Genomic DNA, 115343 nt, shown 5'->3' with positions numbered 1-115343 from the left:
ATCGGTATCCCGAACATACTATAGAATACTATCGAGCACAGGCAGAGATTTTTCTGACCTCTTTGGAGCAAAAATTGACGGCAACACAATATTTGTTGGGGCCCAGAATTAGCCTAGCTGATGTAGCAATCTTTCCTTTTGTCAGGCAGTTTTCTCTTGTAGATAAAGTATGGTTTGATGCCAGTCCATACCCGAAATTACGTCGCTGGCTAGCCTATTTTTTAAGTGTAGAATTTTTTCTTGCAGTGATGCAAAAACACCCGGTTTGGCCTCATAAAAAGTGATTATATTCAATATTTTTAATTCAGGATAATAGTAAATTTATGGAACTTTTAATGGAAAATAAATCTGCTCAAAAAAACCATAACACAGAAAGAGTAGTTATGAGAAAGTATGTTCTGGGCCAGGAAATCTACCTGATCTAACATCTTCCGCGTATGATTTTAGAGCAGCCTCTATGTTATCAGTATCTTCTAAGAAATTTTTACAAAATGTGGGTATGCTTGGAGACAGCCCAAGCATATCATAGACAACTAGAACCTGTGCATCAGTGTCAGCTCCCGCACCTATTCCAATAATCGGTATATTCAGTGCCGCGGTTAGCTTACTGCCTAGCGTAGAAGGCACACACTCAAGAACCAATAAGTCTACCCCTGCTTCTTCTAGGCGCAAGGCATCCTGTATAATTTTTTCTGTAGCCTCTTCCCCTCGTCCCTGCACTTTGTTGCCGCTGAGCTTGTGTACTGATTGTGGTGTCAGCCCCAAGTGTCCACAAATAGGTATTCCTCGTTCACTAAGCATCTGTACTGTGTTGCAAAGCCAGGCCCCACCTTCTAGTTTTACCATATTGGCGCCAGCCTGTATGAGTAATGCTGAATGATCTAGTGTTTGCGCTTCGCTAGAAAAGGCCATAAACGGGAGGTCAGCAATAACAAACGATTTTGCACTTCCACGACGTACAGCTTCAGTGTGATAAATCATATTACCCATAGTTACAGGAATAGTACTATCGTGACCTTGCACTACATTTCCTAGTGAATCCCCCACCAAAATAACATCAATGCCTGCATTATGAGCTAGCCTAGAAAACGATGCATCGTAAGCCGTAATAACAGGAAATTTTTTATCATGCTTTTTTAGCTCATGTAGAGCATTTATGGTAACTGCAACCATGGTTTTATCCTATTTTTGGCTTAATAGTAGCCGTTATAAAAAGGGTCGAGAATTATAATAATGACGTCCAGATCGAATATTGAGCATATAATCAAGCAAGCCTTGATAGTCTTGCTTGCTATTAGCGAGATCTATTTCGGCAGCGTTTACAATTAATAAGGGCGCATTATCGTAGTAATAGAAAAAGTGTGTGTAAGCCTCGTTCAATCGATGCAAATAATCCCTATTAATAGGCTTTTCATACTGAATGCCACGATGCTGGATGCGACTTAGTAGTGTATCTGTTGGGGCTTGCAGGTAGATAACCAAATCAGGTGTAGGTGCGTCAATAGTTAGTTGCTTGTAAACGGTCTGGTAAAGTTTTAGCTCTTCGCTGTCGAGGGTTATCTGGGCAAATAGTTGATCTTTTTCCATTAGGAAGTCTGCCACTTGGACCTGCTGAAACATATCGCTTTGACGTATTTCTTGAATTTTTCGTACACGCTGAAATAGAAAGTATAACTGAGCAGGCAAAGCCCCTGTCTTTTGGTCCTGATAAAAGCGTTCCAAAAAAGGATTTTCTTCAGGCTGCTCTAAAAGAGTTTTGCAGTTAAAACTATTAGCTAATCTTCTAGCTAGAGTTGTTTTCCCTACCCCAATGGCCCCCTCTACAGCTATAAAGCGAGGTGATTGATCTTTTTCAGTAACTGATGAAGCTGGATTATTGTCCAATTGTGTCACTAATATCTCCTGATGCAAGAGGAACGATACCTTCTGGCGAGCAAACTTCCAATAGTGAATCTAAACTGATTCCATCTGGTAGAACTAACTTCGGTGCAATATCTGCTAGTGGTATTAATACAAAATTTCTTGTTTTCAGGCCATGGTGAGGTATCTTTAGGTGTTCTTTGTCGATGACTTGACATCCATAGAGCAAGATGTCCAAATCGAGTGTGCGCGGCCCCCAGCGCTGACTTCTAACTCTTCCATGCGTATCTTCAATTTTCTGTAGTGCGGTTAAAAGTTGTCCTGGATTTAACTGAGTGAAAATTTTCGCAACGCCATTGATATAGTTTGGTTGATCTTTTGGCCCCATAGGTAGACTAAGATACCAGGGGGATGAGACAACTACTCGAGTGGCCTCAATTAATCCCAGCTTAGCCAGCCCCGCTAAAACTTGTTGATGCGGGTTGCCCAGATTACTGCCAATAGAAATATATGCAGTTTGACTCATAGCTTAGGTTTTCTGATGGGAGGAAGGCTTTTTGTGGATTGATTTTTTGGAAGACTTATTTTTCAGTGATTGGACTGCACCAACCATTTCTTTCTGATCGGCTTCCTCTGCATCTTGAAAAACTGTCCACCAGTGGCCTAACTCAGGTTGAATTTCCCCGGCGTCTTCTCGTAGCAACAGGAAGTCGTAGCCTGCGCGAAAACGCTTATTGGTCAATAACTTGAAAGCCTGGTTACCTGCACGACGTGGCAGTCGAAGCTGGAGCTCCCAAATTTCCTTCATGGGTAGAGTAAATCGACGAGGTATTGCTAATCGCTGGCATTGTTCAGTGATGATATTCCCTGCAGCTGAATGCAAAGAGAAAATATTAACTTTTTCTGTTTGATGATCTTTCCCCTCTCGCTCTTTTAGTGCAGGCCAGAGTAATGCTGCAAATAAAAATGCAGGAGTAACCCGTTGGTTTGTTCGAATGCGTTTATCGGTATTGATTAAAGCTTGCTCAATAAATTTCAAGTAATAGTTTGATTCACCCTCCAAGGCAGCTTCTGTCGCAGGAAATAAAATACCAAATATTTTATATTCTCGCAATAAATGAAAGCCTGCTAAGGCATACCCATGCATAAACAGCTTAAGAACTTCATCAAACTGCCTTGCAGGAGGTATGTCGGCCAACAATAGGCGTAACTTGTGTATGGCTGCAGAAGAGCCTTCCTCAATTGAAAAGCCAAGTTTGGCCGAAAAACGGAGCGCTCTAAGCATTCTGACTGGATCCTCTCTATATCGTTCAGAGGCATTTCCAATGATGCGTATAAGTCGATTATTGATATCTGACAGCCCGTCAGTGTAGTCAAATATGTTATTATTTTGAGGGCAATAGTAGAGAGCGTTCATTGTAAAGTCTCGCCGAATAGCATCTTCTCCAACAGAGCCGAAGATATTGTCTCGAAGCAGCATTCCTTTGGAGGAGTGTTGGGATTTTCCTGGCTGATTTTTTGTGCCTGTATGCTGAGCACGAAATGTCGTCACCTCTATGATTTCAGAGCCTGCTCGTACATGCACAATTTGAAATCGACGGCCTATGATACGGGAGCGATGAAATAACTGCTTGGCTTGCTCTGGTGTTGCATTAGTCGCTACATCAAAATCTTTCGGCTTGATGTCCATCATTAGGTCGCGAATGCAACCGCCAACTAGATAGGCCTCATAGCCACTTAATTGGAGTTGCTCCACAACTTTTACAGCACCAGAGTTTATTTTTTTAGAAGAAAGGTTATGCTGCCCTGATTTCAACATATGAGGCTTAGTCTTGACTCGTGAAGGGTTGGATCTGAAAATATTTGAAAGTTTTTTTAGCATTTCATATGAGTCATGTTTGAAGTTTTTTGTGTTCTGGTATTTCAGGTCTCAGCAACCTTAAATTGACTAGAAAATCACACTATATCAAGGCGCCACAATAGAATATCGCCTAATACAATCTAATACAATCTGGACTGTAGGTTTATGTTGGTATATATGATTTTGAATCTGATTGTTACTTCAGGTTATCAGGATTTTGGCTCTGTTGCATCCGAGGAACTTTGTCGTGATTCCAGTGGGCTGTTGCCCACGCTAATAATTCATCACAATGGTTAGTTTTAGACAATTTATCAGGTAAAGATAAACCAAGCCAGCTAATAGCGTTGGTTAGATTTTTTGTGGCTGCCTGACAGCCTAAAGAAGGCGCTAAATTTTGTTTGCTGAGCTTCCTGCCTTCTTTATCGACAGCTATCGGAACATGACCATAGGTCGGTGTTGGGAATTTTAGTAGATTTTGTAGATAAATTTGCCTTGGTGTTGACTCCAGCAGGTCACTGCCACGAATAACATGAGTTATCTTCTGGAAGCAATCATCAATCACTACAGCAAGCTGGTACGCATATAATCCATCTTTGCGACAAAGCACCATGTCGCCGACCTCTTCTTTTATGGATTGTCTTTGTTGGCCTTGAAATATGTCATCAAATATAATTATTTTATTATCTTCTGCAAGCAGCCGCAGAGAAGACAGCGTAGAAGAACTAGTAGGGGGGCAAGGGTAGCTGTGAGTAGCAGCGTACTCTTTTAGTTGTTGCCTGCTGCAATGACAAGAAAATATTAAACCAGACCGCTTCAGTGTCTTGAGTGCGGATAGATATGCTTCTGTGCGATGACTTTGATACAAAACTTCTCTGTCCCATTGCAGTCCATGTTCTTGAAGTTGTCGTAAAATTTTGTCAGATGATCCACTGGATTCTCTTGGGGGATCTATATCTTCGATTCTGACAAGCCACTCACCTTTATTTGCTTTTGCATCCAAGTAGCTGGCCACTGCGCTCACTAGTGATCCAAAATGAAGCGGGCCAGTGGGGGAGGGAGCAAACCTTCCTACGTAATGACAAGCGGAACTACCTGGTTTTATAGCCACAGGCATAAAATTAAATTGAGTGCTAGCCAATAGTTAGCCACCAGTAAGCTGCCTTTCCTTGATCTCATCTAGTGTTTTGCAGTCGACGCATAGGTCTGCAGTGGGTCTCGCCTCTAGCCTGCGAACACCAATCTCTACTCCGCATTGGCCGCAGAATCCATAATCTCGACACTTGATACGCTCAATTGTTGTATCAATCTTTCTGATGAGCTTTCTTTCGCGATCTCGCGTTCTTAGCTCTAAACTAAATTCCTCTTCTTGGGTGGCTCTATCAGCAGGGTCTGGAAAATTAGCAGCCTCGTCTTTCATATGGCTGACGGTGCGATCAACTTCTTCCATTAACTCCTGCTTCCAGGCGCGCAGAATATTTTTAAAATGTAGCTCTTGTTTTTCATTCATATATTCCTCAACTTCGGCTTCAGCATAAGGCATAAAACCATGAAGTGAGCTAGCTGGGGTTATTTCTGCTTTCTTTGGCATGAGTTCAAGCGCTCGTTAAATTTTAAGACCGTGGTTTATAGTGCTAGATGGTATTTTTTTCAAGTAAAAAAAGAAATTTTTTTACTTGAAATCAAAAAAAATCTTATCGTCAAAGCAATAAAATATCAGAAAAGTGTTTAAAATCATAAATATAAGGTAATAATCTGATGAATGGGAGTTCTGGTAAGTATTATAAAAATATAAAATTTTTGACAGGTCAGTTATCTTTTTAAATACGTCATCGTAATTTTCGCACCAAGCTGCGGTCTTCCGAAAAAAAACTTCTCTGTGATCTCGGCCATTTTTTGAGCTGGCTTGGTCAGCTTTTTCATTGAAATAATCAAATATTTCAAATTCACCATTACTGGGTATCAGACTAATAAGTCCTGTTTGCTATCTGTCGTCCATCAATAATATCGCTAGCCAAATATAGGTGATCACGTGTGCTCTCTATGAGAAACTCTAGGAGAGGGGAGGATGCTTTGCATCTACGTATGCCTAGTTGAGTATTAGAAATTAAAATGGAGCGGTATTTATTTCGAGAAATAGAGCTGCTAGTTGCATTGAGCATCCCTTTCCCCCACTTTATATTTTCATTACGATGAAGGAGTATTTGGAATTTAGTTAAAAGATATTTGGCGCATAAAAATGCTAACTTTTATTAAAAAAAAGATGCTTATGAAACATTTAATAGAAAAAAGGCTCTGTAGGTGAAAATTTATCCTTATTTCGAGCAGGCTTTTATATTAAAGCGCTATAAGAGATTTATGGTTGATATAAGGCTGGCTAATGGAGAAGAGATGACAGTTCATTGCCCTAATACTGGATCCATGAGGAATTGCTGGGCTGAGGGTGGGCTATGTTGGTTTTCTCGAACCGATAAACCGCATCGAAAGCTGCTCGGTACTTTGGAGCTAACAGTTACTCCAGAGGGGTTTTTGTGCGGAGTTAACACGCAGCGCTCTAATTATTTAGTAAGAGAAGGCATCGAATGCGGAATAATTAAGGAACTGCAGGGCTATAAAGACATTTGTGCGGAAGTAAAGTACGGAAGTGAAAAAAGTCGTATTGATTTTCTTCTCAGTAAAGCGGGCCAAGATTGCTATGTGGAGGTCAAAAATGTGACGTTTGGTATTGGGGGCGGACGCATCCTATTTCCTGATGCTGTCACTGAAAGAGGCGTCAAGCATCTGCGAGAGTTAATCAAGATGGTAGATCAAGGTCATCGCTCGATACTGGTGTTTTGTGTTCAGCATACTGGCGCCAAAACCGTAGGGTTAGCTGATGAGATAGATCCTTATTACGCTCAGGTAATGCAACAGGCTCTTTCTGCAGGTGTCGAGGTGATTGCTTATAGTTGCAGGCTGTCGCCAGAGGAAATTGCAGTAGAAAAACGCTTACCTTTTATACTGTAGCTCAGTCTTAATAAATTCTATTTATACTTGATGTCTAGGCGTGATTCTATTTCTGCGAGCTGCACTTCTATGTTTTCGAGCTGCTCCCGAGTGCGATGCAGTACCGCTCTTTGCGCATCAAATTCATCTCGCGTCACTAGATCCAGTTTATCAAAAGTGGCTTGCGCAGCTGCGCGCATTTTTTGTTGGACTTCTTTGCTTAATGTTTCAGCACCTGGCGCTAAAACATTATTAAATTGATGTAAAAACTGATCGAGCAATTCATTTGGCTTCATATCTATTCCCCTAGATGGTAATGCGTTGCACTAGTTTAATCTTAAATTTACTTTATGTGCAAAAACTATGCTGATGAGGTGCCGTATAGGAAAATCTGTGTTTCGGTGCAATTTTCTTATTAGGCTACCTAATAGCGCCCTAATTTAGTGCAATTGACTGGCGAGCTCCTTGATTTTTACTTATTTTTCCTATGTTTTAAAAAGTTGGCACGTTATATGCATTATTCATTATGTACCATTCAGTAAATTACTAACAAAAACTTTAATTGGGGAAATAAAGCATGAAACTATTCAAAAAAACACTTACTTTAACCGCGTTAGCGTTAGCTGTGCCAATGGCAGCACAAGCTTATGAGACATCGGCAAATGTCACACTAGCTACTGACTATAAATTTCGCGGCATTTCGCAAAATGATACAGGACCAGCATTACAGGGCGGATTTGACCTTGCTTTTGATAATGGCCTTTATTTAGGTACCTGGGCTTCAACAGTTAATTTTGAGCTAGCTGGAAATGCAGATCCTGAGATGGAACTAGACTACTACGGTGGTTATGGCGGCAATCTCACAGAAGAAATTTCTTATGACGTGGGTGTCATCTACTATGATTATCCAGGCTCTAGTCCTACAAATTTTTCTTCTGGCACCTATAACAAAGATCGTGACCTTGATTATGTAGAAATATACGGAAGTCTTGGATATAAAGATTTTACCTTAGGCTACGCTTACTCTGACGACTACTGGCAAGAAACAGGTGAGTTTAATTATGTCTATGTTGATTATAGCTATAGCCTTCCGTCAGATTTCAGCTTAGATCTTCACGTGGGATTCAATGACTTCGAAACTGCTAGTGATGACTCTGACCTTTCTGATTCAATGGAAGCATTTTTGGGTGACGGGGAAGATAGCTATACAGACTTTTCTGTCACAATCGGTAAATCTATGTTTGGTCTAGACTTCGCGCTTAGCTTCGTTGATACAGATATTGGCTCCAAGGAATGTTGGGGTAGTGATTGGTGTGATAGCTCAGCAATCTTTTCAGTGAGCAAAAGCATGTAATTAAACGAATGGCGTTTTCTGTGGTTACAGAAAACGCCATCTTTCTTAATGAAGGAGAAATATGATGAAGATGATTACAGCAATTGTTAAACCCTTCAAGCTAGACGATGTGCGAGAGGCGCTGTCTGCCCTAGGCGCACAAGGGGTTACAGTATCTGAAGTGAAGGGCTTTGGTCGTCAAAAAGGCCATACAGAGCTTTATCGCGGTGCTGAATATGTTGTTGATTTTTTGCCGAAGGTGAAAATCGAAGTGGCTGTTTCTGATGAGATGGTGGATGGGGCAGTGGAAGCTATTACTACTGCATCTCATACCGGAAAAATTGGCGATGGAAAAATATTTATTACCAGTATAGAACAGGCAATACGTATCCGTACTGGTGAAACTGGTGCGGAAGCACTTTAACTAACAGGAGAGATAAAATGAGTCCTGAATTAATTGAAGTAAAATATGCGCTGGATACATTCTACTTCCTAATATGCGGTGCGTTAGTTATGTGGATGGCTGCGGGCTTTACTATGCTAGAAGCTGGTTTGGTTCGTGCTAAAAGCACTACTGAAATCTTAACCAAAAACATAGCGCTGTATTCTATTTCATGTGTTATGTATTTAGTGATGGGCTATGCAATCATGTATGGCGGAAGTGCAGGCGGATATCTTCCGGATGTCTGGTTTGGAAATATCATTTCAAACTCTACAGCTGAAGAAGTATTAGCTAGCAATGGTGACATTTACTATTCTGGTGCGTCAGACTTCTTCTTCCAGGTGGTTTTTGTTGCAACTGCAATGTCGATCGTCTCGGGTGCTGTTGCTGAGCGCATGAAGCTTTGGTCATTTTTGTTGTTCGCTGTAGTGTTGACTGGGTTTATTTATCCAATGCAAGGTATGTGGAAATGGGGTGGCGGATTTCTTGATGCAGCCGGTTTTCAAGATTTTGCAGGTTCCGGAGTAGTGCATCTTTGTGGCGCAACAGCTGCTATTGCTGGCGTCATGCTGCTTGGGGCACGTAAAGGAAAATACACGTCAGATGGTAAAGTAAACGCTATCCCCGGATCTAATTTACCCTTAGCTGCTATTGGTATGTTTATCTTATGGATGGGCTGGTTTGGTTTCAACGGTGGATCGGAGCTAAAAGTTTCTGATATCGGTGAAGCTAATGCTGTAGCTGATATCTTTGTAAACACTAATGCTGCTGCTGCTGGTGGATTAATAGCTGCTCTGATTGCCTCCCAATTATTGTTTGGTAAGGCAGATCTAACGATGGCTATTAACGGTGCTTTAGCTGGTCTGGTTTCGATCACAGCAGAACCACTCGCTTGGACTGCTGGTTATGCAACACTTATTGGTGCTATCGGTGGAATCATCGTTGTGTTCTCAGTGCTATTCATGGATAAAATCAAAATTGACGATCCTGTCGGAGCCATCTCTGTCCATGGTGTGGTGGGTATCTGGGGTCTTTTAGCAGTCTGTTTGTCCGCCAATGATAGCGCTACGCTAATGGGTCAGTTGACCGGCATAGTTGTCATTTTTGCTTGGACTTTTGTTACAAGCCTTATCGTTTGGGTCATTATCAAGGCAGTAATCGGTATACGTGTAACTGAACAGGAAGAAGTTGATGGTATAGATGCAAGTGAGTGTGGCTTAGCAGCTTATCCAGAATTTGTGAAGTAAATTTTTAGCTACGCACTTTAAGTAGTTAAAAACAGAAAGGGGGAGATGTTATGCATCTTCTCTTTTTTTATTTGCAATAAACTAGGGTTATATGACAGTATTTAGTTAGTTTAGATCGTTTAAAAAATTACGTGAATCGAGAGTGCAACGTTTTAATGAAAAAAGTATCTTTTTATTATGTACGTAAAAACCACACCAAGATTACTAGGATGGCCATATGAAGCTTATTACCGCAGTTGTTAAACCTTTTAAATTAGATGATGTGCGTCAAGCGCTTGCTGATCTTGGGGTACAGGGTATAACGGTCTCTGAAGTTAAGGGATTCGGTCGCCAGAAGGGCCATACAGAACTTTATCGAGGCGCAGAGTATATAGTTGATTTCTTGCCCAAGATGAAACTAGAAATTGCCGTAGATGATGATCAAGTAGACTCTGTCATCGAATCTATTTCTAAGTCAGCTCATACAGGAAAAATAGGTGATGGGAAAATATTTGTTACTTCGCTTGAGCAGGTGATCCGTATTCGGACAGGTGAAACTGGTAGCGAGGCGATATAAAAGAAGAGTTTTATTTTTAAAGATTTAGCTACTCTTCTTTCTTCCAGCCCTCGGATGGGCTTTATCATAGACCTTTGCAAGATGCTGGAAGTCTAGATGAGTATAGACCTGAGTTGTCGATATATTTTGGTGGCCCAATAGTTCTTGCACTGCGCGCAAGTCACCACTTGACTCAAGCAAGTGACTGGCAAACGAGTGACGCAGCATATGCGGATGAACTTTTCCTTGCATTCCTTGCCGCACACTAATTTTTTTCAGCCTATCTTGAATGCTTCTTGGGGAAAGACGTCTCCCCTGTAAGCTGAGAAACATCGCCTGCAGGCCGGTTGATTTTAACTCTTGACGGTGTTTTAGCCAGTATTTTACTGCTTTCAAGGCTTGACTGCCAACAGGTAGTTGCCGAGTTTTTCTTCCTTTGCCGGTTACGGTAATAGTTGCTTCCTTTAAGTCGATATCTGTGAGGTTCAGGTCCGCCAGCTCGGCGAGCCTTAATCCTGAAGAGTATAGCAATTCAATTATGGCGTGATCTCTATAGTCGATCCAGCTGGTCGCACTAAGCGATAAAAATTGATTTACCTGGTCTACATCTAAAGTTTTTGGTAATTTTTTTGGCGACTTCGGCGCAACAATCCCATCTGCAGGATTAAATGAAATCCATTGATTTTTTAGCCCATAGTTAAAAAACGTACGAAGTGAGGATAACCATCTTTGAATGCTTCGACCACCCAGACCCTCTCTGTGTAAAGTCATTAGGCATTCTCTTATATTTTGGCTATCTAGCTGTTCGGGCTCTATCAGAGATTTCTTGGAGCACCAAAAGGTAAGTTTTTTGAGGTCGCGTGAGTAATTACTGGTAGTATGAGGCGATAAGCGGCGCTCTGTTCGGAGATGTTGTTCGAATTCTTTGATCCGCTGGTTCAGAGAGAGATTCATTGTTTAGGATGACTAAGGTTTGTTTAACATAACAGGAATGAGCTGACTCAGAACTTCAGCTATTTGGCTAAAAAATAAGGTATCTATAGCGTTATTGTAATAGTTTGGGTCAGAATTCCCGATCGCAAGGATTCCAAACACTGGTCCATTGGAGAGGATTACTGTGGCTGTAGATTGTATTTCTTTGCTTCTGCCCTCAAAAATAAAATGAAGCTCCTTATTGGTTAATATCCCAGAAAGAGGCGCTTTTCTCTCTATCAAAGAGCCTATCTGAAGTTTTGCCGCTTTCATGGCAATAATTCTTGCATGAGGGGTTGGCGTTAAGCTGTACTCGCCAAATAAGACAAGTTGATGAAATTCAACTTGAAAATCAGTGCTAAGACTTTTAGATAGAGCATCAATAACCGCAGTTAAGTTAGTAGCAACAATAAGTGAGACTATTAATCGCGAGGTTTTTTTAAATAACTGTTCATTATCTTGAGCTCTGCCCAACAAACCAGAAATATGGTTTGATAGCTCAAGGTCGCGCTTTCTTAATAGAGAAATCTGGCGTTCAATGAGTGAAATTGCTCCTCCATTTTTGTGTGGGAGAGAGATAAGCTCTAATATATCTGGGTTATCATCAAAGAAAGTTGGATTAGCTTGGAGATAATCTTTGATTATCGCAGGACTTGGAATTCTATTATTTTTCGGTTTATCGGAAGATTTGGTCATACGTTTATCTGCCCTTGGTACACCGAGCTTGCTGGACCAGTCATAATGACTGGATGGCCATCACCCAGCCATTCAATAGTCAGGCTGCCACCGGTTAGGTTTACTGTGACAGGAGATTCCAACAGGCCTTGTAGCTGACCTGCTACAACTGCTGCACATGCTCCAGACCCGCAAGCCAAAGTTTCTCCCACTCCTCGCTCATAAACTCTCAAGTTAATTTCATGAGAATTGACTACCTGCATGAATCCTACATTCGCTTGCTTTGGGAATAGACTATGGTTGCCAATAGTATGACCCAAGGATTGCACTGAGGCCGAGCAGACATCATCGACCCTTAACACAGCATGGGGGTTGCCTATGGAGACAGCACTGATTAATAACTTTAAGTTTTCAGTAGAAATCTCATAAAGGATTTTGTGCTGCTCAGCTATGAAAGGGATATCCTTGGGGTCAAGTAAAGGTAAGCCCATGTTCACCTCTACCGTCTGGTCGCTTTGTAGTTTTAGCTCGATGACACCACTTGCGGTTTCAACCAGAATGTTATTTTTCCCTGTGAGTTTTCGCCCGTGAACAAATTTGGCAAAGCAGCGTGCGCCATTACCACACTGCCCTACTTCTGTGCCATCATTATTGAAGATGCGATAACGAAAATCTATATTTGGTTGGCTTGGAGGCTCTACCACCAGAATTTGGTCACAACCTACACCAAAATGCCTGTCACCTAATTTTTTAGCTATTTCTGGTGTGATGGTTATGTGTTGAGATATAGCATCAATTACCACAAAATCATTACCAAGGCCGTGCATTTTTGTAAATTTAAGCAACATATTTAGTCCGGCATTATGTTTGTTCCACTTCACATCTTTTCATTTTTATCGGTTTGCATCAGGCTTATTCTTTATGATCGGATATTAATGATTCCCCACGCATTAGGTCCTTAAAATTCTCTCTCTGTCTAATTTCATGGATGTTGTCACCATCGACCATTATTTCTGCTGCCTTGCCTCTACTATTGTAATTTGAGCTCATAGAAAAGCCATAGGCTCCTGCAGATTTAATGCAGAGTAAATCTCCTTGCGCTATTGTCAGTGTTCTATCCTTGCCTATAAAATCACCAGTCTCGCAGATGGGACCTACGACGTCCCATTTTCTTGCAATCCCCACTCTAGGGGTTACAGGATCAATGGCTAGCCAGGCTTGGTAAAGGGCTGGTCGAATCATATCGTTCATTGCTGCATCAACAATGGCGAAATTCTTTTCTTGCCCTGGCTTTAGGTATTCAACAGTAGTTAGTAGTATGCCTGCATTTGCAGTAATAGATCTACCTGGTTCTAATATTAGGGTTAGGTCTCTTTTATCCAAATGGAGGAGTATTTCTTTGATATAATCATCAGTGCGAGGGGGAATTTCATCTTTATAGCAAACGCCAAGTCCGCCTCCTAGGTCTAAATGCTTTAGATTGACCCCATGATCTTGCAGCCTGTCTACTAGTGTTAGTACTCGACTTAGAGCATCTATGAAAGGTTCTGTTTCTGTCAATTGTGAGCCTATATGGCAGTCCACACCAATAATGTTCAGAGATTCCATTTGTGCTGCTTTTAAATAGACCTCTAATGCTTCATGTATATCTATACCAAATTTATTTTCACGCAGCCCGGTCGAAATATATGGATGAGTGTTAGCATCCACATCTGGATTTACTCGCAAAGAAATCGGAGCTATTTTTCCGCATGCTCTTGCAACAGCATTAAGTACATCGAGCTCAGCTTCAGATTCGACATTAAAACAATGTATATCTATGGCTAGCGCCTTTTCCATTTCACTAGGCTTCTTGCCAACCCCAGAAAAAATTATTTTTTTGGGGTCACCGCCTGCAGCTATAACACGTTCCAGCTCACCCCCTGAGACAATATCGAAGCCTGCTCCGAGTTGTGCCAGGACGTTAAGAACTGCGATATTGGAGTTGGCTTTTACAGCATAGCAAATTAGATGGGACCGGTTAGCCAGAGCTACTTGATAAGCTAAAAAATGTTCTGTTAAAGCCGAACGACTGTAAACGTAGGTTGGAGTACCGTAGTTCTCAGCAATTGTTTCCAAGGCTACATTTTCAGCAAACATTTCGCCATGATTGTAATAGAAATGTGCCATAGATTAGTTGCCGTTTTTTTCAGTGTCTTCCAACCCTTTGGTCCTTGCCTTTTCTGCAGGGTCCTCTGAATTAGATATGATTACTTGGATGGGTTCCGAGGGAAGGTATAATGGACCTTTAATGCCACAACCAGTCAGACACATAGTGGCCACTAATGTTAATAATATCGATACAAAATAGCGCTGCATATAGAGAAACCTGTATTTTTTTTATTAAGTTATTCTTGAGTATACCGGCTGATGCCTACTACACTCAATCGGATATACCGCTGACAATTGATAAATATATTAAAAATGGCCTATAAACATGAATGAAATGGAATTTAACAATCATTGCGACGAGATAATGCTAGCCATTGAGGAGGCTGTTGACAGCAGTCCTGAGGATATAGATTACGAAACTTCAGCTGGAGTTTTAACTCTTACTATTGAAATCAATGGGTCTAAAGTGATTGTTTCTAGACAGCCTACTCAAGCTCAAATTTGGATAGCTGCAAAGTCGGGTGGTTATTACTGCAACCATGTTAGTGGCTCTTGGATTTGCACGACAACTAGCGAAACTTTGGGTCTATTGCTGCATCGTGTTTGTTTTGAACAGCATGGTGGAGAAATAGTGTTTGATATTTAGTGATGTCCAGTATTTATTTTAATCAGAGGTATTTTAGATTGCACCCATTTTCTTTCTTGCTGCTTTTGTTGCCAGTCTCACTTGTTTTGGCGCTGTGCCACCAATATGATTTCTGGCAGCAACAGAGCCTTCGAGTGTAAGCACGTTAAACACATCGGCTTCAATTACAGTAGAGAACTGTTGAAGCTCACTTAGGGACATTTCTGATAGATCCTTGTTTATTGAAAGCCCATATGCAACAGCTTTTCCAACTATTTCATGAGAATCTCGAAAAGCTATATTTTTTCTTACTAAGTAGTCGGCCAGATCTGTGGCTGTGGCAAATCCGCGTCGAGCAGACTCAGTCATAGATTTTTGGTTGGACTTAATGGCAGGCACCATGTTAGCAAGTGCTCGCAAACAATCTTTGACCGTCGCGACGGTATCAAACAATGGCTCTTTATCTTCTTGATTATCTTTATTGTAAGCCAATGGTTGTGATTTCATGAGAGTCAACAAAGCTATCAGGTTGCCATTCACTCTCCCAGTTTTTCCTCTCACTAGTTCCGGAACATCAGGGTTTTTTTTCTGCGGCATAATAGATGAGCCAGTGCAAAAGCGGTCCGGAAGATCTATGAAGTTAAATTGTGCAGAATTCCACAGTATCAATTCTTCTGACACGCGAGAAAGGTGAGTCATTAATATGCTAGCAAATGAGCAGAATTCAATAGCAAAATCACGATCACTTACAGCATCTAGTGAGTTATTCATTGGTTCATCAAAGCCTAACAATGTAGCCGTCATTTTACGATTTATAGGATATGTTGTTCCTGCTAAAGCTGCCGCCCCTAATGGAGAATGATTGGTTCGTCTTCGGCAATCTATGAGGCGACCATGGTCTCTGTCAAGCATTTCAAACCATGCCATGAGGTGATGCCCAAAAGTAATAGGTTGTGCGGTTTGAAGATGTGTAAATCCAGGCATAATAGTTGCCGATTCTTTTTCAGCTAGATCTACTAGGGCGCGCTGGAGGCGACTTAGTTCTTTGCTGATAAGGTCTATTTCATCACGCAGCCAAAGCCGAAGATCAGTGGCAACCTGATCATTTCTTGACCTGCCAGTATGTAATTTTTTCCCAATACCACCAATTTTTTCTGTAAGAGCAGCCTCTAGATTCATATGGACATCTTCTAAGGCCAGATGCCATTCGAATGTTCCTGCTTCGATTTCCATTCGTATGTCACTGAAACCTTTCTTGATGGCTGCTAACTCCTCTGGCGACAAGAGATCTATACTGGTTAGCATTTCCGCATGAGCGAGGGACCCTTGTATATCATGAAGGGCAAGTTTTTGGTCAAATTCAACGGACGCAGTAAATTTGGCTACAAAGTCGTCCGTTGCTTCGTTGAAACGACCACCCCAGGCCTGATTTGTATCTTTTTTATTGCTCATGGATAAACGGGCTCTTCTGTGATTGCTGACGGTTATTTTTATATACTCTTTTTTTGATTATAGCAAAGCAAGAGTTTCTGTGTGCAAACAAAGCTATTATATTTAGCTTTATGGACCCAAATTGATTGGCCGTTATAAGAAAATCTTATGGCCGAGATGCTTTTTTTGGCTAAGTTTTGGATAGACATGTCTGCTATTAGGTCAATCTGATATAATTTTCTATTTATAGTTTTGGTTGCCATATCTCATGATTTCATCACTACCTGATACTGCCATGGTTCGTATTGCAACTCGACAAAGCCCCTTGGCGCTTTGGCAGTCCAATCACATCAAATCTCAACTACAGTGCATTCATCCTAATCTTTCGGTTGAGTTGGTTGGCATTACCACTCGTGGCGACAAAATTCTTGACACAACCCTATCAAAAATTGGAGGGAAAGGTTTATTTGTGAAGGAGCTTGAGGTTGCGCTTCTTGAGGGGCTTGCTGATATTGCAGTGCATTCTATGAAGGATGTTCCAATGGAGTTTCCTTTAGGCCTTGGACTGCAAACTATCTGTGAGCGCGAAGACCCAACAGATGCTTTTGTGTCCAATCATTATGTGTCTTTAGAAGATTTGCCAAAAGGAAGCCGCGTTGGAACATCCAGCTTGCGCAGAAAGACTCAGCTCTTGGAGCGCCTCCCAGGGCTTAATATTCAAGAACTGAGAGGAAATGTTAATACCCGCCTGAGCAAGCTTGATAACGGAGAGTACGACGCGATTATTCTCGCTACAGCAGGATTGGTGAGATTAGGTTTATCAGAACGCATCAGTCAGCGTATAGCGCCAGAAAAATCTTTACCAGCAGGAGGGCAAGGCACCATTGCTATTGAGTCTAGGCTCGATGATGAGAGGATAGGGGCGCTACTGTGCCAATTGCACCATTTACCTTCAGCCCAATGCATCATGGCTGAAAGGGCAATGAATCGCCATCTTCGTGGCGGATGCCAAACCCCTATTGCTGCATATGCAGTCCTGACAGGCTTGGATTCTGACCAGATTTGGCTGCGAGGATTAGTGGGGTCCCCCGATGGAAGCCAGGTTGTTCGCAATGATGTTAGAGGTGTAGCTAAAGACGCAGAGGCACTAGGTTTAGATTTAGCCAAAAAATTGCTGGCCCAAGGGGCTGAAGATATTTTGAAAAAAGTTTATGGAGATAACTGGTAGGTGGAACATTTAAAGGGATTGCAGGCATTGCTTGTAAGGCCTATTCAGCCTGATGGGCATGGCGACGAGATACTTTCAGCCAAGTTAATCGCAGAGGGTGCCTTGCTCCATCATTTTCCTGTTATGAAGATAACCCCCCTAGAAAGCTCTTTGAATCAAGACCTCATCAGTCATTACATACTTAATCTTTTTTTGTATGATCGAGCAATTTTTGTGAGTCGCGCCGCTACATTTTTCGTTGTTGATTGGTTGAAACGTAATAGCGATTTGATGCCTCAGGTTTTACCTGTTGGCCCCCGATACTATGCCGTTGGCAAAACTACTGCAACTGAACTGAAAAAGTATAATGTTGATGCAGAGCTTCCAGAGTGCGAATTTAGCAGCGAGGGGTTGCTAGGACTGACTTCACTGCAAAGACTGGCTGGTGAAAAAATATTAATTTTTTCTGGTGTTGGCGGACGCCAATTGTTGCCTGATCAGCTGCGTTCTCGTGGTGCTGTTGTTAGCCAATGTGAGCTATATCATCGAAAGATATCAACAGACTATACTCGAAATATCAATGATCTGCTCTACTCTAATAAATTGGGTGTCGTCATTATTCATAGCGGTGAATTATTAGCTCATCTTGTATCTCAAATTCCAGGAGAAGGGCTGAATAAGCTAAAAAAGCTGCCTTTATTGGTCCCAAGTGAAAGAGTTTCTTTGCTAGCAAAAAATATGGGGTTCCAGTATATAATTTGCGCTCCTTCCGCCCTTGCTGAAGACATAATTTCGGTTTTAAGTGGATGGTGCAGCAATCAGCGTTAAGGATTAAGATGGTGCATGTAGTTGTTATTTTACTGTCACGCCTAACTTCTGGCGCAAGTGAATCGAGCAGCCATATCAAATATGTGGGGACTAGTTAATTGGATAATAAAGATAATACACCAAGTAATACACAGACCTCTTCTGGTCAATCTGAAGTGGCTGATAAGTCGACTATTAAACCTCAGCCGAAAAATTTCCCTTCAGGTAAAAGAGTTTCGATCCGAAAGTGGCGCCTGTGGATATTTTTTATAGCGTGTCTCCTTTTATTTCTTTCAGTTCTTAGTGTAGGAGGGTGGTTCATCTATCAGCTCCAACAGCAGCAGGCAGAAATTCAGACCACCTTAAAAAATAATCAAATCTATATTAAAGGTCTGAGAGGCGAAATTAAAGATGAGCAGCGCAAGTATCAAGAAAAAAGTATCAGGTTTACCAGTGCTCTTGAAGATATAGAGTCACAGGTCGCTGCCTACGCTCGCCGCTTGAATGAGACGTCTTTCGCGCCAAGATACATGGGATTATTAACAGAAGCTGAGTATTTAACCCGACTTGCCAGACATCGCTTGGACACTGAAAAAAATTCGAAAAATGCAGTTGAATTGCTAGTTTCAGCAGATCTTGTCTTAAGGGATTTGGAAAGCTTGGGTCTGACAGAAGTTCGAGAAGCTATCGCTAAAAGCATTGCCAAACTACGTTCATTTCCGACAATAGATAGAGAGGGCTTATATACCCAGTTAGGTGCGCTATCAGACCAACTGGTTGAGTTACCTATGATTAATTACCCTATAGAAGTAACGCAAGCCAGTACCATAAATATTAGTACTACATCAGCACCTGAAGGATGGCAAGAGATGCTTATTTATAGCTTTGATTCAGCACTTGCTAGCCTGGCAGGCTTAGTGCGTATTCAAGAATTGGATGTTCCTCTCTCTCCAATGCCGTCGGCAGACGAAAGTCGTTACCTCAGGTACAGTTTGGCTATTTTGTTGGAGCACGCCCAGGTAGCCTTATTGCGTGAGGAGGAAACGATTTATAGGGAAAGTTTGCAAAAAGCGAGCAAGCAGCTCAGCCAGTACGCTAAGTTGAATCAATTGGCTTTGCCATATCTAGAACAACTGTCTCGACTTGAGGGGGAAAATATAATCCAAAAATTTCCTGACATCTCCCCAGAATTAAAAATATTAAAGGATTATATAGATGGCCAGTTATTTTCTGGGCAACCAAAATCAGCCGCTGTGGAGTCTCAATAGTGAGAAAGGCGCTCTTGATAGTTATTATTGTTACTCTACTTGGCGGTATGCTCGCATGGCAAATGACGCAGAATAGAGGCTATATTTTGATTGCCTATGGAAATTACTCCATTGATATGACGCTTTGGGCTTTTTTTCTAATCATAGGCATATTGTCGGTATTTTTTGTGGTGTTAAAAAATTTGATTAGATTAATTATGGAGCCTGGCCAGAAATATTTTAAAGAGCGCGCTGCTTTAAAGATAAGAAGCAACCAGCTATTAGTTAATCAGGGCCTGCTTCAGTATTTCGAAGGTCGCTGGGGTAGTGCTAGAAAAATTCTAGAGAAATCTGCGAAAAACTCTACCTTGCCTTTATTGAGTTACTTGGTTGCAGCAATTGCAGCGTATGAGGATGGAGATCAGAAGGGGGCTAATAAATTACTGAGTTATGTCGAAAAGTCAATCCCTGGCAATAACTTAATTACTGGCTTAGCTAGAGCAAAAATGTGTGTGCGGGAGCAACTTTACGCAGAAGCATTAGCTATTCTTCAGCCCTTCTATGTTAAATTTCCATCTCATCCCATTGTCCTGCGTTTGCTTTATTTGGCCTATAGAGGCTTGAAAGATTGGGAGAGTTTAAGAAGATTATTAGCAGAACTTAGCCGCTATAAAGTATTTAGTAAAATTGAGCTTCAGGAGATCGAAGGAGATGTGTATGCCTATTCGCTAACTGCTATTTCTACACAGAAAGCTAGTATGAGCGAAGATCTGATTAATTTTTGGCATAAAATTCCCAAAAATTTAAGAAAAGAAAAAAGAGTCTTGCTAGAATATGCTGCTGGCTTGCATGAGCTCGACGAGAGCTCTCATGCTGAAGTATTGCTTCGTGCTTTTTTGAAGACGTGCTGGGATGATCGTTTGGTTAAACTCTATGGGGTTGTTGAGGGGGAGGATGCTCGGAAGCAATTGATCTTTGCTGAGTCTTGGCTTTTCAGTAACCCAGATAGCGCTGAACTAATGCTCACTCTCGGCCGTCTTAGCTGGAGATGTCAGTTATGGGGAAAGGCTCGGGATTATCTGGAGAGCTCAATAGCCATTAAGCCGCAATCTCAAGCTTATGTAGATCTGGCAAGAATTATGGAGCATTTTTGCAAGCATGAAGAAAGTTTAAAGTGCTACCAAAAAGGGTTATCCCTAGGTGCTCGAAACGAATAAAAGAGCGACCTGCATGGACACTCTTTTATATCACCAAGAACACTCTAAAAATTTAATAATTTATATCTGCGGACCCGCTTTAATAATTTTTCGAGATACGTTGTATTTTTGAATATTGTCAATAAATAGCTTGGCTAATTTAAGTGCCTGCGCATCGTAGGCCTCTTTGTTGACCCAGGTGTCTCGAGGATTAAGAAGATTACTGCTAACCCCCGGAACACTCGTTGGTATTTCTAAATTTAGTACTGGTAATTTGACGGTATCAGAACTTTCTAAAGCACCACTTTGTATTGCGGCGACAATGCTTCGGGTCACTGGAATCGGAAAGCGCGATCCAGCACCATCAGATGCTCCAGAGCCCCCAGTCCAGCCAGTGTTCACTAGGTATACCTTGCTCCCAAAGTTCTCTATCTGCTTCATTAGCAATTCTGCATAAACCTTAGCAGGCCTAGGCATAAATGGTGCACCAAAGCAGGTCGAGAAAGTAAGCTGAATCCCTTTTTCTCCACCCATTTCAGTCGAACCTACACGTGCAGTATATCCGCTAAGAAAGTGATAAGCAGCAGCTTCTTTTGATAGTATTGATACCGGAGGTAATACACCTGAGACATCACACGTTAAAAAGATAACATTCTTGGGTTCGCCGGCTCTGTTGTCCTTGCTGCGTAAATCTACGTGCTCTAGCGGGTAGCTGCAGCGACCATTTTCAGAGATTGACGTGTCATCATAGTCGGCAGTCCGATGCTTGGTTACTGCAATATTTTCTACTATGGCGCCAAAGCGAATAGCATCCCAAATGACAGGCTCATTTTTTTTGCTAAGATTAATTGTTTTGGCGTAACAGCCACCTTCCATATTGAATACAGCACCCTTGCTCCAACCATGCTCATCATCGCCAATTAGGTATCGCTCAGGATCTGCAGAAAGAGTTGTTTTCCCTGTACCAGAGAGGCCAAAAAATAGACATACGTCATCAGCTTGTCCGACATTTGCAGCGCAATGCATTGGCATAACATCTTTTTCAGGTAGTAAGAAATTTTGCACTGAAAACATAGCTTTTTTCATTTCACCTGCATACCTAAGCCCAGCAATTAAAACTTTTCGTTGGCCGAAGTTGATAATCCCCACTGCTTCACTATTAGTCCCGTCGCGAACTGGATCACACGTGAAGTTAGCAGAATGTAAGATTTTCCAAGGCTCTTTATTTGAAGGGTTGTATTTTTCTGGACGAATAAACATGTTACGAGCAAATAAATTATGCCAAGCGGTCTCAGTAGTCACCTCAACAGGCAGGTAGTGGCTAACATCTTGCCCTACATGCAGACGAGAAATATAGCGGTTTTTTTGAGCTATATAATCCTCTACACGGCTCCATAATTCATTGAATTTTTCTTGGCTAAAGGGACGATTGACCGGCCCCCATCCAATGGCATTTTTGCTGGAAGGTTCTTCTACGATAAAGCGGTCGGCTGGCGATCGCCCAGTTCTATTGCCAGTGATCGATAGAAATGCTCCAGTATCTGTAAGGTGCCCCTCTCCATTTTTAAGAGCTAACTCTATTAGCTCAGCAGAGCACAAATCTTTAAATATGGTAACAGAAGAATTTTCTATTGATGTCATTAGTGTTGGTCCTGTTGAGGAATTCTAGTCGCACGCTTTGACTGTATTTAACACCATGCATCTTTTCAACCGATCGCAAAGTGAAGCAAAGCAAAAAAAAGTATGGGAATTATGCCAGAAAAATACTCACTAGTGGAGCATTGGTGGTGAATTTGAAAAAAAAATGGTTTTATGCATTAAAGCCACTCATATTAAGCTCATAAAGCTTACTTCTTTTGCTTAATTTCCTACATCATGCTGATTATTTGCATTAAACCTATGTATCTGCCGACGTTGTTTTTTGTTTGGTCGCTTAGCATCAAACAAAATGCCGTTATTAGACGCTTTTCTTTCAGCGCTATTTTTGATCCTCAATAAGATGCTTTCTTGTGTTTCACAATACATTGCTAGCGTTTTAGTTGCACTACTTCTCTGTGCAGAAAGACTTTTCACTACCACTATTTTTTCATCAACCCCTTGTTTGATACTAAGAGTTATTCCCAGCGTCAGATCTTTGCTAGCTTTTGCACGCTTCCCATCAATATGGATCTTTCCCCCTAGAATAGCTGCTTTTGCAAAACCTCGCGTCTTAAAAAAACGTGCAGCCCATAGCCATTTATCCAGGCGAACTTTTTTTCCTACTTTATTTTCTTTAAGCAAGTGGAAGGATCTCATTAAAGCTGGCGATAGATGCAAAACCCTCTATCTCGACAGAATTTTGGCTGCTGTCAGGTTTTTTTATTCCCAATAGTTCCTTGATCCCATAATGGCTTGCTGCCTGTAAAATATTTACAGAGTCATCAATGAATAATGTTTTTTCAGGGTCAAATTTTTCCTGACAGGCAAGCGCATACCAGAATTTTTGACTTTCTTTCGGATGGTGAAATTGATGAGACGTATAGATGTTATCTAGGAGACTATTGATTTGGGTAACAGAAATTTTCAACTCCAGGCTTTGAGGATGGGCATTCGTAACAAGCACACGTTTTTTCTTGTGCAGGCCTAGTTGCTCAAGAAATTCTTGCGCAAAAGGCCGCATTTTTATTAGGCCGCTTATTTCTTTTTTTAACCGATAGATGTCCACAGAAAGCTCTTTCGACCAGTATGTTGTAGAGTACCAATTCAGTGTACCCGTAGTCTTGATAGATAGGTTATGTATTTGATCGTTAGCTGTCTTAAAAGGAATATTATGGATCTCTGCATAACGTTTAGGTAGATAGTTAAGCCAAAAAAAATTATCAAAATGCAGGTCTAGCAGGGTTCCATCCATATCAAGCAAGACTGTATCAATATTATTCCAGTTAATTCGCATATTCTTTAGCTAACATTATATTGTGAGTGAACAATAGTCTATTTTTCTGGAGAACAGAAAACTCAACGGAGTTGCTAAAATAGATCTTCTGGATTCATGGAGCTTTTATACTTTATTACAGTATTGGTCTCTGTGCTTTTCTCAGCCAGTGACGGAATATTTTTCTTTTTAAAAACTTCAAATAGCGCATTTTTTTGTTCTGGCCCAACCCTAAGTCCTGTGTATGGGTCAATTCTGACAGTGATTAACCCTTTTGGTTGCCGCCTTCTATTGTCAACCTTCTCGGCTAATGCATCCCGCATAAAATCTATCCAAATAGGCAAAGCGGCTGACCCGCCATATTCATTCCTTCCAAGCAATAAGTTATCATCAAATCCCAGCCATGCGGTAGCAACAATATCTGGATTGTAGCCAGAAAACCACGCATCTTTTGGGCCATTGGTTGTACCAGTTTTTCCTGCAATATCAGAACGATTAAGCACTTTTGCGCGCCGTCCTGTGCCTATTTTAATAACATCTCTGAGTATAGAGTCAATAATATATACTGTCTGAGGGTCAATCACTCTTGGTGCTGAAGTTAATTTAGGCTCTAGGGTTAAATCTAGCAAAGCGTAAGGACTGATTTTTTCATGAACATATGCTTGCTTTTGCGATGACCCCTGAGAAATTTCATTACAGTCATTACATGCAGTCAAAGGGTTTGCTTGATAAAGTAAATTGCCACTAGCATCCTCAATGCGATTTATTAGATGGGGCTCAACCTGATATCCTTCGTTGGCTAACATGGCATAACCTGTTGCAATTTTTAGTGGCGTTGTAGCGTGACTACCAAGAGCCAGCGAGAGATTTCTGGGCAATTTGGAGCTATCAAAACCAAATCGGCCTAAACCTGAGATCGCAGTTTTTATGCCAATACTTTGCAGGATCCGAATGGATACTAAATTTCTTGAAAGATACAAAGCCTTCCGTAAACGAGTTGGCCCATAAAATGTTCCGCCGTCATTTTCTGGCCGCCAGGAGTTTTTAAGGCGCTTGTCTTCAAAAACTAATGGCGCGTCATTTACAATGCTGGCAGCAGTGAAACCATTCTCTAAGGCAATCGCATAGATAAAAGGTTTAAAGCTTGAACCCGATTGCCGCGTTGCTTGGGTGGCTCTATTGAAGTTATTTTGTCGAAAATCAAATCCACCGACCAGTGCCTTGATTCCTCCATTTTTAGGATTTAGAGCTACTATTGCTGCCTGAACTTTTGGCAGCTGAGCAAGCTCCCAGCGACCATTATGTTGGCTAACCCTTACTAAATCGCCAGTTGAAAATAGTTCGCTTGCTGTCTTAATTGAACGTGACCGGCTGTCAGGGGTATTGTATTTACGCAGGTTTTTTAGCCCACGCTCCCAGGAAATGAAGATTTCATGCTTGTCTGCAAGCAACACACTGAGATGCTGGTCATGAACTTCTTTTACTATAGCTGGGACTAAACCGCCGTAAGTGAGCGTTGACTGCAGGATGTTATTCCATAGCTCTGGATTAGGAGTGTTGAATTCAGGGCCTCTATACCCATGCCTCTTGTCATAGGCAATCAGCCCTTTCCGAATAGATTTTTGTGCACTTTGCTGCAAATGACTATTAATGGTTGTGTAAACACGCAACCCGTCTGTGTAGGCAGATTTTCCGACCATAGCAAACACTTTTTTTCGCACCATTTCAGATACATAAGGAGAATCTATCGAGACTTTGTACCCATGATAGATTGCGTTAGTAGGCTCCCTTTTTGCCAAGATGAGGGTTTTTAAATCAATATAACCCAAGTCATGCATACGATGTAGAATCCAGTTGCGCCTTATTAGGGCTCGCTTAGGGTTAACTATAGGATTATAGGCCGAAGGAGCTTTTGGGAGCCCGGCAAGCATAGCTAGCTGAGAGAGAGTCAGCTTCTGAATAGGCTGCCCATAGTAAACATGGGATGCCGCACTTACACCATAAGCCCTGTTTCCTTGGTAAATTTTATTAGCATAAAGAGTTAATATCTCATCCTTAGATAACTCCCCTTCAATCCTGAACGCCAGCAAGATTTCATTAAACTTTCGGGTAAATGTTCGCTCTCTGGTTAGAAGGTAATTTCGGGCAACTTGCATAGTGATGGTGCTGCCACCAGTCCTGATGCCGCCAGAAGAGACGAGCTCTACTGCTGCGCGCAATAAAGCTCCAATATCGACTCCAGAATGACTATAAAACTGGTCATCTTCTGCAGATATTAATGCCTGTATGTAAAAAAGTGGTATATCTTGAAAGTCTATTGGATTACGGTGTTTTTCGCCGAATTCACCGATTAACTGCAAATCCTCTGAGTAAATCCTTAAGGGCGTCTGGAGATTTATTTGACGAAGGTTTTCAACGGAAGGCAATTTTGGACTTAGATACAGGTATAAACTACTAACTATGATAAGCATGCAACCAAACATTGCAAACAAACACCAACATCCCTTGCTAATAATTTTGTAATGGGTTTTATTCATCATAAGACCAGCTTTATAATACAAGGGTAGTATAAAGCCAAAAAATTACGACATAGCCATTTTGCTGTATTATTTAATAAAAATAGCTCATTGATCCTTCAATTTAAAATTATTTGAGAAGCGCCATTAAGTTGATAAATACACATAGCAATATTTTTCTTGTCGGCCCCATGGGTTCTGGGAAGAGCACCATTGGCCGTATTTTGGCAGAAATTTTGGATCTTAAATTTATCGATCTTGACTGTGAAATTGAAGAGAGATGTGGTGCGAACATATCATGGATTTTCGACATGGAAGGCGAAGATGGGTTTCGAAAGCGTGAATCTCGTATGCTTGCTGAGCTGGCCTCCGGGACTGGTATGGTTCTTGCTACAGGAGGCGGAGCTGTTATCTTTGAGAAGAATCGTAATGTCTTAAAAAATAGTGGCTATGTTGTGTATCTTAGCGCCCCTGTTGGGCAATTATTAGAGAGAACTTCGCATGATCGCAGCAGGCCTTTATTAAATGTTAGTAATCCGCGCGAAGTATTAAAGCAGTTAGTATTGGATCGAGAGCTACTATACCAAGAAATAGCCGACCTAGTTTTTGTTACCAGCAAGCGCAAACCTTGGTTAGTTGCGAATGAAATTGCCAATGAAGTTCGTCAATTTTTAGGCTGATGTGGTACATTTCCAACTCAACATAATTATATAAAGAATGATTTATTGTGGAAAAATTTAGCAAGCTTTGTGTGGAACTTGGCGATAGGAGTTACCCTATTTTTATTGGTGACGGATTACTGCAGTCGTCGGAGTTGCTCGCATCACATATTCATGGAAAGCAAGTGTTGGTGGTCACTAACGAGACTATTGCTCCACTCTATTTGAGCTCCCTTGTGGATGGATTGTCCGCATATAGCATAGAAACATTGATCTTGCCGGATGGAGAAATACACAAAAATATAGAAGTGCTTAATACAATTTTTGATACATTGCTCGCTAAAAAATATAACCGAGCAGCCACTCTAATCGCTCTTGGCGGCGGTGTTATTGGCGATATGACAGGATTTGCTGCCGCTTGTTATCAGAGAGGTATAAATTTTTGCCAAATTCCAACAACATTGCTTGCCCAAGTAGACTCATCTGTAGGCGGAAAAACTGCAGTTAATCACAGGCTAGGCAAAAACATGATAGGAGCGTTCTATCAGCCTCAGTGCGTCATAATTGATACCTCCTTATTAGGTACTTTACCAGATAGGGAATTTCGAGCGGGCTTGGCGGAGGTAATTAAATATGGGCTGATTGCAGATGTAGAATTTTTTCACTGGATAGAAAAAAATATATCTAAGCTTTTAGCGCGCGATCCCGATGCCCTATGTTTTGCAATAGAGAAATCATGCGCCAATAAAGCCAAGATTGTTGAAAAAGACGAGCACGAAAATGGTGTTCGTGCGATTTTAAATTTAGGACATACATTTGGCCATGCTATTGAGACCTTTCAGTCCTATAAGGGCTGGTTGCATGGCGAGGCAGTAGCGATTGGAATAATTATGGCCGCAGAGCTGTCGAGTTTACTGGGCTGGATAAATCAAGCTGATGTTTGCCGGATAAGAAAAATTCTGGCTTTCTGTGATTTGCCTGCAGTAGCACCAAAAGACATGAGCTCCAAAATTTTTTTGGAGCTCATGTCAGTCGATAAAAAAGCTCTAGATGGCAGTCTTCGTTTTGTACTTCTTCGATCTATTGGAGTTGCAACAGTAACTTCTGAAATTAAACCAGATCTTCTAATGAAGGTTATTTAGAAGACAAGACAACCTATAAATTATATCACCTAAAGTTATAGGCCTTATTCACATCGCGGTAATTGTTACATAGGTCGCGGACGTGTAAAATAGTTATTTTCTTGTTCCAGCAGTATTAGTTTTTTTCTATGAGTCGGCTGGTCTTTCAACATATTTTACCTAGAGCACCGTTTATTATGCCGACAGGCCTCTATAGCTTAGATGAATTCAAAGATAATTGTGGATTTGGACTGATTGCCCACACGAAAGGTAAGGTGAGCCACCGTGTCCTAGAAACCGCTATTGAAGCGTTAGCTTGCATGACCCATCGTGGCGGTATTGCTTCTGATGGCAAAACTGGTGATGGCTGCGGGTTATTGCTTCAAAAGCCGGATGCTTTTATGCGAGATGCGGCTAAAAAGCTGTTTGACGTCGAATTACCTGAATTGTATGCGGTTGGTTCAGTAATGCTCAGCCAAGACAGCGATCAGCGCAACCATGCTAAAAATGCTATGTCGGAGGCCTTGTTGGATCAGGGGTTAGAAGTGATCGGCTGGCGCAAAGTTCCTACAAGTAAAGATTGTTTGGGCCGCATCGCATTAGAAACCCTGCCAGAAATTGAGCAAATATTTATTGCTGCAGGCGGTCTAGACAAACAAAAATTCAATGCTCGATTGTTTATTTCTAAGCGAAAAATTGAGATTGCTCTAGCATCAGACAACTCTTTTTATATTGCCAGCCTTGCAGAAAATGTTATTAGCTACAAAGGGCTAATGATGCCAGTTGATTTGCCGATATTTTACCCAGATTTGGCAAATCCGCTCCTAAAAACTGCCATCTGTATTTTTCACCAACGTTTTTCTACCAATACTAGCCCTCAGTGGCCACTGGCTCAACCATTTAGAATGCTGGCTCATAATGGAGAAATCAACACGCTCCATGGGAATAGAAACTGGTCTGTAGCCAGAACTCCTAAGCTTGTTACCCCCCTCTTGCCCGATTTGCAGGATGTAAAGCCTCTTGTCAACCGAACAGGATCAGATTCTTCTAGTCTGGACAATATGCTTGAAGTAATGGTTGCAGGGGGCATAGATCTCCATAAAGCCGTGCGAATGTTGGTACCACCAGCCTGGGATAACAACCAAGACTATGGGTTGAACGAAAGAGCTTACTTTGAATATATAGCTATGCATATGGAGCCATGGGATGGCCCTGCTGGGCTAGTTATTACTGATGGGCGTTATGCCGTTTGTACGCTGGATAGAAATGGTTTAAGGCCATCTCGTTGGGTGTTAACGGATGACGATATTATTGCTGTTGCATCAGAAGTTGGTGTTTATAAATATAGCTCTAGTAGCGTTGTTGCTAAAGGACGCTTAGGCCCAGGAGATATACTTTCGATTGATACGCATACAGGCTCTATCATGAACGCTGGTCAGATTGACAAAGAAATGGCCTCCGCCAATCCGTATCAGACGTGGTTAAATAGCAGCACTATCAAAATTATGTCTTCTATGGATGATGAAAGCATAGAAGTTGAGGGCGCCTTAAGCAGGGAAAAAATTCGTAGTTTTATGAAGATGTTCTTAGTTTCCATGGAAGAACGAGAGCAAATTTTGCGACCACTAGCAGAAGGAGGCCAAGAAGCAGTCGGTTCCATGGGGGATGATACGCCAATGGCTGTACTTTCAGTTAAAGATCGCAGCTTCTATGATTATTTTAGGCAACAATTTGCGCAGGTGACCAACCCTCCCATTGATCCGTTACGTGAAACACTTGTTATGTCCCTAAAGACACAACTCGGTCGCGAAGGTAACATTTTCCTTGAGTCCCCCGAACATGCAAAGCGCATTAATTTGTCGAGCCCAGTTTTATCGCCACGCAAATATTACGCGTTAAAAAATAACACACAGGACGACTACCGGGTTAAAAAATTTAGTGTTAATTATGACCCAAAGACATCCAATTTAGAGCAGGCCGTCCAAAGTCTATGTGAGAAAGTTTCTGATGCCGTCAGAGATGGCATTAGGTGCTGCATTCTGTCTGATTCTGACATTCTTCCAAATAATTTGCCTATTCAGATGTTGATGGCCGTAGGTGCAGTTCATCATCATTTAATTAAATTAGGTCTTCGTTGTGATGCTAATATTATTGCATCCACCGCGTCTGCTCGTGATTCTCATCAAATTGCAACATTAATAGGTTGTGGTGCTTCTGCGGTTTACCCTTTTTTAAGCTACCACATCCTTTCTGATATGGTGACAGCAGGAGAAATACTGTGTGATATAGATGCAGCATTTAAAAACTACCGCCAAGGCATGAATAAAGGGTTGTTAAAAATCCTATCTAAAATGGGTATTTCTACGGTTGCTTCGTATCGAGGTGCTCAGTTGTACGAGATTATTGGACTCTCTCCTGAGATAGTTAACATGTGCTTTTTAGGAACACCGAGTCGTATTAAGGGTGCAGATTTTAACGATCTGCAGCAGGACCAACAAAGACTCGCCGATCAGGCCTGGAGTGAACGAAAATCGATCAATCCAGGTGGGCTACTAAAGTATGTCCACGGCCAAGAGTACCATGCATTTAATCCAGACGTCGTAACAACTCTTCATCGTGCAGTACAAGAGGGTGACTATACCGCATGGCATGATTATGCTGACTTAGTGAATAAACGCTCTGCATCAACCCTCAGAGATCTCCTGAAGATTAAAGCTGACATTAAGCCGATCCTTTTGTCTGACGTGGAGCCGATTGAAAAAATATTGAAACGATTTGATTCGGCAGGTATGTCCTTAGGAGCGCTATCGCCAGAGGCTCATGAAGGTTTGGCTCAGGCTATGAACATCCTAGGGGGTCGATCTAACTCAGGAGAAGGGGGTGAAGATCCTGCTCGTTATGGCACAATTAAGGCATCGAAAATTAAGCAAGTGGCTTCTGGTCGTTTTGGGGTAACGCCACACTATCTGTCAAGTGCTGAGGTGATTCAGATTAAAGTAGCTCAGGGTGCAAAGCCTGGTGAAGGCGGACAGTTACCAGGAGGCAAGGTGAATGAGTTAATTGCCAGACTCCGATATTCAGTTCCCGGCGTAACTTTGATTTCTCCTCCTCCTCATCACGATATTTATTCAATTGAAGATTTAGCTCAACTTATTTTTGACCTGAAGCAGGTCAATCCAGAAGCGTTAGTTTCAGTGAAGTTGGTTTCCCGCCCAGGTGTTGGAACTATTGCTGCGGGAGTAGCAAAAGCCTACGCAGATTTGATTACAATATCTGGCTATGATGGCGGCACAGCAGCAAGTCCACTAACATCGATTCGTTACGCGGGCTCTCCTTGGGAGCTGGGTTTAGCTGAAACTCATCAAATGCTTAAAGCGAACGATTTGCGCCATAAGGTCCGTGTTCAAACAGATGGGGGGCTAAAAACTGGCCTTGATGTTGTAAAAGCGGCTATTTTAGGCGCAGAAAGCTTTGGTTTTGGTACCGGCCCAATGGTTGCTCTTGGATGTAAGTATCTGAGAATTTGTCATTTGAATAACTGTGCGACTGGGGTTGCCACACAGGATAAAGAACTCAGGGAGAACTACTATAAAGGTACTGTGGAAACAGCAAAGAACTTCTTTCTCTTTATGGCGGAAGAAACTCGAGAGTGGATGGCCCGTCTCGGGGTAAGAACCATGGAAGAGCTGGTTGGCAGGGTTGACTTGCTGGAAATTTTTGAGGGTAACACAGAAAAACAAAAGAAATTAGATTTGTCCCCAATACTTTATACTGATGCATTGCTGGATAGCAAACCACAAACATGCCAGGTGATTAAAAATGCACCCTTTGACAAAGGGCGCTTAGCTGAAGAAATGGTGGCTGATATATTGCCTGCTGTTGAGTCAAAAAAAGGTGGTGAGTTTAGCTATAACATAAGCAATTGTGACCGCTCTATTGGTGCCCGTCTTTCTGGCGAAATAGCTAAACGTTACGGTAATCAAGGTATGGCTGATGTTCCGATAAAATTAATGCTACATGGTGTGGCTGGGCAGTCGCTTGGTGTTTGGAATGCGGGCGGTTTAAATATACATCTTTGTGGTGATGCTAATGACTATGTTGGCAAAGGAATGGCTGGCGGTAAAATTGTCATAGCGCCGCCAAAAGATAGCAATTTTTCTTCTAATGTCACTCCTGTTATGGGTAACACCTGTCTATATGGCGCAACATCAGGCAAGTTGTTTGCCGCTGGTCTTGCAGGAGAGCGCTTTGCGGTCCGCAATTCAGGTGCTCAGGCTGTAATTGAGGGTGCTGGACATCATTGCTGTGAATACATGACAGGGGGGGTAATTGTTGTGCTAGGCTCCGTAGGTTCTAATTTTGGGGCTGGCATGACGGGCGGTTTCGCCTATGTTCTGGATGAAAATAAAAGTTTTGTAGACAGCTATAATATGGAGTTAGTTGAAATTCAACGCATTACAACTGAATCAACAGAAGGGTATCGCGTTCATTTGGAAGCCATGATTGCTGAATTTGTTGCAGAGACAGCTAGCGCTTGGGGTCAGGAGATTCTGGATAATTTTGAGGGATTTATTAGAAAATTTTGGCTAGTGAAGCCAAAGGCGGCTAGCCTAGAAAAGCTGTTGGCGCATACACGTGCTGAATCCCAATAATGTGAAACAATACAGAAGCCCAAAACTGCTGTTGATATTAAAGAGTTTATAATTATGAGCGATAGATTAAACAATGATTTCCAGTTTATTCGGGTAGGAAGACATGATCCTGAAACCAAGGATATGCATAGCCGCACCAAAGAATTTGTTGAAATATATCAACCTACTGAAACAAAGGATGCATGCAATCAAGCGCATCGCTGCTTAGATTGCGGTAACCCTTACTGCGAATGGAAGTGCCCTGTACATAACTACATACCAAATTGGCTAAAACTCCTATCTGATGGAAATATCGTTGAGGCTGTAGAGTTGTGCCATGCTACCAATACACTACCGGAAGTATGCGGGCGTGTTTGCCCACAAGATCGCTTATGCGAGGGGGCTTGCACGCTTAATGATGAGTTTGGTGCAGTAACAATCGGTAATGCTGAAAAATATATTACTGATACTGCGTTTGCTATGGGCTGGCGTCCAGATATGTCAAAAGTTTCCTGGACTGACAAAAGGGTTGCCATTATTGGTGCCGGACCAGCAGGACTCGGATGTGCTGATATTCTGGTGCGTAGTGGAGTTAAACCAGTGGTTTTTGATCGTTATCCTGAAATTGGTGGCCTACTGACTTTCGGTATTCCAGAATTTAAATTGGAAAAATCTATCATGCAGCAGCGCCGGGAAATTTTTGAGGATATGGGAATAGAGTTCAAGCTAAACACACAGATTGGTGTGGATGTTGAAATTGATGACTTGGTAAGTGAGTTTGATGCTATTTTTCTAGGTATGGGCACCTATAAATACATGAAAGGTGATTTTCCTGGTGAAGATTTACCGGGTGTTTATGATGCATTGCCATTTCTTGTGTCTAGCGTAAATAGAAATATGGGCTGGGAAAAAGATCCCAGTGATTTTATCACTGTCAAGGATCAACGAGTGGTAGTTCTCGGGGGCGGAGATACCGCTATGGACTGCAATCGCACATCTATCAGACAGGGTGCGACTAATGTTTCTTGTGCATATCGTCGTGATCAAGAAAACATGCCTGGTTCACGAAGAGAGGTCAAAAATGCCAAAGAAGAAGGGGTTAAGTTTTTATTTAACAGGCAACCTGTGGAGATTATTGGCAGCAGCAAAGTTGAGGGAGTTAAGGTTATAACTACTGAACTGGGCGACCCTGACGAAAATGGCCGTCGCCGCCCCATTCCAGTGCCTGGTAGTGAAGAGATATTGCCGGCAGATGTGGTATTAATTGCATTTGGTTTTAAGCCTGACCCAGCCCCATGGATGGGGAATCTCGGCGTAGAACTAAATGACTGGGAAGGTGTTATTGCAGCAGAAGAGCAACAATTTAAATTTCAAACTAGTAACCCCAAAGTATTTGCTGGTGGCGATATGGTGCGTGGCTCTGATTTGGTTGTGACCGCTATCTGGGAGGGTCGTCAAGCCGGCGAAGGCATTCTTGATTACCTGAAAATCTAAGGACCTTTTCTTATGATAGAGCTTAAAAACGATCGTTTTCTGCGAGCATTGATGCGAGAAAAGGTAGACGTAACTCCCGTTTGGATGATGCGGCAAGCTGGCCGCTATCTTCCAGAATACAGGGAAGTGAGAGCTCAAGCGGGTGATTTTATGTCGCTTTGCACAAATCCTGATAGAGCTTGCGAAGTAACCTTGCAGCCTTTGGATCGCTATAATCTAGATGCCGCCATATTATTCTCTGATATTTTAACGATACCCGATGCTATGGGTTTAGGGGTATTTTTTGAGTCTGGCGAAGGCCCTCGTTTTCATAAGCCAGTTCGAACCGAAAGTGATATCAATAAATTATCCGTTATCGATCCTTATAAGGATCTACCTTATGTTGTTGAAGCGGTCGCTACCATACGACGAGAACTTAATGGCCGCGTGCCGTTAATAGGATTTTCTGGCAGTCCATGGACATTGGCTACATATATGATAGAGGGCCGAGCCAGCCGTGATTTTCCGCTATCTAAGACCATGGTTTACAATCAGCCAGAGCTGATGCATCAATTGCTTGATGTCCTTGCTGCATCAGTAATCGCTTATCTGAACGCTCAAATTAAGGCTGGCGCTCAAGCAGTGCAAATTTTTGACACTTGGGGTGGAGCCCTCTCTTATGACGCCTATCGAGAATTTTCTTTACAGTACATGAAGAAAATTATTCGTGGTTTAATTCAAGAGAATGAAGGTAGAAAGGTGCCCGTAATTTTATTTACTAAGGGGGGAGGTCAGTGGTTAGAGGATATCGCTGATACTGGATGCCATGCTGTGGGCCTTGATTGGACTACTCATATTGGGATTGCGCGGAAAAAAGTGGGTGATCGTGTTGCTTTGCAAGGCAACATGGATCCCGCAATTCTTCGTGCAACTCCACAGCGCATTAGAGAAGAGGTCCAGTCTATTTTACTGCAATTTGGTAGTGGTAATGGGCATGTGTTCAATCTTGGTCATGGAATAACCCCTGACATCAAGCCTGAAAATGTAAAAATATTTATTGATGCTGTACATGAGTTGTCATTATCTCGCCAAAATGGGTAGTTGATCCAGGCATGTATTTTTCTGACCATGCTGTTTTGTTGGGCTCAAACATTACGATTACTGTAGAGCCAAATTTAAAGCGCCCCATTTCTTCACCTTTCTTTAGCCTAACATTCTGTGAGTCGAATTGATTAATAACTAAAGTGTTAGGATGATAGTGCCCATGCCACACTGATTCTATTCCGGCTACCATCATTGCTCCAACCAAGACCACAGCACAAAGTCCAGCTGGAGTTTTAAATATACAGACTAACCGCTCATTTTTTGCAAACAAACCATCTATATGTTTAGTGGTTGTGAGATTAACAGAGAAAAGTTTGCCAGGAATATAGCGCGTGTAGAGCAGCTCTCCATCGATTGGCATATGAACCCGATGGTAGTCTTTTGGTGATAGGTAGATTGTAATAAAATCGCCGTTAAGGAAGCGCCTACTGTCCTCATCATCAGCGCCAAGCAATGAGGAGGAAGAGAAGTATTTTCCTTTGGCTTGGAAAATATTCCCTTCTCGAATAGCCCCCATTTGGCTAACCATCCCATCAACTGGACAGACGATAACAGCATCATTACTGTTAACTGGTCTAGCATCTTCCTTTAGAGCTCGAGTAAAAAAATCATTAAAATTTTGATACTCATTCGGTGAGGCTGACTTTGCTTCATCTAGGTTGATATCATAGACTCTGATGAATAGATTAATTAATAAATTTTTCAGCCAAGGGTTTTTGGCTTCAGCCAAAAATGAACCAATCCGAGATAATGTATGCTGTGGAAGTATCCGCTGAAGTGCAGCAAACCATTCTGAACGTAAATTATTCATATGTTTATATTTCTACAGGAGTGTGTGGGTGGTTTCCCCATTCAGCCCAAGATCCGTCGTAAGCACGGATACTCTCAAACCCTAAGATTCTTCCAAGCATATATGTGAATCCAGAGCGATGATGCGATTGACAATGAGTAATTGTTGGCTTCTTTTGAGAAATACCTAAATCTTCAAGCCTTGTTAGCGCATCATTACGAATACGTTGATTCCGTTGAAAATCCATCATGTTGGTCCACTCACAATGGATTGCACCTGGGATATGACCACCTTTTTCGGCGTATAGAGTGATTCCAGTATACTCCCCTTCACTTCTAGCATCCCAAATCTGTAGTTGAGCGCCCTCTAGAGACCGCATAATTTCTTCAGCATCTACAATAGGTGAGCGATCAATCACAAGATCGCGATGAGTTGTTTTGATGACAGGAACGTCAGCTGTCGTTGGGTGGCCTTCGTTATGCCATGCAATAAGGCCGCCATTTAGATATGACCAATTTTTGTGTCCTATTACATCAAGAGTCCACAGAAATCTCCCAGCCCAGCCTCCACCTTCATCATCATAGGCGATTACATGCTTTTCTTCAGTGAGACCAATGCTGTTAATTATAGCTGAAATTTGCTCTATTGATGGGAGCATGTTGGGTGTAGGAAAAGATCCAGCCATAAGTGTTTTTGGTGAAACATGGACGGCCCCAGGTATATGCTTTCGACTATAAAGAGCATCATTGCATAAATCTACAATTAAGAGATTGGGCTCATTGAGCCGCTCACTTAAAGATTCTGACTCTATTAAGTTATATGTCTTTGGCATACTAGCCCTCTGCTATGTCGCGTGAATCTTGTAAAGCATAATTATATCACCCTACAAGATCTATTCCATCTCAGGAATTCTTATAATTGAAAATTTTTTTAGGACCCAGCTACCCATCTTTAAGGCTGCTAACCATATGCAAATAGCTCTCAAATCTTGCTCGCTGTATTTTTCCAGCACTAATTGCTTCAATTAGCGCACAATCTGGCTCATGTTGGTGACGGCAGTTACGAAATCTGCATTTTCCAAGATAGGCTAAAAATTCTATAAATCCTTCTGCAATTGCATCGGGCTTTAGGTGCCACAATCCAAATTCACGTATTCCTGGAGAGTCAATAACATCACCTCCGCTAGGGAGATGAAAAAGCCTGGAAGTGGTTGTTGTATGTGTGCCCTTTTCTTTTGATTTGGATAAGCCGCCTACAGCGACATTGATTTCAGGAGACAGTCTATTAAGCAAAGAAGATTTTCCTACTCCAGATTGACCTACAAACACACTGGTGAGCCCCCTCAGGTAGGCTTCAAATTCCTTCATGCCAACCCCATCTTTAGCAGAAACTAAGAAATAGTCATACCCTATTTTTTCATAATTTTTAGCCAGAGAAATCAGTGATTCTAAATTTTCTTGCTCTATTTGATCAGCTTTATTTAGGATGATTAGGGGCTGTATGGCTTGATGTTCAGCTGCGACTAGGTATCTATCAATAAGATTTGTATGTGGTTCCGGATAAGGAGCTATAACAATAGCTATCCTATCAATATTGGCCGCTACAGGGCGAAGATTTCCTCGATTATCAGGCCGGCAAAGTTCAGATTTTCTAGGGTACTGAGCAATAACAACGCCATGGGTACCACTATCTTTCCAGGTGACTTTGTCGCCAGAAACAATTGTGGGTAGATTGGCCCTTAGGTGGCATCGTCGAACGATTTTTTTTGAAATATCTATAGCTTCAACATCAACCTGAGCTCCGTAGCTGGCAATGACGACACCATATCGTTCTAGATCAGCATCATCAGCCTTCCCTCCGGTAGCCTCCTGCTGGGTATTGATTTCAGTGCCTGCATTCGCTTGATTCTGTTCAATTCGCCGGCGTTGCTGCTTGGTTAGTTGGCGTTTTGTCAATATTCTTCCTTCCGACCCATGACTTATTAATAGCCAACAATAATATGATCATTGCTGGCTTGCTAGGCGCTAAGGATATAGCATATAGGCGTAGAGTGACAGAAACGGAATATTGCAGATCAGGATTCTTGAAGGATGAATTATTTTAAAAATGTGGCAAAAATCTAACGAATGGCGTAGATAATAATGAATAGTATCAATAAAACAAAAAAAGATTCAATGAACCTCATATGGATAGACCTTGAAATGACAGGGCTGGATACCATCAATGATGTCATTATTGAAATTGCCACCATTGTTACCGATAAAGATCTTAATATTCTCGGCGAAGGCCCCATTTTTGCCATAAATCAGACAAATGAAGCACTTGAAGGTATGGATGAATGGAACACTCGGCAGCATCATCGGTCGGGATTAACGGAACGAGTGCGTAGCAGCAAGGTATCTCTTGAAGAGGCGGAGCGTGATACGATTATATTTTTAGAGCAATTCGTAAATTCTGGGGTTTCCCCGATGTGTGGTAATTCAATTTGTCAGGACCGTCGTTTTTTGTCACGACAAATGCCGACGCTAGAAGCTTTTTTTCATTATCGTAATCTGGACGTAAGTAGTATTAACGAGATTGCTAAGCGTTGGCGACCAGAGATACTGGAGGGGTTCAAAAAGCAAAGCTCTCATTTAGCTATGGACGACATAAAAGATTCTATTGCGGAGTTAAGGCACTATCGGCACCTATTTTTTAATGTGCCAGAAAAAGCTTAAGGTTAAAAAACACGAGAGATTATTGAATCTAAGCGTCCAAAGTATCAAAATATGCCTAAGGTTTAATAGGCGAGCTAGATATTTTTCGCTGACGTCTTTTCCTTTTTCCTCCCCTCTCTTTGTGTTGATCTAAGGCCCATAAAACATGCTCTTGAACCAAGCTTGAAGGAAAATCCTGTCTTGCCTCCAAGGAGTTAATAGTTTTTTCTGAGGTTGGCGCATTGCCCAACCCAATTGCTAAATTTCTCAGCCATCGCTCGTAACCAATGCGCCTGATTGGAGAACCTTCGGTATACTGCAAAAATTCCTTTTCTGTCCAAAGAAACAATTCGGCAAGTTCGCGATTATCTAGATTGTGACGTGGTGAGAAATCTCTTTCATTTGTAGGCTTGGCTTCTTTATTCCAAGGGCAAACTGCTTGGCAATCATCACACCCGAACACCCGATTGCCCATAGGCTGACGGAATTCTTCGGGGATACTGCCCTTGTGTTCAATAGTTAAATAAGAGATACATCGTTTTGCATTAAGTACATACGGTTCGGGAAACGCGTCTGTAGGGCACACTTTGATGCATGCCTTGCACTCACCACATTGATCTACCTCTGTTGATTGATCTGACGGTAAGGGTAGGCTTGTATATATCTCACCAAGAAAAAACCAAGATCCTCCCTCGCTGTTAATTATTAATGTATTTTTTCCCATCCATCCAAGACCAGCTTTTTCCGCCAAAGGTTTTTCCATCACAGGAGCACTGTCTACATAAGGTCTTTGGATGATGCTTTCTGGAGCCACCTCTTGAATTTTTTTACTTAGCATCTTTAGTCGCTGGCGAACCACTTTATGATAATCTCGGCCCAAAGCATAACGAGAAATGTAAGCTTTATCAGCATCTTTGAGTATTGCAATCATATTGCTATCAGCAGGCAGGTAATTCATTCTTACAGTTATCACAGAACATGTGCCGGGCAGCAGCTGCTCTGGGTGGTAGCGCTTCTCTCCATGAGCTGCCATCCAGTCCATATTCCCCTGATAGCCACTTTCAAGCCATTTATTGAGTTTTTCCCCTGTCTTCTTTAGATCAATATCTGTGATAGCTACTTGTTGAAATCCTAATTCCTCCCCCCATAGCTTAATTTGCCTTGCAAGGTGTATATAATCTAATTGTGGTATTTTAAGCTGCATGATCGATTAGCTATTTGAAGTTAGCGTATAATTTTGCCAGATATTTGCCTAACAAGTGGAATTTTATGTATAAATTTTTATCTAGTATTACATTCAAGCAGTCTCTTCAGCCACCAACTGAGTTAACTGGTGAATAAACAATGAGACATTTTTTTGTAGGAGTATTGCCTCGTGAGGTGGATATGATCGAATTCGGCAAATGGCTTGGCCATAGCTTGCTCTCCTATATATTTGTTGGTCCGGAACCAAAAACTGCATTAATTTTTCTTGGTGGTGATCTTGGGGCAGGAAAAACCACAATTTGTCGAGGCATTCTTCAGGCTTTTGGTTATGATGGTGTTGTTAAAAGTCCCACTTACACATTGGTAGAATCATATGACCAGGGACTTTTGAAGGTGCACCATTTTGACTTATATCGATTGGGCTCTGCTGAGGAATTAGAATTTTTTGGTATCAGGGACTATTTTCATCAAAGTGGTTGTTGTTTGGTCGAATGGCCAGAGCGAGGCCATGGATTCCTGCCCATGGCTGATTTGCAAATAAGTATAATTGCGACACATGAAGGCCGAGAAATAAAAATATGCTCTGAGACTGACATGGGCGATTTACTACTGGCTCACTTGGCATCAGATAGAGAAAATCAGCTTGATTTCTAAATTTTATAACATATTTTATGGTGGTCTGGCCTTAATATTTTTGGCCACACCTTTAATTCTTTCTGCTGCAACAGTTGATGATGTAAGGGTATGGAGAGCGCCAGATCATACTCGATTGGTGTTTGATCTGAGCGAATCGGTTAAATATAAAATAGTGCCACTAACGAGCCCCGATCGTCTGATAATAGACATCCAAGATACCACCTTGGGCGTGCAAACAACAAAACTTGATTTCTCTTTAATGCCCATAAGTTCGCTTCGAAGCAGCACAATGGGAAAGAATAACCTTAGAATTGTTCTTGATTTAAAAAAACCGCTCTATCCTAAAGCTTTTATTCTTGGCCCCAATGAACAATATAGCGATAGATTGGTGGTGGATCTTTATGATCAGAATAAAAAATCGACCAAGCCAGCCTCTATTGCCCTCCTTAAAAATAATCATAGGGATGTTGTGGTTGCTATTGATGCCGGGCATGGAGGTGAAGACCCTGGAGCTATTGGGCCAAAGCGTCTTCTGGAAAAGCATGTAGTTTTGGCTATTGGGCGTGAATTAAAAAAATTACTTGATAAAAAACGTGGCTATAAGGGTGTTTTGATTCGAGGCGGCGATTATTATATTCCCTTACGTAAGCGTACTAGTATTGCTCACAAAAAGCGTGCAGATATATTCATCTCTATCCATGCTGATGCATTCAATAAACCAAATGCAAGCGGGGCTTCAGTGTTTATACTATCTCGCAGTGGTGCCAGCAGTGAAACTGCTCGCTACCTAGCGAGCCGAGAAAATCGTACTGATCTGATTGGAGGTTCTGGCAGTGTTAGCCTTGATGACAAAGATCATATGCTAGCCAGCGTTCTATTGGATTTATCTATGACGGCTACATTAAGCAACAGCTTGGTCCTTGGAACTTCAGTACTTAAATCTATAGGCAGTATAGCAAAATTGCACAAAAAAAAGGTGGAGGAAGCAGGTTTTGTGGTTCTGAAATCTGCGGATATCCCATCCATTCTTGTAGAGACAGGATTTATTTCGAATCCTTCAGAGGCAAAGAAATTGGCCACCAAAAACTACCAGAAAAAAATGGCCCATGCGATATTTAAGGGGGTGACTCGATATTTTTCTACTAACCCCCCTGTTGATACCTTGTTGGCATCAGAGAAATCTAGGGTTCATGGGCCAAAAATTTATATTGTTGCTTCTGGCGATACAGTCTATCGGATTGCTAAGCGCTATAAGATTTCAATAAAAAAGTTACTAAAACATAATGGATTGAATAACAGTCAGATCAATATTGGACAGCGCCTAAAAATTCCTGACGTATAGAACATGCAGTAGAGGCATGAAGTTTCCGTGCTTGGGGCTGTGGTAGTAGAAGCATTAAAAACGAATACCAGCGCTTTTTTTACCATACTTAGCTTTCGTTACCTGCCAATAAGAATCATTCCAATACGCGTGAGCTTTTGTTGTTCTGATGCTATACGCATGATAGCCAACAAATAAAACACCATCTTCTTCTATTTTGAAAATATGGGCTTCCATGCCGGGGTCCTCTTCGTATCCTTTGAGGATGATATAGTCACCTACTGTTACTTCTGGGCGTTCCATGATTTTTCCTATTGATTGGGTGGGCTGCATTTTATCGTTGTCTTTTGTTTATGTGAATAAAAAAATATTATTTTTACCTGTAAAGAATAGGCCGGATGGTCATCCGGAGAGGCTTTGATCCATTTTTTCTGCAGGAGAGTCTGTTTTCATCACATCAATAACTTCGGCAGGCACTCCTGAAGCTATAGAGTGAGGAGGTATGTCTTTTAAGACTACGCTGGCCGCAATAATCTTTGATCCTTCTCCAATTTCAATATTACCAAGGATCGTAGCTCCCGGGCCAATTAAAACACCGGAGCGAACTTTTGGGTGACGATCCCCTCCTTCTTTTCCCGTACCTCCCAGGGTGACACCCTGTAAAATAGAAACACAATCTTCAATAACAGCTGTCTCGCCTACTACAATTCCTGTTGCATGATCAAACATGACTCCTTTGCCAATTTTTGCAGCTGGATGAATGTCTACACCGAATACTACTGATATTCGGTTTTGAAGCATAAATGCTAGAGATTTTCTATTTTGATGCCACAGCCAGTGAGCTGCTCTCCATGCTTGCAGCGCGTGAAATCCCTTGTAATGTGTAAAAGCAGATAAAAAACTATGGCATGCAGAATCACGCTCAATGAGCGCTTGGATATCGTCACTGATCGTTTTTTCAATTTCAATATTAGAACTGAAGGCAAGACCAAATATATCTCGCAGGACTGACTCTGTGACCGATTTACATTGAAGTTTGTTTGCTAGGAGAAAACTTAAAGCAGAAAGCAACGAGCGATGATTCAGGATAGCGTTCTGCATATAAGCCTGTAGAGACGGCTCAGAGCGAGAAATACCTCTCGCTCCTGTTTGTATTTTCTCCCATAGGAGCTCTGTAGGCTGATTTTGAGTCATAGTTAAAGTCTTGATCAATAAAGTATTAGAGCATTATCACGGCTACACCGTTATTTTTCCAGTCACGATAGCATGACATGATTGGGTAGCTTTATTTTTAGTATAGTTAACTTAAATTATATTTTTGGTTGACAGTCATCTAACCTTGCCTATGATGGAGCCTTAAATGAACATTTTGAGGGGATTGTATGTCAGTGAGTCATTTAAACCCTGCGCGTCATAACTGGACTAGACAGGAAACTTTAGATTTGCTTGAGCAACCATTTAACGATTTATTGTTTCAGGCTCAAATGGTTCATCGCGAGCACTTTAATCCTAACGAGGTTCAGCTAAGCACTTTGCTGTCTATTAAGACAGGTGCTTGCCCTGAGGATTGCAAATATTGTCCTCAGAGCGCGCGCTATGACACGGGGCTGGAGACTGAGAAGTTGTTAGCAGTTGAGAAAGTAATAGGGGAGGCAAAAGCAGCCAAGGCTGCCGGAGCCACTCGCTTCTGTATGGGCGCTGCTTGGCGCTCTCCAAAAGATAAAGATTTACCATACGTTACAAAAATGGTGCAGGAAGTAAAAAATTTAGGACTGGAAACTTGCATGACCCTCGGCATGTTAAAGGAAACTCAGGCACAAATATTGGCAGATGCCGGATTGGATTACTACAACCATAATCTGGATACTTCCCCAGAATATTATGGGGAAGTAATCACTACTCGTACTTATGCAGATCGCATCAACACATTGAGTAATGTAAGAAAGGCTGGAATGAAAGTTTGCGCTGGAGGAATTGTGGGTATGGGGGAGGGTAAGAGTGACCGTGCTGGATTATTGGTGCAGCTAGCAAATCTCCCTCAACAACCCGAATCAGTCCCCATTAACATGTTGGTCAAAGTTGAAGGAACTCCGCTGGATCAAGAGGAGGACCTGGATCCTTTCGAATTTATCCGGACTATTGCTGCCGCTCGCATCATGATGCCAAAGTCTCATGTGAGATTGTCTGCTGGAAGAGAGGAAATGAATGATCAGCTACAGGCATTAGCATTTATGGCGGGAGCTAATTCTATATTTTACTGTGAAACTTTGCTTACCACCCCTAACCCTAAGGCTAATCAGGATATGGCTCTGCTTAACAGACTGGGTATTGTTCCCGAAAAAAATCAAATCCACGAAGAGCCCCATGGCCAAGAAGAGACACTGCATAGAAAACTTTCTACAGCAAAAACAGAACACTTATTTTACGACGCTGCTAATTAAGAAGATTGACTGATTATGTTTTCAATGGATCAGCAGCTTTTAATTAAACTAGCTCAGCGTAATGAGGATAACCTTTATCGTCAACGGCACTTATTACAATCTCCGCAGTCTACCCATGTACAGGTGAACGGTAAAGATTGTATCGCTTTTTGCAGTAATGATTACTTGGGCTTGGCGAGCCACCCATCTGTTGTTGCGAGTTTCAGGAAAGGTGCAGAAACTTTTGGTGTTGGCAGTGGCGCATCACACTTAGTCTACGGCCATTCTTATGAGCACCAGGCTTTAGAAGAAGAGCTGGCTGTCTTCACTCAGCGCCCCCGAGCGCTGCTTTTTTCTACAGGGTATATGGCTAATTTGGGGACTATTCTGGCCCTTACTGGTAATAAAAATGATCATATCTTTGAGGATCGGTTAAATCATGCTTCGTTAATTGATGGGGGTGTAGCTAGCAAAGCTAAATGCTCTCGTTATCGTCATTCTGACACTGCAGATTTGCTAAATAGAATGAAAGGTGTCAACGGCAGAAAGCTGATTGTGACAGATGGCGTATTTAGCATGGATGGTGATCTGGCTGTGTTGCCTGATCTTGTTAATGCCTGTCAAAAAGAACAAGGTTGGCTAATGGTTGATGATGCCCATGGATTTGGGGTTATGGGGAATAACGGGGGTGGTCTTGCTGAGCACTTTGGCTTAAGTATTGAGGAGCTTCCTATTTTGGTTGGGACTCTTGGTAAGGCATTTGGAACTTTTGGCGCTTTTGTTGCAGGCTCTGAGGCATTAATCGAAACTTTAATCCAATATGCACGAACCTATGTTTACACTACTGCACTTCCGCCTGCCGTCGCTTCAGCTACACGTGCTAGTCTTAAAATTTTACAGCAAGAAACTTGGCGACGTGAAAAACTAGCCAGCCTTATAGTTCGCTTTCGCTCCGGAGCAGAAACGCTCGGATTGGAATTAATGAAATCTACAACCCCTATCCAGCCCATCTTGCTTTATGATGATGAGCTTGCAATTAAGGTAGGCGACCGATTGAGGGAAAATGGCTTCCTTGTAGGGGCAATTCGCCGGCCTACAGTCCCTATAAACTCCGCAAGGCTTCGTATTACTCTTTCTGTAAAACACACAGAAGAAGAAATTGATGCCCTTCTTGATACCCTTAGTGGCATCTTGACGGATCTTCGGGGTTTAGTTAAATGAGCACTGATAATTTTTCTGGCTTATTGGGGCAAAAAGCTAAACCTTTGATCAGTAAGCTAGCTGTACACACCTATCCTTGTACAGGCCAACTTCTTCAATCAGAACCGTTAGTGCTCATCCATGGCTGGGGGGCTGATAGTGGTATCTGGGAGCTCATTCTACCGGAACTAACAAGAACTCTAAATATTTTAGCTATTGATCTACCTGGGTTTGGCCAAAATGATGTTTTTAAACTAGAGACTGATGCTTGCTCGGAGACCAACACAGAATTTAGCTGGCCAATAGAGTATTATCTCGATGCTATTTTGGCCATGATGCCAAACAAATGTAGCATCATGGGGTGGTCTCTAGGGGGGGCGATCGCCACAGCTCTAGCGGGTCGTCATCCCTCACGGTTCTCTAATTTAATTACTGTCGCCACTAATCCTTGTTTTACTCAGCAACCTGGCTGGAGTTTCGGTATGCCAGATAAAATATTTAAAGATTTTGTGACACTGTTTAATGAGCAGCCAGCTGTTTGTTTGAGGCGCTTTCATGCATTGCAGTGTCGCGGTGATACAGAAGAACGAAAGTTGTTTCGATTATTACAAAAGGGCGTGATAGAAAGATTAAAGCAATTTACTGATAGGAAAAAGAACAGCTATTGTCACAATGCTTGGCTTCGGGGCCTAGAACTACTTGCTGAAATTGACAATAGAGACACCTTGAGGAAGCTGAAAATTCCCGGACTGCATATTTTTGGTGAAGTCGACCAGTTAGTGAATTTAGATATAACCAGTGAATTTGAAATATTGAATCCATTGCAACAAATAAAAATTATACCGAAAGCAGGGCATTTGCTACATATAAGTAATACAAAAAAAGTAGCATCAAGCGTGCTATCTTTTTTAAAAGAAAAACGCTATTTTTTAGATAAAAAAAGAGTAGCTGATTCTTTTAGTCGCGCAGCAAATAGCTACGATTCAGTTTCTCGTCTGCAGCGCCAGGTTGGAGAAAAACTACTAAATTTTTTACCTGATAGGGTGTCACAAAACACAGTAATTGATCTGGGTTGCGGTACAGGATTTTTTGTCAAACCTCTCGCCAATAAATATAATTCTGCGACGATTGTAGGTATAGATCTTGCTGAGGGGATGCTTGAGGTTGCTCGATCACGGCATGATTCAATTGATCTCTGGTTATGTGGAGATGCAGAAAATATCCCATTGGCTGATAACTCTGTAGATGTTATTTTTTCTAATTTGACCTTCCAGTGGTGCGATCAGTTGCCGCTGCTAGCTCATGAGATTTCTCGTGTAGTTAAACCTGGTGGACGAGTAGCATTCACTTCTCTTGGTAGTAAAACACTATCTGAATTAAGAAAATCTTGGATAGAAGTTGACAGCTACGTGCATGTGAATCAATTCCTGGATCCTTATAGCTGGAAAACAGCTTTTTCTCAAGCAGGTTTTGATATCGAAGATTATGAAATTGAGGATCACAAGCTAACTTATCGCGATATCAGTCATTTAATGAAAGAGCTGAAGGATCTCGGTGCACATAACTTGAATGCTGGGCAGAATAAAGGAATGACTGGCTCTAAAAACATTCGTAACTTAGTGAGCGCTTACGATAAGTTCCGAGATTCTCGAGGACAGCTGCCTGCTACATGGCAAGTAATCTATGGAGTATGCACCCTGAATGTCTAAATCTTATTTCATTACAGGTACCAGTACGGATGTTGGAAAGACCTATGTTGCTACAGGCATGTTGGCCGCGGCTTCTAGACTAGGGCTAAGTACGTCAGGGTTTAAGCCAGTTGCTGCAGGATGCGAAATGACAGTGGACGGCTTACGGAATAGTGATGCTATCAAGCTGTTGGCTCAAACCTCCTTGCCAGTAAACTATGAGCAACTGAACCCTGTAGCGCTGAAACCAGAAATTGCGCCACATATAGCTGCCGCAGAAATAGGGCGTCGTTTAAGTGTTGATCGTTTAGCTGGTTTTTATCGCGGGCTAATGATGCAGAGGCCTGATTTTTGTGTTGTTGAGGGTGCAGGAGGGTGGAGGGTACCGTTGAATGAGCGGGAAACTTTTGCTGATCTAGCTAGAGTGCTTAAACTACCTGTGGTGCTTGTTGTTGGTATGAATCTTGGTTGCATCAATCATGCATTATTGACCTCCGAAGCTATCCAAAAAGATGGCTTGATGCTAACAGGCTGGATAGCTAACCAGATAGTGCCAGAAATGGATCGCTATAAAGAAAATATTTCGACTTTACAACGTTGGATTCCCTCCCCAATGATTGGAGAGCTCGCTTACCAACCTGGAGCTTCAGTCGATGAAGTGGCTGATCGCCTCGACATAACAACCTTGTTATAATAAACGACGGGCTAATAAGAGCAAGATGAGGTAAAATTTACTATGGGCATGAGAAGCAAAGAAGATTACAACGAAGAAGACTTAGCCAGGATTAACGAGACAATCAACTCTGGAATTCATTCCATTGAACGAAAGCCTTTTCGATTTAGGTTGCTATTTTTATGGTGGATCGTTGTGGCCGTTATGGGTGGTGTGAGTTGGTTTTTGGCCAGATTAGTTGGCGCGGTATAACTGCAATTGTCACTTCATGTATTTTCAATATACCATGCAGGCCTTCATGAGAAAACCTGAGTGGTATGTTGAAGTTGCATGAAAATTACGAAAATTTACACAATGTCAGTTTAGGTTGGCCTAAACATCCTTAACGCGGACCATGAGTTTTCCTGTATTTTCCCCAGTGTATAGCTTTTTGACGCTATGTAGGGCGGAATTTAGGCCATCTGAAACATCAAGTCTCACTTTTATTTTTCCTTCTGACATCCAATTTACAATGGCTTCATTTGCTTCAGGAAAGCGATCTAGATAGTCCAGGATAATGAATCCCTGAATCTTCAACCTATGCATCAATATTAAGCCATAATTGTAAGGTCCCGGTACTGGATCCGGTGAATTATATTGTGAGATAAGACCGCATGTAGGGATTCTTCCATGAAGATTCATTAGCTTTAAGCATTCGTCGAGAATGCTACCGCCAACGCTATCAAAATATATGTCAATACCATTCGGGCAGCTACGAGCAAGAGCATCCGGTATATTTTCGGTTTTATAATTAATGGCTTCATCAAAGCCTAGGTCTTCTTTGATCCATCGACATTTTTCATCAGAGCCGGTTAACCCAACCACATGACAACCTTTGATCTTCGCTATTTGACCAACAATTGAGCCAACAGCGCCAGCCGCAGTAGAGACAACTACAGTTTCCCCAGCCTTTGGTGCACCGATGTCAAGTAAACAAAAGTATGCCGAGGGGCCGACAAGCGCAAGAGTGGCAAAAGCATTCATGACCGATATACCACCTATAGCCCCTAATAGGCCGACCGATCCTGGCGTACCTATTTGGTAGTCAGCCCAAGTCCCAATACCGCTAACAATATCGCCCTCTTTAAATTCAGGCGTATTACTTTTGAGTACTGTGCCGCAAACAACCCCTCTCATGGGATCATTAAGAGCGACAGGCGGCATATACTGCTCTTCATCACTCATCCAAATGCGATTAGTTGGGTCAAGAGATAAATAGTTGAGCCTAAAAAGGCATTCCCCGTCTTTCGGTTCAGGGATGCTTTCACTTTCAAAGCTTAATGTGTCATCTGTAATGTTACCAACAGGACGCTCTCTTAGTCGCCAAACATGGTTTTTTCCCGACATCAGTGTTGTCTCCTGAAAAAATGATGGTTAATATTTTTTAGTAGCAAAAATAAGTAATTTTTTGATTATAGTCATATTACAGCTTGATTAGGTTAAACTCGTCCATATTTTTGATAAAAATGAGCTTAAAAATATAATTAAGGCGTAATGGTGAAAATTTTTATCAATAGCTTCTTTGTTATTTATCTTATAATTAGAGTGCCTTGTACGCTGATCATCGAATAGCAAACACGTCATATTTCACGTAACCTTCTTTACCAAACTGTATTTCAGTCATTTTATTAATAGTCTGTATCTCATTAAGCCAGCTATACTTTTCTGAGGAAGTCTGAAAAGTCGGCGCTGCTACAAAATAAGGAATGTCCTTATCTGTTAGTAGCTCCCCGCCAATTAAGCGCTCAGCGCTTTCTACTGAATTTTTCATGATTCCGTTATAAGTTAAGTAAATATATGCATTGTCATTAGTTTGTATTAGGCCTCTTACGTCTAGACGAAAAACACCTGAAGGCATAATACGTAGCCAGTCAGCACCAGGAGCAATGAACTGACCGCAAATCTTTGGACCTTTAACCCAGCCGCCCGGACGCACATTGGCTATAATCATTCCGCCATCAACAGTTATCGGCGGATCTAGAGGCGCGAGATAGCTCATTATGTATTCAGTGATTATTTCAGTACTGGGACTAGATGAGTGTTTATTTTTCATAAAAGTTTTCTCGGATGGTTTTGCGTTGCTTTTTTATTTTAACTGAAAGATTTTTTTGTTGTAGCTGTCTGGACAATAAACTATAAAATTTATTGACTAAAGAAGCCTTTCAGTTGACTGCTAATATCTTCGCAGGCAACTCCTTTTACTTGAGCAATGAGAGGTATGGGTGCAATTATTCCTAGCATGTATGAAGCCCCTTTACTATCGACCTTAACTTTGCCTTTTTCGGTTAAGTGCTTCAAATCCCAAATAGTCGCTTCGTAAGAAGAAGTTTTATCCCAGCTTTTAAAGCCAAAACAGCCTCCGCTAGGCGCCATTCCACAATGCATAGAGCCTTTTTCTTCTGTAGTTTCTGTACTTCCATCTACCCAAATTACATATCTGATGCCGATGGCCTTAATTCGATCAGCAACCACAGTAATAGCAAGAGTTTTACTCATGCCTTGTAATTTTAATGGCGCTACTCTGGGTTCAAACCAAGGATACAATGTATCTAAAAATTCTTGTTCTGGCATAACCGAAAACTTCCCTGTATTGGCAACATTATTGCTAATACAATTGATAAAATCAGGTTCAGTTTCATAGGAATTTCCATGTCTTCTTCCCATAATAACCAGCCTTTCTCCAGAGGACAGCTCCAGGCTGGCAGTGTCTGATCTTTGCTCGTCAACAATAGAAGATGTCGAGCAACCAGCAAGAATTGCAATAAGCAATAGAGACCATGCAGCAGTACTCAATAAAGTGTTATCTGGCATTATTTGAGCCCGTTTTTCGCTTAACCCAGTCGCGGATTTTTGGAATTCTATTAAAGCCAATTACTATTTGTGCCCCTGCATCTCTTAAGGCTGAATTAGTGGCTTGATGTAGGGCACTTTCTGTAGATTTAAGAAAACGAGTTTGCGTCCTACCATATGAACTAACTGACCATTCGGTGATGAGTGCACTATTTGTGTCAAATATTTCTAGCTTATATTGTATCCATACTTCAAACACGTTAAGGCTGGTTTCATCGGGCATAGATACCTGTAATTTTTCCACACGAGGTATGACTACAAGATCCATAAGATTGGTTGTTATTTGGGGCTTCACTTGAAGCCTTTGCGTGCTGGTAAATATACCCTCAAAAATCTGAGAAAATAGTTGAGTTTGCGAGTCTCCCAGAGTGATGATAATTTTTTGGTCGTCTTTTTCTCTTGTGAATGAGTAATCAGTAAATGAGCTGTTTAGCACTAAACCGACATTATAGTCGAGAGGTTGAACTAAAACGGGAGGGTGCTCTCCTGTTACCACTACGTGAGTTGAGCATCCTGTTAATAGCAAATAAACAATAATAGTTAAACCTAACGAGAATTTTGTGTTCAATACGATAGCCATTTATTTGAGCCCAGTAAGACCAATAAAGGTGCCATTATTACGGTAACTTAATGCACGCATTAGGGCGGAAAAACGTGTAGCTGTTGCGAGATTTCCTCCTTCTACCTGGAAGTGAACTGGGAAACCAATGGTATGTATTCGCACTAATGGATTGGCTCCATTATCTCGATTGGCTCTATCCGTAGCATCCAAGACTTGGCCAATAGAATTTCCCGTAAAGTCATCTCCAAAAACATAAAGACTAATTTTTTTATTTGAGGAATAAAATTGTTGAATTGCTTTTTGGATCCCCTCAACAGGGCTGGAGTTACTGAAAGGCGTCCAGGTGGCCAGTCGATTTAAGATAGCTTTTCTGCGCGCAGGTGTGTCGGGTATCCATTTTCGACTGAAGCTAGAAAACATGTAATCCCCCATATCGTTCATAACCTGAATCCCCTTTACTTGGGGATAGATATTAAGAATATTGATCATTTCTTTACGCACTCGAGGCCATGCGAAATTAAACATACTGCCTGATGTGTCTACGATAAAAATAATGTACTCGCTATCAACAGGAATCCCCCCAATCATGTCATTTTTAGATTGTTCGACGCCCATTAAAAGGCGCTTCATTTCTTCGGTAAGATTTTGTTGGGCAAGCAATAATTTGCTTCGCTCTGCTTTTTCTAGTCTAGCTGCTGCTTTTTTTTTCTGTTGTATTTCGGCTAGCTCTTTTTTTAGATTTTCGATACGAGTGCGAATATCAGAGAGCTGTTCTTCTTTAGATTGAAAGGAAAGATTGAGTGCGGTTGTTTCGCCGCGTATCTTAAATAGTTGCTGCTGCATTGCAGCCATACTACCCTCTATAGGATTTTTTACGGTTTGAAATGCTGATGGATCAACAGTCTTGGCAATTAACAGCAAAAGAACTATGGCCCCAAAACCACAACTAATAACATCGAGAAAAGAGACACTAATCTCAGTGACGTTGCGTTTCTTTTGCCGTTTATTACGACTCATGGCCAATCTCGCGAAGGACTTATGAATGACCCGTTAGTTGATATTGCTAACCTCCAATAACTGGCGGCTGCAGCAGGATCTCCTTCCATTGGAAATAATAGTATATTGACAGGGACTCTTGATGGTAGTTCCTTTAAAGATTCCTGAAATAACTGTATGCGATCTATGCCGGATATGGTCATATTCTTTTGCTTCTTGTTTCCCTGGGTGGGCAGACCATCTGTGATTAAAAATATGTTATCCGGAGGAGCGTTGAAACTTTTTAACGCCTTAAATGCCTTGGATAAATTAGTGCCTCCAGCAGGAACAATCTTTTTTAGCTGGCTAATTGAATTGTCTAGGCCCGCTTTATCTCGAGTATTGCGCCAAACACCATCGTCATGATTAATTGAGCCTGATGAGTTATTAAAGGTATAAATTTGATATTGGCTTGCTTCAGGCATCTGAGCTATTAGCCATTCTGTTGTTTTGACGGCTCGCTGCCATTTAGGGGAGATTTTCTTTGACTCATCACTCATATTACGACGACGTATTACATTAACAATAGAGTCTGAAAGCATGCTGGCTGAAGTGTCAACTAGAATTACGATGCGCTTGCCGCCTAATTTTAGACCGGTAAGATATTGCCGTTTCCCGTCCCCTGAAAAATGTCGTGTATTTTCCCCTACAGCTTTCTCTTTAAAGTGCTTTGTTTTTTCCTGCAGTTCAATGAGTTGTTTTTTTAATATAGCAATCTCTTGTTTTGGGTCAGATTGCACGCTTAACTCTAAGTCAGCTTCTTGAATTTTAGTTATGGTCTCGTTAGATAAACCTAGAGCTTCAGTGTAGGATTTTTCTATATCCTTTAAACTATTTTTTAATGCTATCAAGTCAGCTGTCCCTACTTGAATTTCTTCTTGAAGAAGATTTTTTTCAGTAACAAGTAAAGGGTCAGTTGATTCGTTAGCAATAGGGTTATGTTTAAGTATCAGAAATAAAAGGGTAACAGCCCCAAATCCACAGGCCATAATATCCAAAAAAGATAAACTAAAAGTAGTTATCTTGCGTTTCGGGCGAACCACCTTAAATTACCTCGATCAGCTGAAAAGACTGGGACCTAATTGCAATACTCTCGCCTATCCTGAGTGGGTTATTTTGATGTTTTTTTGCTAGGTCTATTTCTTTAGTTGTTAGGTATACGTTACCATTTTTATAGGAAAGAAACGTTTTGGTTGCGCGCCCTTGCGAGAATGCGAGAAGTGTCCCATGAGTACTAATGTATAATATTTTTCCTATTGCTAGAGCTGTATTTTGATAGAGGACATGGGTTGGGGTGTTTTCGGGTGACTGAGAAAATTCTTCGACTGCGGACAGATCTTGATTGGCTATTTTGGTGACAAGAAAGATATCTTCATGATCCTGCTTGATATCGTTAAGGTGCTGAAGGCACCCTAAAACAGCAGAATTTTCTGGCAATATATGAAATTTTCCTAGTTGCTCAGTGAGACCGGGTAGCAATCTTGTCCTATGACTAGCAAATAACAAATCACCTTCGAGCACGATAGCACTGAATTTTTGTTTTAGTTGGGCTATTTTCTCGTTATTTCTCGTTAAAAGATCATCCAGATTCAGTATTAATTGGTAGTTTCCCTGTGGACTGTCAAGAACAATCGTTACCTCTTTTTTTGCGCATAGCTCCTTTATCCAACCTGGTAAGAGGTTGTAGAGCTGCTGCTCTCCTTTTGCTGTATGAAGAGGATCGTATCGATACTCTTGAATAAATTTGTTAGCAATATATTTTGCCCAGTCATCATAGAAATTTTTTAGCCCTACATCGGGAACAACCTCAACATGCACTCTTTCTTTGTAGTGTTCGCTAACAAGTAGACGAGTAAAAACGATTTGATGTAACTGAATATCTAGATGTACCAGATATTTTTTGCTATTAGATTTTTCCGTGAATTTCAGTTGAGACACAGCTGCGACAGCTGAGTCCACAAAACCGATCGATTTGAAGGGGGTCGCCTGAATTAAACCTAAGATTATAGATAGCTGTTCACGATCAAAGCTTCCCGGAATAGCGAATATAACTTCATTTGGGTGGCCGAGCTCTTTATGTAAGTCGAGCAATTGTTGGAATGCTAGATCTCCATTATGCCTAACCTTGTTTGTAGAGTGAGCAAGTGGAGATAGACTTAGCTGGCGCCAAAATTGATTGAAACTTTGCTGTGGCGACAAATAGCTTTTTAGTCGAGCGATATCTCCAGTATCAATACCTTTATTAGTTAAAAAAGCGTAACCGGGGCTGACAAATACCTCACCCTTGCTATTTCTGCAGCAGTGCCCAGAGTCGTTAAGTTCTATGATTGCTGTGCCCATGTTGTCGCTCATACCAGAATTTTCAACCTAATCAATTTTTTTATTAGTTTTTTGTCATACTGGATCTGTTTTAAGGTGGCGGACTAGATTACTATCACAGTAATTGTGTGTATCTAGAACCAGTCTTTCTTGTGCTAGTTGCAGCTGGTGTACGATAAACATCAGAAAAATACTTATTACCAATGCGATAAAAGTAGAGTTAAATGCTACTCCCAGGCTTGCTGTAACTCCTGCGATATCGCCCTCAATCGCTTTATGCGCTTGACTTAATGCCTCTCCAATACCTCTAACAGTGCCTATGAATCCAATTGAAGGGATTGCCCATGCAATATATCGCACCATAGATAATTCTGAGTCTAGTCGATCAGATTCTTTGTCTAGGACTTCACTGACAGCGCTGGAGACATCCTGGATATTCCTTGTAGATTCAAATCGATGCAGCGCAGTCAGAAGTACTCTTGGAATAAGGCATGCCTTCTGAGTGGGGGCTAATGCTTGAATAGGACGAGATATTTGGCGTGCGTCTTCGGGCAATATTCGTGTTCCTTCAGTGGCTATTAATAATTTTTGGTTGAGTAACTTACGCTCATCCATGGTACTTCTTGCCTTGAAGCCCATGATGGCGCAGGCCCAAATCATCAATATAAAACAGGCTTCCTGTTCATAGTCTTTTACTACAATATAAAATGACCTTACAGCCACATAAGGTTCCCCGGCCTCTTCTTTGGCTAACTGTTGCTCTAGTAGAATATTTGCATTAGGACGAATGAGTGCCAAGTATATTGTATGCACTACAATTAGCGCCAGAATCAGTGAAAAAACCTGATACATGAATTCTGATGAGACTTTTGTTTCCATATGATTAGAACTCCTTAAATGTCCACGGGAAATGGAATTGGTAGATCTTCAGAAATTTCTTCGCTAGGGCTGAATTCTCGCTCTAATATTCTATTGTTGGCAGCGTTTGGCGGCGTTACTTTTTGTCTTGATTTCAGATTAGATTCTCTCGAAATGGCTATTTCGGAGTTTTTTGGTTTTACTGCTTGAGGGTTAGACATCTGTGCTGATTGCTCATCTTTCGCAAAAACGAGAGGACTGAGTCCTGATAATAGTAATAAAATGAAATAGGATTTCATCCTGCTGCCCCAGTTATTATTAGTTATTCTATCTTTATTTTTTATCTTTTGATTTAATGTAGCGAGCAACCCTAAAGCCTACATCATCTCGGGCACTATTACCTGTATCTCGAAATGATAGTCGCAGCTGAGCTATATCGCTATGGCGCCAGCTACCCCCACGTATGACTCTCAGTTCTCCCTCATTTGGTCCCATAGGATCTATTTCTACTGCATTGCCAAGATTAAACCTAATACCATAGTAATCGTTTACCCATTCAGCTACATTTCCATCTAGATCGTACAGACCTTTTTTGTTGGGGTTAAAGCTCCCTACTGTCGCTGTAGTAGAATGTCCGTCATTATAAACAGGGATGACTGATTCTAAAATGTTAGCTGCGCTGATGTCAGCAAAATTGCCACTTTTGTCCTTAGGTGGAAAGTTATTATGTAAATTTTCTGACTGATTGTCTGGTCCTGAAGACCTGGCAGCCCATGCCCATTCGGCTTCTGTAGGCAAACGATAACCAGTAGCACTAATGTTTGAACCGGTAATTTTATTAGCACTCTCTATGTAGAACGGAAGTAGTTTTTCTTTCCGGCTGAGCCAATTACAGTATAAGGCCGCTTGTTCCCAGCTAATGCTCACCACAGGTTGCTTTGGTCGATCTAAAGTTTTGCCGCCGGCATGACGAGAGCTATGCTGCTTATACTGCCAGTATTGATCGTTAGTCACTTCTTTGGCGGCCAAGTAAAAAGGGCGTGTAATTTTTACTTTTCTTAATACCTCATTTGCTCTTCGGCCGACTTCTTGCCTAGGGGCTCCCATTGTAAAAGTACCCTTTGGCTTGAATAGTTTCAAGATCTGCCCCCCTGGACTTGTAATCTCTACTGGAATGCTTGCCCAATAATGCTCTTCTTTTGTAAGCAGTTGAACTTGGATGACTTGTTCTAACTGAGGCTGTGGTGTGATAACTTTTTTGTAGCTGACATAGCCAGAATTTTTGATTTCCATGAGATGCGGACGAGACGGCAGCCGTAGGGTTTCGCCTGTAATACCTAGTAATTTTCCGTCAATCCATATTGTGGAATCTTTTGGAGACACAAGTACTTTGACAGCACCTATGCTAGGAATTAATTCTAAAGACAGATTCTTTCTTTTTCCTGACGCCAGTGATACGGAGTGTTTTTGGGTCAAGTAACCATTAAGAAAAACGGAAATATTATGCTTCCTATCAGCATCGAGATAAACAGTGTTGGGGGTATTGCCTCTGTATTCGCCATTTATTGTAATTGTCGCTCCAGATGGCATAGTGCTTAGATCTACAATGCTGTCAGCAGGTACTAGTTCTATTTCTGGTATCTTCAGGATATCGCCTGCATTTATAGATAATTTTTTACTCCATGGTTTATAGCCAGGGTATGTAATGGTAACGACCTCTCCGCTTGATAGAACTGGTACTGAGAATGGAGTTTTTCCGATAATTTGCCCACTGACCCGTATCGTTCCACCTTGTGGCGAAGAGCTAAATTCTATATGCCCCCAGTCAGGCTTAAGGCTAACATGTAGATCCTGCTGGCGATCCAGCCCTTCTATTTCTACAGTTACAGTTTTAGGGATATAGCGAGGCGCTCTGATGTCTAACAAGTGCGGCCCTGAAGATAGCGGGGTTATTGTAAAAGGGCCAACTCCAATAAATTCTCCATCCACAAGAATCTCACTTCCCTCAGGATGAGTGGTTAAATGCAGGTGGCCTGGCTTCTTTTCCATGCTTAGGTTTATTACTGTATGGTCATCTTCGCCAATAGTAAAAGGGTGTTTTAGATCAATATAGCCATCAGTTGATGCTTCAATTGTGTAGCTCCCCGGCCGTACTAGATAATGATCAGCTAAAGGGAAACTGAAACCCCCTTTTATATTGAGCTGGGCTGCAGGAGGGGCAACTGAGATAACTACTGATTTTGCTGTGAGAAGAAACCATATTGCTAGAGTGCTTATTAAGAGCCCGAGCGTAACACTTGACCTTAATGGTTTGAATGAGACATTGGAGCCTTTGACCGCATCTTGTATCGGTTGAAAATCTACAGGAATAAGCTTTTCATCGCTTGATGCAGACTGCTTGCGGGATGTTGACTCAGTATCTTTTCTTTTTGTCATTAAATTTTCTCTTCACATGCAATCTCTACGCTGAGTGGCATTTTTTCTGGCGTCACTCTGAATTCAAGACGCACATCACGATAGCCTTTTCGGCTGCCTAGCGCGATATAATCCCCTGGCTGAAGTGATAATTGTTTCTCCTTAAATAATCCAAGCATACCATGCCTCAAAAGTACTATTGTAGTGGAGTCGTTTGAGCGGAACTGCACCGATAGAACCACTTGTGATTCTTCAAGAGCCTGACTGAGCTGATTAGTTTGTTGCGTGTGCTTGGGCCCTGAAAGTTTGATTTTCTGTGCAGTGTCCAGTAATTTTTTAGCGTGTTCATACACTTTTGGTGATGCAAGCCTAAGAGGGGATGCTAGAATAATGTCTATAGCGTCGCTTAGATTGGCTCTAGATTTACTGCGGCTTTCGCCTAGCTGTGCTTCTATCAATGAGTTATTTTTCGCCAAGATGGCTCCATAGCTCCCTATGGCTTGATGCCATTTTTCCTGTGCTTCTTGCGATGAAGCAGTACTTAGTTGAGTCTTAATAGTTTTCTGGATCGATAATGATTGTGCCTGAGTTAAGCCTAAAAAGGCCCCTGAATTTTTAGGCTTTAGTTCTAGCGCTTTCTGGAATGACCGTATGGCTCCGTTGAGTTGGTTATTTTCTAGCGCTTGATAGCCGGCACTCATGGTATCGATAAATTGGTTTTCTGTAATAAGATGTAAAACCTTGCTAGCTCCACTTATAGCCTCTTCGCTCAAAGGGTCAAGATTGACGGCTTTCAGAAAAATTTCTTGTGCTTGCTTAAGATCTCCTTCCTCAAGGACATTGTTGGCTTGCTTGAGCAGCGCCAAAACTTCATTTAAAAAATAAGCTCTCTCTAAGCCTTTTTGGGCGATAGTGTTAGAGGGGTCAATAGAGAGCGCCAGCTGATAATATTCCTTCGCTTCTGTTGCATTTCCAAGAGAAAAGGCCTGTTCGGCTATTTTGAGATTAATAAATAATTCTTCAGGCACTCGGCTTTCCAGCTCTACAAGATTAGTTCGTGCTTGTTCGTATAAAATTAAAGCCTGTTTGAAGTCTCTTTGGCGATACAAGAGGTCTCCTTTGGCTCCTATTTCTAGGGCATTCTCAAATACCTTTTTACCCCATAGCTGAACATTTTTACTTTCAAGAAAATCCTGGCTAGCAAGAAATTTACTGAGACTGTCTTGCGATTTTCGTCGAGCCTTCAATAGCTGCGCATCTACAAAGGGGGATTCTTTTAAAGACGGGGTCTGTCTGTGCTGACTTTCTATTTGCAGCTCAGACTCTGTGGGCTTCTGAATCAAAAAGGGGAGCGCAAATATGACTACTAGTGCCAGAAAAAAACTGACACCTAGAGCAATAATAGTGCTGCGTCTTTGCTGCCAAGGAATAGACTCAGCTACACTGATGGTATTTCTAGTTAAAGGAACATTAGTGGCGTTTATGGATTCAGAGTGTGGCTTGGTGCCATCAGTATCGTTCATTTAGATTAGATCTCGCCGCGCTCAGTTTTATATATTTCTCGCAAAAGAGATCTCCATTGATTGTAGTGTTCCTCTACATTTCCTGTAAGGGTTACTGTGCGATTCTCTAGTTCAATTACACGAGGTTCAATTTCTGCCTCTAAGGATTGCTCCAGTTCAGCCAGTACATCTTCATGAATCTTTAATTCAGCTCTTTTCTCGAAACCACTTTTAACCAAAAGAGCCCCGGCTCCAATTGCCACCGCACCGGCAGATTGCGCAGAACCATTTCCGCTTCCAGAGGCCATAATTCCACCAATAACAGCAGCAATTCCCCCAATAGTTCGAGTTACAGATTGACGCTTAAGCTCTCGTGCAGAGCTTATTTCTTCATGAGTGGCTTGGCGCCATGATTGGTAAGGTTTTTTCATACGCCCTGAGAAGGCGTCATAATGTCCTTGCATAGTATCTACGAATAAATAATCTCTTTCTCGAATTTCTGATATTTTAGTCAGAACAGGATCATTTTCTGCAGGAAGCCGGATGATTTGAAATTCACCAGATGAAGATTCTTTTATATGTGAGCCAAATGCTTCTGGAGAAAAATCACGGGCAAATCTTAAGCTGGAAATTGTGGATAATCTTCTTGCATCAACAGAAGATAATTCGTGGCGATATTGTACCAAATCGTTTGTTATGCTGTTAAATAGATTCTGAAAAGGGTCACGGTAAAGTTCCATAGTATTCTTGTAAGCATAGTAGCCTACGCTCTGCGTATAGGTTTTGGTGTACCAGAGTCGGTTGCTAGTGTCTGATACGCTGACTTCTAAGGTTAATTTTTCACCATCAGAGTTAATGATTTTGCCTTCCACATATACATCTACAGTTGTTTCACGACTAGGAATCGATCGTACTGCGCCCCATGCTGATGTTTTTTGAATGGTTGATGTTAACTGATTAGCCAAGAAAAGCCCTTCAGCATTACGCGCAGAAGAAGAGGTCGCTGGGCTGATATTTTCTTGTGAGCCCTTAAGGGGAGTTTTAAAAGGCAATACGGCAATATCAAGCGGATGCAGTCTTTGTGCTGAAACAGGCTGCTGGTTAAGCGGCATAACGACAGTGCTTGTGACTTTTTGAACACTACAGGCAGCAAACGCCAACATAGTCAAAGCAAGAAGAAAAGAGACTATTGGTGATCTTTTATGAGCAAACTGTGACTTCATAGGCATTTTTTTAGTTACCCTGTTTATATTTTCGGTATTCGGCCCAAAGCTTTTCTTGTAGTTTGGGGTCTTTTTCTTTTGTTGCAGCCTCTCGTATTTGTCTTGCAATGATGTCATCACTAGCACTATCTATAACATCTACCGGGGTACTAGTATCAGGCCGACCGCTAGGCAGGCTGCCCTGGTCTGGAATAGAAGATTGATAGCGAGCATTGTTATTATTATTGACACTGCTGCTTCCATTGCCATTTTCTCCTTCATTGCTAGCCTCGGCTCCCGAGGGTCTCTCTGAAGCGCTGCTTGAGCTAGAGTTTGTAGCTTCTTCCATCGATTCAGAATTATTATCACTTAAAGTGTCACTTAAAGCATCGCTTGACATCGTGTCTTCTTCAATTTCGATAGTGGTGTTTTCGGAGGCAAGCATATTATCGAATGCGGTCATTGATTTTTCTAGCTCTGCATTTAAAATTGATATATTTTCTTTTTCAGTAGTTATGCTAGAGGGGATATTTTCCCTGTTTGGTGTGTTCTGATAGCCTTGAGAAGGAATGATTCCTGGCGTGCCAGGCAAGACGATTTTTTCTGGCTGAGTAGCGGCAGATGAAGTCGATTTTGAGCTGGGGTTGTTGCTAGCTGCCATACTTTCACACCCCCCTAACAATAAGATTATGACGCCACTCAGAATTGCATGCAGGGTAAAGAATACTCTTTGGCTATCTGGCTGTATCTGTTTAATTTTATTCATTTGGAAGTATCACTCGTATCGGAAAATCAGTTGCTAATTTCGGCACTCCATTTTTGAGGTGAGGCCTAAATTTTTTTGAGCGAATAGTTTCTATAGCTCGCTCGCCATATTCATGTGTTTCTGTAGGATATATTTTTTGAATGTTAAAATTAGTTGCGCTTCCCGCCGCAGTTACATCTACTAAAAGATTAACATAGTTGCCTGTTGATGGCGGAGTCGATTCTTGTCTTGGCTCGATAATTCTAGATCCCTGAGAGCCAAAGAAACTGTCGCGTCTTGGCAACATAGCGGGCCTAGAATATAGTCTGTCTAAGGCTTCTTTGGCTTCTTTGTTCCCAGTTACTATATTATAGGATTCTTTGTAAGCATCTATTGCTAGCTGGTACTTTCCGAATAAGAGATACCAGTCACCCAAATTAGTTTGCCCTAAAGCCTTTTCTTTTTTTGTGGAGTTGTAATTTTCATTGAGTATTTTAAGTATCTGGTCCTGTGCCAATAGGCCATGATTAAAGTAAGCACCCCGGCCTAGGACTGTGTTTTTTGGAGCCATTGACCGGTAACCAAAGGGAACAGATGCTCCAAGTTCTCCAAAGTCAGGATATAACTGCTGATGCGCAGACAGGTGGTAGCATGTTGTGGCTAAGCTAGTTAATAACGATAATAGCTTAGTGTTAGATTCATCTTGATGCTCGATTAAGATCCTAATGGCATCTGAATATAACTGGAAGGCTATTTCAAGGTGAGAGCCGTCATTACGGCTTCCAGTCTGGGAGTATGCATCAAGATTCCATTGACCTACCTCACTCATGAGGGGTATGAGATTTGTGCTGCTTTGGCCATAAGTTTCCAAATAAACTTGGAGTAATTGACCGTAAGTAATAGTTGTTTCGGTAATGTTGCCTTGACTGGCCTGACTGTTAATAATACCGCGCAGTATCGCTTCTTGAGATAAGCCATACAGGCCATCATTAATACGCTTAATGTAAAGTGCTTTTCTGTAGACGGCAATTGCCTCATTTGGGCGGCGATTACTTTGAAGTATCTTTCCTAGGTTATAAAGCATTTCTGATAACTCTAGACTGTAAGGGCCTTCCTCGCCTTCTTTTTGTTCGATAGCGAGAAGATGGCTATCAACAATTAGTTTAAACTCAGAGGGATCCTTGGAATCAGTTTTTGCAGATTTTTTTGGGAAGTTATTTTGTCCTGGATCATTCGTCACTAGATCTTTTTTTTCTTCAAAGGTATCTAGCATAGTGCTAGAGGACACGGCTGCACTTGCAGCAAAAATCGTTACAGAATGGTATGAGAATACACAAATACATAAAATCAAGATACGTGTTAGATTCCCTGTAAAATTCATGTATTTTGGCTCGCTTTTAATTCTTGCCTCCATGGGTGGATAGCGACAGATTATTCATTGCGGTATGTTTTTATTGGCATTATACAAAGCTTAATATACTTCACCTGTTAATCTGTAAGGCTTAAGTGTAGCGTATTATTTTTAAGAAATGAGGTAAAAGATAAATGTTTTTTGAGTTATGGAGCGTGATGGCCCCGGTTTTTATTTGTACCGCCATAGGGTATTGCTGGGCGCGGTCTTCTATACCTTATTCAGCTGAATTTGTTAGTCGTATAGTTATGAATATTGGTGCACCATGCTTGGTTATTTCGACTATCAGTAAAGTTGAAGTTTCTGGACAAGAATTTTATGCAGTTGCTTTCGCAGCACTGCTAATATTTCTAGGCACTGCAATGCTTGGTATGTTGGCATTGCGTATCTCTGGCGGGAGTATTCGCGCATTGTTGCCAACAGTGGTTTTTCCAAACAATGGCAATATGGGTTTGCCGTTGTGTTTGTTTGCATTTGGGGAGCAGGGCTTGGCTCTTGCCTTGGCTTTTTTTCTTGTGCAAATGGCAGCATTGATGTCTGGTGGGGTAGCTCTGATGTCTCGCTCTAATAAAGGATTTAGGGTAGCACTTAAAGATTTGGCCTTCTTGCCACTAGTCCATTCTATTATTATAGCAATTTTTCTGCTGGGAACAGGAGTAACTCTGCCTGGTTGGATTGACTCTACTCTGGGATTACTGGGTGGGCTGACTATCCCGCTGATGCTGATTACCTTGGGTGTCTCGCTTGCAAACCTGACCACTGCAGGCTGGGGTCGTAGCATAATATTTTCATTATTACGTATAGGTGGCGGATTCGCATTTGCTTGTATGGTTGTTCAAATACTAGGGCTTTCGGGAACAGCAAAACATGTTGTTTTATTACAATCTGTTATGCCAGCCGCAGTGTTTAATTATTTATTGGCACTGAAGTTTGATAGAGACCCAAATGAGGTAGCAGGGGTAGTTGTGACCTCTACTTTATTGTCTCTTCTGGTGATTCCTGTATTGTTGTATTTTTTGCTATAAGGTTTCTTTGAATGCAAAGGTATAATGTCATGATAAATTCTATTTTTATTTAGGTGGCGGAACGAACTGAGGGTGTTGTTTTGGTAAATACAAAACCTTTATCAGGATATCGAGTAATAGAGTTAGGACAATTGCTTGCTGGCCCTTTTACTGGGGCACTGCTAGCCTATTTTGGTGCCGAAGTGATAAAAGTTGAGCCTCCGGGCAAAGGGGATCCATTGCGTAACTGGAGAGTGTTAAAGGATGGAACTTCACTATGGTGGCGAAGTCTAGGCCGCAACAAAAAATGTATCACAATCAATTTAAAATCAGAGAGAGGCAGAGACCTAGTTGGGCAGCTTATTGATGGTGCCGATGTATTAATAGAAAATTTTCGACCTGGAGTAATGGAGGGCTGGAATCTGGGTCCAGAGCGCTTCAGGGAATCTAACCCTGGTTTGATCTACACCCGTATATCTGGCTATGGGCAGACTGGACCTTATGCCCACAAGCCTGGATTTGCTTCGGTATGTGAAGGAATTAGCGGCTTTCGTTATGTCAATGGTGTTCCGGGAGAAGCCCCCGTTCGGCCCAACCTCAGTATTGGAGATAGTATCGCTGGCCTTCATGCTGCCTTTGGCGTTCTACTGTCGCTTCTTTCACGTCACAGTAGCGGCAAAGGGCAAATTGTCGATATCGCTTTATATGAAGCAATGTTTAATATGCTAGAAGGCGTTATTCCTGAATTTGATGGCGCCGGAATAGTTCGTGAGCCTTCAGGAACCACGGTAACTGGTATTGTTCCCACAAATATTTATCGGTGTGCTGATAAAAAATACGTTGTAATTGGAGGTAATGGAGATTCAATTTTTAGCCGTCTAATGATAGCTATTGGTCGACCAGACATGGCCCAGGATCCACATTTTTCTGATAATGCAGGTCGTGTGCAGTTTGAGGATGAGATAGATCTAGCTCTCTCTACATGGTGTAGGGGGCTAGAAAGCAAGGAAGTTTTGGAAATTTTAGATGCTAGTGATGTACCCTCAGGCCCGATTTACAATGCAGCAGATATGCTGGGAGATCCACATTTTAATGCACGCGGATTGTTTGAAGATGTGCAGGTGAACGGTGAGCCACTGAAGATTCCTGCAATGATACCAAAGCTTAGTGAAACCCCAGGAGAGACAGCCTGGGCAGGACCTGATATCGGTAGCCACAATGCAGAAATATTTGGCAAACTGTTTGGATTGGATGAGATATCTCAAGAAGCGCTGAAAAATGACGGAGTCATTTGAGACCCACAATGACCAACCTGAAAAAATACTAGCATGATAAAAAAAACCCCATATATGATCTCGGCCGTTAAAGAAAATCTTTATCAGCTTAGTGTTATTAGGGCTATTATCCTTGGGTGTGAGATTTTAGCTTTAGTATTCTTTGGTAAATTTCGTGATATAGGACTACCTGTTTCAACTCTTGGCATTATTCTTCTTTTGCATGGTGTGGTGATTGCCGCCACTTGGCATCGATCATTAAAGACTATGGAAATAACAGAGCTAGAGTTTTTTTGCCAAGTACTCATCGACGTATTTTTTTTTACTATCCTGTTGTATTTTAGTGGCGGAGCGTCAAACCCCTTTGTTTCTTATTACTTGGTTCCTGTCAGCATTGTTGCTGGGACATTATCGCTTCGCTACACGTGCATCACCACACTGTTATGTTTGGGGGCGTACAGCGCCCTCTTGATAGGCAGCTTCCCTATTTCAGCTTTTTCCCCAGACCTGCACCATGGGCATCATCAAGAAAATAATAGTTTGCATATCATAGGTATGTGGGGAAATTTTGTGATGAGTGCACTTTTTATTACTTTTTTCGTTACTCGAATGGCTGGCGCACTGAAACAACAAAGCTCTCAAATAGCTACACACAGAGAAAATCAGTTACGAGATGAGCAGGTAATTGGTATTGGTGCATTGGCAGCAGGAACAGCGCATGAGCTTGGAACCCCGCTGAACACTATGAAAATTCTTGTGGATGAAATGAGACAAGATAAATCTAACTTTAATCAGGATATAGATATCCTTCGAGGCCAGATAGAACAATGCAGGATTACACTCAGGCAGCTTGTCGCGACCGCTGACATTACAGCCAACAACAAAGAGGCTAGGCCTATTCGGCAATACGTTAATCAGTTATTGGAGCGATGGCAGGTGCTTCATCCAGAACTGAATGTATCAGTGCGTTTTATCGATAATCCAAGAGCGCGTGAGGCGTTTTTTTATCCCACTATTGCACAGTCGTTATTGAACTTGCTAAATAATGCAGCTGATGCTAGCCCAGAAAAAGTTGACGTATCTGTATTTTGGGATGAAGAAAAATTAGAATTTTCTATTCGAGATTACGGTAAAGGGCTATCTTCATATCAGAAAGACATATTGAATAAGCCATTTTCATCCGAAAAAAAAGATGGTTTGGGGATAGGGCTTTTTTTAACGCATGCCTCTATAAATCGCTACGGGGGCAGTGTCACCATAATGCCTGCAGACAATAGGGGTGTACTTACCAAGGTTTCATTGCCGCTCATATTTGAACCAATAAGCGCAGATTAACAAAAAATTTGAAAGTGCCAGTATAAAAATGATAAACAAAAAAACCATATTGATTATTGATGATGATGAGATATTTTTAGATGTCTTGGGAAGGGCGCTGACTCGAAGAGGGTACTTTGTTGTCGCTGCCTCGACAGCTAAAGAGGCAGTTGCTTCTTGTGAGAGGCATCAGCCAAGCAAAGCTATTTTAGATTTAAAGCTTGAGAGAGGATCAGGATTGACGGTTCTGCCCCAGCTTAAAATCATTAAACCAGATATCGATGTTTTGATTTTAACCGGCTATTCAAGTGTGTCTACAGCAGTCGAAGCAATAAAGATGGGAGCCAAGGATTATTTATGCAAACCTGCAGATATAGAAGAAATTCTTTCAGTATTCAGCGGTAAGAGAATTAACATAGTTACTACAGGATCGCATCAGACGCCTCCAAGTGTCGACCGCTTGGCCTGGGAACATATTCAAAAAGTTCTTTTAGAAAACAAGGGAAATGTTTCTGCGACAGCACGTATTCTGGGTATGCATCGACGCACTCTCCAGAGAAAACTGCTCAAGAGACCAGTCAAGCAGTAAGTGCGACAATATGCCACATTCCTTTTCCTGCAAAAAAATGTAGTTTGTCGACCTTAATTTTTGAGAGGCGAGCTACGTGAAAATTGTAAGTATTGTATTTATGATAGCACCTTTATTGCTTGTTAATTCATTATGCATTGCCGAGCAAACCAGCCATGAGACACAAGGCTCTCATGGCGGCCATAAATCGACAGGACATGCGCATCAAAAAGGAGGATGGATGCTTTCTTTCCGCACAATGGATATGCGCATGAAAGACAGCCTCGATGGAGATAAGCGGATTTCTTCAGATGAAATTGTCACCGCTGCCCCCAATCGTTTCTATGGAGATGTAGGGCAACCGGCTACATTGAGAGTTGTTCCCATTAAGATGGACTCTAAAATGGATATGTTTGGCGTAATGTATGCCCAGACTGACACAGTGTTTTGGATGCTCATGCTACATCATTTTGAAAAAGAAATGGAACTTCTTACTTACATGGGCGCATCTGGCATCACCAAGCGAGGTGTTTTTAAAACCAAATCTAGCGGAATGGGTGACACCTCTTTGAGCGCTCTATGGAAAGTGTCAGACCGCAATGATCACCAATTACATCTGGATTTGGGCGTTAGTCTTCCAACGGGAAATATTGACCAAAAGGGCACTGTTTTGACCCCCATGGGCATGAGGAATAAAACAATATTGCCTTATGGAATGCAGCTGGGGTCTGGAACTTATGACGTGCTTTCTGGTGTATCTTATACCGGGAAAAGCGGCCATTCGTTGGACTGGGGGGCTAAATATCAAGCAGTCATGCGTATTGGTGAAAATGATGAGAACTACACACTCGGAGACAAGCACGATGTTTCAGCTTGGGGCGGGGTTTCTTTTGTTCCATGGATAAGAATGTCTCTATCGTTATCTTATCAATATCAGGGCGATGTAGACGGAATAGATTCCAGAATAATGCTTCCAGTACAAACAGCAGATCCTGATAATTATGGTGGAAATACATTGATAGCTCACTGGAGTGTTGCCTTGTTAGGCCAAAAAGGGATTCTTGGGGGCCATGGAATAGAGTTTGGATATTCCAAGCAGCTGGATCAAAATGTAAATGGCATACAAATGGAAATGGATGACATGATTTCTGTTGGCTATCGATACGGATTCTGAGCATCCTATCTCTGACGCTATGAGTCTTTCTTAATGTTATAGTACTTCAGAATTTTCAATTACTGGTGATCCATTTGGACTTAATTCCTGCGGCAAAAAAAATTGCAATTTTTGTTGATGTCCAGAATATCTATTATACGACGCGTGAAGCCTACGGACGCCAGTTCAATTATAGAAAGTTGTGGCAGTATGTGTCCCCACAAGGCGATATTGTGAGTGCAAATGCTTACGCTATTCATCGCGATGACGAAGGTCAATTAAAATTTCAAGATGCATTGAGAAATATAGGATTTAATATAAAGCTTAAACCTTATATTCAGAGAAGAGATGGCTCAGCAAAAGGTGATTGGGATGTCGGTATTGCAATTGACGTGCTGGATACCGCGAAAGAAGTTGATAGAATCATATTGCTTTCTGGAGATGGAGATTTTGACTTATTGTTATCTAAAATAAGAAACGATCTTGCGGTTGAAGCCTTTGTATACGGCGTCCCTTCCTTGACTGCTGGATCTTTAATTAGTGCGGCTACTAAGTTTATTCCAATTGACCAAGATTTGTTATTGTAGTTAATCCTCACCAAAATACAGGAACTAATCGGTGTTAGTCATTGTTCCAAATATCTCTATTCCTGATCATGAAATAAAAATTACAGCTGTTCGCTCTCAGGGGGCAGGAGGGCAAAATGTAAATAAAGTTTCTTCTGCTGTGCACCTTCGTTTTGATATCAAAGAGTCTTCTTTGTCAGACACTGAAAAGGACAGATTGCTGGATTTAAATGATAACCGTATCAATAAAGAGGGGGTGCTGGTAATAAAAGGCCAAAAATTTCGCACTCAAGAGAAAAATAGAAACGATGTGCTTGAGCGGCTCCAGGAAATTATTCGAATGGCTTTAGTGGTTAAAAAATCAAGAAGACCCACCAGGCCAACTAGGAGTTCTCAGAAAAAACGGCTTGATAACAAAACATTGCGCAGTAAGATTAAGTCTTTGCGCAGAGATTTTCCTGAATAGCCATGTAACATTGAATGGTGGGCCCACCAGGACTTGAACCTGGGACCAATCGATTATGAGTCGACTGCTCTAACCAGCTGAGCTATGGGCCCTTTAAGCGTTGCTCGCGTTACTCATCAAGAAAACTACGCAAATGATCAGAGCGGCTGGGATGGCGAAGTTTACGTAGTGCTTTAGCTTCAATTTGGCGAATTCGTTCTCGCGTTACATCGAATTGTTTGCCTACCTCTTCCAGCGTGTGATCTGTATTCATATCAATACCAAATCTCATGCGAAGCACTTTAGCTTCTCTCATGGTAAGGCCATTTAAAACTTCTTTGGTCGCATCCGTTAAGCTGTCATTGGTGGCAAAATCAACTGGTGACAGAATGTTCACATCTTCAATAAAGTCACCTAAGTGAGAATCATCATCGTCCCCAATCGGGGTTTCCATTGAGATAGGCTCTTTGGCAATTTTCAGCACCTTGCGAATTTTATCTTCAGACATTTCCATTCGCTCACCCAATTCTTCGGGCGTTGGCTCCCTACCAATTTCTTGAAGCATTTGCCTTGAAATACGATTAAGTTTATTGATAGTTTCAATCATATGAACAGGAATACGAATAGTTCGTGCTTGGTCAGCAATAGATCGAGTAATTGCTTGGCGTATCCACCAAGTGGCGTAGGTGGAAAATTTATAGCCGCGGCGATACTCGAACTTATCAACTGCTTTCATTAGCCCAATGTTCCCCTCTTGTATGAGATCAAGGAATTGGAGGCCTCTATTGGTATATTTTTTTGCAATAGAGATAACCAAACGTAAGTTAGCCTCAACCATCTCTTTTTTAGCTCGCCTCGCTTTAGCTTCACCTATAGACATACGACGATTGATATCTTTGACCTGGGTTATAGTTAAGCCATTCTTTGCAGAAATCCGACCTAAGCGACGCTGAGCCCTTTGTATTTCGACTTCCTGTAGCTTTAAAGCTTCCGAGTATGAATGATTACCACTACATACTTCCGTTACCCAGTTTTCATTAGTTTCATTTCCAGGGAAACTTTGAATAAACTCACCTCTTGGCATCCTGGATTGACGAACAGCTAGCGCTGTAATTTGTCGTTCTGCGGCCCTGACCAGACCAAGAGCTTCGCGCACCAAGACAATTAGAGGATCAAATTTTCGTGGAGCTAGCTTCAGATATTTAAAGTGTTCGCTAAGCTCACTCATGGCTTTTATGGTGATCTTATGATCACGACCATGCTTCTTTAATGCTTTTTTAGCACTGTTGTTTAATTTTTTTAGGAGATCAAAACGCTCTTTTGCTTCTATCGGGTCTAAACCAGTATCAGGCTCATCTTCATCTTCATCTTCAGTCACCTCGGTCTCGCCGTTTTCTTCTTCCTCCTTCTTGGCTGCTTCTGCTTGGGCGAGAGCAGAAGGCACATGCTCCATGGGATTCAAATAACCAATCAGAATATCCGCGAGTTTTCGTTCATCTTTTTCTATGAGATCATATTCTTCAATGATGTAATCGACGATATCTGGCCATTCCGCTATAGAGCACATTAGTTCGCGAATACCTTCCTCGATACGTTTGGCAATTGCTATCTCACCTTCGCGGGTAAGCAGTTCAACTGTACCCATTTCACGCATGTACATACGAACAGGATCTGTAGTTCGATGCTGTTCTGTTTCTACAGCAGCAAGTGCAGCAGCAGCCTCGGCAACAGCAACATCATCGGTAGTTATGTCTGCAGTGTTGAGGAGATCTTCGGCATCTGGTGCGCTTTCGAAGACACTGATCCCCATGTCATTAATCATTTGAATGATATCTTCTACCTGATCGGGGTCAGAAATATCTTGAGGTAGATGATCATTTACATCAGCATAAGTCAGGTACCCCTGCTCTCTACCTCTGATAATTAAATCTTTGATCCGTGATTGTTGTTGTGCGATACCGCTCATATACGATCTGCTATGACTAAAGTTGGATGGGAAAAAGACAGTGTGTAATTATACTAAAACAAACTCAATTTGTCCTATCTGTCTAAGAAAATTAGGTAATTTTTTTTACTATCAAAGAATCCTTGGCTTTCCTGTTATTTGATTAAAAAGTGATTTTATTTCATCATTTTGTTGTTCTTTGGGAAGATTTAGCCATGCACGATTAAGGTTTTTTAGATCATGATCGTCGATAGACTCTTTTTTGGCCAAATAAAGAAACAAATCCATTGGCTTCATATTGACCATTGAGTCTCTTGTTAATCGAGCTAATATCTCTTTAAATTCTTTGACGTTGTCTCTATGGCTGTTAGCTAAAGGACGAAATAAATCTATTGCAGCGATGTTAGCTAGCTGCTCTGCTTGAGCTTGATCATGGGTACTTCGCCAGTAACCGATAATATGGTTTAGCGTATAATCAGGATTCTCATGAATTATTCTTGCCAAAGAAATGAGAATATCTGTTCCTTCAGTTTTTAAGTCTGCCAACACTTCCACGTTGGGCAAATATTTTACAAGCTCTGGGTGATTGGCCAAAAGAGCAATCAATGTTTGCATAGCCGGAATTTTTATACGCTTATTTTTTCTAGAAGATTTTTCGATATTGGAATTTTTTGGATGATTTGACTTGCTGTGATCTAAGTGATGCCTTGTATTTAGGTCGCTATAATATTCCAAGTAATCATCTGATTTTACTTTCTCTTTTTCCTTCTCTTGATGTGTTTGCATCGGATCATGCGCTGGTTCTATTAACTTAGAGAGTGTACTTGCATCCAGTCCTGTGCGCTGGGATAAAGTTTGAATCATTAAAGTTTTAAATACCCCCAAAGGCATTTTATTGATTAGTGGTGCTGCGAGTTTACTTAGCCGCGCTCGACCATCTAGTGAATCATGATCATGATTCTCAGAAATTGACTCAAAAAGAAAGTCAGAAAGCGGCATTGCATTTTCTACTAGCTCAAGAAATTGTGCGGAGCCAACCTTTAGAACTAATGAGTCAGGGTCTTCTCCTTCAGGCAAGAACATGAACTTTGCTGAACGCCCATCCAACATTATGGGGAGACTTGCCTCAAGGGCTCGAGATGCAGCCTTCCGACCAGCCTCATCACCATCGAAGCAGAAAATAACTTCAGAGGTATACCGAAATAGTTTATTAAGATGTTCTATTGTGACAGCCGTACCTAGTGTAGCTGCAGTATTATGGACACCATTTTGAGATAAGACTGCAACATCCATATATCCTTCTACTACGATCAGATTTTTAATCTCACGAAGATGATGATTCGCTTCATAAAGCCCATACAGCTCTCGACTTTTATGGAATAGCGGTGTCTCAGGTGAATTCAGATATTTTGGTTTGTCGTCACCAAGCACGCGACCACCAAAGCCGATTGTTCGACCCCGAACATCTCTAATTGGAAACATGATTCGATCGCGAAAACGATCATAAAGTTTATTTTCATCATGACGGTCAACCAGAAGCCCAACATCTTTAAATTGTTGAATCCTCTCGTCGTTGCTGCCCAGACCTTGGAGTAAGTTGTCCCATCCAGGTAACGCAAAGCCAATGCCAAAGTTACGAGCAGTTTCACCGCTCAGCTTCCTAGATTTTAAATAATTGACAGCTCTTTTGGCATTAATCGGTTCACGCAGATTGCTACGGTAAAAATTATCAGCCTCTTTCATTATAGCGTAAAGAGATTTCTTGTAGCTGATGTTAGCGTCCGTATCATGCGCTTTATGAGGTACCTCTAGGCCAACTTGCTTTGCCAGCATTTCCATAGTTTCAGGAAAAGAGGTCCTATCAAAATCAAGAACAAAGCCGATTGCATTTCCCCCGACACCGCAACCAAAACAATAGTAAAACTGCTTGTCTGGGCTCACACTAAAGGAAGGAGTCTTTTCGTCATGAAATGGACAGCAGGCAGAATAATTCTTGCCAGATTTTCGAAGGTCTAAGCGACTTCCTACCACATCAACAATATCTAATCGGTCAAGCACGTCATCGATGAAGCTTTGCGGAATTTTACTTGGCATGTATTTGCTGCCTTTGCTTTAACTTAGCGACTTATAACTAAACAAAGTATTACATGTTGGGCTAGGATAACCATAAGCCTTTTTATGCCAGCTTACAATTTAACAGAGTTATCCTGCCAGGAGAATTAAACTGCACAGCCTGACTAGCTTAGCTTAGCTTTAATTATTGTGCTTACTGCGCCAACATCGGCACGGCCTTGAATTTTAGGTTTGATGATTGCCATGATTGCACCCATATCTTTCATAGACTGAGCGCCTGATTCAGCAATAGCATCAGATACCATAGTCGCAACCTCAGAATCACTAAGAGCTTCAGGTAAGAACTCTTGTATAATTACTATCTCAGCCAGTTCTATATCTGCCAATTCCTGTCGATTTGCGTCTACATACTGTGTAACAGAGTCACGACGTTGCTTTACCATTTTATCGAGTACAGCCAAAATTCGAACATCATCTAGCTCAATCCGTTCATCTACTTCAATCTGCTTTATACCAGATAAAATGAGCCTAATTGCGCCCAATTTTAGTTTATTTTTAGCACGCATAGCATTTTTCATTTCTTGTGTGATCTGTGCTTTTAGCATTTAGCTCATCCTTGGCTCTATAAACAAAAAAAGCGCCGACATTGCGGCGCTTAAACGATAAATTTTTAACTTAGCCCTATAATTGAACTTAGTACATGCGTACAAATTTCTTGTTATCCCTAGAATTCTTTTTAGCATGACGCTTAACCGCTGCTGCAGCTTTTCTTTTGCGCTCCCATGTTGGTTTTTCATAGAACTCCTTACTGCGAACATCTGCTAGAATTCCAGCTTTTTCACATGAACGCTTGAAGCGACGTAAAGCGACATCGAAGGGCTCATTTTCTTTAATGCGAACGAAAGGCATGTATTCACTATCCTATTGTATACTGCTAGTTATTTAAGAATTAAAAGAGTCTTTTTTAAAAATATTAAGAAAAGATACTCCTTTACTCGCAAGGGCCAGTATTCTAAACATATACTGTCTGAGTTGCAAAACTTTTATGAGTTGCGTTGAGTGCGACATAAGATGCATATATTTCTTTTTGCTTAAGCATGTGATTTTTTATTTTTTTTAAAAAAATAAAAAATTAGTAATGATAGCAGTCAATATAGTGTCAAATTAAGTAAGTGTTTCTGCAGATCCAGTATTAATAGAGTTGAGTTAAAACAATGCGAGTACTAGGTATTGAGACTTCCTGCGATGAAACCGGCATTGCTGTATATGATAGTAATGGTGGGCTTTTAGCGCATGATCTGTATAGCCAAATAGGAGTTCACGCTGAATATGGTGGGGTGGTTCCAGAGCTAGCCTCTCGAGATCATGTGAGAAAAATTTTACCCTTAATTAAGCAAGTTTTATCGGATGCCAACACCACAGCGAAAGAAATTGATGGCTTAGCTTACACTTCAGGTCCGGGACTAATTGGTGCCTTGATGGTGGGGGTGTGCGTCGGACGCGCCTTGGCATATGCTTGGCAGGTTCCTGCAATAGGAATTCATCATATGGAGGGGCACTTGTTGGCTCCAATGCTGGAAGAGAGTCCGCCAGCATTTCCTTTTATTGCACTGCTAGTGTCAGGCGGACATACCCAGTTGGTAGAAGTTAAGGGCGTCGGTATTTATCATATCTTAGGTCAATCACTTGATGATGCAGCAGGTGAAGCATTTGACAAAGCAGCGAAGATGCTTGATCTGGATTATCCTGGAGGCCCAGCAATTGCTGAGCTTGCAAAGAAAGGTGTGGCTGAAAAATTCAAGTTTCCTCGGCCTATGACAGATCGACCTGGCCTTGATTTTAGTTTTTCTGGACTAAAGACATTCACCTTGAATACTATCGTAAAATATCGTGGCGATGACGTTTTGCCAGACGATCAGACCTCTGCAGATATAGCTTGTGCCTTTGAGGAGGCTGTTATAGACACACTAACAATTAAATGTCTTCGAGCACTTAAGCAAACTGGCTTAAAGAGGTTGGTTGTTGCTGGTGGAGTTTCTGCTAATGAGCGACTAAGAGAAAAACTGACTGAGAGAATACATAAGATTAATGGTGAGGTCTTCTATGCGAGACATGAGTTTTGTACTGACAATGGCGCTATGATTGCTTATGCTGGATGCCAGCGTCTTTTGGCGGGATATCATGAAGATCTAGCCGTTACCGCTAAACCGCGATGGCCAATGGATAACCTTATGCCTTTAACCGAGGAATAAAGCGTGTCAGATATTGTTTATATTAAGAATCTTGAGATAAATACTATTATTGGCATACATGACTGGGAGCGCCAGTCTCGCCAAATAGTTAGCATAGATCTCGAAATGGCTACCGATATTCATAAAGCAGCCGAATCAGAAGATATTCTACTTACCATCGATTACAGTGCTGTTTCAGTCCGATTGGTGGACTTTGTTCAGAGTAGTGAATTTTTATTGATAGAAACGATGGCTGAGAAAGTGGCAGAAATTATTCTCCATGAGTTTGGTATCTCGTGGTTGCGACTTCGTATTGGGAAGCCTGGGGCAATTGCTAATGCAGCTGATGTTGGAGTCATCATAGAGCGTGGAGGCACACCGTAAAGCTGCAAGTGGTAGTTATATCGAGCTACCACCGTCAACAACGATAGTTTGTCCTGTAATATAGCTTGCAGAAGTTGCTAGAAAGAGGGCTGTTTGAGCAATATCTTTCGGATCTCCTTTACGCCTAAGAGGGATTGCACCCATAATTTTTTCTTTTATTTCCTCATTCATTTGTGTGTCTAAGGCAGGCCATAAAATTACACCTGGTGCTATCCCATTTACGCGTATTTTGGGAGCCAGTTCTTTCGCTAAAGACTTGGTGAGCATGGCATTTCCGGCTTTAGCTATACAGTATATGCTGTAACCTTGAAGAGGGCTGAAAGCGTAGATATCGTTAATGGATATGATGCTCGCATTTTTTCTCAGTTGCGGGGCGATTGCCTGACAGAGGAAATATGGGCCCTTGAGATTGCTATTTATAAGCTCGTCCCACTGATCTTCGTTAGATTTTTCTAGGGTATTAGGATGAAAACTCGAAGCATTATTTATCAATACGTCTAATTTTTTTCGCCATAAAAGTAATTTTTTGACCATAGCCTTAATGTCAGAACTATTGGCTAGCTGTGCTTTAAAAGTTGCAGCCGAATCTTTGCGTACCGAATTTAGTTCTTGAGCGAGGGCTTCGGCATCGTGCTCAGAATTATTGTAATGAATTGCTATATCATAGCCATGGTTATGAAAAATGCGTGAAATTTCTGCACCAATACGACGAGCTGCTCCTGTAATAAGCGCTACCGGATTTTTGTTTTCGCTCATGCTGGTCAAAACTTTTTCTCTATTAATTTAGCAATAATTTGTTCTCGGCATCTATCAATTTCTTGCCCCAGTTGTTCGCCACTAAAGCCTTTCTTCATCAATGCTTTGTTATCTACTAATTGAATTTCGTTAAAAACTTTGATGAGCCATATGCCTGCATCATAAGAGGCAGCTCTAGATTCCTTAGAGGCGTTAGCATCTGCTTCACAGCAGCTAACAAATTGTATGAGATTACTAGATGCCTTGAATGCACCCACACCCTTGAACATTTCAACGATAGTTGAGGGATCTAAGCTTCTTGAATTATGACAAAAAGACCTATATTTAGTTACAGCTGTTGCGATTTCTCGATAACGATTTGGCGTTTTTAGTCGATTGCAAAGATCATGAACTATTTTAATGTTCACATCTTCATTGTGCTGCTCTATGCATGCAGCATCGATACCTTTTCCTACGTTGCCAATAAGCACAGCAAACCGAGTGGATGGATCATTATCTAGCGCAGCTGAATAATCTAAGGATAATAAAGTATGCATTCCAGTATTGGCTTTAGACATGCTCTGAGGGACGTTGAAGAGTCGATCAATTTCTGGAAATAGCTTCGATAGGGCGTTACATTGACGTAAAACTTCAATATAAATACTAGGTGTTTTCTCTTGCAGTGCTTTGTTTGTCTCTACCCATACTCTTTCGGCGGCAAGATGGACTAATTCTCCACTGTCTGATATATGGGCCATCAATGATAATGTCTCGTCTGCGACTTTAAATCCCAGATGATGGTAGCGAGCTGCGAAGCGTGCCACACGTAATATGCGCAAAGGGTCTTCTAAAAAGGCATCTGAGACATGACGAAGTATTTTTTGAGAGAGATCTTTTTGACCGCCATAAGGATCTATTATATTGCCATCGGAGTCTTCTGCCATGGCGTTAATAGTCAGATCTCTTCTTGAAAGATCTTCTTCTAGGGTGACATTCACATCTGTGAAAAACTCAAATCCCTTGTAGCCAACACCTGATTTTCGTTCGGTGCGCGCTAGAGCATATTCTTCTTTAGTTTGAGGATGGAGAAAGACAGGAAAACCTGAACCGACCTGAAGAAACCCTTTATCCAGGAGATCTTGTGGCGTCGAACCAACAACTACCCAGTCTATTTCTGTGTAATCATAATCAAGCAATTTGTCGCGAACGCAGCCGCCAACTTTATATTTGTTCATGCCTAATACTCGTTAGACCTCGTGTGTTAACCGCTACACTAGATGATATGTTAACAGAGAGAGAGGCGTTATGAGTATAAATAGCAACGATACTATTTCCTTATAAGCTAAGAGAAGGTAAAAGGTCTTAAATTTTGGAGTGTTCGGTATTAGCGATATAGGTGAAGAACCTGCTAAGCTGCTCCGGCCCTAAAGTTACAGGGTGAAGCTTATCATTAGGCGAGAAATACCTATTATCTTTTAGATTATTGTAGGGCGCTTGGTGAAATGCCTTGTAGCGTGCAAAGCGAATTTTGGAGCGAAGCAAGTAAATTAATTTTGCTAAATTAGCATGTATCATAAATAACACCCTTATACTGTAATTTTATACAGTAGTCTAGCATGCTTTGCTAGAATAGCAACTGTTAGCCCAGTAATTTTTTCAAAAAGTGTCCAGTTGGCGAGTCGTTTGACTGTGCAATGTCTTCTGGGGTACCAGTGGCAATAATTTTTCCTCCTCCCGCACCACCTTCTGGACCAAGGTCTACAACCCAATCGGCTGTTTTAATGACATCCAAGTTGTGTTCTATGACTACAACTGTATTTCCATGGTCACGCAGGCGATGTAAAACGATTAACAGTTGCTGGATGTCATGAAAATGCAGTCCTGTGGTGGGCTCATCCAGTATATATAGTGTATTGCCAGTATCTCGCTTGGAGAGCTCTTTTGAGAGCTTCACCCTTTGGGCCTCGCCACCCGAAAGTGTTGTTGCAGCTTGACCTAATTTTATATACGAAAGCCCCACATCGATCAGTGTTTGTAGTTTTCTTGCGATAGAGGGAACTGGTTCAAAAAATATTAGAGCATCTTCCACAGTTAAATCAAGTACTTGGGATATATTTTTTCTTTTATAGGTAACCTCTAAAGTCTCCCTATTGTAACGCTTACTTTTGCATATATCGCAAGGGACATAGACGTCTGGCAGGAAATGCATTTCCACTTTAATGAGACCATCCCCCTGACATGCTTCACAACGGCCACCTTTAACATTAAAACTAAATCTTCCGGGCTTGTAGCCTCGCGATCGAGCTTCTTGGGTGCCTGCAAATAATTCTCTGATTGGTGTAAATATACCTGTATAGGTAGCAGGATTTGAGCGAGGGGTTCTGCCAATAGGGCTTTGGTCTATGTCTACACACTTATCAAAATTATCCATTCCTGTAATTGATTCATAAGCTTCAGATTTTTTGGTCGTAGCTTTATTTAGCTCAGTTGCAGCAATAGGATAAAGTGTTTCATTGATTAGCGTAGATTTCCCTGACCCTGAAACACCAGTTATACATGTAAGTAGCCCCACGGGAAGTTCGAGATTTACATCTTGTAGATTATTCCCGCTAGCGCCGTTTAGCATAATTTTTTTATTTGTTGGAACGGTGCGTTTCTCAGGAATAATTATTTTTCGTCGACCGGATAGATAGTCCCCTGTTAGAGATCGAGGTTCATTTATGATGTCATCATAGCTGCCTTTTGCTACGATTTCTCCACCGTGTATTCCTGCCCCAGGCCCAATATCTACGATATAGTCCGCTTCCCTGATAGCCTCTTCATCGTGCTCCACCACAATCACTGTGTTTCCAATATCCCGCAACCGAGTAAGAGTAGCAAGTAGTCGCTCATTGTCCCGTTGGTGTAATCCAATCGAAGGTTCATCAAGAATATACATAACCCCCACAAGGCCAGCCCCGATCTGACTAGCCAGTCTTATACGTTGGGCCTCTCCACCAGAAAGACTTTCTGCACTTCGATTGAGGTTGAGATAGTTTAAGCCTACATCTACTAAGAAATTTAGTCGATTTCTTATTTCCTTTAGGATTTTCTCTGCAATTTTTCCTCTGCTACCCTCTAAGTGCAAATTTTCATAGTAATTGGCAAGATCTCCAACAGGCAAATTACCTACTTCAGGAAGGGATTTTTTATCAATAAAAACATGCCTTGCTGATTTTTTTAGTCGAGCGCCGTCACATTCTCGACAACGTTGAACATTAAGGTATTTTGCAAGCTCTTCTCTTGCATGATGCGATTCTGTTTCTTTGTGGCGCCTTTCCATGTTTGGAACAATGCCTTCAAACGTATGTGATCGCTTAAAAATAGCGCCTTTATCATTTGAATAGTTAAACTCTATGATTTCTTGCCCGCTTCCAAATAAAATGACTTGTTGGTGATACTGTTGCAGGTCCTGAAATGGACTATCAATATCAAACTCATAGTGTTTTGCAAGAGAGGTCAATATATTAAAGTAAAAAAGATTCTTTCTGTCCCAACTTCTAATGGCTCCTTCGGAAATGGAGCATTCTGGGAATTGCACAATAAGATCTATGTCAAAAAATTGCTTAACACCGAGTCCATCACAATCTGGGCAGGCTCCGGCTGGGCTGTTAAAAGAAAACATCCGAGGCTCAAGCTCATCGATACTATAGTTGCATACAGGGCACGCAAATCGAGCAGAAAAAAGAATCTCCGAAGGATTTTTGAGCGATGAAACATTGCCTATTGGCGAGTCAATAATTGGAGACCCGTCCATGGAGCTTATAATAGCTAACCCTTCAGAAAGGTTCACTGCAGCTTCAAAGGATTCGGATAGCCTTAACTGTAACTCGGGTTTAACTTTAAATCGATCGACTACTATTTCAATCGTATGCTTCTTATTTTTTTCTAGTACAGGAGCATCATCGAGATCTACCACCAACCCATCTATCCTGGCTCGAATGAAGCCCTGCGCCCTCATATTTTGGAATATATGAGCATGCTCACCTTTTCGATCTCTTATAATAGGTGCCAATAAAATCAGTTTGGAGTCATAAGGTAAAGCCAGAACTTGGTCTACCATCTGGCTAATAGTTTGTGCTTTTAAGGGTGCGTTGTGGTCTGGGCATTTTGGCTCTCCTGCTCGGGCATAAAGCAATCGCAGGTAGTCATGTATCTCTGTAATCGTACCTACAGTAGAGCGTGGGTTATGAGATGTGGATTTCTGTTGAATGGAAATAGCAGGGGATAACCCATCAATATGGTCTACATCAGGTTTTTCCATCATAGATAAAAACTGACGAGCATAAGCGGATAGAGATTCCACGTATCGCCTCTGTCCTTCAGCATAGAGGGTATCAAATGCCAAGGATGACTTCCCTGAGCCTGACAGGCCTGTTATGACGATAAGCTTGTCTCGGGGAAGAGTGAGGTTTATTGATTTTAAATTGTGAGTTTTTGCGCCGTGAATGGAAATATGCTTCATGCTAGATATAATCCAAAAAGTAACGAACAATCATGAGCAAGTGAGGACAATAAAGCAAGAGAGGTCAAGATAGTTTTTGGGTAATAGTGACCATTTGCCACACTTATTTTTATTTTCTTGAATAGATAGGGTTTTTTGACTGAAGCTTTGTTTTATTAGCCATTACATCTAAGAGTGATGCAATCTATAATATAAGTCCTCTTTAAGTTTAGCGATAATAGATAATCCATGAATTCTTTGGAAAGAAAAAGCCTATTTGGTTTGGCAGCTCTCTATGCTTTTCGTATGCTTGGCCTATTTATGCTGCTTCCGGTTTTGTCTTTATATGCGGACCAATATTCTGGAAACACCACGATTCTTATTGGTGTAGCGTTGGGTATATATGGATTAACTCAAGGCTTGTTCCAGATACCTCTAGGATTTTTGTCAGACAGAATCGGTAGAAAACCCGTAATTTTTGCTGGGATGCTAGTTTTTTTCTGTGGCAGTGTGTTGGCTGCCATGTCTGATTCTATGTGGGAGCTAATTGCTGGGCGAGCATTGCAAGGGGTTGGTGCAGTAGCCAGCACTATTATGGCGTTACTCTCAGACCTTACAACGGAACAAAATCGAACTAAGGCTATGGCAGTAATTGGCGGAAGCATCGGTGTTGCATTTGCCATCTCTATGATCGCTGGTCCAATTTTAGCTAATTTATGGGGGCTGTCAGGGTTATTTTGGCTAACAGCGGGCTTAGCAATCTGCGGCATATTAATACTATTGTTTGTCATTCCCTCCCCAATGGTTGTTAAGTTAAATGCTGAATCCCAAGCCATCCCTCAAATGTTTGGAAAATTATTAAGAGATCGTGAGTTATTGCGGCTAAATTTTGGCATAGCAGTTTTGCATTTTTCTCAGATGGCTACTTGGATTTCGGTGCCTTTAATTTTAGAGCAAACATTTGCATTTGGTCGCGAGCAACACTGGATAATCTATTTGAGTGTCATGGGCCTTTCATTTATCTGCATGCTTCCTTTTATCATAATGGCTGAAGCCCGACGAAAAATGAAACCAGTTTTTGTTGGCGCTGTAGTACTGTTAGCTGTAGGTGAGTTATTACTTGGCAGTGGAGCCAATGACCATACTTTATTTTTGCTGGGACTGTTTGTATTTTTTATGGCATTTAATCTGCTTGAGGCAACATTACCATCACTTGTCAGCAAGTTGGCTCCCGCTGGAGGAAAGGGTACCGCAATGGGAATTTATTCTACCAGTCAGTTTCTAGGGGCATTTTTTGGCGGAATTTTTGGCGGTCTAGTTGCTTACTATTTCGGCTATTTTGGGGTATTTTGGATGGTTTCTGCATTGATCGTGGTGTGGATTTTTGTAGCGATCACCATGAAAAAACCTCTTCATCTGAAGAGTTTAGTGGTTGAGCTCGCCCCTAGTGATGCCATAGCAGCTGATGATTATATTGATTTTGTTCCAGGGGTGTGTGATGTTGTAATTATCCCCGAACAAAAACTAGCATATTTTAAGATAGATATTGATAGATTTTGCCCTGAAAGTATGGAGAGAGTTTTAGGCCGCAAGGTAGATTTTTAATTATCAGAACATACAATTTAGAGGTAATGCTTTGAAATTGTATATTGTAGGCTGTATTTAAAACGGGATGTCATCATCAAATGTGCTTGATCCTGATTCGGGCGACGAAGACACTGCCTTGTTGTCTGACGTTACTCCGGTTTGATGTGGGGATTCATTCTGCTCTGAAGTAGGAGCCTGATAGTCTGAAGATCCTCCTCGACTATCTAGCATTTGCATTTCACTGGCTACAATTTCTGTAGTATAGCGATCTTGACCGTCCTGTGCTTGCCACTTTCGTGTACGCAAAGATCCTTCCAGATAAATCTTAGATCCTTTTTTTAGATACTCACTTGCAATTTCTGCAAGGCGGTTGAAAAATACAACTCTATGCCATTCGGTCCTCTCTTGTTGCTGTCCGGTCTGTTTATCTTTCCAGGTCTCACTAGTCGCAACTGTTATGTTTGTCACAGCATTGCCATTTGGCATAAATTTAGCTTCTGGGTCTTTACCTAGATTACCTACCAAGATTACCTTATTAATACCTCGAGCCATGTCGTGTTCCAGTAGTAAGTTTTTTGAATTTTGTATAAATAATTTAACAGGTTTAGATCGGAAACTCCATACTGCTATCTAATACATTAATACATTAATACATTAATACATTAATACATTAATACATTAATATATTAATGGTTAATATTTTTTGAAAATTAAAGTTGCATTAGTTCCACCAAACCCGAAACTGTTCGACATAACATGTTGCAGGTCAGCGTTATCTACGCGACTGCTTAAGATTGGCAAACCTGCGGCCTCTGGATCAAGTGTGTTTAGATTTGCTGACGCACAGATAAAGTTACCTTTCATCATCAGTAAACAGTAAATCGCTTCTTGGACGCCGGCTGCCCCTAGGCCATGGCCAGATAGAGATTTTGTCGAACTAATAGGCGGTACATCTTTTTCGAATACGCTTCTTATAGCTGCCAACTCTGCAAGATCCCCTACAGGAGTACTGGTACCATGCGTGTTAATATAGTCAATAGGGCCGTCTGTGGTCTCCATAGCCATTTTCATACATCGAGCTGCTCCTTCGCCAGATGGCGCCACCATATCGTAGCCATCTGAAGTTGCTCCATAACCGGTGATTTCGGCATAAATTTTTGCGCCCCTAGCTAAAGCATGCTCTAGCTCTTCCACCACTAGACAGCCGGCACCCACACCAGGCACAAAGCCATCTCTATCTGCGTCATAAGCCCGTGAAGCTAGATCAGGGGTATCATTGTACTTGCTTGATAGGGCCCCCATGGCATCAAACATACCCGCCATAGACCAATGCATATCTTCTGCGCCGCCCGCAAAAATCATGTCTTGCTTGCCCATTTGTATTAATTCCATAGCATGGCCAATACAGTGCGCACTGGTCGCGCAAGCAGACGAAATAGAGTAATTGGTTCCTTTTATTTTATATGGAGTAGCCAGACATGCGGAAACAGTGCTCGCCATAATCTGGGTGACTCTGTAGGGGCCAGCACGCTTGATACCGCGCTCTCGCATGACATCAATCGTCTCTGTAAACATTTCTCCTGAAACGCCACCAGAGCCCATTACCAGGCCAGTGCGGATATTAGAAACTTGCTCTTCTGATAACACTGCATCAGCAATTGCTTTCCCCATGGCGATATATCCATAGGCTGCCGAAGGTCCCATAAATCGAGATACTTTGCGATCAATATGTTCTTCTATGTTGATATCTAGCTTGGCGGCAACATTGCACCGCAGGCCCATTTCTTTAAACTCTTCCTGGAAGGCTATACCCGAAATAGATTCACGCAAAGATTTAGTGACAGTTTCCTTATCATTGCCTAAGCAAGAAACAATACCCATTCCGGTAATCACTACTCGTTTCATTGTCTGCCCCCTGTGCCGGCTTTTGATCCGGATATCACCATATTTTAAGAATGAATTATAATCTAAACGATTAAAAGTTGTCAGTTGAATCGAATAAACCAACTCGAAGATCTTTGGCTGTATAGATATCTCGACCATCTACAGTGACCGTACCGTCAGCGATTACCATTTTTAATTTTCGTTCAACTATCCGTGATACGTCAATTCTGTAGGTGATAAGCTTCGCTGATGGAAGAACTTGACCAACAAACTTGACCTCTCCTGACCCAAGAGCTCTGCCGCGGCCTTGGTTGCCTTTCCATGCCAAGAAAAAGCCAGTGAGTTGCCACATAGCGTCAAGACCTAAGCAACCAGGCATGACTGGATCGCCCTCAAAATGACATCCAAAAAACCATAAATCTGGTTTGATGTCTAACTCAGCAACCATAATCCCTTTACCGTATTTCCCCTCGGAAGCATGAATATGGGTGATCCTATCTACCATTAGCATATTATGGCCGGGAAGTTGAGCATTACCCTCGCCAAACAAGTTTCCTTTGCTGCAGGATATTAACTCCTCATAATCATAAGAGTTTTGCGACTGCGGAATAAATTTTGTCATTAAATTGTATGGCCTCTAAATATGTTACTAATAGGTTACTTTGTTCAAGCTTGGATTTAGGTGGTTGATATCTATATAACCAACAGCAAATTTAATCTGATCTAATTTAATATGTTAAGTCCAGAAAATATAAAATTTGGAATTATTTCCGGAGTATTTGTATGTAAGTTTTACATGGACTGCAATATGCAACCAGCAATACGTAAAAATAAAAATACTTAAAAGCTGCGCTCAACAGAGAATTTTGCAATCTCTATCATTGCTCTCTTTTCTTTAGTGTCCGGAAGATTTTCAAGGCACTGTATGGCTTTTAATGCATGCATATGAGCACAAGACTTGGTGTAGTCTAACGCTCTAGTGATTTTAATGACATCGAAAATAGCGTCTAATTTATCAAAAGTAGCATTTTTTATTGCTTCTTGAATCATCAAGCTTTGTTTTTTTGTGCCATTTTTCATCGCATAAATTAGCGGCAGAGTTGTCTTACCTTCTGCGAAATCGTCGCCAATATTTTTGCCCAAATCTTTAATATCGCCATCATAATCAAGCACGTCATCCATCAATTGAAATGCCATCCCAATATGACGGCCATAGCCACTGGAGGCTGCTTGCTGTTTGGGCGTAGATTTTGCTATCAAAGCGCCTATTTCTGCGGCAGCTTCAAAAAGTATCGCTGTTTTTTTAAATATTACTTTTTTGTATTCTGTTTCGCTTATGTCAGGATTGCGAGCATTGATAAGTTGCTGAACTTCTCCTTCCGATATTATGTTGGTACTAGCTGCAATAATTTCCATGATCTCTATGTTGCCAACATCAACAAGCATTTGAAATGCCCTTGAATAGAGAAAGTCGCCAACCAGTACACTAGGAGCATTGCCATATTTGGTATTTGCTGTTGCCTGGCCGCGCCGAAGTTCTGAGGTGTCGACCACATCATCATGAAGTAATGTGGCTGTATGTATGAGCTCAATGATTGCTGCGAGTACTATATGTTCCGTACCTTTATATCCGCAACTATTAGCACTTAAAAGTACTAATAAAGGCCTGAGGCGCTTTCCGCCGCCGTCAATAATATACTGACCAATGTTTTCAATTAGCTCGACTTCAGAATCTAGTCGATTAACGATTAGATTGTTGACTTCTTCAAATTCAGATTTTACTACTTGATGAAATGGCAGCATGCAGGTGACTTGTTGATTTTCTTGTACCTTCATTAGCTTGCTCAATAAAATAAATAGAAGAGATTGAATTTTGGGGCTTGAGGTGTTTTCATGTCAAGCTTCCTAGCTATTATAGCTATTATAGCCAACCTTTATAACAATTTATTCTTGCGATTAGGTGCTGTTTGTCTTAAAATCCACGCGCTCGCAAAACCGGCCTAGAGAAATCGTTTTTTGGGCTTGAACTGGTGAAGCGAATATGGAGTAAATCGTATGTATGCAGTAATTAAAAGTGGCGGAAAACAACATCGTGTTGAAGAGGGCGAATTTCTTCGTGTGGAAAAACTAGATGTGCCCACAGGTGAAAAAATTGATTTTGCTGAAGTACTTATGGTTACTGACAGCGAGAAAATCAAAATTGGTGCGCCTTATATTGATGGAGCAAAGGTTACGGCGGAAGTGCTAAGTCATGGACGTGCTGATAAAGTAAAAATCATTAAATTTAATCGTCGTAAACATAGCCGCAAACAAATGGGTCATCGTCAGTGGTTCACTGAGATTAAGATTACTAGTATAATTATAGGCGAAATAAAGGTTAAAGCTGAAGCTAAACCCAAGGCTAAAGCGGAAGCTAAACCCAAGGCTAAAGTGGAAGCTAAACCCAAGGCTAAAGTGGAAGCTAAACCTAAGGTTAAACCCGAGATCAACAAATAGGAGAACGTCATGGCTCACAAGAAAGCTGGTGGTAGTACCCGCAATGGACGCGATTCCGAAAGTAAACGTCTCGGCGTTAAGCGCTTTGGAGGAGAAAAAGTATCTGCTGGAAGCATTATTGTTAGGCAGAGAGGTACGAGATTTTATGCGGGCAATAATGCTGGACTTGGCCGAGATCATACAATATTTGCGACTGCTACTGGAGAAGTAAAGTTCATAGTAAGAGGACCCAGTAATCGAAAATATGTTGATATTGTGACTGCCTAAGGTGTCAAATTAGGTTGCCTTTTTATTTAGGCTAAAGCCCCGCTAAAAGCGGGGCTTTTTGTTATGACGACGTAATTTACTTTCTTAGCCTTGTTTGTATTTTGATAACTTATAACGCATCTCTAGAAGCTGTATACTCCATTTTCAATCCAGACCAAGATTCTAGTATTTAAAATATATTGTGACTCGATATTATGAAATTTGTTGACGAAACAACTATTCATGTTCAAGCAGGCCGAGGTGGTAACGGATGCCTTAGTTTTCGTCGTGAGAAATTTATTGAAAAAGGCGGCCCAGATGGCGGCGATGGCGGCGATGGCGGCAGTGTTTATTTGGAAGGCGACAGTAATCTTAATACGTTAGTTGATTTTCGCTTTCAGCGAAATTTTAATGCTGAAAGCGGTCAAGCAGGAAAATCTTCAAATTGTACTGGCAAGGGCGGTGATGATCTTATTTTAAAGGTGCCTGTTGGCACGACGATCATAGATGAAGATACCGAAGAAGTGCTCGGCGATATAACTGCTGGTAACCAACGATTAATGGTAGCCAAGGCCGGCTACCATGGATTAGGTAATACTCGCTTTAAGTCGAGCGCTAATCGTGCCCCAAGACAAACATCCTCAGGGTCTGAGGGCGAACTGCGACATTTAAAACTAGAGCTTAAGGTTTTGGCTGATGTTGGATTGCTGGGGCTTCCGAATGCCGGCAAATCTACTTTTATCCGTGCTGTTTCAGCTGCGCGACCGAAAGTCGCTGATTATCCGTTCACCACGCTAGTGCCAAACTTAGGGGTAGTGAGTCCGCAAAGATACCGTAGTTTTGTGATTGCGGACATTCCTGGTTTGGTCCAAGGTGCGGCTGAAGGTGCTGGCTTGGGCATCCGCTTTTTAAAACATTTAACCAGAACGCGTTTATTGTTGCATTTGGTTGACATGTTGCCAGCGGATGACTCCTGCCCAGCTAGTAATGTTAATGTTATAGAGAATGAATTGGATTTATTCAGCCCTACTCTCTGGGGTCGTGAGCGCTGGTTAGTACTAAATAAGATTGACATGTTGCCGGAAGATGAAAAAATTAGTCGCTGTGCAGAGGTTATTGAAAAGCTAGAATGGACTGGTCCTGTATATTATATATCTGCTTTAGCTGCCGTTGGGACCGAAGTCTTGTGCCAGGACATAATGAATCGCCTAGAAGACTGCTGGGAGGTGGAGCAAGAGAACCCTGAAGCTGCAGCTTACGAAAGAGAGCTCCAGTCAAAAATGCAATTTGAAGCTAGAGATCGAATAGAGTTGCTAAAAGAGAAGGTAAAGTTGACGGACGATGACGATGACGATGATATCGAAGTGATATATAGCAATTAAATAAAGATTTTTCAAAATAATAAAAATTAGCCATTTAATATAAAGCTTAAAAGATAAATAAAAACTCATGACGAGTGTGGCTAAATAATGTAGCTGGACGAAATATGATTAATCGCAGAGATTCTGTAAAAAAAACTAAGCGCGTGGTTGTAAAAATTGGCAGCGCACTATTAACCTCCAATGATCAAGGGCTTGATAAGGCAGCTATTGCTGCCTGGGTGGAACAGATTGCAGGTATGCTTAATAAGGGGTTAGAGGTTGTGATTGTTTCTTCTGGTGCTGTTGCTGAGGGGATGTTCAGGCTTAATTGGGACGAGCGCCCTTCATTGGTGCATGAGCTGCAGGTCGCCGCTGCCGTCGGCCAAATGGGACTAGCTCAGGCTTACGAATTTGAGTTTCAGAAATATAAGCATACTACTGCCCAAATTTTATTAAATCATGATGATATTTCAATTCGTGAACGCTACCTGAATGCTCGAAATACATTACAGTCATTACTTAAGCTCAAAGTGGCGCCTATAGTTAACGAGAACGATGCAGTGGCAACAGATGAAATTTGTTTTGGCGACAACGATACTTTGGCCGCTATGGTTGCAAATCTAATAGATGCTGATTTATTGATCATACTAACTGACCAGGATGGTCTTTTTGATTCAGATCCGAGAAGAAATCCTCGGGCTAAATTAATTTCTTATGGAAACTCGAGAGATAGGACGTTAAGTGTATTAGCTGGAGGCTCAGGTAGTCTGGGGCGAGGAGGAATGGTTACAAAACTTAAGGCTGCCAGGCTTGCTTCTCTTTCTGGTACAAACACTATCATAGCTAATGGCAAGGTAGATGGCATCTTAACTCAATTGCTGAAAGGACAAATATTGGGCACTCTGCTTGCTGCTAACAAAGAACCAATTGCAGCTCGCAAGCAATGGATGGCTTGCAGGATGAGGGTTTTTGGTGCATTAACACTTGATGCAGGAGCAGTAAAAATGCTGGTAAAGCATCGCAAGAGCCTGCTTCCAATTGGGGTAAAGAGCATAGAGGGAAATTTTCGCAAAGGGGATTTGGTGAAGTGTGTTGATGGGAGCGGCGCCGAAGTTGCACGAGGAATCGTTAATTACGGTGCCGTTGAGAGCGCCAAAATTATTGGTAAAAGCAGTGCATTTATATCTGATATGCTGGGTTATTGTGATTCCCAGGAGTTAATTCATAGTGATAATTTAGTTTTGACCTGATTTATGTTTCCACCTAGAGTACTCTTTCTCTTTGCGAAAGATCGCCGTTCAATTAAAACTTATATATAAAAAAACCGGCTATATGCCGGTTTTACATTGCTCGGGCAGCTAATTTAACGGCTCTAGCTAGCTGAAAGGGCCCTTATTTTTGCGTTTAAGCGACTTTTGTGACGGGCAGCTTTATTTTTATGGATAACTCCTTTATCGGCAATTCGGTCAAGTATGGGGGCAACTATATTGAAAGCAGCTTGTGCTGCCGCTGCCTCACCTGACTCTATGGCAGCATCTGTCTTCTTTAGATAGGTGCGAACCATGGAGCGCATGCTGCCATTATGCTTACGATTTTTTTCATTCTGGCGCGCTCTTTTGCGTGCTTGGGGTGTGTTGGCCACCTAATGCTCCTTATAAGCTATATTAAGATTAAGGTCTTAACTCAAGACGCGAGAATATACAATGTTTGCTAGTGCTTATCAATATGAATTGTGGTGAAACCTTTATTATCATGATTAAAATCTAATATTAGGAGAGTTCTTCTCATATTTCATGTTATGTCTGTGCTAAATCTAAATATGATCGTAAACTTAAGCTCAATATGGATATGATTATTTTAAAAATTAATTTCTTACTTTTACAAAGTAATCGGGGCTTAACTTTTGAAGCATCAAGATGCGCTTGATATAAGCAAGCAGCCAGACCCTCTAGTGGAACCAGTGGGATTATTAAGATCTAGCGGGGTAGTCGCTTCCATGACCATGTGCTCTAGGGTCTTGGGGTTGTTACGAGATATCGTTATAGCCAGGTTTATTGGCGCAGATGCCATGGCAGATGCTTTTTTTGTTGCGTTTAAAATCCCTAATTTTTTTCGGCGACTTTTTGCTGAAGGTGCTTTTTCTCAAGCTTTTGTGCCTGTTTTAGCTGAATATAGAGAGGCCGGCAGTCAGGCTGCAGTAAAAGCTTTAATAAATAGCGTAGCTGGGGTTTTAGGATCCATACTTATTGCGGTTACAGTTTTAGTTGTCATAGCGGCTCCCTTGATTACCGGTATTTTTGCATTTGGCTTTTGGTTAGATGATCCAGATAAATTTGCTGCTGCTAGCGACATGTTGAAGATTACATTCCCCTACTTAATGCTAATATCCTTAACAGGGTTTGCCGGAGCAATTCTTAATAGCTATGATAGATTTGCAGTTCCTGCCATCACTCCCGTTTTTTTAAACATATCCTTGATAGTTGCAGCGATTTTTGTCTCCCCATGGTTTGATGAGCCTGTATATGCTCTTGCTTGGGGTGTTTTAGCTGCAGGTATAATACAGTTGTTATTTCAGCTACCATTTTTAGCTCAAATTCATATGATTCCTTCCCCTGCTTTAGGCTGGCGTGATGAGGGGGTTGTCAAGATACTGAAGTTAATGGCCCCAGCAATTTTTGGCGTTTCAGTGAGTCAAATAAATCTTTTGCTGGATACCATGATAGCCTCACTTCTTCCCACGGGAAGTATTTCTTGGCTTTACTATTCTGACCGTTTAGCCGAGCTGCCTTTAGGTGTGTTTGGGATTGCTATTGCTACCGTCATATTGCCTAATCTATCTAGGCAACATGTCGCCGATAATCTTGAAAAGTTCAGCGCCACATTAGATTGGGCGATTCGCTTAGTTTTGCTTATTGCTATTCCGGCAGCCATAGCGCTGATAATTTTGGCCGAGCCAATTTTAGTAGCATTATTCTATTATGGAGAAGTCATGACGCCCCGAGATATGGCTATGGCTGCTATGAGTTTGCGTGCATACTCAGTGGGAGTGGTAGCTTTTATGATGATAAAAGTTTTAGCTCCAGGTTATTTTTCCCGTCAAGACATTAGAACCCCTGTTCGTATAGGTATCATAGCTTTGGCGGTAAATATGGGGCTCAATATTGTTTTAGCGACACCTTTTCATTTTTATTTAGAGATAGGACATGTTGGGTTGGCTTTAGCAACATCGTTAGCCGCTATACTAAATAGTATTTTGTTATTTCGCGGCTTGCGTAAGGGTGATGTGTATGTTCCAGAGCCAGGTTGGCGTAAATTTTTATTTATGTTGTTGAATGCCAATATCGCGATGTGTGTCACTTTATATGGATTTACTGCGTACCTGAACAGTTGGCTAGAATTGGTCTGGTGGGAAAGGGCTGGATGGTTAAGCATGATGTGTGCTGTAGGTGTAATGGTTTATATTTCAGCTCTTTTTTTAGGCGGTTTTCGCTTTTTTCATCTGAAAAATAAATAAGCTGTGACTTAGATCGGCTCAAGCTGAGCTTAATGCTAATATAAATAAGAAGCTAATCTGTTTTTAATCGCCATGGATGGGTATAATTTTGTTTCATTTCTCGAAATCGATGGCAAGTGACTAAAGATAACAAGGCAAGTGACCAAAGATAATAAAAAATTTATTAGAGGCTTGCATAATTTGAAGCCTGAGCATAGTGGTTGTGTTGCAACTATCGGGTCTTTTGACGGCGTCCATTTAGGACATCAGGCTATATTACGGCAGTTGATTGATAAAGCTAACGAGCTTGGGTTGCCTTCTGTTGTTATGATTTTTGAGCCGCAGCCCCAAGAATTTTTTTCTGGCGAACAGGCTCCAGCTCGCTTAATGCGTTTGCGTGAAAAAGTTGAGGCATTCATTAATGTGGGTGTAGATAAAATTTTTTGTTTGCAATTTAACCGCTCTTTGCGCAGCTTGTCAGCAATAGATTTTGTTGAAAAAGTTTTGATTTCTGGCTTAAAAGTTCGCTGTTTGGTAGTGGGTGATGATTTTAGGTTTGGCCACGATAGAAGTGGAAATTATCGGCTGCTACAACAAGCTGGGTATAAAAATAATTTTGATGTCATTGATACTTTAACATTAGAGCACCAAGGCGAGCGAATTAGTAGTACTCGTATTCGTTCAGCTTTAGAGGCATCTAATTTCATTCTAGCCGAGAGACTGCTGGGTGAAACCTTTAAGATCACGGGTTGCGTTATTTATGGACAGAGGCTTGGTAGGGAGATTGGAATTCCTACCGTTAACGTCGCGCTAAAAAGATACAGCGCCCCATTAAGTGGGGTTTTTATTGTAGAGGTATTGTTGGGTAATCGCCGCTTAGCGGGTGTTGCCAATGTGGGCATCAGGCCAACTATAGGTGATTTAGTTAAGCCGGTCCTTGAAGTCCATTTATTAGATTTTGATGAAGATTTGTATGGACAAAGAATTCACGTAGAATTTAAAGCTAAAATTCGTGATGAAAAAACGTTTTCTTCCATGGACATGATGGTTACAGCAATTAATCGCGACATTCAGGTCGCTCGAAAATATTTTACTGCATAAAGACAGAAGAAGATTTTAAAAAATGACTGACTACAAATTAACTTTAAATTTGCCTGCTACCTCGTTTCCGATGAAGGCTAATCTCTCTCAGAGGGAACCGGAAATGCTTAAACACTGGGAGGCAAGCAAGCTCTATGAGAGGTTGCGCGAAAAGCGTCATGGTAGAGAAAAGTTTATTTTGCACGATGGTCCTCCTTATGCGAACGGTAAAATTCATATTGGTCATGCCGTTAATAAAATATTAAAAGATATTGTGATTAAATCTCGAACCCTTAGTGGTTACGATGCCCCATATGTTCCAGGCTGGGACTGCCACGGACTCCCTATTGAACATGAAGTAGAAAAAAAAATTGGAAAAGCTGGGATCAAGGTGGATCATAAAACTTTTCGCCAAAAATGTAGGGAATATGCACAACGACAAGTAGCAGGGCAAAAGGAAGATTTTATTCGACTTGGTGTTTTTGCCGAATGGGGCAACCCTTATCTCACTATGGATAAAAAGTTTGAAGCAAGTATTATTCGTGCCCTTGGTAGAGTTATTGAAAACGGACATTTAGTTAAGGGCTACAAGCCAGTTTATTGGAGTGTCGTAGGCGCATCGGCGCTGGCTGAAACTGAGGTTGAATATCAAGACAAAATTTCATTTTCAATTGACGTCGCGTTTCCTGTGGCTGACGAAGAGGCTTTCGGCAAAGCAATGTCTGAGATTAATGGTGTTGGTGATATCTCCGTAGTTATCTGGACTACAACTCCTTGGACTTTGCCGTCAAATCAGGCAGTTAGCTTGAACCCCGAACTAGATTACGTGCTCCTAGCTTGCCAGCCCCCAGGTTGTTTACCGGGACGATATTTGGTTGCCAAAAGTCTTGTGGGGTCTATTTTGTCCCGCTGGGGGGTAAAGGAGTATCAGGTGGTGGGTCACGCTAAAGGTTCTCAGCTTGAATTATTAGTCTTGAGGCATCCTTTTTCTGACCGTCAGGTACCTGTCATTCTTGGAGATCATGTTACAACTGATGCTGGCACCGGGTGTGTTCATACTGCGCCGGATCATGGTGTGGATGATTTTGTTGTTGCGGAAAAATATAATATTAGCACCCTTAATTATATTGATGATAACGGCATATTTCGAAAAGACGTAGATTTTTTTGCTGGAGAACATGTTTACAAGGTTGACGAAAAGGTCGTGGGCCTCCTAAAAAACAAAAATCGGTTGCTTGCTAATACAAAGATTACACATAGTTACGCTCATTGTTGGCGAACTAAGACCCCATTGATTTATCGTGCGACCCCTCAGTGGTTTATTAGCATGACTCAGGGTAGTTTGCTAAAAAAAGCAAAAAAAGCAGTTCCATTGTTGTCTTGGTATCCAGAGTGGGGACAGGCAAGAATTAATGGAATGCTTGAAAATAGCCCAGATTGGTGTATTTCCCGTCAGCGCACCTGGGGCGTTCCTATTCCATTGTTCATTCATAAATCGACTGGCGATGTTCATCCTGATACTCCGCGCTTAATAGAAATTATAGCATCTGGCGTCGAGCAGCACGGCATAGATTTTTGGTATGAAATAGATGCCAAGGAATTATTAGGTGACCAAGAAAATGAGTATAACAAGGTGAGCGATACCTTGGATGTATGGTTTGATTCAGGCGTCACCCATGCCGCTGTTCTTGATGAGCGCAAAGAGTTGCAATTTCCTGCAGATCTTTATCTCGAAGGATCTGATCAACACAGGGGTTGGTTTCAATCATCGTTAAAAACTGCAATTGCAATAAAAAATACTGCTCCCTATAAGGCAGTTTTGACACATGGTTTTGTTGTGGATGCTGATGGCCGCAAGATGTCTAAATCTATTGGCAATGTATTATCACCACAACAAGTTATCAGCGATCAGGGTGCTGATGTATTGAGGTTGTGGGTTGCAGCTACAGATTTCAGTGGTGAGATGAGTGTTTCTGATGAAATTTTGAAACGATCTGGTGACTCATATCGCAGAATCCGAAATACAGCGCGTTTCTTTTTGTCTAACCTAGACGATTTCAATCCTTCTGACAATCTGGTGCCTATCGATGAAATGTTAGCGCTTGATCGCTGGGCTTTAGACCTAACCATAAAGATGCATAAGGAAATTGTAGCAGCATATGATAGCTACCAATTTCATCATATTTACCAGAAACTGCATAACTTTTGTGTTACTGATATGGGTGGATTCTATCTAAATATTATCAAGGATCGTCAGTATACTTGCCAAGGAAACTCTATCGCAAGGCGATCAGCCCAGACAGCCATATACTATATTTTAGACGCGTTTGTCCGTTGGATTTCACCGATATTGAGCTTTACCGCAGAAGAAATTTGGGCATGCATGCCTGGTGATAGAGAAGAGTCTGTTTTTTTTGCCGAATGGAAAGAATTGCCATTTGTTGTTGGAGGCAAAATTACAGCCAGTGACTGGGAGCTAATCTTAGGGGTACGAAATGCAGTCAACAAAATTTTAGAAGAAAAAAAGAAAGATGGTATTCAAAAATCACTTGAAGCCAAAGTCATAGTTTATGTGAACGAAGAAATACAAAAGACTCTAGAGAAGCTAGAGGATGAGCTAAGGTTCGTCTTTATTACTTCTGAAGCTGAGATAAAACCTCTTAGTGATGCCGTAGATGTAGCACCAACAGAAATTGATGGGCTCTTGGTACAAGCCATCAGAACAAAGCATGCAAAGTGTGAGCGATGTTGGCATCATCGCGAAGATGTAGGCTCTCATGCAAAACATGTTGATATTTGCAGTCGTTGTATTGAAAATATTGATGGACAGGGCGAGCAGCGTTTATATGCCTAAGAGTGCCCATGTTTCCCCGCAGTCTTTAGCTATAGTTAATTTTTTAGGATTAATGTTATGAGCTGGCAAATAGCGCGGTGGTATGTTGTAGCTATTGTTTTGTTGATTGCCGATCAGCTTGCTAAATATACAATAACTCAAAATTTTTTATATGGAGAATATATTAATATTTTTCCTGGGCTTGATTTTACCTTGGTGCACAATACGGGAGCAGCATTTAGTTTTTTAAGTGATGCTGGGGGTTGGCAGCGTTGGTTATTTTTAATAATTTCATTGGCAGCAAGTATTGTCTTGATAGTTTGGCTATATCGCTTGAAAGCGTCACAGTTTTTTTTATCGACGTCTTTAGCTTTAATTTTAGGCGGCGCTCTTGGTAACCTGTACGATCGAATATTTTTAGGATATGTTATTGATTTTATTGATTTTTATTACGGTATATACCATTGGCCAGTATTTAATATTGCTGATGCAAGTATTACTTTGGGAGCGGTATTTTTAATTTTTGAGAGCTTTCTTGTATCAAAAAAAGTATGAATAGGTGATCTTATGAGCAAATTATCTGATACAGGGATGCCTCCTGTTGGGCCGGATACAAAAATAACATTGCATTTTTCACTTTCTTTAGAAGATGGATCCTTGGTAGATTCTAATTTTGATAAAGATCCTGCCGCCTGTGTTTTTGGAGACGGAAAATTGCTACCAGGATTTGAGCTTGCTTTGACTGGCCTGGTGGCGGGAGCAGAGCAGACAATTATTATAGAACCAGAAAATGGTTTTGGACAGCACAACCCTAGTAATATCCAGGAGTTCTCTCGGAAAGATTTTGCTGACAGTCTAGATATTGAGGTGGGGTTATTGATATCCTTTGCTGACGCAAACAAAGCTGAATTACCTGGCGTAGTGATAGATTTCGATGAAAAAATAGTCATAGTAGACTTCAACCATCCTTTGGCTGGACATACTGTTAGTTTTAAAGTGAAAATTCTCTCTGTTGAGCCAGTGGTAAAACATTGATTGATGTAAAGCTAGCCAACCCAAGAGGATTTTGCGCTGGAGTAGATCGGGCTATTGAAATAGTTTCTCGAGCGCTAGACATTTATGGCGCCCCCATCTATGTTCGTCACGAAGTGGTGCATAATAAATCAGTGGTGGGTATATTGCGTGAGCGTGGCGCCATTTTTGTAGATGAAATAGAAGATATTCCGAATAATGTGACAGTAATTTTTAGTGCACACGGGGTATCCCAATCTGTAAGAAAAAAAGCTAATGAAAAAAATTTGAGAATCTTTGATGCAACCTGTCCTTTGGTGACAAAAGTGCATATGCAGGTTGCTCGATCTAGCGATGAGGGTCGCGACTGTATAATGATTGGCCACCAAGAGCATCCTGAAGTTGAAGGTACGATGGGTCAATATCCTGAAGTCGCTAACGGGGGTCGTATTTATCTGGTAGAAAGCGAATCTGACGTAAAAGAATTGCAAGTCGAAAATCCAGATAAAATTTCTTATGTGACCCAAACAACGCTATCTGTTGACGATACGATTCAAATTATAAATGCATTGCGGAAGCGTTTCCCTCTCATAAAGGGACCGAAAACAGATGATATATGCTACGCCACTCAAAATAGACAGGATGCTGTCAGACAATTAGCTCTTGAATGTGATTTGATTCTCGTTGTTGGCTCAGCTAATAGCTCTAACTCTAATCGCTTGAAAGAGCTGGCTGCACATTGCGGCGTGGAAGCGTATTTGATTGATGATGCTGAAGGGATCAATAAGGAGTGGCTACTGGGAAAAACTAAGATTGGCGTTACGGCTGGGGCTTCTGCTCCAGAAGCCCTCGTTAGTTCTGTTATTGATGTTTTGGCGCTTATGGGATGTAAAATTCCAATCGAGGCTGTCGGGATGGAAGAAAATGTAAAGTTTTCAATTCCCCGAGAGCTTCGTTAGTAGCTTTTATGGACTACTATGATCATAAATTGTTGCGATAGAGCTACGCTTATGTATGGTTTTATTAAAGAGAGAAACAATAGTGCCCATTGCCTCTTCACTGATAGGCCTTCCTTCTAGAAAATCATCAATTTTGTCATAAGTAATCCCTAAGACATCCTCGTCTGCTTTTTGTGGAGCAAGACATTCAAGATCTGCTGTCGGTGTTTTACTGACGAGCTTGGTTGGTGCACCGAGGAACTTAGCAATTTTGCGCACTTGTCTTTTACTTAAACCAAACAGGGGAGCCAAGTCGCAAGCTCCATCACCCCATTTTGTATAAAATCCAGTAATATTTTCGGCAGAATGATCTGTCCCAAGAACCAACCCTTCACACAAACCAGCGATTTCATATTGCACTGTCATGCGAATACGAGCTTTAGTGTTGCCTTTGGCGAAGTCTTTTTTTACATTAGTGAACGTTACATTGCTATTTGTAGTGCTAACTACTTTTTCATGGATATCATTTACACTTGGTTTAATGTCAATAAAAGCAGTTTTAGATGGCTGAATAAATTGTAAGGCCGCCTGCGCATCCGCCTCATCCGCCTGCGCTCCATATGGAAGTCTTACGGCAATAAAAACATATGTAGGGCCTAGGTGTTCTTGGTTAAGCTGATCTATTGCTAGTTGAGCCAGTCTTCCGCAGGTCGCCGAATCAACACCACCGCTTACGCCGAGAACTAAATGTGTCAGCCCTGATTTAATGAGAGTTGATTTTATAAAACTTAGTCGTCGCCTTACTTCGAATTCAGGATCAATGTTTGGCATAACTTTCATTTGTTCGCGAATTTCATTGTAGGTAAATTCATTATTCATTTTTGAGGGCCCTTGTTCTCTGTTTTTGACCTAGAGGCTAATAGGTGCTGTTTTCTTGAAATGCTTAAACAAATTTAATCATAAGATGCCCATAGTGCATTGGCTACAATTGATCTATAGGGCTGCCACTCAGCTGCCAGCATGACCATTTCTTTTTCAGTAGGCCTACTCTTCAAATTTTTAATTCTCTGTATAGCAACCTGCAAGCCTACGTCTTTAACAGGCCAAATATCCCTTCTTTGAAGGGAGGCTAGCATATAGCACTCTGCAGTCCATGCACCGATTCCTTTAATTTTGCAGAGTTCTTTTTTTAGCTCTTCATCGTTCATTTTATGAACTACACGAAAAGAAAGATCTTTCGAGATAATTCTCTCAGCCAGGATCCTGCAATAGCTTATCTTAGGCCTACTCAACCCAGTTGATTGTAATTGCAGATCATTTTTTTGTAAAAATTCTTTTGGCTTAAATATAGGGACTATCTTTTTGAGTCTGTTGAATATCGCTTTGGCGGAAGCTACAGACAGTTGTTGTTCGGTGATTAGTTGCACTAGTCCCTCAAAACCCTTCTTTCTTTTGAATGGCCTAAAGTTTGAATGCATTAAAAATAGAGACTTAAGATCTACATCTTTTTTAGATAAAAAAAAGATTTCTTCCCTATAAGGATGATTTTTGAAAAGGCTTAAATGATGATCAGTCAAACACACCAAAGCTAACCTTGCTTGTCCATGATGTTTTATCCTGACCTCTAGGTATGTTTTTGTAGCGCTCATTAAAGATATGACGGGAATCAAATCCAAGTTCCGCTGGCTTATCAAACAACCCAGCAGTTAGTGTGTTGGTCCAGCTTCTTTTTAGCGACAATGAGGTGGTTTGATATTGAAACTTTCCATTAGAGTCTAAGACTGGATGATTTGGGTAGTTTTTCGCAAGCAATTCAGCCACGTTATTGGAAAGATCATGGATTTCCATGAGATGGTAGGCTTGGGCCATAATGGCAAGACCGTCTGGAACAGCAGGAGTTTTTTGAAAGTTTTCGATAATATAGCGACCTCTATTGGCAGCAGCAAGGTATGCGCCACGGGTTAAGAGGTAATTCGCTGCATGAACCTCATGACGTGCAAGAATATTTCGTAGGTAGATCATCCGTTTTTGAGCATCTGGAGCATATGGACTTTCTGGGAATCGGTTTAACAGTTCGCTGAAAGAAGAGAAAGAATTACGGGCTGCCCCTGGATCACGTTTTGTTTCGTCTATCGGAAGTAGCTTTCCGAACATGCCATCACTTTCTACAAAAGAAGATAGCCCTTTTAGATAATAAGCGTAGTCGACATTCGAGTTTTGTGGATGCAACCGAATAAATCGCTCAGCAACGCTAGTGGAAGCTACATGCTCACCTGCTTTAAAGTGAGCATATATTAGTTCAAGTTGTGCCTGTTCAGCGTAGTCTCCAAATGGATATTGAGCCTCAAGCGCATGTAATTTATCAATAGCTGTGTACCAAAAGCCACCTTTAAGGTCTCCTTGAATGGCATTAAAAAAATCTTTTTCTGTGTAGCTGGTAGTATCAAGATCCTCTGAAGCGCTTGAGATGCCATTCATGTTGTTAAACCATGTGCATCCAGTGGTTAAAAAGCATGTAAGTAGTAGTATTGAAAACAAAAATCGCATGAATGACCACATCCCTGTGTTAACTTTATTAAGTTAAGCTTAAAGTGTTTTTTAGACATCGCTACATCTGTAAGATATGGTATTTAACCACAGCCTCGACAGTATACAAAATATCAATAACTGAGACTATATGTCAGACACTATAAAACTAGAAGAAAGTGTACCGCTATCATTCCGTGGAATGCGTTTAGATCAAGCTGCATCTGATCTATTTAAGGGCTTTTCAAGATCACGATTGCAGCTATGGATAAAAAAAGGAGATTTGCTGGTAGATGGAAATATTCGTCGATCCAAGGATAAGCTTATCGGTGGTGAGCTGCTTTCAGCCAACGTAATGCTAGAACCAGAAGGGGAATGGAAGCCAGAAGCCATCAGCCTAGACATTGTATTTGAAGATGAGGATATAATTGTTATAAATAAACCAGCCGGGCTAGTTGTTCATCCGGCTGCGGGTAATTACACAGGAACCCTGCTTAATGGCCTCATACATCATATTTCGACTAATGAAAAAATTCCTCGTGCTGGGATTGTGCATCGTCTAGATAAAGATACTACCGGACTTATGGTTGTCGCTAAAACATTAGAGTCTCATCATTCGCTGATCAAACAGCTGCAATCACGGACAGTTTCTCGTGAATACCAGGCTATTGCTCAAGGGATTATGACAGGCGGAGGAACAGTCAAGAAGCCTATGGGGCGACATCCTCAAATTCGTACTAAAATGGCCGTTGTTGGTCATGGTGGAAAAGAGGCAATAACTCACTATAGGGTGATTGAAAAATTTTCTCAGTACACACATATTAGGGTTAAATTAGAGACGGGTAGAACGCACCAAATACGCGTTCACATGGCAGATATTGGATACCCTTTGATTGGTGACTCAGTTTATGGCGGTCGCCTTAAGCTACCTAAGGGTGCAACTTTGAAATTACAAACAGTATTACGGGGCTTTAGGCGTCAAGCCTTGCATGCCGGAAGACTAGGATTAATTCACCCTACTTCTAACCAATATATAGAATGGCATGCTCCTGCACCAAAAGATTTTGTGATTTTATTGGAGGCCTTAAAAACAGAAACTAACAATGAGTGAGTTCTGTGTTGTGAAAATTGCCCATAGATTTAAATTTTTGATCCGGATATGAATATATTGAAACCGGACTGGCCGGCTCCAGTAAATGTGTTTTCTATCATTACTACTAGGAAAAACGGTGTCTCTCTACCCCCATGGAATAGCTTGAATCTTGGCTTTAATACAGGAGACAGCGTCGATTCTGTTAAGAGAAACTGGCGAGATCTGTCAAAAGAATTAAATTTACCATCAGCCCCGCAACTACTTGATCAGGTGCACGGGGCGCATGTAATAAAAGCCACTTGTAGTGCACCAGCTGTAATCGGAGATGCATCTTTTACAGATATAGCTGGTATCGTTTGCGCTGTGACAACGGCAGATTGCTTGCCAATTTTAATCTGTAATACACAAGGCACTATAGTTTCTTCGATTCATGCGGGCTGGCGAGGTTTGTCTGCAGGTATAGTGAAAAATACAATCAGGCAGCTTGCTGTATCTCCTAGGGATCTAATGGCCTATCTTGGCCCCGCAATAAGTCAAAAAAATTTTGAAGTTGGTGTCGAAGTTAGGCAGGCATTTCTTTCTAGCGCTAGCACTCCCTGCATAAAGGAAAAGTTTAATACCTGTTTTCTCAGAACTACAGAGGAAGATGAAAAAAAAACCAAAAAATGGATGGCTAATTTATATGGACTTGCCAGAGTAATTTTAAATGAAGCAGGAGTTACTCAAATTTATGGTGGCGATCGTTGTACTTACAGCGATCGTCTGAATTTTTATTCCTATCGACGAGATGGAAATACTGGCAGAATGGCAAGTCTAATATGGTTTGTTTGAAAAACAGCAAAGCATCTGTTTTTCTGGTTTTAGTCGAGAAGCATAAGCTATATTCTTGACTACATTGCATTTACGCTCTAAAATTTGTTCTTCTGTGGGAGGTCTTAGGTCGATACTCTCACAAACTGGCTCCTTGCCAGCCTGCTAGATAAGCGTAAACAGCGTTTTCTCGGCATCCAGAACAGATTTGTTTACCCATGAATCTGAAGCACTGATATATTTTCAGTTGCTGTGTTATAACAAACATACCTGTGATGTTGCAGCATTATACTATTTATGTTCCTTGATAGGCTTTTCGGAGTGATTTTATTCATATTTGAGGGCTTGTAAATTGGAACTTTTTTCTGGCGGTGAAATAGTTGTTCGTGCACTTAAGGATGTAGGGGTAAAGCACATCTGGGGCTACCCTGGCGGTGCAGCACTGCATATCTATGATGCACTATTTCAGCAGGAAGATGTCCAGCATATACTCGTTCGACATGAGCAGGGCGCCGTGCATGCTGCTGATGGCTACTCTCGCGCTACCGGAGATGTCGGTACAGTTCTTGTAACCTCTGGTCCCGGAGCCACAAATGCGATAACGGGTATTGCAACTGCCTATATGGATTCTATTCCTATGGTTGTTATATCTGGACAAGTTCCTCGTGATAAAATTGGTGGCGATGCTTTTCAGGAAACTGATATGGTCGGAATTTCTAGGCCTATAGTTAAGCATAGCTTTCTAGTGATGGACGCATCCGAAATCGCTGGCGTTATCGCCAAAGCCTTCTATATTGCAAGGACAGGTCGACCTGGACCGGTTATTGTAGATATTCCCAAGGATGTTACTGCACCACATCATCGCATACCTTACGAGTATCCTGAAAAAATAAAAATACGTTCTTATCACCCGACAACTAAAGGGCATGGCGGTCAAGTTAAACGTGCTATCAAGACTTTATTAGCAGCCAAGCGCCCCATTATTTATAGCGGTGGCGGTGTTGTTTTGGGCGATGCATCTCCCCAGTTAACTGAACTTACAAGACTGTTAAATATACCTATAACAAATACACTAATGGGGCTTGGGGCTTTTCCGGGAACTGATCCTCAGTTTCTAGGAATGCTAGGAATGCATGGAACTGTAGAAGCAAATAATGCCATGCATGAAGCTGATGTTATTCTCGCAGTGGGGGCACGCTTTGATGATAGGGTGACCAATACTCCTAGTAAGTTTTGCCCATCTGCAAAAATTATACATATTGATGTTGACCCTACATCTATTTCTAAAATCGTGACTATAGATGTCCCTATTGTTGGTGATTGCGGCACTATATTGCAGCAAATGATTGATCAAATTAATGACAACAAAGAAATTCTAGATCAAGAGGCTTTGTCTCAATGGTGGATGCAGATAAACGAGTGGAGGGAACAGTATGGAATATATACTCAACCTCGACATGAGCCGAGTGCTGGCGATGTTATTAAGCCCCAGGATGTGATTAGAAGCCTCTACAAAGTAACAGGCGGTGACGCCTGGGTTACCTCTGATGTTGGCCAGCATCAAATGTTTGCTGCCCAGTATTATTTGTTCGATAAGCCTCGTCGTTGGATCAACTCAGGGGGCCTTGGAACTATGGGTTTCGGTTTGCCTGCAGCCATGGGTGTCCAGCTAGCTTATCCTTCAGGAATAGTGGCTTGCGTGACAGGTGAGGGTAGCATACAAATGTGTATACAAGAGCTGTCTACCTGCCTGCAGTATGGATTTCCCATAAAGATTATTAGTTTGAACAATCAGGCTCTTGGCATGGTTAGGCAATGGCAGGACATGCAGTACAGTGGACGCTATTCATCTAGTCTTTATGAGGATTCTTTGCCAGATTTTGTAAAATTAACAGAGGCGTATGGGCATGTAGGAATGCGGGTTTCAAATTTCGATGAACTGGACGATAAAATGTCGGAGTGCTTTAGCTTAAAGGATCGACTGGTCTTTATGGATATTAATGTTGATCGTTCAGAGCATGTATATCCAATGCATATTGCCCCTAATGGGTCGATGCGTGATATGTGGTTGAGCAAAAAGGAGCGTACTTGATGAGACATATACTTTCAGTGTTAATGGAAAATGAGCCGGGTGCCCTATCTAGAGTAGTTGGATTATTTTCACAGAGAGGCTATAACATTGATACGCTTAATGTTGCCCCAACTGATGATTTGACGTTATCTAGATTAACGCTTACTACGCATGGCAGTGATCAGGTGATTGAGCAAATTACCAAACACTTAAATAAATTAATAGATGTGATAAAAGTCGTAGATTTGATCGAAGGCTCCCATATCGAACGAGAACTAATGCTAGTGAAAGTAAAGGCAAACGAGGCTCAGAGAGCAGAAATTAATCATTGCATAGATATTTTTCGTGGCCAAGTAGTTGATGTAAACGTCAATGCATATACATTACAGCTCGTAGGTAGCAGCGATAAGCTTGATGCTTTTCTTGAGGCTATCAATTATGCAGATATCCTTGAGTTAGTTAGATCAGGGGTTTCTGGGTTAGCTCGTGGTGAAAAAATACTGAAGGTATGATTGATTTATAGTATGATTTTTACAGGTACTCCATAAAATATAACTATTTGTTTTATAAAAAATATAGGATAAAAACATGCAAGTTTCTTACGATAAAGACTGTAACCTCTCAATTATTCAGGGGATGAAAGTTTCCATTATTGGGTATGGCTCACAAGGCCATGCGCATGCCTTGAATCTAAAAGATTCAGGTGTCGATGTCACCGTAGGGCTTCGCCCAGGTTCACCCTCTGTTGCTAAAGCTGAGCAATCTGGATTAGCTGTAAAGAACGTTCCTGAGGCTGTCGCTGGAGCTGATCTAGTGATGATCCTTACGCCGGACGAATTTCAGTCGCATCTCTACAAAGATGAAATTGAGCCAAACCTCAAGAAGGGAGCCACCATGGCTTTTGCTCATGGCTTTGCAATTCACTATAATCAGGTTGTACCTCGCAAAGATTTAGATGTAATTATGATTGCACCTAAAGCTCCCGGACATACAGTTCGCAATGAATTCACTAAAGGCGGCGGTATTCCTGATCTAGTTGCAATTTATCAAGATGCTTCAGGCAAGGCAAGAGATGTAGCTATGTCCTATGCGTCCGGTATTGGTGGCGGAAGAACAGGTATCATTGAAACTACGTTTAAAGATGAAACCGAAACAGATTTATTTGGAGAACAGGCAGTTCTTTGTGGGGGAGCGGTTGAATTAGTGAAAGCTGGCTTCGAAACATTGGTGGAGGCCGGATATGCTCCTGAAATGGCTTATTTTGAGTGCCTGCATGAGCTCAAGCTAATCGTTGACCTGATGTATGAAGGAGGCATTGCCAATATGAACTATTCTATATCTAATAATGCAGAGTATGGAGAGTATGTCACTGGCCCAGAAATTATTAACGATCAATCTCGTGAAGCTATGCGCAATGCTTTGAAGCGTATTCAAAACGGAGAATACGCGAAAATGTTTATTACAGAAGGAGCAATGAATTACCCTTCTATGACAGCATATCGTCGTAATAATGCAGCGCATCCTATTGAACAAACTGGTGCTAAATTGCGCTCTATGATGCCATGGATTACAGCCAACCAGTTGGTAGATAAAGATAAAAACTAGACATTTTTAAGTGACCGCCTAGTTGACCGCGCCAAGGCGCGGTTTTTTTATCTCATGCTTTAGTGTTTGATGTAATATTAATCTTTAATGCATTGAACTCTAGGGTAGAAGCTAAAATTGGGGGATAATCAACCACACGGATGCACTAAAAAGATAAATGTAGGTTTTGTGTTACATACCGAAGGATTAGATATGACCGATATCAAGGGTCAAGATAATACATCAAATATTAATGATTCACCCCCAGCGACCGAAGGCGATAAATTGCCTCTTGAGCATGTAAAGGCTAGACATAGAGGCGTTTATCTTCTGCCCAATCTTTTTACTACTGGAGCTATGTTTGCTGGTTTTTATGCAATTCTTGCGGGGATGGATGGAAAATTTGAAGCAGCTGCAATTGCAATTTTTATTGCAATGATCTTCGATGGGCTGGATGGAACTGTAGCGCGCATGACAAACACATCTAGTGAGTTTGGCCTCCAATATGACAGTCTTTCTGACATGGTTTCTTTTGGTATAGCGCCTGCAGTGCTGGCTTTTAGCTGGATACTTAACGAGATAGGCCGTATTGGATGGGCTGCTGCTTTTATTTATGCCTCATGTGCGGCGCTCAGGCTTGCCCGTTTTAACACTCAAGTTGATTCAGGGAAGAGCGATTGTTTTGTTGGAATTCCAAGCCCCGCAGCAGCTGCACTGATAGCATCTTTGGTCTGGTGTAGTCATGGGATCGAGCTAACAAATGAGTTAGCATTTTTGGTGGCGGCAGTAACCGCTTTAGCTGGCTTGTTGATGGTTTCTAACTTTCACTATCGCAGCCTGAAAGAAGTTGACCTTAAGGGAAAGGTGCCTTTCGTAGTGATTTTTTCTGTGGTGATGGGTCTTATTGTGGTGACAATTGACCCGCCTCGAATTTTATTTATTTTTGCCTTAGTGTATAGCTTTTCAGCTCCAGCGTTATGGCTAAAAGCTAAGATTTATGGGGTAAAGATGTAATATGAAAAAACAAAAATTAATAATTTTTGATACAACGCTACGCGATGGGGAGCAAAGCCCTGGTGCATCCATGACTAGGGATGAAAAACTGAGAGTGGCTAAGGCTCTAGAGAAACTTCGAGTTGATGTCATTGAAGCAGGATTTGCTGTTTCCAGCCCTGGTGATTTTGCATCAGTTAAGGCTATTGCTGAGACGATTAAAGACAGCACTGTTTGCAGTCTTGCTCGCGCCAAGAATCAGGATATTGATAGCGCTGCAGAGGCTTTAAAGGGGGCGTCTTCAGGGCGTATTCATACCTTTATTGCAACATCGCCAATCCATATGAAATATAAACTTCAGATGAATCCAGATCAAGTTTTTGAGCAGGCTGTATCCGCCGTAAAGTACGCTCGAAATTTAATAGATGATGTCGAGTTTTCCCTAGAAGATGCAAGCCGTTCAGATTTTGATTTTATGTGCCGTGTTATCGAAGGTGTTATTGGCGCTGGGGCAAAAACTATTAATCTTCCAGATACAGTTGGTTATGGCTTTCCAGAGGAGTATGCAAACACTATTGGTCGTTTGATTGAATCTATCCCTAATTCAGATAAAGCAATTTTCTCTGTACATTGCCACAATGACCTTGGCTTGGCTGTATCCAATTCATTGGCAGCTGTCATGAAAGGGGCTCGTCAAATAGAATGTACTATTAATGGTTTAGGTGAACGCGCAGGTAATGCTGCCCTTGAAGAGGTGGTGATGGCAGTAAGAACGCGAAAGGATATCTTCCCAGTGGAGACGCGTATCGAAACTATTCATATTACTTCAACGTCTCGGTTAGTATCGAGCATCACGGGATTTCCTGTGCAGCCCAACAAGGCAATTGTTGGCGCTAACGCTTTTGCACACGAGTCAGGAATTCATCAAGATGGAGTGCTTAAATTTCGTGAAACTTATGAAATTATGAGTGCTCAAGATGTGGGCTTGCAAACTAATAAAATTGTTTTAGGCAAGCTTTCTGGGCGCGCGGCTTTTGCGGCTCGCCTCGAGGAGCTTGGGACTCATTTTGAGAGCAAGACCGAAATGAACGAAGCTTTCGCTAAGTTTAAAGATTTGGCTGACAAAAAACGTGAAATATATGATGAGGATCTTCAGGCCCTTGTTTCAGAAGTACAACTGGATGAATCGAACGGCGATCAAATAACACTAGAAGCTTTAGAGGTGATCTCAAAAACAGGCCGGCCTCCTTCTGCGACGCTTACTTTGAAATATAAGGGTGAGTCATACGATTCTTCATCTGAGGGAGACGGCCCTGTTGACGCAGCATTCAAGGCTATAGAGAAACTAGCAAAAAGTGATACAGAGCTTAAGCTTTATTCTGTAAATGCGGTAACTGCTGGAACGGATTCTCAAGGTGAGGTTACTGTCCGTCTGGAAAAAGGTGGCCGTATTGTAAATGGACAGGGGGCTGACACCGATGTCTTGGTTGCTAGTGTTAGAGCTTACCTGCATGCGCTTAACTTAATACAAAATCCAGATCGTTTGCATCCCCAATTAGATGGCATTTAGGGGGCTTATGAATACAGAGTCACGCACTTGGTATCTTTTTAACTTAGGTGTAACGCAGTATTTATCTAAAATAGAGACGACTGACGCGCTGAAAGTAACCCCAAAAAAAAATATAATGCCAACAGGGAACATAAATACAGTGTTTGCTGCGCCCTTGAGTTTTAGGCTAGCATGCTGGCAACCCTGCGATGAGCTTTTGGTTTTTAACGAATTAGATGCCGATGCTAAATTAAACGATGATCAGTGCCAATTGCTTGCTAATATTTTGCGTAGTATGGGATTCCTTGTTGGCAGTTTACCGCGTGCTGAGCTAATTGACTGGCCTGTCGAGAGTGACGACCTTCAAGATAAATCTGATGCTCGTAAAATGATGTCAGATTTTGTTGATGCTCGCATCAGCAAAACCAATGTGCTGTTTATGGGGAAAATAGCGTTTGAGTTATTCTCCTCTACAGAAGAGCCTTATGCGGATATTGTAGATAAAACTATAAAAATAAAAGATGTAGTGGACACTTTTGTTGTTAAAAGTCTGCAAGAAATTTTAAAGGACCCTTCGTCGAAGTTAGAAGTATGGGAAACCATTCGATCCCTAGCAAAGAGAAATTAAATAACTGCTAAGTGCATACTGTGATAATAAATCGTTTAAATATACGTCCTATGGCACTCTCTGATGTGGCTGATATTACTCAGATTGAACAAAAATCTACGCCTCATCCTTGGCGGAAAAGTCAGTTCATTGATAGCTGTGAGAAACATCATGGCTTGACCCTTACCTTAGATGACCATGTTATAGGCTATACAATTTACAATATTGTTGTTAACGAAGCTGAAATTCTTAATATTGCTATTCATCCTGAACATCAAAACAAAGGCCACGGACGTTATTTGCTCGAGCATTTGATTGCTATTGTTTCGGAAAATGCACAAAGATTTTTCCTTGAAGTAAGAGTGAATAATGCTAGTGCAATTTATTTATATGAAAATATTGGGTTTGTTGAGGTATGCCAAAGAAAAAATTATTACCAGACCGCATTAACATCTGAGGATGCCCTACTAATGGCTATGGAGCTGTAGGCTATTAAGACAAACAAAGATATAAACGAAAATGGCCGAGATACTTTATTTGAAGCGATAGCAGGCGATCTCTTTTCAAATGGTTATAGTGTTCAAACTAGGAGGCTGACATCAGGATTTCTTGCCCAACTCTCTATGCGCTTAGAATTAACGTCTTCAGTATTATTTGCAAATGCTGGAGTTGGAAGGGGAGATGATCATGCGATAGATAAATCTGTTCGTACTGACAGAACCTCCTGGATTACCGGCTCCACTGATGGTGAGAAAGAATGGCTTAAGTGGGCGTCATCGTTGCAGGACTACCTGAATAGGCGATTATTTCTAGGGTTGTCTTCATTTGAGAGTCATTTTTCTTATTATGGCAAAGATGGATTTTATGCAAAGCATAAGGATTCTTTTAGGGGAAAATCAAATAGAGTGCTATCAATTGTAGTCTATCTAAACAAAGATTGGATGGCAGGGGATGGGGGAGAGTTGCTTATATACGGCCATCATTCTGAAGAAATTATAATGAGTGTCGAGCCTGTTCTTGGTACTGTTGTTATTTTCTTCAGCGAAGATGTTTATCATGAGGTGTTGGCCAGTAAGAAAAGTCGTTTTTCGATAGCTGGATGGTTTCGTTCAGGTCCTTGTTGGTAATCATTGCTGTAAAAATATTGTCAAATTTCCACAAAGGATTTTTATATCTGCTATTTTGAGATGCAGTTCAGGGGGCTATTTCCTTGGTAATCTGTGTATAATTTCAAGCCGTTGCATTGGTAGCTTTCAAAGCCGCATTAATTTTTTATGTACGTTTATTTTTGCATCAAAGGAAAATAGAAAATGTCACCAAGTTTAATTTCTAAAGAGGTGAGGCTAAGAAGAACTTTTGCGATAATTTCGCACCCTGATGCGGGTAAAACCACCATTACCGAAAAACTTTTATTATTTGGAAATCTGATCCAAATTGCTGGAACAGTAAAAAGTAGAAAAAGCGATAGACATGCAACCTCTGACTGGATGCAGATGGAGAAAGATCGCGGTATTTCTGTAACATCTTCTGTCATGCAGTTTCCTTATAAAGGTCGCATAGTCAACTTACTGGACACCCCGGGACATGAAGATTTTTCTGAAGACACTTATCGTACTCTAACAGCGGTAGACTCAGCATTAATGGTTATTGATGGTGCAAAAGGCGTAGAGCAGCGTACGATCAAGTTGATGAATGTATGTCGACTAAGAGATACACCAATAGTAGCCTTTATAAACAAGATGGATCGTGAAATACGCGACCCGATTGACCTTTTGGATGAGATAGAGGCAGTGTTAAAGATCAGCTGCGCTCCAATTAATTGGCCTATTGGTTGTGGCAAAGACTTTAAGGGTGTGTACAGTCTTCATACAGATACAATACATGTTTTCCAGCAAGGCCAAGGAAGTATTATTCCTGAAGATTTGAGGATAGAAGGCCTTTACTCGGATGAAGCAAGTGAGTTTTTGAGTTACTTGGCTATAAGTGTCAGGGAGGAGATAGAACTTGTGAAGGGCGCCACAAACTCTTTTGATATGGAAATGTTTTTGAATGGACAGTTAGCCCCTGTATTTTTTGGTACAGCGTTGGCTAATTTTGGCATAAGAGAAATGCTAGATAATTTTGTGGATTTAGCTCCGCCCCCGCAATTTAGGGCCGCAATAGAACGAAATGTAGCTGCGAGTGAGGAAGAATTTTCTGGGTTTGTTTTTAAGATACAAGCCAATATGGATCCAAAACACCGAGACCGAATAGCTTTTGTGCGTATTTGCTCAGGCAGATATATCAAAGGAATGAAGATTCGCCATGTTAGGCAGAAAAAAGATTTGCGTATTTCTGATGCTGTTGGTTTTAAAGCGGGAGAGAGAGTGTCACTAGATGAAGCAGTGGCTGGAGATATTATTGGGATACATAATCACGGCACTATCCAGGTAGGCGATACCTTTACCACTGGAGAGAATATCAAATTTACCGGTATTCCCTATTTTTCTCCAGAACTATTCAGACGCATCCGACTGCGTGATCCATTGAAAATGAAACAATTACAGAAAGGTATCAAGCAGTTGTCTGAGGAAGGCAGTACCCAGGTTTTTTTCCCGCTAAATAATAATGATATTATTGTTGGTGCGATAGGACAACTGCAATTTGATGTGGTCACTTTTCGGCTCAAAGATGAATATGGCGTGGAAGCAGTTTATGAGCCAGTAAATGTACATACGGCCCGATGGATAGAGGCTGACGATGTTCGAAAAATAGAAGAAATAAAGCGAAAAGTGCCAGATGGTGTAGCGTTAGATGGCGGCGGCTATCTAACCTACCTTGCATCTACTAGAGTTAATTTATCTCTAACAAAGGAGAGATACCCAGATCTTAGATTTAGCGCCACAAGGGAGCTCTGATGTGCATACAGCAATAATTGTCTCTTTCAGCGACAATAGGTTGAAAATTAAATTATGGTTAAAGCATATCTTTTGTTGTAAATTTTATTACTGTTTTTAAATAATCGGCGGATTTTTGAGCCTCTTACTGACTTTGGTTGCTACTTTCATTTTTGTTCTAATAGCTGTTCTAATTTTTTTACGAACCGGGCCTCCCGTGTATCGCCTAGAGAAGGAAAATGTTGTTGAGCTATTACGTTTAGTTTTAAATGGTAATGCTACCACTAATGATTGGGAGGTATTTCTTGGGCTTCCGATTAGGCATAATGAAATACTAGAAAATATTCGCTTGCGCTGCCAAGTTATAAGCAAAGTGGAGGGCACGAATCATCCGAGCGACCTTCTTACAGAGCAGGGGGTTAAAAAAATACAAAAACTACTAATAGAGCTATTGGAAACAGACGCATGAAAGAATCCTCATCATTTACAAAAGGCCTTGTAACTGCTGCTGCTTTTGTTGTAGTGGTTGCCGGAATTAAAATGGCAGAAGCGTTATTAGTACCTTTTTTTCTATCAGTGTTTATAGCCCTCATTTTCTCCCCCCTTTTGTCTTGGCTTAAAGCAAAAAAAGTACCAGGCGGACTGTCTATTTGTTTAATTGTAGGTTGTGTGTTCTTGGTGGGCTGGTTGATTGGCGCACTGGTAGGATCATCTGTGGGTGATTTTCGAAAAAATTTACCAGGCTATGAACATAGGCTTCAAGAGATGAGTGCTGTGCTGCTCCATTGGTTAAGTGGTCTTGGCTTAATACTTGATGCTGGGCAGATGCGAGAAAGCCTTAATCCTGGTGCTATTATGCAGATTGCAGGCAATACACTGACATCTTTTGGAAATGCACTGACCAATACTTTTATGATTTTGTTGACTGTGATTTTTATATTAGCCGAAGAGGTTGGGTTTAGCAAAAAACTGCAACTTGCAAAAAACTCTAATGCATCAGTCAATGACGGGTTAGCTCGTTTCTTAGATAGCGTACATAGCTACTTAGGGATTAAATCACTTTTAAGTTTGCTGACCGGGGGCTTGGTTACAATTATTTTGTGGCAATTTGGCGTTGATTACCCTGTTATGTGGGGGCTGATTGCGTTCTTGCTGAATTTTATTCCTACAGTTGGGTCTATTATTGCAGCGATTCCGGCAATTTTACTAACTCTAGTACAGCTGGGACCGTTGACAGCTGGATTAGTAGCTGCAAGTTATATGGTAATTAATATCCTGATTGGCAATGTGCTGGAACCAAAATTGATGGGCAGGGGACTCAACTTGTCACCTTTAGTTGTATTTTTATCGTTGGTTTTCTGGGGATGGATTTTAGGTCCTGTCGGAATGTTGCTCTCAATACCTCTGACAGTTATGGTAAAAATTGCTCTCGAAAATGATCAAAGTACCCGCTGGATAGGTCTAATGCTAGGCGCTAGCAGCTCATTAATCACAGGGAGACCAAACCATTCCGATGATTAGCATAAATCACTTCTTGTTCATGTAATGTATTTTTATACCTTTAGGAAGAGCAGCTCTCACTTATTTCTTCACTCCATTTGGGTATTTTTCCTGCACCCTTGGGACGTACATCCCATTTTCCTGTTGGACCTTCAACCTCTCCAAGCAGCAAGCCCCTGCCGTCTCCTAGTGCGGCAAAGCTATTATTACATTTTAAATAGTTCAAGATTACTCACTTTGGCTTTTGTGGGGCCTACTATAAAAATATGCTGTTATTGCAAGACAATATGGCCTCGCTTCTGTAAATTTGCGCACAGCTTTTCTCTGTGGTCACCTTGTATCTCAATGACATAATTCTTTAAAGAGCCGCCTGTTCCGCAAAGTTTTTTAAGATTTTTGGCTAAACTTTTTAATTCTTCATCGGGAATTTGCAGGCCAGAAATAGTTGTAACACCACTCCCTTTTCTGCCTTTCTTCTCGAAACAAACTCGGACTATTCCATCACTGGTCGGCCTGTCTTTGTGCTCTTTGGGGTGCTTGATCCGACCAGTTTCTGTGGAGTAAACTAGTCTGCTCTCATTGGCCACCTGAAAACTCCATAAAATAAAAAAATCATTCAAACAGAATAGCGGTAAATCATAATAAAGAATACTTGGCTACTAATGTATACTCATCTAAGTGACTTGCTGTGCTAATACATGACGCCAAATAAAATCTCAGGGAAAATTTATGACATTAACAACACTGTTGGGAAATAGCTCCCCTTATATCTCTAATTTGGTATACGACATTGATGTGCGTTTATTATTTATAGAGTGCCTAGAAGACCCCTCAGATGAAGAGCCGTCATTACGTATTGTGTTCCCAGAAATTATTTCTTATGCCGAGATCAATCAAGCAGATGCGCTTGATGATGAGCTGATGGATGACCTGGTCTCTATGGATTGGCCTGGCGAAAACAGAGTGACGATTATTACCTGCAAAAAAGAAATAATGATCGAACTTACAGGAAAGCCATTTACTGAAAAAATTGACTGACTGAAAACCCACAGAAAGCTAATTTTTATAACTTATCCAGTTGCTTAATTTTCAGAACAATAAATTTAGGCAGGATCAAAAAATTCCCGCCCAATAAGGATTACTGCTCGATCGGCGCTACTATAAATTGTCCGCCCATTTCAATCAGTTGAAGCGAGCACTCTAAGTCTTCATAGTCAGGAACTTGACCAGGCAAGCCTGATACAATTTTCCTGCCCTTTGCTCGGAGCTCTATTGCAGCTTTTCGTTGCTCCATATTTGTTGAAAATGGCACAAATATTTTCTTTGCTGCAGTTCTATTGATCTTTCTTATACGGGCTCTTTGTTTTTCAAGATCTTCTCTTCCCGCATCTGAACCTATTGGCATCAGTAAATTTACAAATGGCTGGTCTTTTATTTTTGCTCTGCGTGTTTGTTGGTTGATTTTTTGTGTCATTTTTTAAAAGCTCTTGTATGTTCAGTTTCTTCAGTGATAGAGAGCAACCGCGCAGCTGTAATTAAAAAGTCGTTTTTTAAATGCAGTTAAAGTGAGCAGTAAAGCACCACCACTAGGAATAATTATATTAATGAAAAATATAAAAATCAATTTACCTTTATATAATTTTTGTTATTTTTACCCATAGCACCAATATTTATTTGGGCATTTATGAGACTAGAGGCTGGTTTGTTTGCAACAAACAGTAAGTATAGCTTAGCGTAAAAAATAAATACTACATTTATTATACAAACATCTGCTAGCAGATGATCTATAAATTTGACAGATGGGCTAAAAGTTGTCTTGATTTTTTCACAAGCTGCTTTGAGCGTTGGTTAACAGAAAGATATTTTTTTCCATTTTAATTTCCATTAATATAAACTATAGGCTAATATTTAGCTCGCTTGGGGTTCGGTATAAATATGCCTAAATATGTATCTGTCAAAAAAGGAAGTCTGCATTATCAGAGAGCCATCCCGAGACGCTTGCTGGCTAATTCGAAGGCTAAATTTTATTACTTTCCATTGGGGTTAAAGGAGAGCGCAAGCAACAATCAAATAACT

The 115343-nt window shown here is 41.3% G+C and carries 113 protein-coding genes, 1 tRNA gene and 1 pseudogene (2 of these 115 running past the window's edge); 59 read left to right on the top strand and 56 right to left on the bottom strand.

Annotated features, from left to right (window positions below):
- Positions 1-284: the final stretch of a glutathione S-transferase gene (locus ABXT41_RS05825; RefSeq protein ID WP_415390579.1), read on the top strand. Its footprint begins 334 nt before the window's first position; 284 of the gene's 618 nt are visible here — the last part of the coding sequence; the start codon falls outside the window, past its left edge; its stop codon occupies positions 282-284.
- Between the two features lie 97 nt (positions 285-381).
- Here ABXT41_RS05825 and panB read toward each other — a convergent pair whose 3' ends face one another.
- The 6 genes from panB to dksA all read right to left on the bottom strand — a co-directional run bounded on the left by panB (position 382) and on the right by dksA (position 5309).
- Positions 382-1173, bottom strand: a complete 792-nt coding sequence (gene panB, locus ABXT41_RS05820; protein WP_415390578.1) for a 3-methyl-2-oxobutanoate hydroxymethyltransferase — start codon at positions 1171-1173, stop codon at positions 382-384.
- A gap of 33 nt (positions 1174-1206) precedes the next feature.
- Positions 1207-1899: a deoxynucleoside kinase gene (locus ABXT41_RS05815; protein WP_415391465.1), complete on the bottom strand. Its 693-nt coding sequence runs from the start codon at positions 1897-1899 to the stop codon at positions 1207-1209.
- A complete protein-coding gene (folK, locus tag ABXT41_RS05810) occupies positions 1874-2386 on the bottom strand; it encodes a 2-amino-4-hydroxy-6-hydroxymethyldihydropteridine diphosphokinase (RefSeq protein ID WP_415390577.1) in 513 nt (170 codons plus the stop codon). Before folK ends, ABXT41_RS05815 begins: the two co-directional genes overlap by 26 nt.
- A gap of 3 nt (positions 2387-2389) precedes the next feature.
- Positions 2390-3679: a polynucleotide adenylyltransferase PcnB gene (pcnB, locus tag ABXT41_RS05805; RefSeq protein WP_415390576.1), complete on the bottom strand. Its 1290-nt coding sequence runs from the start codon at positions 3677-3679 to the stop codon at positions 2390-2392.
- Between the two features lie 238 nt (positions 3680-3917).
- Positions 3918-4859, bottom strand: coding sequence for a tRNA glutamyl-Q(34) synthetase GluQRS (gene gluQRS, locus ABXT41_RS05800; RefSeq protein WP_415390575.1), 942 nt, complete (start codon positions 4857-4859; stop codon positions 3918-3920).
- A 3-nt stretch (positions 4860-4862) separates the two neighbouring features.
- Positions 4863-5309, bottom strand: a complete 447-nt coding sequence (gene dksA / locus ABXT41_RS05795) for an RNA polymerase-binding protein DksA (protein ID WP_415390574.1) — start codon at positions 5307-5309, stop codon at positions 4863-4865.
- Between the two features lie 710 nt (positions 5310-6019).
- Here dksA and sfsA point away from each other — a divergent pair.
- Positions 6020-6724, top strand: coding sequence for a DNA/RNA nuclease SfsA (gene sfsA, locus ABXT41_RS05790; protein ID WP_415390573.1), 705 nt, complete (start codon positions 6020-6022; stop codon positions 6722-6724).
- A gap of 17 nt (positions 6725-6741) precedes the next feature.
- Here sfsA and ABXT41_RS05785 read toward each other — a convergent pair whose 3' ends face one another.
- Positions 6742-6999, bottom strand: coding sequence for an accessory factor UbiK family protein (locus ABXT41_RS05785; RefSeq protein WP_415390572.1), 258 nt, complete (start codon positions 6997-6999; stop codon positions 6742-6744).
- Between the two features lie 281 nt (positions 7000-7280).
- Here ABXT41_RS05785 and ABXT41_RS05780 point away from each other — a divergent pair, with 281 nt between their 5' ends.
- The 4 genes from ABXT41_RS05780 (at position 7281) to glnK (ending at position 10281) form a co-directional block, all read left to right on the top strand.
- Positions 7281-8057: a TorF family putative porin gene (locus tag ABXT41_RS05780; RefSeq protein WP_415390571.1), complete on the top strand. Its 777-nt coding sequence runs from the start codon at positions 7281-7283 to the stop codon at positions 8055-8057.
- 64 nt (positions 8058-8121) lie between these two features.
- Positions 8122-8460 (top strand): P-II family nitrogen regulator, encoded by a 339-nt coding sequence (locus tag ABXT41_RS05775; RefSeq protein WP_415391464.1) that lies wholly within the window; start codon positions 8122-8124, stop codon positions 8458-8460.
- Positions 8461-8477: 17 nt separating this feature from the next.
- Positions 8478-9725 carry an ammonium transporter gene (locus ABXT41_RS05770; RefSeq protein WP_415390570.1) on the top strand — a complete coding sequence of 416 codons (1248 nt, stop codon included), beginning with the start codon at positions 8478-8480 and terminating at the stop codon, positions 9723-9725.
- 217 nt (positions 9726-9942) lie between these two features.
- Positions 9943-10281 carry a P-II family nitrogen regulator gene (gene glnK / locus ABXT41_RS05765; protein ID WP_415390569.1) on the top strand — a complete coding sequence of 113 codons (339 nt, stop codon included), beginning with the start codon at positions 9943-9945 and terminating at the stop codon, positions 10279-10281.
- A 24-nt stretch (positions 10282-10305) separates the two neighbouring features.
- On the opposite strand, the gene xerC is transcribed toward glnK, so the two are convergent.
- The 5 genes from xerC to lptM form a co-directional block, all read right to left on the bottom strand.
- Positions 10306-11214, bottom strand: coding sequence for a tyrosine recombinase XerC (xerC, locus tag ABXT41_RS05760; protein ID WP_415390568.1), 909 nt, complete (start codon positions 11212-11214; stop codon positions 10306-10308).
- 12 nt (positions 11215-11226) lie between these two features.
- The gene (locus ABXT41_RS05755; protein WP_415390567.1) at positions 11227-11928 is read right to left on the bottom strand and encodes a DUF484 family protein; all 702 of its coding nucleotides are present in this window, start codon (positions 11926-11928) and stop codon (positions 11227-11229) included.
- Positions 11925-12755: a diaminopimelate epimerase gene (dapF, locus tag ABXT41_RS05750; protein ID WP_415391463.1), complete on the bottom strand. Its 831-nt coding sequence runs from the start codon at positions 12753-12755 to the stop codon at positions 11925-11927. Before dapF ends, ABXT41_RS05755 begins: the two co-directional genes overlap by 4 nt.
- Before the next feature lie 64 nt (positions 12756-12819).
- On the bottom strand, positions 12820-14076 hold the full coding sequence (gene lysA / locus ABXT41_RS05745) for a diaminopimelate decarboxylase (protein ID WP_415390566.1): 1257 nt from the start codon (positions 14074-14076) through the stop codon (positions 12820-12822).
- A gap of 3 nt (positions 14077-14079) precedes the next feature.
- Positions 14080-14265 carry an LPS translocon maturation chaperone LptM gene (gene lptM / locus ABXT41_RS05740; RefSeq protein ID WP_415390565.1) on the bottom strand — a complete coding sequence of 62 codons (186 nt, stop codon included), beginning with the start codon at positions 14263-14265 and terminating at the stop codon, positions 14080-14082.
- 118 nt (positions 14266-14383) lie between these two features.
- Between lptM and cyaY the strand changes: the two genes are divergently transcribed.
- Positions 14384-14704, top strand: a complete 321-nt coding sequence (gene cyaY, locus ABXT41_RS05735; RefSeq protein WP_415390564.1) for an iron donor protein CyaY — start codon at positions 14384-14386, stop codon at positions 14702-14704.
- A gap of 33 nt (positions 14705-14737) precedes the next feature.
- On the opposite strand, the gene argH is transcribed toward cyaY, so the two are convergent.
- Positions 14738-16135, bottom strand: coding sequence for an argininosuccinate lyase (gene argH / locus ABXT41_RS05730; protein ID WP_415390563.1), 1398 nt, complete (start codon positions 16133-16135; stop codon positions 14738-14740).
- A 247-nt stretch (positions 16136-16382) separates the two neighbouring features.
- Here argH and hemC point away from each other — a divergent pair, with 247 nt between their 5' ends.
- From hemC to ABXT41_RS05710, 4 genes are all read left to right on the top strand, one after another.
- Entirely contained in the window at positions 16383-17342 is a 960-nt protein-coding gene (gene hemC / locus ABXT41_RS05725; protein ID WP_415390562.1) for a hydroxymethylbilane synthase, read from the top strand.
- On the top strand, positions 17343-18149 hold the full coding sequence (locus ABXT41_RS05720; protein WP_415390561.1) for a uroporphyrinogen-III synthase: 807 nt from the start codon (positions 17343-17345) through the stop codon (positions 18147-18149).
- A gap of 98 nt (positions 18150-18247) precedes the next feature.
- On the top strand, positions 18248-19396 hold the full coding sequence (locus ABXT41_RS05715) for a uroporphyrinogen-III C-methyltransferase (protein WP_415390560.1): 1149 nt from the start codon (positions 18248-18250) through the stop codon (positions 19394-19396).
- Positions 19396-20592, top strand: a complete 1197-nt coding sequence (locus ABXT41_RS05710; protein WP_415390559.1) for a heme biosynthesis HemY N-terminal domain-containing protein — start codon at positions 19396-19398, stop codon at positions 20590-20592. The genes ABXT41_RS05715 and ABXT41_RS05710 overlap by 1 nt, the downstream gene beginning before the upstream one ends.
- A gap of 60 nt (positions 20593-20652) precedes the next feature.
- On the opposite strand, the gene ABXT41_RS05705 is transcribed toward ABXT41_RS05710, so the two are convergent.
- From ABXT41_RS05705 to ABXT41_RS05690, 4 genes are all read right to left on the bottom strand, one after another.
- Positions 20653-22212, bottom strand: a complete 1560-nt coding sequence (locus ABXT41_RS05705; RefSeq protein ID WP_415390558.1) for a phosphoenolpyruvate carboxykinase — start codon at positions 22210-22212, stop codon at positions 20653-20655.
- Between the two features lie 219 nt (positions 22213-22431).
- Positions 22432-22866 (bottom strand): RNA-binding S4 domain-containing protein, encoded by a 435-nt coding sequence (locus ABXT41_RS05700; protein ID WP_415390557.1) that lies wholly within the window; start codon positions 22864-22866, stop codon positions 22432-22434.
- Positions 22844-23503 carry a GMP/IMP nucleotidase gene (gene yrfG, locus ABXT41_RS05695; RefSeq protein ID WP_415390556.1) on the bottom strand — a complete coding sequence of 220 codons (660 nt, stop codon included), beginning with the start codon at positions 23501-23503 and terminating at the stop codon, positions 22844-22846. The genes ABXT41_RS05700 and yrfG overlap by 23 nt, the downstream gene beginning before the upstream one ends.
- 74 nt (positions 23504-23577) lie before the next feature.
- Positions 23578-26022, bottom strand: coding sequence for a penicillin-binding protein 1A (locus ABXT41_RS05690; RefSeq protein WP_415390555.1), 2445 nt, complete (start codon positions 26020-26022; stop codon positions 23578-23580).
- A 128-nt stretch (positions 26023-26150) separates the two neighbouring features.
- Between ABXT41_RS05690 and aroK the strand changes: the two genes are divergently transcribed.
- The 5 genes from aroK (at position 26151) to hemE (ending at position 34983) form a co-directional block, all read left to right on the top strand.
- Entirely contained in the window at positions 26151-26678 is a 528-nt protein-coding gene (gene aroK, locus ABXT41_RS05685) for a shikimate kinase AroK (protein WP_415390554.1), read from the top strand.
- 44 nt (positions 26679-26722) lie between these two features.
- Positions 26723-27799, top strand: coding sequence for a 3-dehydroquinate synthase (gene aroB / locus ABXT41_RS05680; protein WP_415391462.1), 1077 nt, complete (start codon positions 26723-26725; stop codon positions 27797-27799).
- A 176-nt stretch (positions 27800-27975) separates the two neighbouring features.
- Positions 27976-32430 carry a glutamate synthase large subunit gene (gene gltB, locus ABXT41_RS05675; RefSeq protein WP_415390553.1) on the top strand — a complete coding sequence of 1485 codons (4455 nt, stop codon included), beginning with the start codon at positions 27976-27978 and terminating at the stop codon, positions 32428-32430.
- 54 nt (positions 32431-32484) lie between these two features.
- On the top strand, positions 32485-33903 hold the full coding sequence (locus ABXT41_RS05670; RefSeq protein ID WP_415390552.1) for an FAD-dependent oxidoreductase: 1419 nt from the start codon (positions 32485-32487) through the stop codon (positions 33901-33903).
- A gap of 12 nt (positions 33904-33915) precedes the next feature.
- Entirely contained in the window at positions 33916-34983 is a 1068-nt protein-coding gene (gene hemE, locus ABXT41_RS05665) for a uroporphyrinogen decarboxylase (RefSeq protein ID WP_415390551.1), read from the top strand.
- Here hemE and asd read toward each other — a convergent pair.
- The 3 genes from asd to rsgA form a co-directional block, all read right to left on the bottom strand.
- Positions 34937-35797, bottom strand: a complete 861-nt coding sequence (gene asd, locus ABXT41_RS05660; protein ID WP_415390550.1) for an archaetidylserine decarboxylase — start codon at positions 35795-35797, stop codon at positions 34937-34939. The two genes, hemE and asd, sit on opposite strands and share 47 nt — an antisense overlap.
- 4 nt (positions 35798-35801) lie before the next feature.
- Positions 35802-36608 (bottom strand): sulfurtransferase, encoded by an 807-nt coding sequence (locus tag ABXT41_RS05655; RefSeq protein ID WP_415390549.1) that lies wholly within the window; start codon positions 36606-36608, stop codon positions 35802-35804.
- A gap of 109 nt (positions 36609-36717) precedes the next feature.
- Positions 36718-37731 (bottom strand): small ribosomal subunit biogenesis GTPase RsgA, encoded by a 1014-nt coding sequence (gene rsgA / locus ABXT41_RS05650; protein WP_415390548.1) that lies wholly within the window; start codon positions 37729-37731, stop codon positions 36718-36720.
- A 186-nt stretch (positions 37732-37917) separates the two neighbouring features.
- Between rsgA and orn the strand changes: the two genes are divergently transcribed.
- Entirely contained in the window at positions 37918-38493 is a 576-nt protein-coding gene (gene orn / locus ABXT41_RS05645) for an oligoribonuclease (protein WP_415390547.1), read from the top strand.
- A 55-nt stretch (positions 38494-38548) separates the two neighbouring features.
- Here the strand turns inward: orn and queG are convergent, their stop codons facing one another.
- Positions 38549-39676 (bottom strand): tRNA epoxyqueuosine(34) reductase QueG, encoded by a 1128-nt coding sequence (gene queG, locus ABXT41_RS05640; RefSeq protein ID WP_415390546.1) that lies wholly within the window; start codon positions 39674-39676, stop codon positions 38549-38551.
- A 140-nt stretch (positions 39677-39816) separates the two neighbouring features.
- Between queG and tsaE the strand changes: the two genes are divergently transcribed.
- Both tsaE and ABXT41_RS05630 read left to right on the top strand, forming a co-directional pair.
- On the top strand, positions 39817-40332 hold the full coding sequence (tsaE, locus tag ABXT41_RS05635; RefSeq protein ID WP_415390545.1) for a tRNA (adenosine(37)-N6)-threonylcarbamoyltransferase complex ATPase subunit type 1 TsaE: 516 nt from the start codon (positions 39817-39819) through the stop codon (positions 40330-40332).
- The gene (locus ABXT41_RS05630; RefSeq protein WP_415390544.1) at positions 40322-41656 is read left to right on the top strand and encodes an N-acetylmuramoyl-L-alanine amidase; all 1335 of its coding nucleotides are present in this window, start codon (positions 40322-40324) and stop codon (positions 41654-41656) included. Before tsaE ends, ABXT41_RS05630 begins: the two co-directional genes overlap by 11 nt.
- Before the next feature lie 54 nt (positions 41657-41710).
- Here ABXT41_RS05630 and ABXT41_RS05625 read toward each other — a convergent pair whose 3' ends face one another.
- Positions 41711-41938 (bottom strand): hypothetical protein, encoded by a 228-nt coding sequence (locus ABXT41_RS05625; RefSeq protein ID WP_415390543.1) that lies wholly within the window; start codon positions 41936-41938, stop codon positions 41711-41713.
- A 99-nt stretch (positions 41939-42037) separates the two neighbouring features.
- Positions 42038-42829, bottom strand: coding sequence for a serine O-acetyltransferase (cysE, locus tag ABXT41_RS05620; protein WP_415390542.1), 792 nt, complete (start codon positions 42827-42829; stop codon positions 42038-42040).
- Between the two features lie 188 nt (positions 42830-43017).
- Here cysE and bioB point away from each other — a divergent pair, with 188 nt between their 5' ends.
- Genes bioB through ABXT41_RS05595 form a run of 5 tightly spaced genes read left to right on the top strand, consistent with a single transcriptional unit; the run spans position 43018 to position 47868 of the window.
- Positions 43018-44076: a biotin synthase BioB gene (gene bioB / locus ABXT41_RS05615; protein ID WP_415390541.1), complete on the top strand. Its 1059-nt coding sequence runs from the start codon at positions 43018-43020 to the stop codon at positions 44074-44076.
- Positions 44077-44091: 15 nt separating this feature from the next.
- Positions 44092-45276 carry an 8-amino-7-oxononanoate synthase gene (gene bioF, locus ABXT41_RS05610; RefSeq protein ID WP_415390540.1) on the top strand — a complete coding sequence of 395 codons (1185 nt, stop codon included), beginning with the start codon at positions 44092-44094 and terminating at the stop codon, positions 45274-45276.
- Positions 45273-46964, top strand: a complete 1692-nt coding sequence (bioC, locus tag ABXT41_RS05605; RefSeq protein WP_415390539.1) for a malonyl-ACP O-methyltransferase BioC — start codon at positions 45273-45275, stop codon at positions 46962-46964. The genes bioF and bioC overlap by 4 nt, the downstream gene beginning before the upstream one ends.
- On the top strand, positions 46957-47637 hold the full coding sequence (gene bioD / locus ABXT41_RS05600) for a dethiobiotin synthase (protein WP_415390538.1): 681 nt from the start codon (positions 46957-46959) through the stop codon (positions 47635-47637). Before bioC ends, bioD begins: the two co-directional genes overlap by 8 nt.
- Before the next feature lie 42 nt (positions 47638-47679).
- Entirely contained in the window at positions 47680-47868 is a 189-nt protein-coding gene (locus ABXT41_RS05595; protein WP_415390537.1) for a DUF3094 family protein, read from the top strand.
- Positions 47869-47988: 120 nt separating this feature from the next.
- On the opposite strand, the gene ABXT41_RS05590 is transcribed toward ABXT41_RS05595, so the two are convergent.
- From ABXT41_RS05590 to ABXT41_RS05525, 14 genes are all read right to left on the bottom strand, one after another.
- On the bottom strand, positions 47989-49002 hold the full coding sequence (locus ABXT41_RS05590; protein ID WP_415390536.1) for an NADP-dependent oxidoreductase: 1014 nt from the start codon (positions 49000-49002) through the stop codon (positions 47989-47991).
- Between the two features lie 214 nt (positions 49003-49216).
- Positions 49217-49708: a DUF3237 domain-containing protein gene (locus tag ABXT41_RS05585; RefSeq protein WP_415390535.1), complete on the bottom strand. Its 492-nt coding sequence runs from the start codon at positions 49706-49708 to the stop codon at positions 49217-49219.
- 89 nt (positions 49709-49797) lie between these two features.
- Positions 49798-50466, bottom strand: a complete 669-nt coding sequence (locus ABXT41_RS05580) for a hypothetical protein (protein ID WP_415390534.1) — start codon at positions 50464-50466, stop codon at positions 49798-49800.
- Positions 50456-51085: a hypothetical protein gene (locus ABXT41_RS05575; protein ID WP_415390533.1), complete on the bottom strand. Its 630-nt coding sequence runs from the start codon at positions 51083-51085 to the stop codon at positions 50456-50458. The genes ABXT41_RS05580 and ABXT41_RS05575 overlap by 11 nt, the downstream gene beginning before the upstream one ends.
- Positions 51086-52084, bottom strand: coding sequence for a VWA domain-containing protein (locus tag ABXT41_RS05570; RefSeq protein WP_415390532.1), 999 nt, complete (start codon positions 52082-52084; stop codon positions 51086-51088).
- Entirely contained in the window at positions 52081-53145 is a 1065-nt protein-coding gene (locus ABXT41_RS05565; protein ID WP_415390531.1) for a VWA domain-containing protein, read from the bottom strand. Before ABXT41_RS05565 ends, ABXT41_RS05570 begins: the two co-directional genes overlap by 4 nt.
- 1 nt (position 53146) lies before the next feature.
- Positions 53147-54454 (bottom strand): hypothetical protein, encoded by a 1308-nt coding sequence (locus tag ABXT41_RS05560; protein WP_415390530.1) that lies wholly within the window; start codon positions 54452-54454, stop codon positions 53147-53149.
- A 42-nt stretch (positions 54455-54496) separates the two neighbouring features.
- The gene (locus tag ABXT41_RS05555) at positions 54497-55300 is read right to left on the bottom strand and encodes a MotA/TolQ/ExbB proton channel family protein (RefSeq protein ID WP_415390529.1); all 804 of its coding nucleotides are present in this window, start codon (positions 55298-55300) and stop codon (positions 54497-54499) included.
- Between the two features lie 14 nt (positions 55301-55314).
- Complete coding sequence (locus ABXT41_RS05550) at positions 55315-55578, bottom strand: hypothetical protein (protein ID WP_415390528.1); 264 nt, start codon at positions 55576-55578, stop codon at positions 55315-55317.
- A 34-nt stretch (positions 55579-55612) separates the two neighbouring features.
- Positions 55613-57715: an SUMF1/EgtB/PvdO family nonheme iron enzyme gene (locus tag ABXT41_RS05545; RefSeq protein WP_415390527.1), complete on the bottom strand. Its 2103-nt coding sequence runs from the start codon at positions 57713-57715 to the stop codon at positions 55613-55615.
- Complete coding sequence (locus tag ABXT41_RS05540) at positions 57715-59217, bottom strand: tetratricopeptide repeat protein (RefSeq protein WP_415390526.1); 1503 nt, start codon at positions 59215-59217, stop codon at positions 57715-57717. The genes ABXT41_RS05545 and ABXT41_RS05540 overlap by 1 nt, the downstream gene beginning before the upstream one ends.
- 5 nt (positions 59218-59222) lie before the next feature.
- Entirely contained in the window at positions 59223-60425 is a 1203-nt protein-coding gene (locus tag ABXT41_RS05535) for a hypothetical protein (RefSeq protein WP_415390525.1), read from the bottom strand.
- Between the two features lie 4 nt (positions 60426-60429).
- Positions 60430-61164 (bottom strand): hypothetical protein, encoded by a 735-nt coding sequence (locus ABXT41_RS05530; protein WP_415390524.1) that lies wholly within the window; start codon positions 61162-61164, stop codon positions 60430-60432.
- On the bottom strand, positions 61157-62524 hold the full coding sequence (locus ABXT41_RS05525; protein ID WP_415390523.1) for a hypothetical protein: 1368 nt from the start codon (positions 62522-62524) through the stop codon (positions 61157-61159). Before ABXT41_RS05525 ends, ABXT41_RS05530 begins: the two co-directional genes overlap by 8 nt.
- Positions 62525-62688: 164 nt before the next feature.
- On the opposite strand from ABXT41_RS05525, the gene ABXT41_RS05520 reads away from it, so the two are divergent.
- The 7 genes from ABXT41_RS05520 to arfB all read left to right on the top strand — a co-directional run bounded on the left by ABXT41_RS05520 (position 62689) and on the right by arfB (position 68899).
- On the top strand, positions 62689-63579 hold the full coding sequence (locus tag ABXT41_RS05520) for an AEC family transporter (protein WP_415390522.1): 891 nt from the start codon (positions 62689-62691) through the stop codon (positions 63577-63579).
- A gap of 80 nt (positions 63580-63659) precedes the next feature.
- Complete coding sequence (locus tag ABXT41_RS05515; protein ID WP_415390521.1) at positions 63660-64853, top strand: CaiB/BaiF CoA transferase family protein; 1194 nt, start codon at positions 63660-63662, stop codon at positions 64851-64853.
- A 33-nt stretch (positions 64854-64886) separates the two neighbouring features.
- Positions 64887-66167: an ATP-binding protein gene (locus ABXT41_RS05510; RefSeq protein WP_415390520.1), complete on the top strand. Its 1281-nt coding sequence runs from the start codon at positions 64887-64889 to the stop codon at positions 66165-66167.
- Positions 66168-66195: 28 nt separating this feature from the next.
- On the top strand, positions 66196-66735 hold the full coding sequence (locus tag ABXT41_RS05505; protein ID WP_415390519.1) for a response regulator transcription factor: 540 nt from the start codon (positions 66196-66198) through the stop codon (positions 66733-66735).
- Positions 66736-66811: 76 nt separating this feature from the next.
- A complete protein-coding gene (locus tag ABXT41_RS05500) occupies positions 66812-67888 on the top strand; it encodes a transporter (protein ID WP_415390518.1) in 1077 nt (358 codons plus the stop codon).
- A 74-nt stretch (positions 67889-67962) separates the two neighbouring features.
- Entirely contained in the window at positions 67963-68454 is a 492-nt protein-coding gene (locus ABXT41_RS05495) for an NYN domain-containing protein (protein WP_415390517.1), read from the top strand.
- A 31-nt stretch (positions 68455-68485) separates the two neighbouring features.
- Positions 68486-68899: an alternative ribosome rescue aminoacyl-tRNA hydrolase ArfB gene (gene arfB, locus ABXT41_RS05490; protein WP_415390516.1), complete on the top strand. Its 414-nt coding sequence runs from the start codon at positions 68486-68488 to the stop codon at positions 68897-68899.
- 15 nt (positions 68900-68914) lie between these two features.
- Here arfB and ABXT41_RS05485 read toward each other — a convergent pair.
- The 5 genes from ABXT41_RS05485 to rpsU all read right to left on the bottom strand — a co-directional run bounded on the left by ABXT41_RS05485 (position 68915) and on the right by rpsU (position 73805).
- Positions 68915-68991, bottom strand: a tRNA-Ile gene (locus ABXT41_RS05485).
- A 17-nt stretch (positions 68992-69008) separates the two neighbouring features.
- Positions 69009-70844: an RNA polymerase sigma factor RpoD gene (gene rpoD / locus ABXT41_RS05480; RefSeq protein ID WP_415390515.1), complete on the bottom strand. Its 1836-nt coding sequence runs from the start codon at positions 70842-70844 to the stop codon at positions 69009-69011.
- A gap of 111 nt (positions 70845-70955) precedes the next feature.
- Positions 70956-72917 (bottom strand): DNA primase, encoded by a 1962-nt coding sequence (gene dnaG, locus ABXT41_RS05475; RefSeq protein ID WP_415390514.1) that lies wholly within the window; start codon positions 72915-72917, stop codon positions 70956-70958.
- Between the two features lie 143 nt (positions 72918-73060).
- Positions 73061-73501 carry a GatB/YqeY domain-containing protein gene (locus ABXT41_RS05470; RefSeq protein ID WP_415390513.1) on the bottom strand — a complete coding sequence of 147 codons (441 nt, stop codon included), beginning with the start codon at positions 73499-73501 and terminating at the stop codon, positions 73061-73063.
- A gap of 88 nt (positions 73502-73589) precedes the next feature.
- Positions 73590-73805, bottom strand: coding sequence for a 30S ribosomal protein S21 (gene rpsU / locus ABXT41_RS05465; RefSeq protein ID WP_415390512.1), 216 nt, complete (start codon positions 73803-73805; stop codon positions 73590-73592).
- 305 nt (positions 73806-74110) lie between these two features.
- Between rpsU and tsaD the strand changes: the two genes are divergently transcribed.
- Both tsaD and folB read left to right on the top strand, forming a co-directional pair.
- On the top strand, positions 74111-75148 hold the full coding sequence (gene tsaD / locus ABXT41_RS05460) for a tRNA (adenosine(37)-N6)-threonylcarbamoyltransferase complex transferase subunit TsaD (RefSeq protein ID WP_415390511.1): 1038 nt from the start codon (positions 74111-74113) through the stop codon (positions 75146-75148).
- 3 nt (positions 75149-75151) lie between these two features.
- Positions 75152-75511, top strand: coding sequence for a dihydroneopterin aldolase (gene folB / locus ABXT41_RS05455; protein ID WP_415390510.1), 360 nt, complete (start codon positions 75152-75154; stop codon positions 75509-75511).
- 15 nt (positions 75512-75526) lie between these two features.
- Here the strand turns inward: folB and ABXT41_RS05450 are convergent, their stop codons facing one another.
- The 3 genes from ABXT41_RS05450 to uvrA all read right to left on the bottom strand — a co-directional run bounded on the left by ABXT41_RS05450 (position 75527) and on the right by uvrA (position 80750).
- Positions 75527-76267 (bottom strand): pteridine reductase, encoded by a 741-nt coding sequence (locus ABXT41_RS05450; RefSeq protein ID WP_415390509.1) that lies wholly within the window; start codon positions 76265-76267, stop codon positions 75527-75529.
- A gap of 5 nt (positions 76268-76272) precedes the next feature.
- The gene (locus ABXT41_RS05445) at positions 76273-77481 is read right to left on the bottom strand and encodes a multifunctional CCA addition/repair protein (RefSeq protein ID WP_415390508.1); all 1209 of its coding nucleotides are present in this window, start codon (positions 77479-77481) and stop codon (positions 76273-76275) included.
- Between the two features lie 404 nt (positions 77482-77885).
- A complete protein-coding gene (gene uvrA / locus ABXT41_RS05440; protein ID WP_415390507.1) occupies positions 77886-80750 on the bottom strand; it encodes an excinuclease ABC subunit UvrA in 2865 nt (954 codons plus the stop codon).
- A 228-nt stretch (positions 80751-80978) separates the two neighbouring features.
- Here uvrA and ABXT41_RS05435 point away from each other — a divergent pair, with 228 nt between their 5' ends.
- On the top strand, positions 80979-82334 hold the full coding sequence (locus ABXT41_RS05435) for an MFS transporter (RefSeq protein WP_415390506.1): 1356 nt from the start codon (positions 80979-80981) through the stop codon (positions 82332-82334).
- A gap of 57 nt (positions 82335-82391) precedes the next feature.
- Here the strand turns inward: ABXT41_RS05435 and ssb are convergent, their stop codons facing one another.
- The 4 genes from ssb to ABXT41_RS05415 all read right to left on the bottom strand — a co-directional run bounded on the left by ssb (position 82392) and on the right by ABXT41_RS05415 (position 86003).
- Positions 82392-82868, bottom strand: a complete 477-nt coding sequence (gene ssb, locus ABXT41_RS05430) for a single-stranded DNA-binding protein (protein WP_415390505.1) — start codon at positions 82866-82868, stop codon at positions 82392-82394.
- A gap of 141 nt (positions 82869-83009) precedes the next feature.
- On the bottom strand, positions 83010-84221 hold the full coding sequence (fabB, locus tag ABXT41_RS05425) for a beta-ketoacyl-ACP synthase I (protein ID WP_415390504.1): 1212 nt from the start codon (positions 84219-84221) through the stop codon (positions 83010-83012).
- Between the two features lie 70 nt (positions 84222-84291).
- On the bottom strand, positions 84292-84822 hold the full coding sequence (fabA, locus tag ABXT41_RS05420) for a 3-hydroxyacyl-[acyl-carrier-protein] dehydratase FabA (RefSeq protein WP_415390503.1): 531 nt from the start codon (positions 84820-84822) through the stop codon (positions 84292-84294).
- A 218-nt stretch (positions 84823-85040) separates the two neighbouring features.
- A complete protein-coding gene (locus tag ABXT41_RS05415) occupies positions 85041-86003 on the bottom strand; it encodes a polyprenyl synthetase family protein (protein WP_415391461.1) in 963 nt (320 codons plus the stop codon).
- Between the two features lie 252 nt (positions 86004-86255).
- Here ABXT41_RS05415 and rplU point away from each other — a divergent pair.
- The 4 genes and pseudogenes from rplU to proB all read left to right on the top strand — a co-directional run.
- Positions 86256-86558, top strand: a pseudogene (gene rplU / locus ABXT41_RS05410) (50S ribosomal protein L21); the annotation flags it as partial.
- A 147-nt stretch (positions 86559-86705) separates the two neighbouring features.
- Complete coding sequence (rpmA, locus tag ABXT41_RS05405; RefSeq protein ID WP_415390502.1) at positions 86706-86963, top strand: 50S ribosomal protein L27; 258 nt, start codon at positions 86706-86708, stop codon at positions 86961-86963.
- Positions 86964-87157: 194 nt separating this feature from the next.
- Positions 87158-88324 (top strand): Obg family GTPase CgtA, encoded by a 1167-nt coding sequence (gene cgtA, locus ABXT41_RS05400; RefSeq protein WP_415390501.1) that lies wholly within the window; start codon positions 87158-87160, stop codon positions 88322-88324.
- A 107-nt stretch (positions 88325-88431) separates the two neighbouring features.
- On the top strand, positions 88432-89553 hold the full coding sequence (gene proB, locus ABXT41_RS05395) for a glutamate 5-kinase (RefSeq protein WP_415391460.1): 1122 nt from the start codon (positions 88432-88434) through the stop codon (positions 89551-89553).
- A 122-nt stretch (positions 89554-89675) separates the two neighbouring features.
- Here proB and rpsT read toward each other — a convergent pair whose 3' ends face one another.
- On the bottom strand, positions 89676-89945 hold the full coding sequence (rpsT, locus tag ABXT41_RS05390; RefSeq protein ID WP_415390500.1) for a 30S ribosomal protein S20: 270 nt from the start codon (positions 89943-89945) through the stop codon (positions 89676-89678).
- Positions 89946-90254: 309 nt separating this feature from the next.
- Here rpsT and murJ point away from each other — a divergent pair, with 309 nt between their 5' ends.
- The 6 genes from murJ (at position 90255) to ispH (ending at position 97679) form a co-directional block, all read left to right on the top strand.
- Positions 90255-91817 carry a murein biosynthesis integral membrane protein MurJ gene (murJ, locus tag ABXT41_RS05385; RefSeq protein WP_415391459.1) on the top strand — a complete coding sequence of 521 codons (1563 nt, stop codon included), beginning with the start codon at positions 90255-90257 and terminating at the stop codon, positions 91815-91817.
- Between the two features lie 138 nt (positions 91818-91955).
- Positions 91956-92897 (top strand): bifunctional riboflavin kinase/FAD synthetase, encoded by a 942-nt coding sequence (gene ribF / locus ABXT41_RS05380; RefSeq protein WP_415390499.1) that lies wholly within the window; start codon positions 91956-91958, stop codon positions 92895-92897.
- Positions 92898-92919: 22 nt separating this feature from the next.
- Complete coding sequence (gene ileS / locus ABXT41_RS05375) at positions 92920-95730, top strand: isoleucine--tRNA ligase (protein ID WP_415390498.1); 2811 nt, start codon at positions 92920-92922, stop codon at positions 95728-95730.
- Between the two features lie 57 nt (positions 95731-95787).
- Complete coding sequence (gene lspA / locus ABXT41_RS05370; RefSeq protein ID WP_415390497.1) at positions 95788-96264, top strand: signal peptidase II; 477 nt, start codon at positions 95788-95790, stop codon at positions 96262-96264.
- A 12-nt stretch (positions 96265-96276) separates the two neighbouring features.
- Positions 96277-96744 (top strand): FKBP-type peptidyl-prolyl cis-trans isomerase, encoded by a 468-nt coding sequence (locus ABXT41_RS05365; protein WP_415390496.1) that lies wholly within the window; start codon positions 96277-96279, stop codon positions 96742-96744.
- A complete protein-coding gene (gene ispH / locus ABXT41_RS05360; protein WP_415391458.1) occupies positions 96744-97679 on the top strand; it encodes a 4-hydroxy-3-methylbut-2-enyl diphosphate reductase in 936 nt (311 codons plus the stop codon). Before ABXT41_RS05365 ends, ispH begins: the two co-directional genes overlap by 1 nt.
- A 6-nt stretch (positions 97680-97685) precedes the next feature.
- Here the strand turns inward: ispH and nadE are convergent, their stop codons facing one another.
- The 3 genes from nadE to ABXT41_RS05345 form a co-directional block, all read right to left on the bottom strand.
- Positions 97686-98537 (bottom strand): ammonia-dependent NAD(+) synthetase, encoded by an 852-nt coding sequence (nadE, locus tag ABXT41_RS05355; protein WP_415390495.1) that lies wholly within the window; start codon positions 98535-98537, stop codon positions 97686-97688.
- Between the two features lie 74 nt (positions 98538-98611).
- Positions 98612-99085, bottom strand: coding sequence for a DNA-3-methyladenine glycosylase family protein (locus tag ABXT41_RS05350; RefSeq protein ID WP_415390494.1), 474 nt, complete (start codon positions 99083-99085; stop codon positions 98612-98614).
- A gap of 142 nt (positions 99086-99227) precedes the next feature.
- Positions 99228-100205: an outer membrane protein assembly factor BamD gene (locus ABXT41_RS05345; RefSeq protein WP_415390493.1), complete on the bottom strand. Its 978-nt coding sequence runs from the start codon at positions 100203-100205 to the stop codon at positions 99228-99230.
- 130 nt (positions 100206-100335) lie between these two features.
- On the opposite strand from ABXT41_RS05345, the gene rluD reads away from it, so the two are divergent.
- From rluD to ABXT41_RS05280, 13 genes are all read left to right on the top strand, one after another.
- Positions 100336-101295: a 23S rRNA pseudouridine(1911/1915/1917) synthase RluD gene (gene rluD / locus ABXT41_RS05340; RefSeq protein WP_415390492.1), complete on the top strand. Its 960-nt coding sequence runs from the start codon at positions 100336-100338 to the stop codon at positions 101293-101295.
- A gap of 48 nt (positions 101296-101343) precedes the next feature.
- The gene (gene pgeF / locus ABXT41_RS05335; RefSeq protein ID WP_415390491.1) at positions 101344-102108 is read left to right on the top strand and encodes a peptidoglycan editing factor PgeF; all 765 of its coding nucleotides are present in this window, start codon (positions 101344-101346) and stop codon (positions 102106-102108) included.
- 331 nt (positions 102109-102439) lie between these two features.
- Positions 102440-104179, top strand: coding sequence for an acetolactate synthase 3 large subunit (locus ABXT41_RS05330; RefSeq protein WP_415390490.1), 1740 nt, complete (start codon positions 102440-102442; stop codon positions 104177-104179).
- Positions 104179-104670: an acetolactate synthase small subunit gene (gene ilvN / locus ABXT41_RS05325; RefSeq protein WP_415390489.1), complete on the top strand. Its 492-nt coding sequence runs from the start codon at positions 104179-104181 to the stop codon at positions 104668-104670. Before ABXT41_RS05330 ends, ilvN begins: the two co-directional genes overlap by 1 nt.
- 76 nt (positions 104671-104746) lie before the next feature.
- Complete coding sequence (ilvC, locus tag ABXT41_RS05320) at positions 104747-105763, top strand: ketol-acid reductoisomerase (RefSeq protein WP_415390488.1); 1017 nt, start codon at positions 104747-104749, stop codon at positions 105761-105763.
- Between the two features lie 192 nt (positions 105764-105955).
- Positions 105956-106756: a CDP-diacylglycerol--serine O-phosphatidyltransferase gene (gene pssA / locus ABXT41_RS05315; RefSeq protein WP_415390487.1), complete on the top strand. Its 801-nt coding sequence runs from the start codon at positions 105956-105958 to the stop codon at positions 106754-106756.
- 1 nt (position 106757) lies between these two features.
- Entirely contained in the window at positions 106758-108305 is a 1548-nt protein-coding gene (locus ABXT41_RS05310) for a 2-isopropylmalate synthase (protein WP_415390486.1), read from the top strand.
- A 7-nt stretch (positions 108306-108312) separates the two neighbouring features.
- Entirely contained in the window at positions 108313-108912 is a 600-nt protein-coding gene (locus ABXT41_RS05305) for a hypothetical protein (protein ID WP_415390485.1), read from the top strand.
- A 20-nt stretch (positions 108913-108932) separates the two neighbouring features.
- Positions 108933-109379, top strand: coding sequence for a ribosomal protein S18-alanine N-acetyltransferase (gene rimI, locus ABXT41_RS05300; RefSeq protein WP_415390484.1), 447 nt, complete (start codon positions 108933-108935; stop codon positions 109377-109379).
- A 135-nt stretch (positions 109380-109514) separates the two neighbouring features.
- Positions 109515-110018, top strand: a complete 504-nt coding sequence (locus ABXT41_RS05295) for a 2OG-Fe(II) oxygenase (RefSeq protein ID WP_415390483.1) — start codon at positions 109515-109517, stop codon at positions 110016-110018.
- Between the two features lie 183 nt (positions 110019-110201).
- The gene (locus tag ABXT41_RS05290) at positions 110202-111788 is read left to right on the top strand and encodes a peptide chain release factor 3 (protein WP_415390482.1); all 1587 of its coding nucleotides are present in this window, start codon (positions 110202-110204) and stop codon (positions 111786-111788) included.
- A gap of 115 nt (positions 111789-111903) precedes the next feature.
- Positions 111904-112236, top strand: coding sequence for a hypothetical protein (locus ABXT41_RS05285; protein ID WP_415390481.1), 333 nt, complete (start codon positions 111904-111906; stop codon positions 112234-112236).
- The gene (locus ABXT41_RS05280) at positions 112233-113288 is read left to right on the top strand and encodes an AI-2E family transporter (protein ID WP_415390480.1); all 1056 of its coding nucleotides are present in this window, start codon (positions 112233-112235) and stop codon (positions 113286-113288) included. Before ABXT41_RS05285 ends, ABXT41_RS05280 begins: the two co-directional genes overlap by 4 nt.
- Positions 113289-113328: 40 nt before the next feature.
- Here the strand turns inward: ABXT41_RS05280 and ABXT41_RS05275 are convergent, their stop codons facing one another.
- Together ABXT41_RS05275 and ABXT41_RS05270 are read right to left on the bottom strand one after the other, a co-directional pair.
- The gene (locus tag ABXT41_RS05275; protein WP_415390479.1) at positions 113329-113493 is read right to left on the bottom strand and encodes a hypothetical protein; all 165 of its coding nucleotides are present in this window, start codon (positions 113491-113493) and stop codon (positions 113329-113331) included.
- Between the two features lie 46 nt (positions 113494-113539).
- Positions 113540-113854, bottom strand: coding sequence for a stress response translation initiation inhibitor YciH (locus ABXT41_RS05270; RefSeq protein ID WP_415390478.1), 315 nt, complete (start codon positions 113852-113854; stop codon positions 113540-113542).
- A gap of 142 nt (positions 113855-113996) precedes the next feature.
- On the opposite strand from ABXT41_RS05270, the gene ABXT41_RS05265 reads away from it, so the two are divergent.
- Entirely contained in the window at positions 113997-114305 is a 309-nt protein-coding gene (locus tag ABXT41_RS05265; protein ID WP_415390477.1) for a hypothetical protein, read from the top strand.
- A 100-nt stretch (positions 114306-114405) separates the two neighbouring features.
- Here ABXT41_RS05265 and ABXT41_RS05260 read toward each other — a convergent pair whose 3' ends face one another.
- Positions 114406-114741 (bottom strand): hypothetical protein, encoded by a 336-nt coding sequence (locus tag ABXT41_RS05260; RefSeq protein ID WP_415390476.1) that lies wholly within the window; start codon positions 114739-114741, stop codon positions 114406-114408.
- Between the two features lie 461 nt (positions 114742-115202).
- Between ABXT41_RS05260 and ABXT41_RS05255 the strand changes: the two genes are divergently transcribed.
- On the top strand, positions 115203-115343 hold the start of the coding sequence (locus tag ABXT41_RS05255) for a hypothetical protein (protein ID WP_415390475.1). 276 nt of this gene lie beyond the right edge of the window; 141 of the gene's 417 nt are visible here — the first part of the coding sequence; its start codon is at positions 115203-115205; its stop codon lies off the right edge, out of view.

The organism is Porticoccus sp. Uisw_050_02, from assembly GCF_047729555.1.
In the GTDB taxonomy this organism is placed as follows: Bacteria; Pseudomonadota; Gammaproteobacteria; order Pseudomonadales; family Porticoccaceae; genus Porticoccus.
The sequence above is the reverse complement of the archived record's forward strand: the minus strand, read 5'-3'. Positions and strand labels throughout refer to the sequence as shown.

Coding starts and splice junctions, on each gene's coding strand:
- panB (WP_415390578.1), bottom strand. CDS start 1,173: ATGGTTGCAGTTACCATAAATGCTCTACATGAGCTAAAAAAGCATGAT.
- folK (WP_415390577.1), bottom strand. CDS start 2,386: ATGAGTCAAACTGCATATATTTCTATTGGCAGTAATCTGGGCAACCCG.
- pcnB (WP_415390576.1), bottom strand. CDS start 3,679: ATGTTGAAATCAGGGCAGCATAACCTTTCTTCTAAAAAAATAAACTCT.
- dksA (WP_415390574.1), bottom strand. CDS start 5,309: ATGCCAAAGAAAGCAGAAATAACCCCAGCTAGCTCACTTCATGGTTTT.
- ABXT41_RS05785 (WP_415390572.1), bottom strand. CDS start 6,999: ATGAAGCCAAATGAATTGCTCGATCAGTTTTTACATCAATTTAATAAT.
- ABXT41_RS05780 (WP_415390571.1), top strand. CDS start 7,281: ATGAAACTATTCAAAAAAACACTTACTTTAACCGCGTTAGCGTTAGCT.
- ABXT41_RS05775 (WP_415391464.1), top strand. CDS start 8,122: ATGAAGATGATTACAGCAATTGTTAAACCCTTCAAGCTAGACGATGTG.
- ABXT41_RS05770 (WP_415390570.1), top strand. CDS start 8,478: ATGAGTCCTGAATTAATTGAAGTAAAATATGCGCTGGATACATTCTAC.
- glnK (WP_415390569.1), top strand. CDS start 9,943: ATGAAGCTTATTACCGCAGTTGTTAAACCTTTTAAATTAGATGATGTG.
- xerC (WP_415390568.1), bottom strand. CDS start 11,214: ATGAATCTCTCTCTGAACCAGCGGATCAAAGAATTCGAACAACATCTC.
- ABXT41_RS05755 (WP_415390567.1), bottom strand. CDS start 11,928: ATGACCAAATCTTCCGATAAACCGAAAAATAATAGAATTCCAAGTCCT.
- dapF (WP_415391463.1), bottom strand. CDS start 12,755: ATGTTGCTTAAATTTACAAAAATGCACGGCCTTGGTAATGATTTTGTG.
- lysA (WP_415390566.1), bottom strand. CDS start 14,076: ATGGCACATTTCTATTACAATCATGGCGAAATGTTTGCTGAAAATGTA.
- lptM (WP_415390565.1), bottom strand. CDS start 14,265: ATGCAGCGCTATTTTGTATCGATATTATTAACATTAGTGGCCACTATG.
- cyaY (WP_415390564.1), top strand. CDS start 14,384: ATGAATGAAATGGAATTTAACAATCATTGCGACGAGATAATGCTAGCC.
- argH (WP_415390563.1), bottom strand. CDS start 16,135: ATGAGCAATAAAAAAGATACAAATCAGGCCTGGGGTGGTCGTTTCAAC.
- hemC (WP_415390562.1), top strand. CDS start 16,383: ATGATTTCATCACTACCTGATACTGCCATGGTTCGTATTGCAACTCGA.
- ABXT41_RS05705 (WP_415390558.1), bottom strand. CDS start 22,212: ATGACATCAATAGAAAATTCTTCTGTTACCATATTTAAAGATTTGTGC.
- ABXT41_RS05700 (WP_415390557.1), bottom strand. CDS start 22,866: ATGAGATCCTTCCACTTGCTTAAAGAAAATAAAGTAGGAAAAAAAGTT.
- yrfG (WP_415390556.1), bottom strand. CDS start 23,503: ATGCGAATTAACTGGAATAATATTGATACAGTCTTGCTTGATATGGAT.
- ABXT41_RS05690 (WP_415390555.1), bottom strand. CDS start 26,022: ATGATGAATAAAACCCATTACAAAATTATTAGCAAGGGATGTTGGTGT.
- gltB (WP_415390553.1), top strand. CDS start 27,976: ATGCCGACAGGCCTCTATAGCTTAGATGAATTCAAAGATAATTGTGGA.
- ABXT41_RS05670 (WP_415390552.1), top strand. CDS start 32,485: ATGAGCGATAGATTAAACAATGATTTCCAGTTTATTCGGGTAGGAAGA.
- hemE (WP_415390551.1), top strand. CDS start 33,916: ATGATAGAGCTTAAAAACGATCGTTTTCTGCGAGCATTGATGCGAGAA.
- asd (WP_415390550.1), bottom strand. CDS start 35,797: ATGAATAATTTACGTTCAGAATGGTTTGCTGCACTTCAGCGGATACTT.
- ABXT41_RS05655 (WP_415390549.1), bottom strand. CDS start 36,608: ATGCCAAAGACATATAACTTAATAGAGTCAGAATCTTTAAGTGAGCGG.
- orn (WP_415390547.1), top strand. CDS start 37,918: ATGAATAGTATCAATAAAACAAAAAAAGATTCAATGAACCTCATATGG.
- queG (WP_415390546.1), bottom strand. CDS start 39,676: ATGCAGCTTAAAATACCACAATTAGATTATATACACCTTGCAAGGCAA.
- tsaE (WP_415390545.1), top strand. CDS start 39,817: ATGAGACATTTTTTTGTAGGAGTATTGCCTCGTGAGGTGGATATGATC.
- ABXT41_RS05625 (WP_415390543.1), bottom strand. CDS start 41,938: ATGGAACGCCCAGAAGTAACAGTAGGTGACTATATCATCCTCAAAGGA.
- cysE (WP_415390542.1), bottom strand. CDS start 42,829: ATGACTCAAAATCAGCCTACAGAGCTCCTATGGGAGAAAATACAAACA.
- bioB (WP_415390541.1), top strand. CDS start 43,018: ATGTCAGTGAGTCATTTAAACCCTGCGCGTCATAACTGGACTAGACAG.
- bioF (WP_415390540.1), top strand. CDS start 44,092: ATGTTTTCAATGGATCAGCAGCTTTTAATTAAACTAGCTCAGCGTAAT.
- bioC (WP_415390539.1), top strand. CDS start 45,273: ATGAGCACTGATAATTTTTCTGGCTTATTGGGGCAAAAAGCTAAACCT.
- bioD (WP_415390538.1), top strand. CDS start 46,957: ATGTCTAAATCTTATTTCATTACAGGTACCAGTACGGATGTTGGAAAG.
- ABXT41_RS05595 (WP_415390537.1), top strand. CDS start 47,680: ATGGGCATGAGAAGCAAAGAAGATTACAACGAAGAAGACTTAGCCAGG.
- ABXT41_RS05590 (WP_415390536.1), bottom strand. CDS start 49,002: ATGTCGGGAAAAAACCATGTTTGGCGACTAAGAGAGCGTCCTGTTGGT.
- ABXT41_RS05585 (WP_415390535.1), bottom strand. CDS start 49,708: ATGAAAAATAAACACTCATCTAGTCCCAGTACTGAAATAATCACTGAA.
- ABXT41_RS05580 (WP_415390534.1), bottom strand. CDS start 50,466: ATGCCAGATAACACTTTATTGAGTACTGCTGCATGGTCTCTATTGCTT.
- ABXT41_RS05575 (WP_415390533.1), bottom strand. CDS start 51,085: ATGGCTATCGTATTGAACACAAAATTCTCGTTAGGTTTAACTATTATT.
- ABXT41_RS05570 (WP_415390532.1), bottom strand. CDS start 52,084: ATGAGTCGTAATAAACGGCAAAAGAAACGCAACGTCACTGAGATTAGT.
- ABXT41_RS05560 (WP_415390530.1), bottom strand. CDS start 54,454: ATGAGCGACAACATGGGCACAGCAATCATAGAACTTAACGACTCTGGG.
- ABXT41_RS05555 (WP_415390529.1), bottom strand. CDS start 55,300: ATGGAAACAAAAGTCTCATCAGAATTCATGTATCAGGTTTTTTCACTG.
- ABXT41_RS05550 (WP_415390528.1), bottom strand. CDS start 55,578: ATGAAATCCTATTTCATTTTATTACTATTATCAGGACTCAGTCCTCTC.
- ABXT41_RS05545 (WP_415390527.1), bottom strand. CDS start 57,715: ATGACAAAAAGAAAAGATACTGAGTCAACATCCCGCAAGCAGTCTGCA.
- ABXT41_RS05540 (WP_415390526.1), bottom strand. CDS start 59,217: ATGAACGATACTGATGGCACCAAGCCACACTCTGAATCCATAAACGCC.
- ABXT41_RS05535 (WP_415390525.1), bottom strand. CDS start 60,425: ATGCCTATGAAGTCACAGTTTGCTCATAAAAGATCACCAATAGTCTCT.
- ABXT41_RS05530 (WP_415390524.1), bottom strand. CDS start 61,164: ATGAATAAAATTAAACAGATACAGCCAGATAGCCAAAGAGTATTCTTT.
- ABXT41_RS05525 (WP_415390523.1), bottom strand. CDS start 62,524: ATGAATTTTACAGGGAATCTAACACGTATCTTGATTTTATGTATTTGT.
- ABXT41_RS05520 (WP_415390522.1), top strand. CDS start 62,689: ATGTTTTTTGAGTTATGGAGCGTGATGGCCCCGGTTTTTATTTGTACC.
- ABXT41_RS05510 (WP_415390520.1), top strand. CDS start 64,887: ATGATAAAAAAAACCCCATATATGATCTCGGCCGTTAAAGAAAATCTT.
- ABXT41_RS05505 (WP_415390519.1), top strand. CDS start 66,196: ATGATAAACAAAAAAACCATATTGATTATTGATGATGATGAGATATTT.
- rpoD (WP_415390515.1), bottom strand. CDS start 70,844: ATGAGCGGTATCGCACAACAACAATCACGGATCAAAGATTTAATTATC.
- dnaG (WP_415390514.1), bottom strand. CDS start 72,917: ATGCCAAGTAAAATTCCGCAAAGCTTCATCGATGACGTGCTTGACCGA.
- ABXT41_RS05470 (WP_415390513.1), bottom strand. CDS start 73,501: ATGCTAAAAGCACAGATCACACAAGAAATGAAAAATGCTATGCGTGCT.
- rpsU (WP_415390512.1), bottom strand. CDS start 73,805: ATGCCTTTCGTTCGCATTAAAGAAAATGAGCCCTTCGATGTCGCTTTA.
- tsaD (WP_415390511.1), top strand. CDS start 74,111: ATGCGAGTACTAGGTATTGAGACTTCCTGCGATGAAACCGGCATTGCT.
- ABXT41_RS05450 (WP_415390509.1), bottom strand. CDS start 76,267: ATGAGCGAAAACAAAAATCCGGTAGCGCTTATTACAGGAGCAGCTCGT.
- ABXT41_RS05445 (WP_415390508.1), bottom strand. CDS start 77,481: ATGAACAAATATAAAGTTGGCGGCTGCGTTCGCGACAAATTGCTTGAT.
- uvrA (WP_415390507.1), bottom strand. CDS start 80,750: ATGAAGCATATTTCCATTCACGGCGCAAAAACTCACAATTTAAAATCA.
- ABXT41_RS05435 (WP_415390506.1), top strand. CDS start 80,979: ATGAATTCTTTGGAAAGAAAAAGCCTATTTGGTTTGGCAGCTCTCTAT.
- ssb (WP_415390505.1), bottom strand. CDS start 82,868: ATGGCTCGAGGTATTAATAAGGTAATCTTGGTAGGTAATCTAGGTAAA.
- fabB (WP_415390504.1), bottom strand. CDS start 84,221: ATGAAACGAGTAGTGATTACCGGAATGGGTATTGTTTCTTGCTTAGGC.
- fabA (WP_415390503.1), bottom strand. CDS start 84,822: ATGACAAAATTTATTCCGCAGTCGCAAAACTCTTATGATTATGAGGAG.
- ABXT41_RS05415 (WP_415391461.1), bottom strand. CDS start 86,003: ATGCTGCCATTTCATCAAGTAGTAAAATCTGAATTTGAAGAAGTCAAC.
- rpmA (WP_415390502.1), top strand. CDS start 86,706: ATGGCTCACAAGAAAGCTGGTGGTAGTACCCGCAATGGACGCGATTCC.
- cgtA (WP_415390501.1), top strand. CDS start 87,158: ATGAAATTTGTTGACGAAACAACTATTCATGTTCAAGCAGGCCGAGGT.
- ileS (WP_415390498.1), top strand. CDS start 92,920: ATGACTGACTACAAATTAACTTTAAATTTGCCTGCTACCTCGTTTCCG.
- lspA (WP_415390497.1), top strand. CDS start 95,788: ATGAGCTGGCAAATAGCGCGGTGGTATGTTGTAGCTATTGTTTTGTTG.
- ABXT41_RS05365 (WP_415390496.1), top strand. CDS start 96,277: ATGAGCAAATTATCTGATACAGGGATGCCTCCTGTTGGGCCGGATACA.
- nadE (WP_415390495.1), bottom strand. CDS start 98,537: ATGAATAATGAATTTACCTACAATGAAATTCGCGAACAAATGAAAGTT.
- ABXT41_RS05345 (WP_415390493.1), bottom strand. CDS start 100,205: ATGCGATTTTTGTTTTCAATACTACTACTTACATGCTTTTTAACCACT.
- rluD (WP_415390492.1), top strand. CDS start 100,336: ATGTCAGACACTATAAAACTAGAAGAAAGTGTACCGCTATCATTCCGT.
- pgeF (WP_415390491.1), top strand. CDS start 101,344: ATGAATATATTGAAACCGGACTGGCCGGCTCCAGTAAATGTGTTTTCT.
- ilvN (WP_415390489.1), top strand. CDS start 104,179: ATGAGACATATACTTTCAGTGTTAATGGAAAATGAGCCGGGTGCCCTA.
- ilvC (WP_415390488.1), top strand. CDS start 104,747: ATGCAAGTTTCTTACGATAAAGACTGTAACCTCTCAATTATTCAGGGG.
- pssA (WP_415390487.1), top strand. CDS start 105,956: ATGACCGATATCAAGGGTCAAGATAATACATCAAATATTAATGATTCA.
- ABXT41_RS05310 (WP_415390486.1), top strand. CDS start 106,758: ATGAAAAAACAAAAATTAATAATTTTTGATACAACGCTACGCGATGGG.
- ABXT41_RS05305 (WP_415390485.1), top strand. CDS start 108,313: ATGAATACAGAGTCACGCACTTGGTATCTTTTTAACTTAGGTGTAACG.
- ABXT41_RS05295 (WP_415390483.1), top strand. CDS start 109,515: ATGCGCTTAGAATTAACGTCTTCAGTATTATTTGCAAATGCTGGAGTT.
- ABXT41_RS05290 (WP_415390482.1), top strand. CDS start 110,202: ATGTCACCAAGTTTAATTTCTAAAGAGGTGAGGCTAAGAAGAACTTTT.
- ABXT41_RS05280 (WP_415390480.1), top strand. CDS start 112,233: ATGAAAGAATCCTCATCATTTACAAAAGGCCTTGTAACTGCTGCTGCT.
- ABXT41_RS05265 (WP_415390477.1), top strand. CDS start 113,997: ATGACATTAACAACACTGTTGGGAAATAGCTCCCCTTATATCTCTAAT.
- ABXT41_RS05260 (WP_415390476.1), bottom strand. CDS start 114,741: ATGACACAAAAAATCAACCAACAAACACGCAGAGCAAAAATAAAAGAC.